This window comes from Vibrio sp. 2-Bac 85 (assembly GCF_037546705.1).
In the GTDB taxonomy this organism is placed as follows: Bacteria; Pseudomonadota; Gammaproteobacteria; order Enterobacterales; family Psychromonadaceae; genus Psychromonas.
In genome coordinates this window covers 57672-173014 of sequence record NZ_JALAAB010000007.1, presented here as the reverse complement: position 1 = coordinate 173014, position 115343 = coordinate 57672, and the positions used below count along the sequence as shown (strand labels likewise).

The 115343-nt window shown below is 37.3% G+C and carries 94 protein-coding genes, 1 tRNA gene, 2 pseudogenes and 3 riboswitches; of the genes and pseudogenes, 64 read left to right on the top strand and 33 right to left on the bottom strand.

Features of this window, described 5'->3' with window-relative positions; all coding sequences use genetic code 11:
* Nucleotides 1-1436 precede the first annotated feature (1436 nt).
* Entirely contained in the window at nt 1437-1796 is a 360-nt protein-coding gene (locus MT390_RS09890; RefSeq protein WP_499440904.1) for a cell division protein CrgA, read from the top strand.
* A gap of 284 nt (nt 1797-2080) precedes the next feature.
* On the opposite strand, the gene MT390_RS09885 is transcribed toward MT390_RS09890, so the two are convergent.
* Both MT390_RS09885 and MT390_RS09880 read right to left on the bottom strand, forming a co-directional pair.
* Nucleotides 2081-3085, bottom strand: a complete 1005-nt coding sequence (locus MT390_RS09885; protein WP_499440903.1) for a Gfo/Idh/MocA family protein — start codon at nt 3083-3085, stop codon at nt 2081-2083.
* Nucleotides 3086-3087: 2 nt separating this feature from the next.
* Nucleotides 3088-3390 carry a putative quinol monooxygenase gene (locus MT390_RS09880; protein ID WP_166372720.1) on the bottom strand — a complete coding sequence of 101 codons (303 nt, stop codon included), beginning with the start codon at nt 3388-3390 and terminating at the stop codon, nt 3088-3090.
* A gap of 107 nt (nt 3391-3497) precedes the next feature.
* Between MT390_RS09880 and MT390_RS09875 the strand changes: the two genes are divergently transcribed.
* The 7 genes from MT390_RS09875 (at nt 3498) to MT390_RS09845 (ending at nt 10493) form a co-directional block, all read left to right on the top strand.
* Nucleotides 3498-4379: a LysR substrate-binding domain-containing protein gene (locus MT390_RS09875; protein ID WP_499440901.1), complete on the top strand. Its 882-nt coding sequence runs from the start codon at nt 3498-3500 to the stop codon at nt 4377-4379.
* Between the two features lie 263 nt (nt 4380-4642).
* Complete coding sequence (locus MT390_RS09870) at nt 4643-5326, top strand: PEP-CTERM sorting domain-containing protein (RefSeq protein WP_499440900.1); 684 nt, start codon at nt 4643-4645, stop codon at nt 5324-5326.
* Between the two features lie 503 nt (nt 5327-5829).
* Nucleotides 5830-6864, top strand: coding sequence for a methionine ABC transporter ATP-binding protein MetN (metN, locus tag MT390_RS09865; protein WP_499440899.1), 1035 nt, complete (start codon nt 5830-5832; stop codon nt 6862-6864).
* Entirely contained in the window at nt 6854-7540 is a 687-nt protein-coding gene (locus MT390_RS09860) for a methionine ABC transporter permease (protein WP_166372724.1), read from the top strand. The genes metN and MT390_RS09860 overlap by 11 nt, the downstream gene beginning before the upstream one ends.
* A gap of 76 nt (nt 7541-7616) precedes the next feature.
* The gene (locus MT390_RS09855; protein WP_166372725.1) at nt 7617-8435 is read left to right on the top strand and encodes a MetQ/NlpA family lipoprotein; all 819 of its coding nucleotides are present in this window, start codon (nt 7617-7619) and stop codon (nt 8433-8435) included.
* Nucleotides 8436-8726: 291 nt separating this feature from the next.
* On the top strand, nt 8727-9965 hold the full coding sequence (locus tag MT390_RS09850; RefSeq protein ID WP_499440898.1) for a hypothetical protein: 1239 nt from the start codon (nt 8727-8729) through the stop codon (nt 9963-9965).
* Nucleotides 9966-10028: 63 nt separating this feature from the next.
* Nucleotides 10029-10493, top strand: a complete 465-nt coding sequence (locus MT390_RS09845; protein ID WP_499440946.1) for a GNAT family N-acetyltransferase — start codon at nt 10029-10031, stop codon at nt 10491-10493.
* 71 nt (nt 10494-10564) lie between these two features.
* On the opposite strand, the gene MT390_RS09840 is transcribed toward MT390_RS09845, so the two are convergent.
* On the bottom strand, nt 10565-10660 hold the full coding sequence (locus tag MT390_RS09840) for a thioredoxin domain-containing protein (protein WP_499440944.1): 96 nt from the start codon (nt 10658-10660) through the stop codon (nt 10565-10567).
* 133 nt (nt 10661-10793) lie between these two features.
* Entirely contained in the window at nt 10794-11279 is a 486-nt protein-coding gene (locus tag MT390_RS09835; RefSeq protein ID WP_166372727.1) for a YHS domain-containing (seleno)protein, read from the bottom strand.
* 105 nt (nt 11280-11384) lie between these two features.
* On the opposite strand from MT390_RS09835, the gene MT390_RS09830 reads away from it, so the two are divergent.
* Nucleotides 11385-12251: an AraC family transcriptional regulator gene (locus MT390_RS09830; protein WP_499440896.1), complete on the top strand. Its 867-nt coding sequence runs from the start codon at nt 11385-11387 to the stop codon at nt 12249-12251.
* A gap of 223 nt (nt 12252-12474) precedes the next feature.
* Here MT390_RS09830 and MT390_RS09825 read toward each other — a convergent pair whose 3' ends face one another.
* Nucleotides 12475-13056 carry a PEP-CTERM sorting domain-containing protein gene (locus tag MT390_RS09825; protein WP_499440895.1) on the bottom strand — a complete coding sequence of 194 codons (582 nt, stop codon included), beginning with the start codon at nt 13054-13056 and terminating at the stop codon, nt 12475-12477.
* A gap of 387 nt (nt 13057-13443) precedes the next feature.
* A riboswitch (cobalamin riboswitch) is annotated at nt 13444-13581 on the top strand.
* 147 nt (nt 13582-13728) lie between these two features.
* On the opposite strand from MT390_RS09825, the gene MT390_RS09820 reads away from it, so the two are divergent.
* From MT390_RS09820 to MT390_RS09700, 25 genes are all read left to right on the top strand, one after another.
* Nucleotides 13729-14547: a DUF4198 domain-containing protein gene (locus tag MT390_RS09820; protein ID WP_499440894.1), complete on the top strand. Its 819-nt coding sequence runs from the start codon at nt 13729-13731 to the stop codon at nt 14545-14547.
* A gap of 90 nt (nt 14548-14637) precedes the next feature.
* Nucleotides 14638-15246, top strand: a complete 609-nt coding sequence (cbiM, locus tag MT390_RS09815; protein WP_499440892.1) for a cobalt transporter CbiM — start codon at nt 14638-14640, stop codon at nt 15244-15246.
* Nucleotides 15246-15848 carry a NikL family nickel/cobalt ECF transporter subunit gene (locus tag MT390_RS09810; RefSeq protein WP_499440891.1) on the top strand — a complete coding sequence of 201 codons (603 nt, stop codon included), beginning with the start codon at nt 15246-15248 and terminating at the stop codon, nt 15846-15848. Before cbiM ends, MT390_RS09810 begins: the two co-directional genes overlap by 1 nt.
* Nucleotides 15848-16642: a cobalt ECF transporter T component CbiQ gene (gene cbiQ / locus MT390_RS09805; protein ID WP_499440889.1), complete on the top strand. Its 795-nt coding sequence runs from the start codon at nt 15848-15850 to the stop codon at nt 16640-16642. Before MT390_RS09810 ends, cbiQ begins: the two co-directional genes overlap by 1 nt.
* Nucleotides 16626-17315, top strand: coding sequence for an energy-coupling factor ABC transporter ATP-binding protein (locus MT390_RS09800; protein ID WP_166372732.1), 690 nt, complete (start codon nt 16626-16628; stop codon nt 17313-17315). The genes cbiQ and MT390_RS09800 overlap by 17 nt, the downstream gene beginning before the upstream one ends.
* Before the next feature lie 20 nt (nt 17316-17335).
* A complete protein-coding gene (locus MT390_RS09795) occupies nt 17336-19201 on the top strand; it encodes an AAA family ATPase (RefSeq protein ID WP_499440887.1) in 1866 nt (621 codons plus the stop codon).
* A gap of 38 nt (nt 19202-19239) precedes the next feature.
* Nucleotides 19240-20679: a cobyrinic acid a,c-diamide synthase CobB gene (locus MT390_RS09790; protein WP_499440886.1), complete on the top strand. Its 1440-nt coding sequence runs from the start codon at nt 19240-19242 to the stop codon at nt 20677-20679.
* 13 nt (nt 20680-20692) lie between these two features.
* The gene (locus MT390_RS09785; protein WP_499440884.1) at nt 20693-21859 is read left to right on the top strand and encodes a cobalt-precorrin-5B (C(1))-methyltransferase; all 1167 of its coding nucleotides are present in this window, start codon (nt 20693-20695) and stop codon (nt 21857-21859) included.
* Nucleotides 21856-22686 carry a precorrin-6A/cobalt-precorrin-6A reductase gene (locus MT390_RS09780; RefSeq protein WP_499440882.1) on the top strand — a complete coding sequence of 277 codons (831 nt, stop codon included), beginning with the start codon at nt 21856-21858 and terminating at the stop codon, nt 22684-22686. The genes MT390_RS09785 and MT390_RS09780 overlap by 4 nt, the downstream gene beginning before the upstream one ends.
* Nucleotides 22676-23317 carry a precorrin-8X methylmutase gene (locus MT390_RS09775; protein WP_299661807.1) on the top strand — a complete coding sequence of 214 codons (642 nt, stop codon included), beginning with the start codon at nt 22676-22678 and terminating at the stop codon, nt 23315-23317. The genes MT390_RS09780 and MT390_RS09775 overlap by 11 nt, the downstream gene beginning before the upstream one ends.
* A complete protein-coding gene (gene cbiE / locus MT390_RS09770; RefSeq protein WP_499440880.1) occupies nt 23317-24756 on the top strand; it encodes a precorrin-6y C5,15-methyltransferase (decarboxylating) subunit CbiE in 1440 nt (479 codons plus the stop codon). The genes MT390_RS09775 and cbiE overlap by 1 nt, the downstream gene beginning before the upstream one ends.
* Nucleotide 24757: 1 nt before the next feature.
* Nucleotides 24758-25486, top strand: coding sequence for a precorrin-2 C(20)-methyltransferase (gene cobI / locus MT390_RS09765; RefSeq protein WP_166372737.1), 729 nt, complete (start codon nt 24758-24760; stop codon nt 25484-25486).
* Nucleotides 25483-26259 carry a cobalamin biosynthesis protein gene (locus MT390_RS09760; protein WP_499440879.1) on the top strand — a complete coding sequence of 259 codons (777 nt, stop codon included), beginning with the start codon at nt 25483-25485 and terminating at the stop codon, nt 26257-26259. The genes cobI and MT390_RS09760 overlap by 4 nt, the downstream gene beginning before the upstream one ends.
* Nucleotides 26260-26282: 23 nt before the next feature.
* Nucleotides 26283-27068 (top strand): precorrin-3B C(17)-methyltransferase, encoded by a 786-nt coding sequence (gene cobJ / locus MT390_RS09755; RefSeq protein ID WP_499440877.1) that lies wholly within the window; start codon nt 26283-26285, stop codon nt 27066-27068.
* Between the two features lie 248 nt (nt 27069-27316).
* Nucleotides 27317-28123 carry a precorrin-4 C(11)-methyltransferase gene (cobM, locus tag MT390_RS09750; protein ID WP_499440876.1) on the top strand — a complete coding sequence of 269 codons (807 nt, stop codon included), beginning with the start codon at nt 27317-27319 and terminating at the stop codon, nt 28121-28123.
* Entirely contained in the window at nt 28107-29207 is a 1101-nt protein-coding gene (gene cobW / locus MT390_RS09745) for a cobalamin biosynthesis protein CobW (RefSeq protein ID WP_499440874.1), read from the top strand. Before cobM ends, cobW begins: the two co-directional genes overlap by 17 nt.
* Before the next feature lie 6 nt (nt 29208-29213).
* The gene (gene cobN, locus MT390_RS09740; protein WP_499440873.1) at nt 29214-33011 is read left to right on the top strand and encodes a cobaltochelatase subunit CobN; all 3798 of its coding nucleotides are present in this window, start codon (nt 29214-29216) and stop codon (nt 33009-33011) included.
* Nucleotides 33008-33661, top strand: coding sequence for a 5,6-dimethylbenzimidazole synthase (gene bluB, locus MT390_RS09735; RefSeq protein ID WP_499440872.1), 654 nt, complete (start codon nt 33008-33010; stop codon nt 33659-33661). Before cobN ends, bluB begins: the two co-directional genes overlap by 4 nt.
* Before the next feature lie 185 nt (nt 33662-33846).
* Entirely contained in the window at nt 33847-35064 is a 1218-nt protein-coding gene (locus MT390_RS09730; RefSeq protein ID WP_499440871.1) for a sirohydrochlorin chelatase, read from the top strand.
* 312 nt (nt 35065-35376) lie between these two features.
* The gene (locus tag MT390_RS09725) at nt 35377-36012 is read left to right on the top strand and encodes a histidine phosphatase family protein (RefSeq protein ID WP_499440870.1); all 636 of its coding nucleotides are present in this window, start codon (nt 35377-35379) and stop codon (nt 36010-36012) included.
* The gene (cbiB, locus tag MT390_RS09720; protein WP_499440868.1) at nt 36009-36959 is read left to right on the top strand and encodes an adenosylcobinamide-phosphate synthase CbiB; all 951 of its coding nucleotides are present in this window, start codon (nt 36009-36011) and stop codon (nt 36957-36959) included. The genes MT390_RS09725 and cbiB overlap by 4 nt, the downstream gene beginning before the upstream one ends.
* A gap of 137 nt (nt 36960-37096) precedes the next feature.
* A complete protein-coding gene (locus MT390_RS09715) occupies nt 37097-38167 on the top strand; it encodes a threonine-phosphate decarboxylase (RefSeq protein WP_499440866.1) in 1071 nt (356 codons plus the stop codon).
* Between the two features lie 98 nt (nt 38168-38265).
* Nucleotides 38266-40293 carry a sensor domain-containing protein gene (locus tag MT390_RS09710; RefSeq protein ID WP_499440865.1) on the top strand — a complete coding sequence of 676 codons (2028 nt, stop codon included), beginning with the start codon at nt 38266-38268 and terminating at the stop codon, nt 40291-40293.
* 130 nt (nt 40294-40423) lie between these two features.
* On the top strand, nt 40424-40873 hold the full coding sequence (locus tag MT390_RS09705) for a DUF302 domain-containing protein (protein ID WP_299661764.1): 450 nt from the start codon (nt 40424-40426) through the stop codon (nt 40871-40873).
* A gap of 233 nt (nt 40874-41106) precedes the next feature.
* Nucleotides 41107-41868, top strand: a complete 762-nt coding sequence (locus tag MT390_RS09700) for a transporter substrate-binding domain-containing protein (RefSeq protein WP_499440863.1) — start codon at nt 41107-41109, stop codon at nt 41866-41868.
* A gap of 226 nt (nt 41869-42094) precedes the next feature.
* Here MT390_RS09700 and MT390_RS09695 read toward each other — a convergent pair whose 3' ends face one another.
* Together MT390_RS09695 and MT390_RS09690 are read right to left on the bottom strand one after the other, a co-directional pair.
* Entirely contained in the window at nt 42095-43012 is a 918-nt protein-coding gene (locus tag MT390_RS09695; protein WP_499440861.1) for a DMT family transporter, read from the bottom strand.
* A gap of 513 nt (nt 43013-43525) precedes the next feature.
* Nucleotides 43526-43687: riboswitch (FMN riboswitch) on the bottom strand.
* Nucleotides 43688-44978: 1291 nt separating this feature from the next.
* On the bottom strand, nt 44979-46475 hold the full coding sequence (locus tag MT390_RS09690; RefSeq protein WP_499440860.1) for a peptidoglycan-binding domain-containing protein: 1497 nt from the start codon (nt 46473-46475) through the stop codon (nt 44979-44981).
* 120 nt (nt 46476-46595) lie between these two features.
* Here MT390_RS09690 and MT390_RS09685 point away from each other — a divergent pair, with 120 nt between their 5' ends.
* The 10 genes and pseudogenes from MT390_RS09685 (at nt 46596) to MT390_RS09640 (ending at nt 56920) form a co-directional block, all read left to right on the top strand.
* A complete protein-coding gene (locus tag MT390_RS09685) occupies nt 46596-47087 on the top strand; it encodes an OmpA family protein (RefSeq protein WP_166372752.1) in 492 nt (163 codons plus the stop codon).
* 1136 nt (nt 47088-48223) lie between these two features.
* Nucleotides 48224-48467: pseudogene (locus MT390_RS09680) on the top strand (transposase family protein); the annotation flags it as partial.
* A 316-nt stretch (nt 48468-48783) separates the two neighbouring features.
* Nucleotides 48784-50046, top strand: a complete 1263-nt coding sequence (locus MT390_RS09675; protein ID WP_499440857.1) for an oligosaccharide flippase family protein — start codon at nt 48784-48786, stop codon at nt 50044-50046.
* Between the two features lie 193 nt (nt 50047-50239).
* Nucleotides 50240-51316 (top strand): EpsG family protein, encoded by a 1077-nt coding sequence (locus MT390_RS09670; protein WP_499440855.1) that lies wholly within the window; start codon nt 50240-50242, stop codon nt 51314-51316.
* A 47-nt stretch (nt 51317-51363) separates the two neighbouring features.
* Nucleotides 51364-52158, top strand: coding sequence for a glycosyltransferase domain-containing protein (locus tag MT390_RS09665; protein WP_499440854.1), 795 nt, complete (start codon nt 51364-51366; stop codon nt 52156-52158).
* A 17-nt stretch (nt 52159-52175) separates the two neighbouring features.
* On the top strand, nt 52176-52970 hold the full coding sequence (locus tag MT390_RS09660; protein WP_499440852.1) for an acyltransferase family protein: 795 nt from the start codon (nt 52176-52178) through the stop codon (nt 52968-52970).
* 322 nt (nt 52971-53292) lie between these two features.
* Complete coding sequence (locus MT390_RS09655) at nt 53293-54117, top strand: ATP-grasp fold amidoligase family protein (protein ID WP_499440850.1); 825 nt, start codon at nt 53293-53295, stop codon at nt 54115-54117.
* Nucleotides 54107-55006, top strand: coding sequence for a glycosyltransferase family 2 protein (locus tag MT390_RS09650; RefSeq protein ID WP_499440849.1), 900 nt, complete (start codon nt 54107-54109; stop codon nt 55004-55006). Before MT390_RS09655 ends, MT390_RS09650 begins: the two co-directional genes overlap by 11 nt.
* Nucleotides 54999-56102 (top strand): CapA family protein, encoded by a 1104-nt coding sequence (locus tag MT390_RS09645; protein ID WP_499440847.1) that lies wholly within the window; start codon nt 54999-55001, stop codon nt 56100-56102. Before MT390_RS09650 ends, MT390_RS09645 begins: the two co-directional genes overlap by 8 nt.
* Nucleotides 56099-56920 (top strand): glycosyltransferase, encoded by an 822-nt coding sequence (locus MT390_RS09640; RefSeq protein WP_499440846.1) that lies wholly within the window; start codon nt 56099-56101, stop codon nt 56918-56920. The genes MT390_RS09645 and MT390_RS09640 overlap by 4 nt, the downstream gene beginning before the upstream one ends.
* Before the next feature lie 224 nt (nt 56921-57144).
* Here the strand turns inward: MT390_RS09640 and MT390_RS09635 are convergent.
* Nucleotides 57145-57435, bottom strand: a pseudogene (locus tag MT390_RS09635) (IS1634-like element ISVa17 family transposase); the annotation flags it as partial.
* Between the two features lie 63 nt (nt 57436-57498).
* Between MT390_RS09635 and MT390_RS09630 the strand changes: the two are divergent.
* Nucleotides 57499-58655 (top strand): IS3 family transposase gene (locus tag MT390_RS09630; RefSeq protein WP_499440845.1). Its coding sequence is split into 2 segments (ribosomal slippage): nt 57499-57745 and nt 57745-58655, totalling 1158 coding nucleotides; the frame shifts between segments, so codons are not numbered across the junction.
* Here MT390_RS09630 and MT390_RS09625 read toward each other — a convergent pair.
* A complete protein-coding gene (locus MT390_RS09625; RefSeq protein WP_499440844.1) occupies nt 58626-58934 on the bottom strand; it encodes a hypothetical protein in 309 nt (102 codons plus the stop codon). The two genes, MT390_RS09630 and MT390_RS09625, sit on opposite strands and share 30 nt — an antisense overlap.
* Nucleotides 58935-59236: 302 nt before the next feature.
* Between MT390_RS09625 and MT390_RS09620 the strand changes: the two genes are divergently transcribed.
* The 3 genes from MT390_RS09620 (at nt 59237) to MT390_RS09610 (ending at nt 63253) form a co-directional block, all read left to right on the top strand.
* Nucleotides 59237-60844, top strand: a complete 1608-nt coding sequence (locus MT390_RS09620) for an IS1634 family transposase (protein WP_499440843.1) — start codon at nt 59237-59239, stop codon at nt 60842-60844.
* Between the two features lie 18 nt (nt 60845-60862).
* Complete coding sequence (locus MT390_RS09615; RefSeq protein WP_499440943.1) at nt 60863-61612, top strand: IS4 family transposase; 750 nt, start codon at nt 60863-60865, stop codon at nt 61610-61612.
* Nucleotides 61613-62041: 429 nt separating this feature from the next.
* Entirely contained in the window at nt 62042-63253 is a 1212-nt protein-coding gene (locus MT390_RS09610) for a hypothetical protein (RefSeq protein WP_499440842.1), read from the top strand.
* Between the two features lie 601 nt (nt 63254-63854).
* On the opposite strand, the gene alr is transcribed toward MT390_RS09610, so the two are convergent.
* The 6 genes from alr to MT390_RS09580 all read right to left on the bottom strand — a co-directional run bounded on the left by alr (nt 63855) and on the right by MT390_RS09580 (nt 71289).
* On the bottom strand, nt 63855-64937 hold the full coding sequence (gene alr / locus MT390_RS09605) for an alanine racemase (protein ID WP_499440841.1): 1083 nt from the start codon (nt 64935-64937) through the stop codon (nt 63855-63857).
* 8 nt (nt 64938-64945) lie between these two features.
* Nucleotides 64946-66205: a D-amino acid dehydrogenase gene (locus MT390_RS09600; protein WP_166373353.1), complete on the bottom strand. Its 1260-nt coding sequence runs from the start codon at nt 66203-66205 to the stop codon at nt 64946-64948.
* A 270-nt stretch (nt 66206-66475) separates the two neighbouring features.
* Nucleotides 66476-67345: an ABC transporter ATP-binding protein gene (locus MT390_RS09595; RefSeq protein WP_499440840.1), complete on the bottom strand. Its 870-nt coding sequence runs from the start codon at nt 67343-67345 to the stop codon at nt 66476-66478.
* Nucleotides 67345-68382: a FecCD family ABC transporter permease gene (locus MT390_RS09590; RefSeq protein ID WP_499440839.1), complete on the bottom strand. Its 1038-nt coding sequence runs from the start codon at nt 68380-68382 to the stop codon at nt 67345-67347. Before MT390_RS09590 ends, MT390_RS09595 begins: the two co-directional genes overlap by 1 nt.
* Nucleotides 68372-69379 (bottom strand): ABC transporter substrate-binding protein, encoded by a 1008-nt coding sequence (locus MT390_RS09585; RefSeq protein WP_499440838.1) that lies wholly within the window; start codon nt 69377-69379, stop codon nt 68372-68374. Before MT390_RS09585 ends, MT390_RS09590 begins: the two co-directional genes overlap by 11 nt.
* Nucleotides 69380-69486: 107 nt before the next feature.
* The gene (locus MT390_RS09580) at nt 69487-71289 is read right to left on the bottom strand and encodes a TonB-dependent receptor plug domain-containing protein (RefSeq protein WP_499440837.1); all 1803 of its coding nucleotides are present in this window, start codon (nt 71287-71289) and stop codon (nt 69487-69489) included.
* A 277-nt stretch (nt 71290-71566) separates the two neighbouring features.
* Nucleotides 71567-71765: riboswitch (cobalamin riboswitch) on the bottom strand.
* A gap of 428 nt (nt 71766-72193) precedes the next feature.
* Between MT390_RS09580 and MT390_RS09575 the strand changes: the two genes are divergently transcribed.
* The 6 genes from MT390_RS09575 (at nt 72194) to MT390_RS09550 (ending at nt 79827) form a co-directional block, all read left to right on the top strand.
* Nucleotides 72194-73360: a nucleotide sugar dehydrogenase gene (locus MT390_RS09575; RefSeq protein WP_499440835.1), complete on the top strand. Its 1167-nt coding sequence runs from the start codon at nt 72194-72196 to the stop codon at nt 73358-73360.
* Between the two features lie 79 nt (nt 73361-73439).
* Entirely contained in the window at nt 73440-74792 is a 1353-nt protein-coding gene (gene glmM, locus MT390_RS09570; protein WP_499440942.1) for a phosphoglucosamine mutase, read from the top strand.
* 157 nt (nt 74793-74949) lie between these two features.
* A complete protein-coding gene (gene wecA / locus MT390_RS09565; protein ID WP_499440834.1) occupies nt 74950-76071 on the top strand; it encodes a UDP-N-acetylglucosamine--undecaprenyl-phosphate N-acetylglucosaminephosphotransferase in 1122 nt (373 codons plus the stop codon).
* A 291-nt stretch (nt 76072-76362) separates the two neighbouring features.
* Entirely contained in the window at nt 76363-78267 is a 1905-nt protein-coding gene (htpG, locus tag MT390_RS09560) for a molecular chaperone HtpG (RefSeq protein ID WP_166372318.1), read from the top strand.
* A 121-nt stretch (nt 78268-78388) separates the two neighbouring features.
* On the top strand, nt 78389-79033 hold the full coding sequence (gene adk, locus MT390_RS09555; protein ID WP_166372319.1) for an adenylate kinase: 645 nt from the start codon (nt 78389-78391) through the stop codon (nt 79031-79033).
* A gap of 116 nt (nt 79034-79149) precedes the next feature.
* Entirely contained in the window at nt 79150-79827 is a 678-nt protein-coding gene (locus MT390_RS09550) for a C40 family peptidase (RefSeq protein WP_499440832.1), read from the top strand.
* Between the two features lie 232 nt (nt 79828-80059).
* On the opposite strand, the gene MT390_RS09545 is transcribed toward MT390_RS09550, so the two are convergent.
* The 3 genes from MT390_RS09545 to MT390_RS09535 form a co-directional block, all read right to left on the bottom strand.
* Nucleotides 80060-80686 (bottom strand): flavin reductase family protein, encoded by a 627-nt coding sequence (locus MT390_RS09545; protein ID WP_499440830.1) that lies wholly within the window; start codon nt 80684-80686, stop codon nt 80060-80062.
* 126 nt (nt 80687-80812) lie between these two features.
* Nucleotides 80813-81262, bottom strand: coding sequence for a lactoylglutathione lyase (gloA, locus tag MT390_RS09540; protein ID WP_499440829.1), 450 nt, complete (start codon nt 81260-81262; stop codon nt 80813-80815).
* Between the two features lie 324 nt (nt 81263-81586).
* The gene (locus tag MT390_RS09535) at nt 81587-82714 is read right to left on the bottom strand and encodes a ribosomal protein uL16 3-hydroxylase (RefSeq protein ID WP_499440827.1); all 1128 of its coding nucleotides are present in this window, start codon (nt 82712-82714) and stop codon (nt 81587-81589) included.
* A gap of 230 nt (nt 82715-82944) precedes the next feature.
* Between MT390_RS09535 and MT390_RS09530 the strand changes: the two genes are divergently transcribed.
* Nucleotides 82945-83883, top strand: coding sequence for a DMT family transporter (locus MT390_RS09530; RefSeq protein WP_299661651.1), 939 nt, complete (start codon nt 82945-82947; stop codon nt 83881-83883).
* Between the two features lie 91 nt (nt 83884-83974).
* Here MT390_RS09530 and purB read toward each other — a convergent pair whose 3' ends face one another.
* The 5 genes from purB to MT390_RS09505 all read right to left on the bottom strand — a co-directional run bounded on the left by purB (nt 83975) and on the right by MT390_RS09505 (nt 90744).
* Nucleotides 83975-85345 (bottom strand): adenylosuccinate lyase, encoded by a 1371-nt coding sequence (purB, locus tag MT390_RS09525; RefSeq protein ID WP_299661649.1) that lies wholly within the window; start codon nt 85343-85345, stop codon nt 83975-83977.
* Between the two features lie 74 nt (nt 85346-85419).
* On the bottom strand, nt 85420-86049 hold the full coding sequence (gene hflD / locus MT390_RS09520; RefSeq protein ID WP_166372325.1) for a high frequency lysogenization protein HflD: 630 nt from the start codon (nt 86047-86049) through the stop codon (nt 85420-85422).
* A 149-nt stretch (nt 86050-86198) separates the two neighbouring features.
* Nucleotides 86199-87302 (bottom strand): tRNA 2-thiouridine(34) synthase MnmA, encoded by a 1104-nt coding sequence (gene mnmA, locus MT390_RS09515; protein ID WP_166372326.1) that lies wholly within the window; start codon nt 87300-87302, stop codon nt 86199-86201.
* A gap of 359 nt (nt 87303-87661) precedes the next feature.
* On the bottom strand, nt 87662-89785 hold the full coding sequence (locus MT390_RS09510) for a methyl-accepting chemotaxis protein (RefSeq protein ID WP_499440825.1): 2124 nt from the start codon (nt 89783-89785) through the stop codon (nt 87662-87664).
* A gap of 662 nt (nt 89786-90447) precedes the next feature.
* Nucleotides 90448-90744 (bottom strand): hypothetical protein, encoded by a 297-nt coding sequence (locus tag MT390_RS09505; RefSeq protein ID WP_499440823.1) that lies wholly within the window; start codon nt 90742-90744, stop codon nt 90448-90450.
* 292 nt (nt 90745-91036) lie between these two features.
* On the opposite strand from MT390_RS09505, the gene MT390_RS09500 reads away from it, so the two are divergent.
* Nucleotides 91037-93940: an FAD-binding and (Fe-S)-binding domain-containing protein gene (locus tag MT390_RS09500; RefSeq protein ID WP_499440941.1), complete on the top strand. Its 2904-nt coding sequence runs from the start codon at nt 91037-91039 to the stop codon at nt 93938-93940.
* Nucleotides 93941-94162: 222 nt separating this feature from the next.
* On the opposite strand, the gene MT390_RS09495 is transcribed toward MT390_RS09500, so the two are convergent.
* Nucleotides 94163-95074, bottom strand: coding sequence for a LysR family transcriptional regulator (locus MT390_RS09495; RefSeq protein ID WP_166372374.1), 912 nt, complete (start codon nt 95072-95074; stop codon nt 94163-94165).
* Nucleotides 95075-95250: 176 nt separating this feature from the next.
* Here MT390_RS09495 and MT390_RS09490 point away from each other — a divergent pair, with 176 nt between their 5' ends.
* A complete protein-coding gene (locus MT390_RS09490) occupies nt 95251-95913 on the top strand; it encodes a nitroreductase family protein (protein WP_166372330.1) in 663 nt (220 codons plus the stop codon).
* 157 nt (nt 95914-96070) lie between these two features.
* Here MT390_RS09490 and MT390_RS09485 read toward each other — a convergent pair whose 3' ends face one another.
* Nucleotides 96071-96379 (bottom strand): antibiotic biosynthesis monooxygenase family protein, encoded by a 309-nt coding sequence (locus MT390_RS09485; RefSeq protein ID WP_166372331.1) that lies wholly within the window; start codon nt 96377-96379, stop codon nt 96071-96073.
* A gap of 289 nt (nt 96380-96668) precedes the next feature.
* Here MT390_RS09485 and MT390_RS09480 point away from each other — a divergent pair, with 289 nt between their 5' ends.
* The 3 genes from MT390_RS09480 to bamJ all read left to right on the top strand — a co-directional run bounded on the left by MT390_RS09480 (nt 96669) and on the right by bamJ (nt 101706).
* A complete protein-coding gene (locus tag MT390_RS09480; protein ID WP_499440821.1) occupies nt 96669-97748 on the top strand; it encodes an efflux RND transporter periplasmic adaptor subunit in 1080 nt (359 codons plus the stop codon).
* Nucleotides 97748-100864, top strand: coding sequence for a multidrug efflux RND transporter permease subunit (locus MT390_RS09475; RefSeq protein ID WP_499440820.1), 3117 nt, complete (start codon nt 97748-97750; stop codon nt 100862-100864). The genes MT390_RS09480 and MT390_RS09475 overlap by 1 nt, the downstream gene beginning before the upstream one ends.
* Before the next feature lie 371 nt (nt 100865-101235).
* Entirely contained in the window at nt 101236-101706 is a 471-nt protein-coding gene (bamJ, locus tag MT390_RS09470) for a BamJ family beta-barrel-assembly machinery protein (RefSeq protein ID WP_499440819.1), read from the top strand.
* Between the two features lie 212 nt (nt 101707-101918).
* On the opposite strand, the gene MT390_RS09465 is transcribed toward bamJ, so the two are convergent.
* The 3 genes from MT390_RS09465 to MT390_RS09455 all read right to left on the bottom strand — a co-directional run bounded on the left by MT390_RS09465 (nt 101919) and on the right by MT390_RS09455 (nt 104557).
* The gene (locus MT390_RS09465; RefSeq protein ID WP_166372335.1) at nt 101919-103286 is read right to left on the bottom strand and encodes an L-serine ammonia-lyase; all 1368 of its coding nucleotides are present in this window, start codon (nt 103284-103286) and stop codon (nt 101919-101921) included.
* 71 nt (nt 103287-103357) lie between these two features.
* A complete protein-coding gene (locus tag MT390_RS09460) occupies nt 103358-104014 on the bottom strand; it encodes a DUF1007 family protein (RefSeq protein WP_499440818.1) in 657 nt (218 codons plus the stop codon).
* Between the two features lie 159 nt (nt 104015-104173).
* The gene (locus tag MT390_RS09455; protein WP_499440816.1) at nt 104174-104557 is read right to left on the bottom strand and encodes a DUF2750 domain-containing protein; all 384 of its coding nucleotides are present in this window, start codon (nt 104555-104557) and stop codon (nt 104174-104176) included.
* Nucleotides 104558-105140: 583 nt separating this feature from the next.
* On the opposite strand from MT390_RS09455, the gene MT390_RS09450 reads away from it, so the two are divergent.
* Together MT390_RS09450 and MT390_RS09445 are read left to right on the top strand one after the other, a co-directional pair.
* Nucleotides 105141-106787 (top strand): sensor domain-containing diguanylate cyclase, encoded by a 1647-nt coding sequence (locus tag MT390_RS09450; protein WP_499440815.1) that lies wholly within the window; start codon nt 105141-105143, stop codon nt 106785-106787.
* Between the two features lie 462 nt (nt 106788-107249).
* Entirely contained in the window at nt 107250-107408 is a 159-nt protein-coding gene (locus MT390_RS09445; RefSeq protein ID WP_166372339.1) for a YqaE/Pmp3 family membrane protein, read from the top strand.
* A gap of 601 nt (nt 107409-108009) precedes the next feature.
* Here the strand turns inward: MT390_RS09445 and MT390_RS09440 are convergent.
* The 5 genes from MT390_RS09440 to rpsU form a co-directional block, all read right to left on the bottom strand.
* Nucleotides 108010-108086: transfer RNA gene (locus MT390_RS09440), tRNA-Ile, on the bottom strand.
* Between the two features lie 130 nt (nt 108087-108216).
* Complete coding sequence (gene rpoD / locus MT390_RS09435) at nt 108217-110061, bottom strand: RNA polymerase sigma factor RpoD (RefSeq protein WP_205963082.1); 1845 nt, start codon at nt 110059-110061, stop codon at nt 108217-108219.
* Between the two features lie 95 nt (nt 110062-110156).
* Complete coding sequence (gene dnaG, locus MT390_RS09430; RefSeq protein WP_499440814.1) at nt 110157-111905, bottom strand: DNA primase; 1749 nt, start codon at nt 111903-111905, stop codon at nt 110157-110159.
* 191 nt (nt 111906-112096) lie between these two features.
* A complete protein-coding gene (locus MT390_RS09425) occupies nt 112097-112540 on the bottom strand; it encodes a GatB/YqeY domain-containing protein (protein WP_028868999.1) in 444 nt (147 codons plus the stop codon).
* An 18-nt stretch (nt 112541-112558) separates the two neighbouring features.
* Nucleotides 112559-112774 (bottom strand): 30S ribosomal protein S21, encoded by a 216-nt coding sequence (gene rpsU / locus MT390_RS09420; protein ID WP_025563760.1) that lies wholly within the window; start codon nt 112772-112774, stop codon nt 112559-112561.
* Nucleotides 112775-113065: 291 nt separating this feature from the next.
* On the opposite strand from rpsU, the gene tsaD reads away from it, so the two are divergent.
* On the top strand, nt 113066-114085 hold the full coding sequence (tsaD, locus tag MT390_RS09415; RefSeq protein ID WP_499440812.1) for a tRNA (adenosine(37)-N6)-threonylcarbamoyltransferase complex transferase subunit TsaD: 1020 nt from the start codon (nt 113066-113068) through the stop codon (nt 114083-114085).
* 63 nt (nt 114086-114148) lie between these two features.
* Nucleotides 114149-115330, top strand: a complete 1182-nt coding sequence (locus MT390_RS09410) for a Wzz/FepE/Etk N-terminal domain-containing protein (RefSeq protein ID WP_499440810.1) — start codon at nt 114149-114151, stop codon at nt 115328-115330.
* The last annotated feature ends 13 nt before the right edge of the window (nt 115331-115343 follow it).

Sequence of the window (115343 nt, the reverse complement as noted above, 5' to 3'; positions counted from 1 at the left end):
AATTACTTCTCAAAGCATAACTGCACCAATAGCAGGAGAGAGGTTATGCATATCAGCTTGCATATAGCGATATTCATTATTAATTTTTCAGCACATTTTCGGCCTTTAAATAATTTTCCTGTGATATTTACGCATAAAGCATATCAATACACGATGTTGATTTAAGTTATAAATTTTAATTTGGATATATTAAGCCAATGGCTAAAGTGATGAAGGGAAGCAGAAAAATATAGTCAAATACTATAACGCAATAGGGTTACTGTCTTCAGAATTATGAAAAATTTACGAACAAATATACGGGATGTACTGGTTATGAACATTTAGGGAAATGTTCATTTAATATATTTCCAAGGCACATTGTGACTCATAGAAAGATATAAGCTTATAAGTTTGTGAACACTATTTTCAGCCATCATATTACTACTTTTCTAATCTACATTACTGCCTAACCTACATTACTGACCGGTATTTTTTATGAGGCTAGCACTCAGTAATAAAATCAGTTTAATAACGCCTTCTATTCTTCATTAAATTTTCTCTAGAGAATTGACTTTTGTTCAAGTGTTTTCAATTTAGCATTCACAATCTATCAGATAAATAATCGTTCTGTGATGTCGAGTATTGGGCTTTCACCCATTCAAGGCATTAATAATAATTAATGAAGATGTTACTAATAACTAAAATTATTTATTTTTAAATCAGAGGCTTGGGTTTTATAAGAGGTTCAAGATATTTTTCGAAGTCAAGAATTAGGTGTGATGTTTGAAGGCTATTTTAAAAGCCTGCTCAGCAGGGATGCGTATCATTGAAAGCTGGTATTACAATAAAAAATTCAGCGTCAAAAGAGCAAGTCAGATAATAATCGAGCAAGTGCTCGATTAAATCCAAGTTGTTATTTGTAATAAAACAACGGCAGCGGCAGCTGTAAACATTAGAAGTATTCCAGCAATTTCTCGAGCAGTATTAATAATTTTTTGTTTCATGTTAATTCTCCAATAAATGTGATTTACATCATCATTATATTGTTTGAGAATAAAAAAACAACAATAAGTGTGATTTAAGTCACGCTTTTATGGCAGGGTGATTTGTTTCTTAAATAGATAATATGGCACTTCAATGTTCAATTCGCTTGAATCTAAGCCAGATGGGTAAGTTTTTAATAAAAAGAGTTATTTATAAAGAATAATTTATAAAGGGGTTACCAAGAGCAATAGGTCTAAAATTTTATTTCTAACTGTGTTGAGATTGAAAGTAGCTTTAATGCTAAATGGTTATTAATAGAATAACGACTTTTTAAATTTAAGGTTAATTTAAATATGTGACTTAACCCCGTATTCAATAATCATCTATTTCGTATTATGCCATTGTTAGCAAAATGTATTGTTCATTTATGATTAATTTTGACATAAAAGCAATACAAAACAATAGGCTATACCTTGAGTTACGCTATGATTCATACCCCGATTAGTCCATTGATGCTGACACAAAATAAAATGAGTTTGGATAAGTTGAGTACAGGAGCGTTAGTTATGTCGGCTAAAAAGCACAAACGTAAAACAGTAAAACATCAGCAACACCTTGGTTCAGAGACTAAAAAACATAACGTTTCTCTTTTAAGCCGTTATCCAAGGTTATTTTTAACTGTTGGAGTGGGGTTAGTTGTTATTGGCATTTTATTATTAACGGTTGGTTATATTAGCCATGCTAGAGTTGGATTATCGATGCTGTCTTTATTCTTCGGTGCTGGTTTAATTATCTTTGCTAATTTTTCTTTACCCAAAAAATTAAAAGTATGATTTTTTAATTAAGCGACTTGGATCTTCAATCAATCTGATAACTGTCTGAGGGCTTGGTTCATACTCTGTGAAAGTGTATCCATGTACAGGAGTGTTGGACATTAAGGTGTTGAATTCACTTTCACCAGTCTAATATGCTTTCTTAATCCTTATATTCGTTGCCTGAGAATGTTCGTTGCCTGAGATCCGTTACTCCATACACACTGCCAATCAATAGTAATTTTAAATTGAAACGACAGTGGGTATAGGTTATTAAACATTATTAGTAAGTTAAGCTGTGGCTGCTATTGATCTAAAGTGGTTAAAGTTACAGCTTCCCAGTCGGTTAATAATTTCATTATCTGTTCTGAGTCTTGTGGTGTTGCAGCTGGCCATTGCAGATTTTTATGGCCTTGCTCTAAAGCTTCACGAATTAATCTGACTTGATATAAAAAACCGTTCCCGTCTGCTTCGACGCTGATAACTTTACTTTCTTGTTCATATTTTGTTATTGCAAAGCTATTATCTTTAGCATCAGGCAACCATGGGTTAGAGTTTAATACCAAGCTGCCTTCACTACCAAGTACGGTAAATGCAGCATGTAACCCATAATTTTCAGCGGTGTGTAATTGGCAAGTAATGCCATTTGAATATTGAATGGTTGCAGCTGATTCACAAACGTTGCCATCACTGCCTCGCTTACCGAAAGCGTTTATCTGATAGTTATCGCTAACTTCACTAGTAAATTGTTGTTTGATTAATAAATGCATTAACGATGCAGGGTAACAGCCTAAATTATAAAGAGCGCCTTTACTATTAGGATTCACAAATTGTTCAATAGAAGCGCAGTATTGAGCACTAATTGATTTTATTTCTCCGATTGCTCCCTCTTTAATAGTTTGTGCAATCGCACGAGTAAAAGGGTGTGTCAGGTACATCAGGCCTTCAACAAAAAACGTATTATTTTCACTCACTGCAGCCAGCGCAGCGTGTGTTTTTTCCATATCAATTGATAATGACTTTTCACACAATACCGCTTTGCCTGCATTTGCCGCTTTTATAACGTATTCATGATGTAGGTGATTAGGTAGGGCGATATAAATAATATCAACTTGTGGATCATTAATCAGCGCATCAAAATCAGTGAATGTATTTTTAATGTCATATTTATTTGCAAATTCATTCAATGTTGCAACGGAGCGACCTGCAACGGAATAAAGGCGAGTATGACCTTCTTTAATGATGGCATCAGCCATTTCTGCAGAAATAAAGCTAGTGCCTAACATTCCCCAGTTGAGTGTTTTTTTCATGGTTATTTCTCCGTTGTTAATAATTTGCTTTCAAAAGCTTGCACTAACTCAGTTAATCCTGATTGAATAAATTCTTGAGTATGCTTGGCATTAAAATGTTGCTCAAAAGCTTGTTGGTGGTCATAGCGTTCCCAAAAAATATAGCGACGAGGATCTTCTTTATCTTGTAATGCAACTGCCATTGAGCACCCTGGCTCGCTATTCATACCTTCACAAAAAGTATGAATCGCCGTGATGGCAGTATTGAGATCGCTTTCGTCTTTAATTCGCAACTCCGCTGTAATGAACAAACCTTGCTTAAACATAAGGTACTCCTAATCAATGAGGGAAATAATACAATTAATAATAATTGACTATTTCAGGTTGATAAACGACCATTCGGTTTGTTGTTTGCTAACTATAGGTTGTTAATGTGGATAGATTAAAGAGTATGCAAGTATTTGTTTATGTTGCCCAACACGGTAGTTTTGCAGCAGCAGCGGTTAATTTTTCTGTAACGGCGACGATGATCGGTAAACATATTAAGTATTTGGAGCAACATTTAGGTACTAAACTGCTTAATCGAACAACTCGTAGGCAATCTCTTACCGAGGCCGGACAAATTTATTATTTAGAATGTACTCGTATTTTGGATGATATTGCGGAAGCTGAAAATAGTTTGCAACGATTAGAGAATAAACCCAAAGGCACGGTGCGAATTAATTCACCAGTTACTTTTGGCAATATCATCTTAGCACCTATCCTTGCGGATTTTTTGCAGGTATATCCTGATATTAATATTGAACTGATGTTAGACAATCGTTTAATTGATCCATTACACGAGCAAGTAGATGTAGTTATTCGTATCGGTGAACTTATTAATTCCTCACTTATTGCACGAAAAATAGCAGATTATCAATTGCTCTACTGTGCTTCTCCTAAGTATCTTGCTAAACATCAGGTACCTCAATGTTTAGGTGATCTCATTAATCATCAATGTTTAGGTTTTAGTTATGATCATATTCAAGCAAATGTTGCCTTAAGAATAGATACACAGGCTTTTGATCGACAACATACTCGTTTGACTTCGAACAGCGGACTAGCACTAAAAGTAGCTGCCTTAAAAGGAACTGGGATTCTGTTACAGCCAATGTTGCTATTACAGGACGAGTTAGCCAGCGGTGAGTTAATTGAGATTTTAAAAGATCATATACCGCCGACAATGGCTGTTAATGTTTTATATAAGAGTAAATCCCCCTCATTAAAGATACGCACAATGATTGAATTTATTTTAGCATCGATGAAAAAAACATAAGCGTAATAATCTTACCACCCTCAATGCTGGGTATCTCCGGCTTATTTAAAGCAATATTCGTCGTCTTAATACAATGCCATTGCTAGTTGTAGACTTACCTTGGCAATACAGACTTTGAAAAAAAATGTATAAAGGGCATACGGCCTTGCTAAGGTATTGTAATGATCTATAATGCGACTGAAATATAATCAAAAATGAGTATAAGGTCATTTCTTATCAATACGTAAAAGTAATTAAAGGATTGGTTTTAAAAAGGAGAATAAATGAAACATATTTTTACTAAGTTAACAGCTGCTGGTGCTTTACTTTCTGCAAGCTGCCTTATTAATGTTGCTAACGCAGGCGTTATTTTTTCTGAAGATTTCAGCGGTGGTAGTTCGTCACTGATTAATTCTACTAATGTTACTTGGTCAGACACAAGTGGTAATGGTTTTGAAGTGTATCAATCACAAAGTGCTTCTCCTCGTGGGATGAGTGGCACCTATGATCATGATAATGATGCAACAACAGCAGAAATTAATATCCCTGGTGCTATTGAAGTTAATGATGACCAAGGTAATGTGACTTTAACTGCTACATTTACTTTAGATTCAGCGATAACAGCAGATCAAGAAGGTTTGTTGACGTTTTTTGGCGGCGCTCGTAAAAGTTCAGATGGTGCAAGTGTAGAAGTGTTTAACGTAACACAAAACACAACTTTATCAGGTGTACTTGAGTCTGTATTAACAACCAATGAATGGACATTTAACAGCTTTGCGTTCAATACAACGGCTGCAGCGGCTGGTGATGAACTACAAGTTCGTTGGATAGGTGGTGGTAGTAACTCTGCAAATGGACAAGAAGTAGCATTAGTTAACTTCTCTGTTGTAGATGTTCCTGCACCCGCAACTTCAGCAATTCTAGCGCTTGGATTATTAGGTTTTGGCGTACGTCGCTTTAAAAAATAATTTAAACCGTTAAAGTTTATATATTTAGAGAAACACTATAGCTTGCCTATGGTGTTTTTTTTGCTCTACTTTTTACCCTACATAATCCTCTACTTTGGTCTGACTATGCATAGCTAAAGTCATAGTGTAAAAAGTGAGCTGAGTCATTTGAATCTAATCGACTTAATATCTCCTTCTTATTAGGTTAACCTTTCCCTTATTACATTAACCTTTCCCCTTATTGTATTAACGACCCTGTTAAAACGAGACTATTCGATTAAGTCTAAGGTATAAATTACTTCGTTTAGGTTAAGTAAAAGCAACTTATATTTGATCATAATTTAAGCATTATTGAGTAAGTGAATCGAGTGTCAGCAGTTTGTGTATGAAATATATGAATTTGCTATTAATCATTAATTGCTTTAGACGTCTAGATGGCTTAGTATGCACTGGTAATTACGATGTAGATCACAGTCTCTATTGATCCAATAAAACGTTACACCCGATTAATTTCAGGAAATCTGATGATAGAAATAAAAAATGTAAACAAGGTGTTTTATCAAGGCAACAAGGCGATTAACGCACTGTCTGATATTAATCTCACCATAGAACAAGGTACTATTTTTGGTGTAATAGGCTCATCTGGCGCAGGTAAAAGTACTCTAATACGCTGTGTGAACTTGTTAGAGCGTCCAACTTCAGGGCGAGTTATTGTTGATGGCGTCGATTTAACGACTTTATCTGAGCAAGAATTGACACAAACTCGTCGTAAAATAGGTATGATTTTCCAGCACTTTAACTTGCTTTCATCTCGTACTGTTTTTAATAATGTTGCGTTGCCACTTGAGCTGGCTGGTGTAGCAAAAAGTACAATTAAAAGTAAAGTTGAAGATTTATTAGAGCTTGTTGGCTTGGCAGATAAACGTGATGTTTACCCAGCGAACTTAAGTGGTGGACAAAAACAGCGTGTTGCAATTGCCAGAGCGTTGGCTTCTGATCCGAAAGTATTGCTATGTGATGAAGCAACTAGTGCCTTAGATCCTGCTACAACGATTTCTATTTTAGAGTTATTACGCAAAATTAATGAAGAATTAAACCTAACTATTTTGCTGATCACCCACGAAATGGCCGTAGTAAAAGGTATTTGTCAAGAAGTGGCAATTATTGGTGATGGTAAATTAGTTGAAAACGGTACTGTAGGTGACATCTTTGCACACCCAAAAACAGATCTTGCACGTGACTTTATTCGTTCAACATTAGACTTATCAATACCTGCTGATTACGAAGCGCGCTTACAGGCTACACGCACTGAAAATAGCTACCCATTGATTCGTTTAGAATTTACAGGTGCTTCCGTCGATGCGCCAGTAATAAGCCATGTTGCACGAGAGTTTGATATTGATATTAGTATCTTAAGCTCAAATATGGATTACGTTGGTGGGGTTAAGTTTGGTCTTATGTTAGCGGAATTCATTGGCCCTGAAGCTTGTGCGAATAAAGCAATCGAATATTTAAAAGAACAAAAAATTGAACTAGAGGTGTTAGGTTATGTCATTTAATGCAGTGATAACATGGTGGACAGAAAACACCCGTTTAATTGAGTTATTAGTGGACTCTTTATGGGAAACCATAGTGATGGTATTTACCTCTGGTTTCATTGGTTTTGCTGTGGGTATTCCGCTAGGTGTGCTATTACACTTAAGTAAAAAGAACGGTTTGTTAGAAAATACCACCATGAATAAAATTTTAGGCATAGTGGTTAATATTGGCCGTTCTATTCCATTTATTATTCTATTGGTTGCGCTTATTCCGGTAACTCGTTTTATAGTTGGTTCATCGATTGGTACTGCTGCAGCGATTGTGCCATTGACTATCGGTGCCATTCCTTTTATTGCTCGTCTGGTTGAAGGTGCGCTATTAGAAGTGCCATCAGGTCTAGTTGAGGCTGCTCAAGCGATGGGCGCAAAACCGATGCAAATCATTAAAAAGGTATTATTGCCAGAAGCATTACCCGGCATCATAAATGCCGTCACTATTACGCTAGTAACCTTAGTGGGTTACTCGGCAATGGCTGGTACCGTTGGTGGTGGTGGTCTTGGTGATGTAGGTATTCGTTATGGCTATCAACGTTTTGATGCGACGGTAATGATGATCACCATTGTTATCTTAGTTATCTTGGTACAAATGATTCAATCACTGGGCGATCATCTTGTTAAGCGTGTTGATCATCGTTAAATTTTTATTCTTAACTATTAACTCTTAGTTATTAATTATTAACTCTAAAAAGTAAGTTACATTCAAAGGAAAATATATGAATTTTAATATCAAAAAAGTATTAGCCGTTTTAGGTTTTGCATCAATCTTTGCATTAGCTGGTTGTGGAGAAAAAGAAGTCGTCGCAGTTGATAATGATAAAATTACTATCGGTGTTATTGCTGGTGCAGAAGCACAGGTAGCCGAGGTTGCCGCTAAAGTAGCTAAAGAAAAGTTTGGTCTAGAAGTTAAGTTAGTCACTTTCTCTGACTACATTACGCCAAATGCAGCACTAGAAGAAGGTTCAATTGATGTGAATGCATTCCAACACAAGCCTTACTTGGATCAACAAATCACTGACCGTGGTTACAAGTTTGCTGTTGCAGGAAATACATTAGTTTATCCAATCGCTGGTTACTCAAACAAAATCAAATCATTAGACGAATTAAAAGATGGTGACCAAATTGCAGTGCCAAGTGATCCAACTAACCTAGGTCGCTCTTTAATCTTATTAGAGAAGCAAGGTTTGTTAACACTTAAAGAAGGTGTTGGCCTGAAAGCAACAGTATTGGATATTGTTAGTAGTGAAAAAAATCTACAAATAATTGAGTTAGAAGCTGCGCAATTACCACGCTCATTGGATGATGTTAGCCTTGCTATCATCAACACAACTTACGCTAGCTCGATCGACCTTTCTCCTGAGCATGATGGTCTTTTTGTTGAAGATAAAGACTCTCCATACGTAAACTTGATTGTTGCACGTGCTGATAATGTTCAATCAGAGAATGTACAAAATTTTGTTAAAGCATATCAAACAGATGTTGTATTTGATGCGGCAACTGAAATCTTTAAAGGTGGCGCTGTTAAAGGTTGGTAATCACTTTTTATAGCCTATTCGTAAATTGATTAAAAAGGTATTAAGCCCAGCTTAATACCTTTTTTTATATCCGCTATTCACATTTTTCCTATATCCTGCTTGTATCTTCTCCACTTAAAATAAAACCCGAAAGTGTGAATATAGGATACATTTAAGTATTATATTTGATTACTTTTGTTGATCTTGAATTCAAGTAATAAGAACAAAACTCAATTGATTAAATTCGTTTTAGCACATTTAATATATGCTGTTCGATATGTCACACGAAGAAAGACCGAAGGAATTAATAAGATGAAAAAAAGCGTTGTGTTTCTCTGCTTTATCGCCGCTTCAGCAGTTTCATTCACGGTGCAGGCTGACTGGAAAGAATCTGTCGCCAATGGCTGGGACTCTGTGAAAAATACTAGTACAACGCTTTATGCAGATGTAATGGGAGGTGATGATGACAATAATGGTAACAATAATGGTAACAATGACTTATTGAGTCTTCCTGCCGCTAAGCAAAAAGCCATCACATCATGGGATAAAGTTGAAGATAGGTTTGTTGATATTATTGAAGTTAAAGAAGAGAAGTCTTCAGCGCCGGAAAGTGCTTTCTTTAAAAAGAACAAAGCAGCTTATCAAGAAGATATTGATCAGTTATTACATGATGTTTATGGCATATTAAATGACGATATAGTGTTGGATGCGAATAACAATATTGCTGATATTGATGCCTCTATTTTAGCGCTTCAAGAAAAAGCTTCTGAGCAAAAATCAAAAGCTATTATCTTAATTGGAACAGAGAAAAAAGACGCATTACAAAAACAGCAACAATACGAAGATGAGATACAAGAGTACCAACAAAATAGAGAGGAAATGATTGAAACGGTACAATCTCGTCTTGAAAAATTTGGGACTGAGCTTTCATTGCAGCAGGTTGAGGCACTATTAGTACGTGTCAATGCAGATGATATTTTAGCAATGACCACCATTTTCCCTGTAGTGGCTGAAATGGCGAGCTCTTTTGCTAAGATAACTGCAAACTCAGGTGAAGATCTGAATCATGCTAAAAAATATTACAGCATGTATGTGGTGTTATTAGAGTTACAACTTTATATTCAGGAACGTTATATTGCCGATTTAAAATACAAGTATATTCCACGTATCGATGAGCTACAAAACAAGCAAAATAGCCTGATAAAAACCACTAAAAAACAGCTAAATAATGCCTCTTCAACGCACAAGAAAATGTATGCTTTAAATTTAAAAAGCCAGAATACAACGTTACAGGCAATCAAATTATATAAGCGCAGTATGCAAGGTGATGTCAATAATATGTCTCGAGCACATAGCTTGTTGATGGAGGATTATACGCTAGCGGTTAATACTTTAAATACTGTCACTATGTCATCTCAAGTTAGCAATTTCATTAACGACAGCAGTCAGTTATTCGATAAAATAATGGCGATGCAAGCACCTGAGTTAGTGCCATTTAATAATATTCAAATGCAAAAAGAGTTTTCTGCTTTAACAGATAAAATTAAATAACCGTAATGGTGTTGAGTCGTTGGTTTTTATTTCCTATTAGGAGGCTTTATGAAAGTTAGATTAATGGAAAAAACAGATTTAGAAAATGCCGCTGAGATCCATAGATTAACCTTTGTAAGGCAACAAAATTCATTGCAATGGATACAGTGTAATTTCAATGCGTTTCCTCGACTCTTAAATTTTGTGGCAGAAAAAGAGGGTAAAATCCTCGGGTATATTATTTGGATTCAAAAAAGTGGTTTTCGCCCGCAAGCCGTTATTGAACTTGAGCAATTAGCTGTTTCACCTAACTTTCAAAATCAAGGGGTTGGTCGTCAATTAATTACTGAGTCACTTGCTTTAGTAAATAACCATCTTTCATTAAATGGCTCAACCTTAAAGCATATTTTAGTGACAACGCGTGCCGATAATTTTGCACAGCAGCTGTATAAAAGTACCTTAGGAGCTGAAATTGAAACTACGATTACAAACTTATATTCCGATGATGAAGTATTAATGATTGCTAGAAACGTGAATACCAAGAAGTAGTGCATTATTATTTAATCGCTATCAAATTTCAGATTTGATAGCGACATGGTAGGCATCAACATAAACTTTGATCAAGTTGACTCGTTGGTGCATGCATTTGATACATTCTCAATAACAGGTGTCATTGATTTACAAGGCCCACACCATGGAACACTAAAAACAGCAATGAATACTCATGTTCTGATAATCGCTGCTCAAGATCATCGCTAGCTGTTAGTTATTTCATGGTTGATCTTCATGGTTAAAGTCTCGCTTAAGATGTTAGTAATTGCTCTTATTATGCGAATCTAGGAGAGAATATTATTCGTTTATTTTTTCTATTTGCTCTTCTGTTAAGCCTTTAATACCAGTCCAATTCACTTGAGCTGTTTCAAGGAATCCTGGTACATCTTTTAACCATTGTTTTTGAACGTCTTTGTTAAGGTTTAAATATAATTTATCGCCTTTGATATGCCATGCCGTTGGGTCAGTATCAAACTTCTGATTCATGGCAACACCCATCGCACAAAAGCCACCATATTGTGGAGCATACTTAGCAGGTGTGGCTTTAAATAGGTCTCGATTATCGGCACTTGAGAAATGATAGATAGCGCCATTGTAAGCCGCTGTATATTTATCTGAGCCTTTAGTGGGAGAGCCATCAGTAAAGTACGAGACAGTGTCATACCCCTTTATAGCAAGGTCATTATTGTTTGCATTCACTTCAATGTTTGCTGCAAAACTTAAGCTGCTTACTAATAACGCAGAGCTTACTAGTGTTGATTTGATTAGTGATGAAAGTGTCATTTTATTTCTACATTTTATAATAACAAGCTGGTGTTAAGTCAGGATTCAATCTGGCTTGGCAAATAATATAAGGCTTTTAATCTAATCAAAGGGATGACATAGTCCATGTTTTGCCCCCAATCGTCCAAAATGGTCGCGGAGAGAATCAACATGGATCAGCTTTCAATCATATTGAAACGATTTTCGATGAATACAGAAGTCTTTTTTACTGGAAATTTGTGTGGCATTAGTCATTTCGATAAACAATTAAATCAAGGCCATTTACATCTTCTACAATCCGGGGAGTTAACCCTTATTGATGAACAAGGAAAGTCACTGCGCTTTAATAAGCCAACAGTGCTCTTTATTCCTTCACCGCATACTCATCGCATAGTTGGTGATCCCGATAACCCTCCAAAATTGGTGTGTGCCAATGTTATTTATAATGAAGCAACATCTAACCCGATAGCCGAAGCCTTGCCTACATTGCTGCATTTTAATCTCGATGACTGCCCAAAAATAAAACAGACTTCATTAGGGTTATTTGAAGAGGCGTTTGAAAACAGATGTGGGCGATTACCGATGATCAATGCCCTGACAGATATTTTTATTATCTATATTCTTAGGCATGTATTGAGCAATAATATAATGGATCATGGCTTGTTAGCTGGATTGTCTCACCCACACTTATCTAAAGTGATCCTCGCAATTCAAGAAGCGCCAGAACGACAATGGGGGCTAGATGACATGGCGGAAATGGCATTAATGTCCCGCTCTAAGTTTTCTGAGTTATTTAAACGTATTGTTGGACAGAGTCCTGGAGACTATGTGATTGATTGGCGAATTATTGTTGCTAAAACATTATTAAAGCAAAATAAGTCTGTTGCCTTAGTCGCTAATGCGGTGGGTTATGAGGATGGTTCTGCACTTGCACGTGTGTTTAGGAAAAAGCAGGGGATGTCTCCCAAACAATGGCTTGAGCAAAGAAAGTGATTGTTAGGATGAAAAGTAGAGTTGTGGAAACTAAATAGAGTGTCAAAAATAGTAGAGTGTGAAAAATAGTAGAGTGTAGGGAATAGTAGAATGTAAAAAAAATAGAGTAGCCTCAGGCTACTCTATTTTTTAATAACAATTACTTAATAAAAACTACTTAAATAACAGTTGCTTAATAGCAATCGTTTTATAGAAACGACGTTATAAAAGCTATTTTAGTAAATTAGGCTTTACGACGACGCGCAGCAACTAAGCTAAGTAAGCCTAAACCAAATAATGCCATTGCACCTGGAGCTGGAACTGAAGCAATTTTTGCTACTTCAGTTGCTTGTGTGCCACTTCTTAACACACCGTAAGTGAGTAGAGTCGCTGCACCATAGTTTTCCCAGAACAACAAATCAAAGGATACTAAACCAGTATCTGCGAAACTAATCAATCCACTGTCTCTTTTACCTGTATTTGCATTGTAGCTATAGACTGCATTACCCGCTAGACTAACTGTCATGCCATCATCGTGGAAAAACTGCAGCGCAGAATATAAAGAAGTATCAAGAAAACCTGTTGCTGTTAATACAAAAGTTTCGTTATGACCATTATCAAATCCAGGTGCGCCATGTGCTGCAGAATCGCTGTAAAAAATATTCTCACTTTCAAATGAATAAGTTGGAGCGGTTGAGCTATTAATAACTGTTTCAGATTGTGCAATATTATTTAAACTCGAATTTGTCTCATAGATGTTAATAAGGGCTGCATTTGCGTTTAAAGCCATTAGTGAAGCAACGGCTGCTATGATGATTTTTTTCATGATACTGATTCCTTTCATTGTTAGGTTACTTTTATAATACTCATTAGTGATTAATCAATATTGAGTATATTTTATATTATTAAGCAGTAATCATGCCAATATAAAAATGTTTTTTAATTCAGTCTCTTACTGATTTTCTGTATGTTCTATATTTTAATGTGTAAATTTTTTCGTCACACATGTTTGTTTTTATACCGTGGCCTCTGTTTCATTTATCACGGATATTTCCGATGATAAGAAATTTTACGATACAAAGGTGTTGATCAAAAAACACAGGTGAAGTGTCTGGTGATGCCAACACTCGTATTATTAAGCATAAAACATAGGCTTTATATTGACTGTTTGACCTGTATCAAGTTATTGTTCGCGCTCCTCTGGATATAGTCTTAAAAACTATGCATTTATGTTTTATACCGCGTAGATGTTTGGGAACTTGGTTGAATGCCAAGGCTGCCCCCGCAACGGTAAAACAATATTAATTTATTATTGTTAAGCCCGGATACCAAACCTTGGGATGCTACTTGTTGTTGAAGCAAGTACCGTGGTGTTGCGGAGGGCTTCACCGGCTGGTTTGTTTTTGTTAAGAAGATAGCTGAGGTTATTTGTTCTTATTAAAGGTGTGCCATCTCCTCCACAACTTCGACTGTTCATTAATCAGACGGAGATTTTTCTGTGTTAATTTTTAAAAAACTAAAACAATTTTCTAGCCCATTCTTAATTGCCTTAAGCTGTATGACTTCATTGTCAGCCAATGCGCACTTCCAAATGCTATATACGCCTGAGTTGTTACATGCAAAAGGTGGCGAAATTAGCTTTAAAATGCCCTTCACTCATCCCGCTGCAAGTGGTCACGTTATGGCGGTCGACAAACCTGAAGCATTTTATATGATTAAAAAAGGTAAAAAAACTGACCTGATCGATACGGTCAAGGATATTGAATGGCAGAGCGCGGTTGATAAAGGTCATGCTTATCAAGCCGACGTTAAGTTACGTGGTTTAGGTGATTATGTGTTTATTGCACAACCATCGCCGTATTTTGAAGCGGAAGAAGATACTTATATCCAGCAGATCACTAAAACTATTGTTAATGTGGGTAACCTACCAACCGATTGGAATAAAGATTTGGGACTAACCGCTGAGATCGTACCGCTGACAAAACCCTATGCGATTTATGAAGGTGGTATTTTTAGTGCCGTTGTAAAGTCTAAAGGACAACCTGTACCATTTGCGGCTGTGGAAGTTGAATTTATTAATTATGTGCCGAATATGCAAAATAATCACTTTGCAAAAGAGCCTATCATGACTCCCCCTTCAGATATTTTTGTAACACAAACTATCTATGCTGATGCCAATGGAACTTTCCACTTTTCATTATTAAAAGCAGGGCAGTGGGGATTTGCCGCATTAGGCATAGGAGAAGATAAAATGTATAAAGGCAAAGCTCTTTCTCAAGATGCAGTTATATGGGCACAGGCGACCAAACTTCCTTAGTTCAGCATTACCGTTACCCTTGTTTGATATTTGAATATTCAAATAGTTTAAGCTTGGATCTGGATAGTGGTTATTTAAAACGGATAAATTATGCATATTGTCGATGGTGCTCTTTCAGTGCCGGTATTAGTAAGTGGTGCAGTGTTAGCGGTTGTAGGTGTTTTTATTGGCCTTAAAAAAATGGACTATGACCATTTACCATTGGTAGGTGTATTGGCTTCTGTATTTTTTATTGCTTCTTATATTCACCTACCCCTCGGCTTTTCTAGTGTGCATTTAATTATGAATGGTTTGTTGGGTATTATTCTCGGTTGGGTTGCCTTCCCTGCATTATTGGTAGCCTTGTTATTACAGGTTATTTTCTTTGGATTTGGTGGTTTATTGGTATTAGGTGTTAATACCGTCAATATTGCTTTACCTGCGGTAATTATTTATTACCTTTGTTACAGAGGCATTCGCCATGAAAGTGCTAAAGTCGCTGCTATTTGGGGAGCAATTGGTGGTGCAGGTGCAATTATTATTACCTCATTGATGGTGGCATTTTCCTTAGCATTATCTGGTGAGTCATTTGTATTAGCGGCAAAAGCTGTATTACCCGCACATATTCCTATTATGATAGTGGAGGGATTTGTTTCCTATGCCGCGGTATATTTAATTCACACGGTAAAACCAGAGTTTATTACTAAGGAAAAAAGTTAATGAAAGGCCTTTATTCATTATTTATTTTGGTGTGCTTTTTATTGTCCTTTACAAGCCCGGCTTTAGCGCACAATGTAGTCGGTGGAGTTTACGTTAATGGCTTTGATATTGAAGGTGAAGCTGGATTTTCAAATGGTGCTATGGCAAATGCTGGCACAGTGGTTAAAGTCTCTGATGTTTCCGGTATACCATTGGGTGAAGTAGTCACCGATGATCAAGGCTATTTTGTATTTACGGCTAAAAAACGTATTACCCATGTCTTTGAGATTAATATGGGCGCAGGGCATACTTTGAAAATGCAATTACCCGCAGAAGAGTTACCTGATAGTTTAGATTCATCAACCACGTTAAGTGCTAATGCTGTGTCATCTGCGAATCAGACAACTAAAAAAGTGGATCCGCAAATTGTCACTAACAATCAAATAACCGCATTGATGTTAGAGAAAGCGATTGCCAAACAGATAAAACCGCTGCGTAAAGAGATACAAGCTTTAAAAGAAAAATCAGGTATTCGCGATATTATTGGTGGAATTGGTTATATCTTTGGTTTGCTCGGGGTAGTCGCTCTTTTACGTGAACGTAGATTAAAGGCTAAAAAATAATGTCACAGGGGCTAGAGCATAGTTTGACGTCATGGTCAGGACAAGCACTAAAACATCAAGCATCCTGGATCGATGCTATTGACGCTAGAGTGCGTGTGGTTTGCTCTGGGTTATTTGCGCTAGTTGTGGTGCTTAGTAGTCAATTTGCTCCTACGTTGTTAGGGTTAATCGCTGCTTTTGTATTAGTAAAATCAAGCAAACTTAATATAAAGCGCACATTAAGACGTGTGATTGCGATGGATTTATTTATGCTTACACTGATCTGTATTTTGCCTTTTACCACGCCTGGTGATGTGATGTTTAGCGTATTTGGTTTAGCTGCTAGTTGGCAAGGTTTATCGCATGCGTTATTAATCACTATTAAAGCGAATGCGGTGTTATTGGTTTTGTTCTCGTTAGTCGCGACCATGAGCGCTTCAACATTAGGGCATGCCTTAGCCCACTTGAAAGTACCTGATAAATTAGTTCATCTCATGTTATTTATGGTGCGTTATTTAGATGTGATCAGCCAAGAATACAAAAAAATGCGCCGTGCAATGCAAGCACGTGCTTTTGTATTACGTACCAATCAACATACTTGGAAAAGCATTGGTTATCTATTTGGCATGTTACTGATCCGTTCTGTGGAGCGAGCCGAACGTATATCTGATGCCATGAAGTGCCGCGGATTTTGCGGTCGTTATTACCTTAACGATGATATGAAAATGGGCCGTATCGATATTATTTTTGGCGTGTGTGTTATGTGTTTCTTAATACTGTTAATAGGGCTCAATATTGATGACTTATTCAAATAATCCACTGATTAAAATAGAAAATCTCAGTTATGCTTACCCAAGACGTGGGGCGGTATTAAAAAGTATTAACTTTACCTTACACAGTAATGAACGTGTTGTTATCAATGGTGATAACGGCGCCGGGAAAACCACATTATTACATTTAATCGTCGGTCTAAAAAAAGCCAAACAAGGTGACATTATTGGTTTTGGTGAACCTTGTAAAACAGAAAAGCAGTTCAATCAACTACGCGCTAGAGCAGGCTTACTCTTTCAAGACCCCGATGATCAATTGTTCTGTCCAACGGTATTGGAAGATGTCATGTTTGGGCCTCTGAATTTAGGTTTTACTAAGCAACAAGCGATCGATAAATCATTACAGACGTTGAAAAAGTTAGGTATGCAAGGTTTTGAATCTCGTATTACCCATCAACTTTCTGGAGGCGAGAAGCGAATGATTACTTTAGCCAGTGTATTGGTGATGGAGCCGCAGGTGTTGATTTTAGATGAGCCAACTAATGCTTTAGATGAAAAAGCAAAAATGCGTCTTTTAAATGTGTTGCAAGGGTTACCACAAGCGATGATTATTATTTCCCATGATAGAGCCTTTTCAGATCAATTAGCGACCAGACAATTACATTTACAAGATGGATTGTTAACCGAACCATCAAAATCAACGGTCGCTGTGGCTTAGTGCATAGGAGATAGAAGAAAATGAACAGCCACACACATAATTATATTGAGCAATCACAACAAGCTATATTTCCTTTTAGTGCGGTGCAGGGGCAGCCCTTGTTTAAACTGGCGTTATTATTAGCCACGGTTAACCCATTGATTGGTGGTGTGTTAATTTCAGGCCCGCGTGGTTGTGCAAAATCAACGCTAGCTCGCGCTGTGTCAGACCTATTGCCGGTTAAAAATGGACAGACTCCTGAATTTGTCACCTTACCCTTAGGGGCGAGTGAAGAGATGTTGATAGGTACATTGGACTTGGACCATGTACTAAAAGACAAGCAAGTTAAATTCTCACCTGGGTTATTAAAAAAAGCACATAACGGCATATTGTATGTGGATGAAGTTAATTTATTGCCGGATCATTTAGTAGATCAATTATTAGATGTTGCTAGTAGCGGCGTTAATGTTGTCGAGCGTGATGGTATTAGTCACCGCCATGATGCGCGTTTTACTTTAATTGGCACGATGAACCCAGATGAGGGTGAATTACGCCCACAATTAAAAGATCGTTTTGGTTTGATGGTTGAATTAGATAACGCCTATAGTATTAATGAGCGTGTTAATATCGTTAAAACACGACAACGCTTTGAGCTTGATAAAATTGCTTTTTGTGACGATTACCAAACTGAGCAGATTTTTTTACAACAACAAATATGCGATGCACAGAAGTTACTATCCAGTGTGCAATGTAGCGATGATTGTTTAATCGAGATAGCTACGCGTTGTCAACAGGCTAATGTTGATGGTTTACGTGCGGATATCATGATGCATCATGCGAGCTTAACCCATGCTGCATGGTGTGGCCGAAAAGCGGTTAGTTTTGATGATATCGCACAGGTTGCGCCCCTTGTTTTATCACATCGTATGCAACATGGTGGCTCACCTCCGCCGTCACCTTCGCCTTCAGGAATGCCAGAGAACCCACCAACATCGGATAATAAAAAAACATCTGCGAGCGATAATAGTGGTGGTTTTTCTCGCCCTCAAGCTCCACAGCAAAAAAATGAGCAAGATGCACTAAATTCTGATTCGAACAATCATCCTGACCCTGCTAATGGTTCTAATAATGAGGGTGGCAGTCAAGGTAATTCTGGAGAATGGGGGGCAATGCCCGCTCAATCGGGAGAAGCTCAAAAAACGAATACTATAGCTCATATCGCATTACCAAAATTAGAAAAAAGTGCCTTACAAGCACCGTTTAAACCCAGTTTGTTAACTGAGCAATATAGTAAAAACAAGCAGGGAAATACTACAAAAGGTGAGAAAAAATCTCCCATAAATAGCCATAAACCCGATTGGTTTAAAACTTTAGCAAATAGTTTAGGGCAATGGCCACCAGCGCAATTTTCCTTTAAAAAAGTAGCTACTGGCGAACAAAACTTACATTTGATTCTATTGGATACTTCAGCATCAACGTTAAGTGATAGCTTATCGTCGATCGCGAAATCGGTGGTGATGAATATTACTGATAATGCATATCTACAGCGTGATAAAATTAGCTTGTTAGGATTTGGTAATAACCAAGTTGAAACGATCATTAAAGCAGGACGAGCACCTAAACAGGTCACTCGCTTATTAGACGATATCACTGCACTAGGTGGGACGCCCTTGCGACTAATTCTAGAAAAAGCATCACACAGCATTAAACAACTGACGCAACAATATCCAGGATTATCGCTTTTTTGTTACTTGATCACTGATGGTCGAAGTCGTGTGGATATCGATGATTTAAAACTAAATGTTCCCACTTTATTAATTGATATTGAAAAAGCGCAGATCAAGCGTGGCCGTGGCAAAATATTAGCACAGCAGCTTAATGCACAATATTTTGCAGTGACAGCTTAAAACAAAGTGATAGCCTAAAACAGGAAGAGATAAAGTCGATGATAAAAAAAGCAAGTTGTCCGGCGCTATTTTTAGCCGCCCCAGCATCAGGCCAAGGCAAAACTACCATCACTTCAGCGATGGCGCGTTATTTTACAGAGCAAGGCAAAAAGGTGCGGGTATTCAAAACTGGACCTGATTACCTGGACCCGCAAATTTTAGCGCAAGCTTCACGTGCACATGTTGAACAGTTAGACATGTGGATGGCAGGTGAAAACTATTGTCAGCAAAAACTCTTTGAAGCAGCCTCCGAAGCGGATCTTATTTTAGTTGAAGGTGCCATGGGCCTGTTTGACGGCGAACCATCAAGCGCAGATTTAGCGGCGCGTTTTAATATACCGGTCGCTATTGTGATGGATGTAAAAGGCATGGCACAAACGGCGGCAGCGGTAGCAATCGGCTTAGCCAACTTTCGCGATGATTATACTTGCCATGGTTTGATTGCAAACAACTGCAGCAGTGAACGCCATGCGCAATTAATAAGGGACGCATTAGGAGAACAATTACCTCTGTTAGCTTGTCTTAAAAAAGATCCTGAAGTGGCATTACCTGAACGTCATTTAGGTCTAGTGCAAGCAAGCGAAGTATTTGATGAGTTAGAAACTAAGTTTACCTTAGGATACGAATGGTTAGTGGACGGAGTAAAACGTGCAGATGCCAATAGCCCATTATTAGCATTGCCAAAAAGTGTCGATTTTTATTCAGCTGCACAACCAAAAGTTGAGCCATTATTAGCAGGTAAAAGGATTGCTATTGCACAGGATCTTGCATTCAGTTTTATCTATCAAGCTAATACGCGTTTGTTGCAAGAGATGGGCGCGACATTACATTACTTCTCTCCGTTAAAGGGGGATAATTTACCTGAAGCGGATGCGTTATGGTTGCCTGGTGGTTATCCTGAACTGTACGCCGCGCAGTTAGCTGAAAACACCGTATTACAGACTCAAATTTCTAAATTTAATCAAGCAGGGAAACCTATCTTAGCGGAATGTGGTGGTTTCTTATATTGCTTAAATGAGCTGGTGGATTTGGATCAAAAACATCATAAAATGTTAGGTTTATTAGATGGCTTCGGCAGTATGTCTGGAAAGCGAGGCTGTCAGGGAATGCAAAAAGCGATTCTACCTGAAGGTGAAATCCATGGCCACGCTCACCATAGATCGCGTGCGATTATGCAGATGCAACCTATCGGTTATGGGCAACGTCAACGTCATCCTGCGCCCGGTGAAGCGATTTATCGTAGCGAGAATTTAACGGCAAGTTATCTGCATCTATTTTTCCCCTCTAATCCTGCGCTAGTTGCGGATCTTTTTATGGGTAAATTACAAGCGGTTGACCAACGAAAGTTAGTGGCGTGGGAAAACTACAATACCCAAGCTGTAACGAGTGCGGTTAGCAAAGAGACTCAGCAGCAAGCTGCAATGCAAGCACAACAATAGAGTAACCTGAATTATGTGGCCGGAATCGAGTGAAACAGAGCAACCATTACGTAATGGTTTAACCACGGGAAGTTGTGCAACAGCTTGCTGTGTGGCTGCTGTGCGCGCGTTATTAGCTAATAAGCAACCAGCGAGCGTTGAGATAACGTTACCGCGTGGTGAAGTGGTTAATCTGGATATCATTAATTATCAATCTATTGAGCAAGGGATACGTACCAGTACTATTAAAGATGCTGGTGATGACCCTGATGCGACACACGGTGCGACTTTATTTGTTGAATTACGTTTAGTGCCTGAGCAAGGTATTAAGTTTAAAGCCGCTGAAGGGGTCGGTACGGTTACTCGTGACGGATTAGTGCTAGCAATTGGTGAACCTGCAATCAATCCAGTGCCACGTAAAATGATGACAAACCATCTTGAACATTACGCGCAAGCTTATCAATATACTGGAGGCTTTGAAGTTTCAGTGGGTATTGAAAATGGAGAGCAGATCGCAACCAATACCATGAATAGCCGCTTAGGTATTATTGGTGGTTTATCCATTTTAGGTACAACGGGCATTGTGCGTCCCTATTCTTGTGCCGCTTATATTGCCTCTATTCATCAAGGCATTGATGTTGCTCGCGCTAATCACTTCACGCACCTTGCCGCTTCAACAGGCATTGCCAGCGAACATGCCATTAAAGAATACTATCAAATGGACGAAGTGAGCTTGATTGAGATGGGCGATTTTGTGGGTGCTATGTTGAAATATCTGCGTCGTGAAAAAATCGATCCTAAATCAGGAAATCGCATTCAAAAACTCAGTATTAGTGCCGGTTTTGGTAAGTTAACTAAGCTGGCGAATGGACATTTAGATCTTAATAGCCGCCAATCGAGTATCGATTTTGAACAGTTAGCGAATATCGCAAAAAATCTAGGCGCTAGTACTGAATTACAACAACAAATATTAACGGCTAATACGACTATTCAAGTCCTTAATATGACTAAAGAAGCTGGATTAGATATTGCCACAGTAGTGTGTATTGACGCTTTAAAGTTTGCTAAAAGCATTGTTCACGCATCTATTGAGGTGGAAGTGTGGGCAGTTAATAGAAAAGGTTTGTTTGTTGCTAATAGCCATCAAGATAAATTTGATTCTCAAGGTCAAATAATCGCTCAAAGTAAGGTTGATTTGTGAGAATATTAGTCGTTGGTGGTACTGCTGATGGGCGTAAGTTAGCCACTGAATTACATCGATTAGGGTTTGATGTTATTTATAGTATTGCAGGCATTGTGCGCAAGGCGACTGTGCCTTGTGAGTCTATTAGTGGTGGATTCAGTCAGTTTGGCGGCCTAGCTAAATATGTAACTGAGCATGTAATTACACATGTTATCGATGCGACTCACCCCTTTGCACAAACCATGAGTAATACGATTGCTCAAGTCAGCATTGAACTGTCTATTATCTCGATTCGTTTCCATCGTCAGCAATGGCAGAAAACTGACCAAGACAATTGGGTTGTAGTCTCTGATTGGCCAACATTGATTGAGAAAGTAGCGCAACATCGTTGTTTATTTGTTACCGCAGGTCAAGTTTCACAAGCCGTGATTGATGCTTTATCTGCTCAAGCTGAACAAGTTTTATTACGTACTGCAATGCCCGCTAAAATTATATTGCCTGCTAATGTGACTTGGTTAAAAGCAATTGGTCCGTTTCATCTCGAAGACGAAATGCAGTTACTACAAACCTATAACATTGATGCCGTGATCAGTAAAAACAGTGGTGGAGATGCCACTTATGCGAAAATTATAGCTGCTAGAGCAGCAAGTATTCCGGTGTATCAATTTAAGCGTCCAGATCTTCAACCCTTACAATACCAATTTGATAATGCAGCTAATTGTATCGCGTTATTAAAAGAGTCATTGCTCTCATCTGGAGCTGACAATACACACCGCGACACATTAAATAAAAAATTAAATAAAACATTCAATAACATAGCAATTGAGCCTAAAGATGAAATTTGACTATATTCACGATCCAACATTAATTGAACAAGAGAGTTTTCGCCAAATAAGAGCATTAACGGATCTGGAACACTTATCAATGCAGGCACAACAAGTCGTGATGCGAGTGGTGCACAGTGTCGGGATCCCCGCCGTAGCTGCACAGGTTAGATTAAGTGAACATGCCTGTGAGTCTGGCATGCAGGCATTACAAAAAGGCGCTGCAATCCTATGTGATGTCGAAATGGTAAAGCAGGGCATTACAAAACGCATGATTAAAACCGACCCATTGTGCTTTTTAAACGCAGATGGCGTGCCACAGCGGGCAAAAGAAACTGGCGAAACCAGAACCATGGCAGCATTGACTGCATGGTTACCCTATTTAGAAGGCAGTGTTGTGGTGATTGGTAATGCACCGACAGCATTGTTTCGTTTATTAGAAATGATTGACCAAGGCGCACCAAAACCCGCCTTAATTATTGGCATGCCGGTTGGATTTGTTGGTGCCGCTGAGTCAAAACAAGCATTATGGGATGTTCACCAAGAGTTAGGCATAGAATGTATTACTTTATTAGGACGCGAAGGTGGTAGTGCGGTGTCCAGTGCAAGTTGCAATGCCTTATTACGTTGTATCAAAGGAGAGTTGTATTAATGAAGTTCTTTAAAAAATTAATGAATGTGTTTTCAGTTAAGCTTGCAGACAGTGGGAAAAAATCTAACAAGCCAATGCGCGAAATAGCTGTAATTGGACTCGGTGTCACTGAAAATGCAATGCTCAGTGAACAAGCTTTATTAGCGTTACAGTCAGCCGATTTGGTGATTGGATCTGAGCGTCAATTATTGACTTTAGAAAAACAATTAGCCTTTCAGCCTAAGGTCGAGGCTCTGACTGAGGGTGAGCAACAACAGGTTGAACCAAAAGCCGAGGTGTTACCGCCACGCACTGAAATTATTCCAAAATTAAAACAGCTAAAAGCATTAATAGAAACAGAACAAAAAGTCGTAGTGTTAGGCTCGGGCGATCCACTTTATTACGGTATTGGCACTTGGATCAGCAAGAACTTTCACGATGCCGCAGTGCGTTTTTTCCCTGCAGTTTCTAGTATTACCCAAGCTTGTCATAGCCTGTCGATAGCACAGCAAGATGTTAATGTAGTGAGTTTACATGGTCGTCCTTTAGCAAAACTGAAAGTAGAATTAAAGGCTCAGCAAACATTATTACTATTGACTGATAAAGACAGTATGCCACAGCACATCGCAGCCATTTGTGAACAAACAAGGTTTACGCAAGCAGAGATCATAGTGTGTGAACGTTTAGGATATAGCCAACAAAAAATATCACGTTTTAGCGTTTCTGAATTATTAACCGCTGAATCTGAGGGGAATCTACAAAACTTCGATGCTTTACATGTTTCCTTTGTTATTTGTGGTGCAAATAAAGGTTATTTACCGGAATTTCCGGGCATTAAAGATACTGATTTTGAAACCGGTGAATTAGGTAGTAAAGGCATGATCAGTAAGCGTGAAGTACGTTTAGCTATATTGTCATTATTACAACCAAGTAAAAATGACATAATTTGGGATATCGGTGCAGGATGTGGTGGCGTTGCCGTTGAACTAGCCTATTGGCAACCACAGGCGAAAATATATGCCATCGAACATAATCAAGCTCGCTTTGATTGTTTATTACAAAACCAACAAAAATTTGGTGTCGTTAATAACTTAATAACACAGTTCGGGCGTGCACCTGAAGTCCTTTCAGAACCTCCTTTTTCTGAACAGCCTGCAGCAAACAAAATATTTATTGGTGGCAGTGATGGTGCATTACCAATGCTACTTGAAACGCTTTGGGAGAAATTACCTGAGGGTGGTCAAATAGTTGTTTCGGCAGTGATGGAAAGAACTAAATCGCAGTTATTCGATTTTTATAGCATTCGCGACAAAGTTGCCGATAGTGAACTTGAGACACTACAAGTGGCCGTAAATAAAAGTAGAACCTTAGGCGGTCAACTCGCTTATAAACCTGCTTTAAGTGTTAGTTTATTTAGTTTCACTAAAAATACTCAGCAAAACCAAGAAAAGGAACAATAAAGTGGTATTAGCGTTACAAAGTGGCACTTTTATTGGCGTTGGTGTAGGCCCTGGGGACCCTGAGTTATTAACATTAAAAGCGTATCGAGCCATTCAAGCTGCCGATGTTGTGTGTTATTTAGAAAATGAGGCTGGGCAGTCGCAATCACTTGATATCGCAGTTGAAGCTCTCAAAAAACCAATTAAACAACAGCTACATTTAGGTATTCGTTTTGCAATGTCTCGTCAGCGAGTGGCGGCAAATTTAGCCTATGATAAAGCCATCACACAGATACAAGTACATCTGAAACAAGGTAAAACCGTGGTGTTTTTATGTGAAGGTGATCCTTTGTTCTTTGGATCTTTCACTTATCTATTAGAACGCTTGGAAAGTCAGTACCCGTCACAAGTCATTCCTGGGGTACCTGCCTTTGTTGCTGCGACGGCTGAATTACAAATTCCGTTAACTGTATTAAAACAATCTTTTGCGGTGATCACTGGGCGCCATAGTGATGCAAAAATTAAAGCTGCATTATTAGATCATGATGCCGTCGTTATCATGAAAGCGGGGATTGAGCGTCCACGTTTAATTGCTTTGTTGAAAGAGACTCAGCGATTTGATGATGCTAACTATTTGGAATATATCAGTCGTGACCAACAGAGAATAATTCGAGATTTAAATCAGCTAGACAATGTCGCAGGGCCTTACTTCTCTTTATTTGTGATCACCAGAGAGGAACTCACCGCGTGATTCGAATTATCTGTTTAACAGAAGTCGGGCAGCAGTTAGCAAGGCGTTTACAGTATCTTTTAAATAGCGTTTCGACACCAATAAACTGTGAAGTTAGCTTTAAACCCATGCCTTTTAAGGATGTTGTACAAGGCTACTTTACACAGGGTGAAACACTTATCTTTATTTGTGCCACTGGCATTGTGATGCGAACCCTAGCACCGGTAATAAATGATAAATATAGCGATCCAGCGGTGTTGGTCTTGGATGAACAAGGGCAGTTTGTGATCCCGTTTTTATCAGGACACGAAGGTGGTGCTAATGAGTTAGCAAGACAAGTCACTGAGTTGCTGCAAAACCAATTAGTATTAACCACCGCTAATAGCTACTTAAAACCTAAATATGTCGTTGGTATGGGGTGTGAACGCCATTGTACAGAGCAGGTTTTACTGGGTTTATTAGAGGAATGTCTAGGTATAGCTGGGCTTACTATTGATGATATTAGTGCTATTACAAGCATTGATATTAAAAGTGATGAAGTTGGTTTAATTGCGTTAGCGAAGACCTTACAAAAACCATATTTAACCTTTGATGCTAAGACCTTAAGCTTGATGGAAGATCGTCTTTCCACTAAGTCCGATTATATTTTAAAAACCGTTGGCGTATATGGCGTGGCAGAGTCTGCTGCTTTATATCAGGCCCAACAGTTAACCAATAATGGTAGTGAATTACTACTTAACAAACATAAAAACAAACAAGCTACCTGCGCCATTGCCAGAAGTTATAGCCTGTAGATAATTAAAAATTAGGAAATAAAATGAGTTTTAAAAAACAACTTTTTGTTGTCGGTATGGGACCGGGAAATGCTGATTTAGTGGCGCCAAAAGCATTAAAAGCGGTTCAGCAAAGTACTGATTTAGTCGCTTATGGACTTTATTTAGACTTGTTAGGGGCACCTTGTAATAACAAAGTACACCATGATTTACCTTTAGGGGAAGAGATTGGGCGTGCTCGTTTAGCATTAGATCTAGCGGCAAGCGGTAAAACCACATCACTTATTTCAAGTGGTGATATTGGTATCTATGCTATGGCGACCTTAGTATTCGAATTGTTAGATAGACAACTTCAAGGATTAGAAGAGCACCCTGAGTGGTTAGACGTTGAAATTGATGTAGTACCAGGGATTTCGGCAATGCAAGCTGGTGCAAGCCGTATAGGTGCGATGTTAGGGCATGACTTTTGTACTGTCAGCTTATCGGACTTATTGACTCCGTGGGAAACCATTAATAAACGAATTCATAGCGCAGGTGAAGGGGATTTTGTTATTTCATTCTATAACCCTGTGTCGAAAAAGCGTGATTGGCAGCTTAACCATGCCCGCGACGTATTATTGAAATACCGTCCCGCATCAACCCCAGTTTTACTAGGTCGTCAGTTGACCCGTGAAGATGAAACTATTCGTATTATTCGTTTAGATGAACTCGATGCTAAAGACGTTGATATGTTCACTTTGGTAAGTGTGGGTAATAGTGAGTCTCGCCATATCATCAACGGTGATAAACATTGGGTATATACACCTCGCGGCTACAAGAAAAAATTATAGCTAATAGCGTTGCACTACGAACAATTTCTGCGTTAAAAGTGCTCACTTGGAACCTGCGCTCAGCGCTTGCAAAATGAATTATAGCGTCGCACTTCAAGCTATTTCTGCGTTGAAAGTACTCACTTGGTAAACCAAGCTCCGTGCTTTCGCCTTGAACTAGCGTGAATTGCTTAGCCATAATTTATTTTGTGATAGTGAGTTAAAAGTAGCAATTAAAAGCTTAAAGTATTAATTAAGAAGGATTCTACATGAAAGTTTATTTTATTGGCGCAGGGCCGGGTGATCCTGAATTAATGACGATTAAAGGGGCGCGTTTGTTAAAACAGTGCCCAGTCGTTTTGTATGCAGGATCGTTAATTCCCCGTCAAACATTACAAGATGTTGAAGACTCAGCTGAGCTGATTGTTGATACTGCGAAGATCAACCTTGATGAGATGGAAGCGTATTTTGTTGAAGCTTCAAAAGCAGGTAAAGATGTAGCACGTTTACAATGTGGTGATCCTGCTTTATATGGCGCGATTGCTGAACAGATCCGTCGTTTAGAAAAACATGGTATTGACTATGAAGTTATTCCGGGAGTGAGTGCGACGGCTGCATCTGCTGCTTATTTAGGTAAAGAGTTAACATTATCGGGTGTATCACAAACAGTTATCATGACTCGTTATGAAGGTAAAACACCTTTCCCAGAACGTGAGCGTTTACCGCAATTAGCACAAAGTGGTGCAACTTTAGCGATTCATTTAGGTATTACTAAAATCCGTAAAATCGTGGCTGAGTTAATTCCACATTACGGTGAAGATTGCCCTGTGGCAGTTTGTTACCGTAGCTCATGGCCTGATCAAGATAAAGTCACGGGCACATTGGCGGATATTGCGGAAAAAGTAGAAGCGAAAGGCTTCAAGTTAACGGCATTGATTCTGGTTGGCCATGTATTAGAGTCCACCAATTTTGAAGATTCATACTTGTATAAAAAAGATAAACCGAATATTTTCCGTCGTCGTAAAAATACACTTTCTATTGAAGAATTAGAGGCTAAAGATGTCAACAATAAATAACATGTCGTTAAACAAAATCCCAACTACCGTTGTAACGGGGTTTCTTGGAAGCGGTAAAACTACTTTATTAGCTAACTTGCTTAAAAAAGCCAAAGGCAAACGTATTGCCGTGATCATGAATGAGTTTGGTGAGTTAGATATCGATTCAGAACTGTTACGTACCTGTCCGCTAGAGTGTGACGATGAAGATGAAGCTGCGGTATTAGTCGGTGGAGATGACGGTATTTACGAACTCGCTAATGGTTGTATCTGTTGTACGGTAGAAGAAGAGTTCTTACCTGTGATGGAAAAACTAGTGGCTCGTCGTGATCAAATTGACCATATTCTAATTGAAACATCAGGTCTTGCGTTACCTAAGCCCTTAGTACAAGCATTCAACTGGCCGGGTATCAAAGAATATTGCACCGTAGATGCAGTTATTACATTAGTTGATGGCCCTGCGATTGCCGCTGGCCGTTTTGCCAATGATGAAGATAAAGTAAAAGAGCAACGAGCACTAGATGAAAGTTTAGATCACGACCCAAGCTTACAAGAGTTATTAGATGATCAACTTAACTCTGCTGATTTAGTGGTAGTGAGTAAAAGTGATTTATTAAACGAAGAAGAGCAAGCGCGCGTTAAAGCTGTAATAGAAAAACGCGTACCAAGTTCAGTTAAAACAGCTTATATCAACAATGGTGATGTACCACTTGAAGTATTAATTGGTATTAATGCTGGCACTGAAAAAACCATTGATAAAGTACATAACCATCACGACCATCATCATGCTCATGGTGCGCATCATGATCACGCACATGACCATTTTGATTCAATGGTGATCAGCTTGGGAACGGTTGATGCCGATAAACTTAAACTAAGTGTTGAAAAGCTATTAAACGAATTTAACTTATTCCGTATTAAAGGGTTTGCGGCAGTTGAAAACAAACCAATGCGTCAAGTATTACAGGCTGTTGGTAAACGTTTAGAAGTTCATTTTGATCGTTTATGGGAAGCCGATGAAAGCCAAAAAACCGAATTAGTATTAATCGGTAAAGGCTTAGATGAAGCTGCGGTTATCGCTATTTTAAAAAGCGCTGAGGTTTAATACGCAATGCATCTATTAGCGGCACAACCGGGTGGGTTTGTTGAACAAGAAGGCATTGTCGATTTAGCGCAATCGCCTGCGCCTTTGGTTGTATTTAGTGCCGCCGATAGCCAATTAACTGCACTGTCAGCGGGTTTTAAACAAGCCCATGATATGTATAGGCTTGTTGAAACGCGTTTGGTTAATTGGACTAACTTATTAAAACCTGCTGCTTTTGATCTCTATGAAGATAAAGTTTTAGAGCAAGCAGAGGTCGTGGTGGTGTCGCTATTAGGTGGAAAAGCCTATTGGCAGTATGGCGTGGAAGGGTTACTTCGTTGGTCCAAAGCAAAACCCAACCGAACCCTTATTTTAGTGCCCGGTGATGATAACGTTGACCCTGAGTTAATTGAATTATCAACCGTGCCTGAGAAGACGCAATATCAAGTGTGGCGTTATTTACGTAGTGGTGGGCTTGATAACAGTGCCCAACTTTTTGCTTATTTAAATCAGTTATATTTTGAGTTAAATGTTGAATGCAATGAGGCGGTATTTTTACCCGTGGCGCAGTTCTATAATCAACAACAAATTCAAGCTAACTGGCAAGCTGAACAAAAAGTTGTGGCGTTAATTTTTTATCGTAGCCACTTACAATCTGCTAACTGCGAGATGTTTGACCAATTTATTGATCTGATGGTGTCAAGTGGTTTAAACCCGTTACCAATAGTGATTAGTTCGTTAAAAGATGAACAAGCCATGCGTGTCGTTAATCAATTATTAGTGGAACACGATTGTCGTTTAATACTCAACAGTACTGGTTTTGCCGCAAATACGGTTAGTAGCCCGGGTTTAAGCTCACAGCCGAATAGCTTTAAGCGTTTATTTGCTGCTGATATCCCCATTCTACAACTAGTGCTTTCAAGCAGTACTCTACAAGATTGGACTGATTATAAACAAGGTTTACGCAGCCGTGATATCGCCATGCAAGTGGTATTACCTGAAATGGATGGCAAAGTATTAACCCGTGCTATCAGCTTTAAAACCGAAGCCTTTTTTGATCAGACAACTCAAATATCATTAGTCCAATATCAATTACATTCAGAGCGTGCTCAGTTTGTCATTGAGTTGGCTAAAAAATATATTCAGCTTTCTCAAACCGATAATAAAGATAAACGCATTGCGCTGATTTTAGCTAACTATCCGACCAAAGATGGCCGTATTGGCAATGGTGTAGGGTTGGATACGCCAAATTCTACGGTGAATATATTAACTGCATTAAAAGACGCGGGTTATCCCATTGAGTCAATACCTGAAAACGGCAATCAGTTAATTGAAACACTATTAGAGTCGGTTACCAACAATCCAAATACCTTACATCATTTAGCCTGTTGGCAAAGTTTGTCATTAGTTGATTATAAAAAAGCCTTTGCTTCGTTACCGCTAGTTAGCCAGCAAGCTATTACAGAACGTTGGGGTAAACCCGAAGAAGATATTAAATGTCGTGATGGACGTTTAATGATTTCAGGGATCCGCTTAGGTGAAACCTTCGTCGGTATTCAGCCCGCCCGTGGTTTTAATATCGATTTATTAGCAAATTATCATGATCCTGATTTAGTGCCGCCGCACAACTATTTAGCGTTCTATTTTTGGCTACGTTTAACTTACCAAGTCAATGCGATTATTCACGTCGGTAAGCACGGCAATTTAGAATGGTTGCCGGGCAAGGGGCTAGCGCTGTCTAACGAATGTTGGCCAGATGCAGTATTAGGTCCTATGCCGCACTTTTATCCTTTTATTGTTAACGACCCCGGTGAAGGAGCACAGGCGAAACGACGTACCCAAGCGGTTATTATTGACCACTTAATGCCACCGATGACACGTGCAGAAACCTATGGTGAACTGGCTGAATTAGAAGGGCTGGTGGATGAGTATTACCAAGCCCAAGGTTTAGATCTGCGGCGCGAAGTCTGGTTACGCGAGCAAATTTTAGCAAAAGTACAAGAAACCAATATTTTAGATGAATTAAATGCCGCTGCTCGAGAAGATGATAACCAAGTATTAGAAGAGTTAGATACTTATCTCTGTGATATCAAAGAAGCGCAGATCCGCCATGGTTTGCATATTCTCGGGCAACTGCCTGAGCCGCATAAAGTCGCTAATACCTTAATCGCTTTATTACGTTTACCGCGTGGTGAAGGTGCGATTAATCAAGGTATTTTACATTGCTTGGTGAGCGATTTTTCATTAACGGTGAACGATCAACCTTTTGATCCTTTAGCCGCTGGGCGTGATGCCTGGTTAAGTGATAAACCCACATTATTAGAAAAAATCACTGATGCTACATGGCGAACACATGCAGATACACGTGAACGTTTAGAGTTGTTGGCTTTGCAATGGGTTGAGCACTTTTTACTTAACGATAACGATCTTATTGAGCTTAATCATTACCCCGCAACACAAGCATTATTGGTATATGCACAATCAACAATTCAAACGGCACTAAATCAAAGTGTTGAAAATGAATTAAGTGCAATTATTGACGGGTTAGATGGGAAATTTATTGAAGCAGGGCCAAGTGGCGCACCAACCCGTGGCCGTTTGGATACTTTACCAACAGGGCGTAACTTTTACTCAGTAGATAACCGTGCAATCCCTTCTAAGGCGGCTTGGGTATTGGGGCAAGAATCGGCGCAAGCGTTAATTCATCGACATTTACAAGAACAGGGTGATTACCCTAAACAACTTGGTTTATCGGTATGGGGAACGGCAACCATGCGTACTGGCGGTGATGATATTGCTCAAGCCTTTGCGCTGATGGGCGTAAAACCTATCTGGGCTCAAGCTAGTAACCGAGTGGTTGATTTTGAAATTATCCCATTTCAATTATTGAATCGCCCAAGAGTCGATGTGACGTTGCGTGTATCTGGCTTTTTCCGAGATGCTTTTGCTAATGTTATGGCGTTATTTGATGCCGCGGTGGTGGCAATAAGCGAACTTGAAGAGCCGGGCAATAGTAATCTCATTAAACAAAATATTAAACAGCGTGAAGCGCAGCTAATCGCTGATGGTATGGCAATTAGCGAAGCTAAACGTGAAGCCAGTTATCGTGTGTTTGGATCTAAACCTGGCGCCTATGGCGCAGGGTTACAAGGGTTAATTGATGAGCGTTGCTGGGAACAAAAAAGCGACTTAGCAGAAGCCTATTTAAACTGGGGTGGTTACGCCTACGGCAATAGTGAAAAAGATGGCGTACAAGCTAAAGACGCTTTTTTACATCAACTTAGCAATATTGAAGTTGTGGTGCAAAATCAAGATAACCGTGAACATGATTTATTAGATTCCGATGATTATTATCAGTTTCAAGGCGGCATGAGTAACGCCGCACAGGTGTACTCTGGTAAAGCGCCGACTATTTATCACAGTGACCATAGTAATCCAAGTAAGCCGGTTATTCGTACTTTGAAGGAAGAATTGAATCGAGTTATACGCTCACGTGTTTTAAATCCTAAATGGATTGAAGGTATGCGTGAACATGGTTATAAAGGTGCTTTTGAAATGGGAGCGACTGTGGATTATCTTTTTGCCTATGATGCAACGACTGACTTGATAGCGGATTATCAATATCAGCAAGTCACGGATACCTTACTCTTTGATGACGTTAATCAGCAGTTTTTGAAAGATAATAATCCGCAAATTTTGGAAGAAATGGCTGAACGTTTAATGGAAGCGGCGCAACGTGGTTTGTGGCAAGCACCCGATGCCTACCGAGAAAAACTACAAGATCTGTTATTACAGTGTGATGAAATGCAAGAGAGTAAATCATGAAGAGTCTGCATAGTTATAAAGACAGTGAAAAGCAGGCTATTTATAAAGTAATTAAAGAGCGTCGCGATATGCGTCACTTTAATAATCAACCACTTGAACAAGGTTTATTAACACGCTTGTTAACCGTCGCCAACCAAGCACCGAGCGTTGGTTTAATGCAACCTTGGCGGTTTATTCGTATTACGGATAATAAACTAAAATCATCGATAAAAACGCTGGTAGAAACAGAGCGTAATATAACCGCGGACCTATTAAATCAACGTAAAAGTGATTTTTTAAAGCTTAAAGTGGAAGGCATTTCAGAATGTGCCGAATTGATCATTGTGGCCCTACCCGAAGGTCGAGAAAAGCATGTGTTTGGTCGTCGTACCATGCCAGATATGGACTTGGCTTCAGTCTCTTGCGCTATTCAAAATATGTGGTTAGCGGCTCGTGCTGAAGGCATTGGCCTTGGTTGGGTCTCATTATTTGACCCAATTCAATTAGCTGCTTTGCTTAATATGCCGACAGATAGTCGACCGATCGCAATCTTGTGTATCGGTCATGTTGAAAAATTTTATGAAAAACCTATGTTGATTGAAAAAAATTGGGCTCAGGCCGCTGAAATTGAAACTTTTTTGTTTGAGAATACGTGGCCTGAAAAGCCTTAAACGTTTTCAAAATTTAAAAGATAGACGTTTAAATGGAATATTTACACTCGTGTCATGCTCCGCGAGCGAATGAAAAAGCATTAAGACTTAATATTGTTAAGCTTAAATAAAAAATAAAGAGCAGTTAATTAGAATATCGAAAATAGCGTGAAAATACTCAAATCAAAATAAGAAAGAGATTTAAAATGACTAATAAAGCAGTAAAAAAAGGCATCATGGTATGTGGTCACGGTAGCCGTGATAAAGACGCCGAAATGGAATTCTCATTGGTTGCTGAGGGACTAAAAAAACGTTTTCCAGACCTACCGGTTGAATACGGCTTTTTAGAATATTCAGCACCTAATATTCATATGGGACTAAATAACCTGATCGACCAAGGTGTTGAACATATTTATGCCGTACCAGGTATGTTATTTGCGGCTACTCATGCAAAAAATGATATTCCTTCAGTATTAACAACCTTTGAAGACAAAAATGAAGGCTTGCAAGTTAGCTACGGTAAAGAATTAGGTTTACAAGAGCCTATGATTAATGCATTTCAAGCACGTATTTATGAATCATTAGGGTTAGATGCGAATAATCCACCTGCTGAATTATACGATACTATGTTAGTTGTGGTTGGGCGTGGTACATCGGACACACAAGCGAATGCTGAAGCTGCTAAATTGACACGTATTGTTAGTGAGAATATGGGCTTTGGTTGGGCAGATACTGTTTATTCTGGCGTGACTTATCCATCGGTTGGTGTCGGTCTTGAAAAGCTTGTTAAACTTGATTATAAGCGTATTGTCGTTGCGCCTTATTTCTTATTTACGGGCCGATTAATCAAACGTATTTCTGGTTATGTTGATAAAGTTGCAAAAGAAAATCCAGGGGTTGAATTCATCAATACACCTTACTTACGTGACCACGAAAAAGTGATCGATGCTTTTGAGGTGCGTGTTCGTGACATCATGGATAATACACAATCGAATGAAGAAGATTTAATGGCTATATTTAAACGTCGTTTAGCCGCGGGTGAAATTGATGTTCATCATCACCATGCTGAATATCAAGATCCTGAGGCGCATAGTCACGATCATAGTGACAGTAAAGAACACAGCCACGATCATGCTCACGACCATAGCCATTCACATGGCGACTCTCATAAACATGATGGTCATAGTCATTCACACGATCATTCGCATAACCACTCACACCAACATTCGCACAGCCATAGCGAGCCTGAGCCTCATAGTCATGGTGTTTACAAACATATCGCTCACCCGTTAGGGCCAAGAACAATGATTGGTGAAGGCATCTGTTGTTGTTTCATGAGCCAATTCCCTCAAGAGTTATTGGACGAAGAGATGGAGCGTATTAATAATGGCGTACAAGGTGAGGCACTAGCACATAGAAAATAGTAACTGTAAGCAGTATTTGTAAATTTTGTAGGCGCTAATGATGAGAAAGTTAGTAGCATTAGCGCTTGCAGGATTTAATCTTTCTGTGAACTAAAGGTTAGCTTTTATGTCAGAAATCATCAGGCTTTAAAAGCTAAAATAATTTAAAAATGTAAGCGTTATGATTGATTAATAGTTGCCTTAATTCGCGTTAATTAATAGTTACCTTAATTAATTGATATTCATTCAGCTAACTAATGATATTACTAAAGTTTACAATGCCAAATATGCTAGCCCTCAAGCTATACTTATTAACTAATACAAGAGCTTATATTGAATAATAAAATTAACTTTTATCTTGCTCGTCATGGCCAAACCGAGTGGAATTTACAGCGACGTATTCAAGGGCAACTTGATAGTGGGTTAACACAAGCAGGTCAACAGCAAGCCTCACTGTTAGCAGTTAAGTGTGCTGATTTGAACATTACGCAAATACTAACATCACCACTCGGACGTGCCGTTGATACCGCTAATATTTGTGCTCAATATTTGCAGTTGCCCGTTAAACAAGTCGTTGGCTTTGAAGAGCGTCATTTTGGTGATTGGCAGGGGAAGTTAGTTAGTGAAATGAAAAGTAATCCTAATTATGTAGAAATAACCTCACAAATAACCGATTGCCAACCAAATCAGGGTGAAAGTGCAAAACAGTTATTAACCCGTTTTCAAAATACATTAATTAAACAGCTTGAAGCATCCAGTGATGAGATAAATTTAATTATTAGCCATGGTGATATCTTACGTTGCTTTATGGCAAAGTGGTTCGCTCCTGATCTGCAATCGCAAGTTCATGTGGCATCAACAACGGCATCACCAGTTATCCCGGCAACAAGCACAGGTTATGACTATCAGAATGCACAGTTAATCGCATTAAGTTACGATATTAAGACGGGTACTTTCTCAGCGCTATGATGTTATTTATTACTTTGATCATGGCATTGACCATTGATCATTATATTGGCGAGCCTAATCGTTTTCATCCTCTGGTTATATTCGGAAATTTAGCTCAAAAATTAGAAAAAAGATTAAATAAAGGCAGTGACAAGCAACGCTTTTGGTCAGGGATATTAGCTTGGTTAGTGCTGGTTTTACCGGTGCCATTAACATATTGTCTTTTAATATTATTTTTGCCGACTTACCTGATGGTGCTGATTAACATTTATATTGTGTATTGGGCCGTTGCATTAAATAGTTTGAATGTACACGGTATGCAAATTTATACACCGTTAATGAATGGTGACTTAACCACAGCACAACACTTCTGCTCCTATATTGTAAGCCGAGATACCAGCCAGTTAGATCAGCAAGCCATTAGTCGCGCAACCACGGAATCAATGTTAGAGAATGGTCATGATGGTGTCACTGCAACGCTTATCTATTTTGTGTTGGGCGGAGCGCCTTTGGTCATTGTGCATCGCCTAAGTAACACATTAGATGCAATGTGGGGTTATCGTACGCAGCAATTTAATTACTTTGGTAAGTTCAGTGCGCGTATGGATGATATTTTAGGATTTGTGAGCGCTAAAATAACTACGTTATTATTTGCTGTCATTGCTTTAATGAAAACTAGCAATATCATTAAAAACATTAGTCTAAGTAAGCAAGTGATGGTCAATGCTTATCGCCAAAGTTTATCCTACAAAAGCCATAACGGTGGTTGGGTAATGGCATCAGGTGCAACGCTACTTAATGTATGTTTGGGCGGTTCTGCGGTTTATTTTGGAAAAGTAGTAGATTCTCCGCTGTTAGGGCAAGGTGAAACTGTTAATAGTAAACATATTAAAGCTAGCTTAAGTCTGGTCAAACAGGCAGTTTTGGCTTGGTTAGTTATTGTTTTTATTTATGAATATTGTCTCTAAATTCAATCTTAGGATAGAGTCATAAGTGCAATCAATAAAAATACTCGTTAGTGAAAGTACAGTTTTGAAGCATAGCGTTCCTAGAAAATAGTATTAAAAAATAGCATTATAGAAATCCAACAAGGTGCAATCGAATAATGGCAATATTACATGGCGGACAGCTTAGTCGCGTCGCAAAGCAGTATCAAATCCCAGAGAAAGAGTGGGTAGATCTGTCTACGGGCATTGCACCATTTAGTTACCCGATCCCCAATATTCCTGCTCATGTATGGCAAGATCTTCCTACTATTTCGCAAGGTTTAGTCAATGCAGCTAAAGCCTATTATCAAGCACAGTATTGTTGGCCGTTAGCTGGCAGTCAGCAATTGATTGAAAAGTTACCTGAACTGTGGAATTGTAAAGTGGCTGAACTCAATAAAACTCCACTCAAAGATAAGCATGCCTATTTACCTAAAGTGGGTTATAAAGAACACCAACAAGCTTGGTTTAAAGCTGGTTATCAATTGCATTTTTATCAACAGTCATTGCCCAGTGAGATACAAAAAAATAGTGTGGTGGTGGTGATCAACCCAAATAATCCTCTAACCGATGCTTTTACTATTGATCAATTAAAAAAATGTCAGGAGCTATGTACCCAGCAACAAGCTTTATTGATCATTGATGAAGCATTTGCAGATGTTTTTGAGCCTGAATTTAGTTTTATTTCTCACCTTACTGATTTAAATGATATAACCTATCAAGAACATCGCTTAGATCAAATTAGAGCAAATGTGATTGTATTACGCTCCGTTGGAAAATTTTTTGGGCTTGCTGGTTTACGCATTGGTTTTGTTTGTAGTAGCCAAGCGTGGTGTGAAACTATTCAAGAAAATATTGGACCTTGGTCAATCAATGGACCGGCATTATTTATTACCGAACAGGCTTTGAAAGATAAAACGTGGCAAGTCACTCAAAAAATGCGATTACAGCAACAAAGCAAAGCAATGCGAACTATACTCAAAACACATTTTGTAGGTGCACGTATTGAAGCCAATGCATTGTTTATTACTGTTTTTCTGAATCAAGCCTCAGATGTTTATCATCAGCTTTGTGAACAAGGTATTTATGTCAGATTAACCGATGAAAATGATTCATTACGTTTTGGGATTGCTAATGAAATCCAATTTAAAAAATTGAAGTTGGCATTAATGAATGTGACTAGTCATTAATCTAACTTTACGTTCATTGTTTGACTATGAGTGTTATAAGTTACTTATTTTAATATCTGTAAATTTAGATCCAGTCTTAACGTTAAGGGAGGTGGAAAGTGGCGTTTTTTGAAAACTTACTCGATAGATACGAAAAAAACGGCGCAATTTTAACGTTACAATTAGACGGGACTATTCTCGAGGTTAATCAGTACTACTTAAAAATGCTCAATACAACCACTGATAATACCATTGGTAAAAATATTAAAGAGTTTGATCTGCATTTAGCTGAACAGGGTATTTCAACACTGCACAATACAACCTATGGGCATTATCATTCTCGTTTACTTACCATGAATGCTAATACGACTCCCGTTGAAGTCGTATTTTTCCGCCGCCATGATCAAACCAATGTGATCACTTTATTTATTAAAAACTTATCTTACTTAGATGAAGCAAAGCATGCGTTATCTTTTTTATCGAAAATGTATCGAGAATATAAAGAAGCAGTATTGGTTACAGATGCATCGGGTTATATTTTATGTGCAAACGATAGTTTTAGTGAAATTACAGGATACTCCAGTCAAGAGGTGTTGGGTAAAACACCCGCGATATTAAAGTCAGGTAAACAAGACAAGCATTTTTATCGTAAATTTTGGCAAGAGTTAGTAAATACCGGTAGTTGGCATGGTGAGATTTGGAATAAACGTAAAAATGGTGAGGTATTCCCAGAGTGGTTAAATGTCTCATGTTTAAAAGACGACAATGACATTATTACGCATTATATTTGTCAATTTAACGATATCACCACATTAAAAAAATCAATAGAAGAAAAGAAGTTTCATACTTATTATGACTCATTGACTTGTTTACCTAATCGTAGATTATTATTTGAAAAACTAGCTGAATTACAAAAATCTAATGTAGTTAAACCTGCTTATTTTGCGGTTTTGTGTTGTGATTTAGACCGTTTTAAAATGATTAATGACACATATGGTCATCATGTGGGTGACGAGCTCTTAAAGTGTATTGCTAATCGCTTTGAAAGACGATTAAGAGATAATGACATACTTGCAAGAAGTGGCGATGATGAGTTTGTTGTTGTTATCGAAGGTGAAGAATCACTTAAAAATATAGATAAAATAACAGCTAAACTATTAACTATCTTTGATCGTCCTTTTCTTACTGGGTATGGACAATTTAAAATGTCGATCAGTATCGGCATTAGTCAATTCCCTGTAAATTCAACGGATTTACGTGAGCTTATCTCTTTTGCCGATGTAGCGATGCAAAAAGTGAAGCGCTTAGGTGGTAATCAATATGCGATTTTTGATTCATCAGAGAAGCAGTTAGTTCGACAACAACACTTGTTAGAGCAAGATATAAAAGTGGCTTTATCTAGGCAAGAGTTTGAAGTCTGGTATCAGCCTCAAATTAATTCAATTACCAACCAGGTTTATGGTGTCGAATGTTTACTAAGATGGAAACATTATGATCATGGCATTATCTCACCTAATATCTTCATTCCGATACTTGAATCTAATGGCATGATGAAAGAGGTCGGTGACTTTGTCATTGAAACGGCCTGCATGCAGGTGAAAAAATGGCAAAACAAACAAAAGTTTAACGGTATTGTCGCGATCAATGTTTCCCTACGACAATTAGACAATGAAGGTTTTGTATCAACCATCGAGAATATACTTAATAAGTATCAGATAGAAGGTTGCTCAATAGAACTTGAAGTGACGGAATCTTTGTTCTCTGAAAATAATAAATACTTGATCCCAACACTACATAAATTAAGAGCTTTAGGTATCAAACTATCGATAGATGACTTTGGTACCGGGTACTCTTCGCTGCAACGTTTGAAAACGTTACCCGTTGATAATGTAAAAATAGATAAATGTTTTATCGATAACATTGTTGATTCAGAAAAGGACCTATCCATTATCAATGCATTGATCTTGTTATCAAAAACCTTCAAATTTGGATTGGTCGCAGAAGGTATTGAAAGCAAACAACAAGCGGATTGTCTGAATCGATTAGGTTGTTTCAATCATCAAGGCTTTTTGTACAGTAAACCTCTCAGAATTAACGATTTTGAAACATTACTTGATGATCATAAGGTTAATCATTTACACCTCTAAGTTCATCTGTCATCTTTAATACTTTAGTCTCTTTGCTAATTTCTTGGTAACCATCGTTTGCTAAAAATTTTATGCAGAGAGAAACCTCTAACCCTATACCTCTAACCCTTATAAATGAAGAGAAATTACCATGAAAAAATTTATTACATTTGTATTGTTCTCATTTTTTGTTTCTGGCTACGCGCAAGCTTCAGAAGGTTTAATTTCAGTTGAGAGTGCTCATTCAGCAAAAGAGACCGCAGATAAATTTGCATCAATCGTAGAAAAAAAAGGTTTAACACTTTTTGCTAGAATTGATCATCAAAAAAATGCTGCTGGCGTTGATTTAACAATAAGATCAACGGAAGTGATCATCTTTGGTAATCCCAAGGTCGGTACGCCAATTATGCAATGTTCACAACTAGCGGCCATTGATCTTCCTCAAAAAGTATTAATTTGGACTGATGCGGATAACAAAGTTTGGCTTACTTACAACGACCCAGAGTATATGAAGCAACGCCATGATTTGAAAGGATGTGACAAAGTATTAATGAAAGTATCCAATGTATTAAGTGGCTTAACGCAAGCGGCTGCAAAATAACTAACGCTTTTAATTGCTAATTGTTAATTGTTAATTGTTAATTGTTGATTTTTAGTAAATAAAATCAATTGCTTAGCTTTATAAAGTTACAAGTGGTCGAACCCTATGTTGAATAAATTCGCTATAGGGTTTGACGCCTTCGCAACATAATGGCTTATTAAACTAACACTATTACTTATGAATCAATACCTACAACAGAAACCTCAAAAAACACTCAAAATTTAAGGGAATTTATGAAACTATCTTCTATTGCTTTACTTTCAATCGCTGCTATTAGCTTTAATACTCAAGCTGACTTATTGGGTGATATTCAAGAAAAAGGAGTATTAACTATTGGTACAACGGGCGACTACAAACCTTTTAGTTATTACGATGATACACAGTATTCTGGTTACGATATTGATGTTGCAAAACATTTTGCAGAGCAGTTAGGCGTTGAAGTACGTTTTGTGCAAACGACTTGGAAAAATCTAGTCGGAGATCTTAAACAAGGAAAATATGATATCGCAATGGGTGGGATCACTCGTCGAATGTCACGTCAATTAGCAGCTGAACAATCTCAGGGCTATATGACCTTCGGTAAAGTGTTTTTGGTTGCCAATGGCAAGCAAGACCAATACGACACATTAAAAGAAGTGAATGTACCGAGTGTTAAAGTAGGTGTGAATATTGGTGGAACTAATGAAAAATTCGCAGAACAATTTCTGACTAAAGCCACCATTGTAAAATATGAAAATAACCTTGATGTACCCAAAGCAGTATCCGCCGGTACGGTCGATGTGATGGTAACTGAAACTCCTGAAGCTTTATTTTACCAAGCAACGGATAAAACCCTACAAGCAGTAAGAGAAGAAAACCCATTTACCAAAAGCCAGTTTGGTTACCTCATGCCAGTAGGAGAACAACGCCTATTAAACACAGTTAACTTCATCATGGATGAAATGAAATTAAAAGGCGTTGATAAAGAACTAATGAAGAAAAACTCATTATTATAATTAAAGCTAAATAACAGTTTGGGTTAGATCTAAAATGATCTTCTGTTAACACCTTTCTTTTCTGGTAAGAGAAAGGTGTGTCGCCGATAAAATGAAATCAATGCTAATAATGATCAAACATTCACGTCGAGCGCAGACGAGCAAAAACCGAAAGAAAGCTCATCAATGTTGAATCCGCCAAATTTTATAAAAATTATAGCCGTCAGCGCTTACCGGTCATTAACATTTATATAGATTGTTTTGGTGCTGTTTGCTTCTGAATCATGGTACTAGCTGCAATAAGCGTCGCTGCACCAATCAATTGCACCTGTGTCATCGCGACACTTAAAAATAACCAGTTGATAAAGATAGCTGCTACAGGAAAAAACATTTCAGCAAGTGTCGCCCAATGAGCAGGGATCCGCTTTAAGCCTTGGTAATAAAAATACATACCAAAAACACCGGAAAGTAGCGCCAAAATCGCAATTTTTTGAAAAATACTTATTTCAATAGTCGTGACTAAAGTTGGGGTGAAAAACGCAAAAGGTAGCATCCCTAAAAGTCCAAAACTAAAACGTCCAGCCATCAAGTCGATGCTATTTAAACCTTTTGAACTTAACTTTTTACCAAATACCGTTGCACTTCCCCAACTAATCACTGCAAATAAAGCCAATCCATAACCTAGTAGCGCCTTATTATTATGCTCCAAATTTCCTTCTCTAAAACTTGATAGTAAAGCTTGCAGATCTGGCCAAATTAGCAACAAACTACCTAATAGTGCTAAACCTAGCCAGATAAAAAATCGCGAGTTAATTTGTTCTTTTAATAATACGCAAGCTAAAGTGACGGCCACTAAAGGCTGTAGCTTTTGTAATAGGATAACTACAGTTGGATTAGCCAGATAAAAGGCTTCGGTGAAAGCTAAAGTGCCCAGTGCAGATCCAAATACGCCTATAACAATAAATGGGACAATAGTCTGGCGGCTAAGAAAGTTGAACTTGCGATGTTGCACAATAAAAAATGCGATAATCACAGTAACAAGGATCAGATGTTCAAATAAAACAATCTGTTGTGCACTTGAACCACCAAACAGTAAAGGATAGCGGATAAGAGTATCAGCGGCCCAAAGTAGGCACGCAAAAAATATAAAAGTAATACCTGTCATGACATTTCCTAAAAATAAAAAGGATAGAAAGACAGAGCTTGGAACGAATCTAATTCAATGATGCTGATATAGCAATTATAAATAACTGTAACACTAGAGTGATCTATTTTACTGCTTGAATTCAACTGTTAAGCGCACTTACCGGTTTCTTTATCAAATACTCCGCAAAAGAAGCAACTATAAAAAGCTAATGTGGTTAATCGTCAAACTCATCACTCCACACCTTTAACTAAGGCATATATACAGTGTAAAAATCACTACACTTTCTATTACTATTACTATTACTATTGCTATTAAAAATAGCAAAAGCTAAGCATCACTGAATAAAACATACAGATTAAAATTTGGCGAAGGTAAATGACTTTAAGAAAGCCATTAATCTTATAAAACTTATTCCTGTTTACACAAGACTACGCTTAGTTTGACAAAATTTAAAAAAGTCATTCAAAAAAATGCTTCAACGACTTATAAGAACCGTAAAGTATTATTTGTTATGACTTTTAATCTGTTTGTTATCGATCTTCTTCCATCCGGACTATAACCGTCGGCTTTGGCTTCTCACCAAATCTGCTTGACCCTAACTTAATAGTTAGGCGCTCGTGGGCTCTTTTACTCACATATATTGCTTGTAAAAATACCACCGGTGGGGAATTTCACCCCGCCCTGAAGTCGAATTGATTGAAACTATTTTATAAATAATTCAACCAAGCATTATAGTAATAATTTTTTTAAAAAAAACAAGTAAAATGAAGTGCTTGATGCTTCTATTTAATTAGTGAAATGAAAAAATAAAATGCCCATTAATAATGTTCTTCATTTAATCACAATAGCAGAGCCCACAAGCTGAAATAAACTACAGAATTTAAGCTCGTAGAATAAAAATACTACAAAAAATAATGCCCAAACTTCCACAATAATACGTGACTCAATGTCCCTACAGCATGGCCACTGTCGAGTTTTCCCAAATTATCAATGGCTTTTAGCAAAACCAAACTGGATGTTTGGATTAGGCTCGTTTGGCACATGGATGTGCCGTAACAGGCGGTGCGCTATAAAAGCGATTTATTATTTGGAACAGAGAACGTTCCCGTGTCAGTCTCTTTGACTTTTTGGAGTACTAATTTCTCTTCTGACAAAGGGAAAGTAAAGTTGCCGACATGGCGAAACAACTGTTAATAATAATCAAACTGCTACGACAAGCACAGACGAGCTAAAACCACTAACAATCACTATGAATAATAATCCAAGCTGACTCGACGAGCGCAGACGAGATGAAACTCAAAGCAAACTGGCAGATATATAGCTAAGCCACAATAGGACATCAACTCATAGTGGACGTACAACACCACCGTAAAGTTTTCCCAAGTCATCAACTCCTTTTAGCAAAGCGAAACAGGACGTTTGGCTTAAGTTCATTCAGCACAAGGATGTGCTGTATGAACTGGTGCGTTATAAAAGGAGTTTATTACTTGGAGCAGAAAACACATCGGTGTCAGTTTCTTTGCCTACTTTCTTTTCTGATAAAAGAAAGTAGGGGCGCCGACAGGGCGAAACCACTGTAAATCATAATAAAACTGCCTCGACGAGCGTAGACGAGCTAAATACCAAACAACCTCACCAAAACAAGCGCTGGTCGCCGTAAGGGCGAAATACCAAGCATACAATTAATCACACTGACCAGATGAGCGTAGGCGAACCTAACTCAACCTAACTCAACCTAACTCAACCTAACTTCAACCTAACTCACATAACTCAAACCTAACTTCAACCTAACTCACATAACTCACATAACTCAAACCTAACTAAAATCACACCCATCCCAAGCAAACTCATTAGTACAACAGACATAAAAAAGGCCTTACTCCAGTGAAACTGAAATAAAGCCTTAATACATTCAAACTTTTAACTTAAAAACCTCTAGCCTAAAAACATGCTTAAGTGCTTATCTAAAAGTACAACTTAAAAATTATAATCCTAAAGATTCTAAAGTTTTAAGGGTTAAAGCACCTTGGTTAAGATTTTTATCTTTCTGATAAGCATTAACTGCTGCACTGGTTTCTGGACCGTAAACACCATCAATGTTTGAAATTTTATATTTCTCACCTTGTAGCGCACGTTGTAATTTTGTAACTACATCTGGCGTTGTATTTGTTTCACACAAAATTTCTTGCCATCTTAAGTACGGTTCAGCCACTTTAACGGTTGTGTCATAAGTATCATAAACGGCTGGAATAGAAATTTTCTTCTCCGTCGCTGGCGTATCTAAAACACGTGTTTTAACCATTTTACATAATGCTGGAATAGCAACTTCTCGTGTTGTCGCTGCCGTTGCTAAAGCGGTTTTAGTAACAGAACCATAGATAGCAGGTGTAGTAACCGTTTTCGTTGTTGCTGGTGTGACTAACTCTTTCTTAGTAATAGTTTCATAAACAGCCGGCGTTTTAACTTCTTTTGTTGTTGCAGGCGTAACTAGTTCTTGTCTAGATACAGTTTTGTATGTCGCTGCTGTTTTAACTTCTTTAGACGTTGGCGCATTATCTAAAGCACGTGTTTTAACTGTTTTGTAAACAGCAGGAGTAACAACTTGTTTAGTATAAGCGTCTTTATCTAATACTTTAGTTGTAACCGTTTTGTATACCGCTGGGAACTCAATCAAACACATGATATCACCCGTTGAGTGATCCACTTTTTCTATCTCGCCACGACCTTTTTTCCATGCGGTATAAGCAGGAGAAACTAACACTTGTGTTGACACTGTTTTATATGTCGCAGGGATGGTCACTAATGCTGTTTTTTCAGGTTCAACCATAATCGTTTCAGAAGTAACTTTATAAGTTGCAGGAGCTGTCACTAATGCTGTTTTTTCAGGCGCAACCATTATTCTTTCAGAAACCATTTTATAAACAGCAGGTACTGCCACTAGTCTGGTTTTCTCTGGTTCAACCATCACTCGCTCAGTTACTGTTTTATAAACAGCAGGAACAGGTACTAATTCTGTTTTTTCAGGCTGAACCATTACTTGCTCAGCAAAGGTTTTGTAAGTCGCTTCAACGGGTATTAGTCTTGAACTTGCTTCACGAATAGTTACTTTTTGCTCAACAACTTTATAAGTAGCTGGTGTAATTTGAATTTGCGATTGCGCTTCTTTAATTAAACGTTCAATGGGTCTTGTTTCATATTTTGCAGGTACTAATACCTTCGCATAACACTCACCAGCTTTAGCATGCAGAGGAACTAAAGAGTTTTGCACCGCATCTTTATCATTTAATTGTGCTTGTGACACCGTTGCTTGTGAGTTTAAATTCGCAATAGTATTATTTTTTGACTGAAGTTGCTCAGTCAGCGATTGAATTTCTTGATTTTTCATCATCAAGGCTTCATCTGAACTGTCAGTTGTAGTACATCCTGTAACACCTAACATAACTACCGCTGCAGCGGCTGATATTTTGAAGAATTTATTCATTTGATTTCCTTTTCGTTGTGTTTGTCAATATTTTACCACAAAAGAATAGCTTGCATCTCAATTACTTGCTAATTTTATGATATAGTTAGAATAATTTTTAAACAAAGGAAGGAGTTAACAATGGAAAAGTTAAAAACATTAATGGTATCTTCAGTGCTAGGTTTAGGCTTAATGAGTACGGCTTATGCTGCTGACGACTGTATTATGGTTGCAGATTTAAATGTTGAGTTTAAAAATGATTCAACTGTCTATATGAATGGTGGCGAAAGAAAAGAAATTGCGGAGTTTGCAGATTTTCTTAAAAAGTATGATCTTTATGCAATTGTAGAAGGGCATACCAGTAAATTTGCAACGGCACCTTATAACTACGATTTATCTTCAAAAAGAGCCGCTAAAGTGAGATCTGAACTTATCAAGCTAGGCGTTAAATCATCACAAGTTGGCGCATTAGGTTTTGGTGAAAGTTCACCATTATACGACAACAATACTGAAGTTGGTGCACAGCAAAATAGACGCGTGATTGCTGAAGTATTTAATAGTAAAGCAGAGTTATCTGATTACTTAGCTTCAGAAAAAAAACGTGTTGCTAAAATAAAGTTTCAAGAGCAATAGGTTAGCGTCAATCTATAATTAGATGATGGAAAGAGGCAATAAGAGGTGTTAATAAACCTATTATTGCCTTTTTTCTTATTTAGATTTAAGCAATAATGGCATGCATAAAACTTTTAATTACTTGCTCTTATTTTTTCTAAAAGAAATGATAAAACTTGGATATATATTGACCACTAAATATAAAAATGAACAGAGAGTATTAAATAATTTACAAGATCAATGCTCCAACTGTTGAATTGACTAAAAAGATGTAAAAAAGTAGAAATGCTATCCCTTAATTACCTTTTTATTAAAACTAATCAAGTAGACTCTAACTTTAATCGTATTCGTTCAACGCTGGCGTTATAAACTTCGTTCGCTGTAGAGTGAACATGCGGTGATTGACGAGCTACTTATTTTAAAACTAAAAACATATATTCTTGAACATGACCTACTCTAAGTAAGGCTGCCTGATGAAAAAGTAACGATCACAGAAAAACCTTTCTCGGGGTTTGATGCGATATATAAACATGGTTTGCTTCGCTCTGTACTATTATTGAAAATATTAAATAATATAGTTTCTGTTAATGTTGCAAATGAACATGTTCTAAAATCAGGTTCGTAAGTGTATTTATTAATACTACTTTGAAATGCGTATAGAGCAATTTTATTAAAATAATAAGTGTCTAATTCAAAAGTGTTTTTCATTACTCTTTTCGTTTATAATCTTCCAACTTTTTTTAAGTCATTAAAATTATGTGTTTTAGTGACTCAAACGTATTTAAAGTATTATTTAAAAAGAAGCGAACAATGGTACATTTGTTAAGGCTGTGTTGAAAATATATTTTCTTACAAAAGAAAATGAATAACTTCAATTATTTTGTTATACATTTTATAACATTTCAACTTTAAACCACTAGTAGGTATGGACTTTAGTGGATGTAGCCTACCTAAAAACTTTATTTAAAAGGAAAAAAGGTTCTTTTAAAAGACAAATGAGAGCTTGAAAAAGGGCAATATCACGAAATCGTACTATTAATTTGATGTTTTTAATTTATCTTTATGATGGTGCTTTCTGGCGCTTAAATCTATTGAACTGCACTAGAAAAAGGATCACATTGAAGATCAGTTTCAGATGTGATCATATACTTATTTTTATACTATGTAGAAGTAATACGAGCCAAGAAACTTTGATAAATCAACTATCTGTTATTCGTGATTTTCGTCAACCTGGTAAAGTGTAACATGAGTAAATTGATGTCCTTTTTTTAGCTATTACCGCGGTTATTTCTTGTTGTGAAGGGGGGGTAAATAGAAACTTTTGGAAATGATAAATTAGCTTGCATAAGGCAATATTTACCATTCGAACAAGGTATCCCGCCAGATGATACTATTCCTAGAAGGACCTATTGGGGCCTTTTTGAGGGAGAGGGCTAAACCTAGGCTGTATAAGGGTTTTGGTTGGAGTGAATGTCTCAAAACGAATGGGAAGTGTCTTAGTCTTATATTGAAAGTTGAGTTGTAAAATAGCAAAAAAGCATCTTGATAATATTTTAAAAATAAAACTAATCAGATGTATTCTATGCTGTAATCAATCTCGAAAATGTAATGCAAAATGAAAGGGCAGATTCCTTGTGTTTTTGAGTTGTGATATTTTCAATCTCATATTCAACAAGGTAGATTATAATTACACCGTATTGCACTTAGAGAATTAATAATGTACTCAAAATTTCGTGATTTCTTTTACAATTATAAGACTGCAATACAGAATGCTGGTTATCTAACATGCTTGCAGGTTCTGAGTCTAGTATTCCCATTGATAACCTATCCTCATCTGATAAAAACACTCGGTACTAATTTGTACGGTGAAATAATTCTCGCTCAGGGGGCTGCTTTTTTATTATGTGCTTTTGTAAGTTATGGTTTCAATCTTTCGGCTACAAGAAAAATAACAAAGCATAAGCGGGAATTGAAATCTGTATCGAATATTTTCACGGCAACTATAGTTGCTAAGTTTGTTATTTTTTTACCTGCTTTGATGATTTTCATTACTTATATTTATTGCGTCAAACCTTCTGAATTGCATGTTATTTATTTATTATGTGTAGGACCATTAATATATGAGGTGTTTTTCCCTACTTGGCTGTTTCAAGGTTTAGAGGAAATGAAATATATAACGATTTTAAATGCACTCTTTCGATTAATAATGCTTGTATCTGTTTTTGTTTTTATTAGGGAACCTTCAGACGGTATTAAGTTTGCCTTTGTAAGTTTAAGTTATTATATTTTTATGAGTATTGCATCTCAATTAGTTGTCTATAATAAACTGAGTGTCAAATATAGAAGAGTAGATTTTGCATATATTAAAGTATCATTCGTTGATGGATATTCGATTTTTATCTCGTCCATATTTATTGCCTTAAAAGATAGGTTAAATATTATTGTTGTAGGTATTGTTTTTGGGCCAAGTCAAGTAATCATATACGACATTGCACTGAAAGTAATAAGTGTTTTATCAATTCCTCAGAACATAATATTAACTGCTTTTTTTCCTCAGGTAGTCAATAAGAGAGAAGTGAGTTTAATTAAGAAGCTGTTTATATCTATTTGTGGTTTCAATATAATCATCGTTACTACAATTTATATTGTTTTTCCATACATAGCAGCTTGGTTGTTACCAAACGTTTATGTAGAAGATTTTTATGTTATATATATCCTTCTCACTTCAGTCGTTTTTGTTGGTGTGAGCAGTTCTATTGGTAGGTTGATTTTACTACCTTTTGGTTATGATAAATTATTAGCTAAAACAGTTGTAGTTAATTGTATATTGTACTTTTTGTTCATGTTTACATATGTTTATTTTGTTAATGATAAATCTCTTATTGAATTTTCTTGTTTAATTCTAACCATATATATAACTGAGATATACCTAAGAGGATGGGCCGCATTTAGCGTTTTCAAAAATGAGAAAGGGAATTAAATACAATGCAAAATGTAAATCTATAAAAATGCCTATCTTAGCTTTTTAGATATTTTTTAAATAGATTTTATAAAGAAAGTAATTGATTTTTAAAATCAATAGTTTAATTGGAATAGACCCTGTCATTGATAGCGTCAATATAAGTCAAAAAGGTTACTGTATATCATGTCTTTTTTATGTTTGATTTTTTAAAATGTCATCATTATATATATATTCAGGAATTATCATTATACTTTCGTTATTAGTCATTTTAACTAAAAATGATAATACGAAAATTTTGGTAGTATTTGTCACATTAACACTATCACTTGGGTTAAGGATTGATATAGGTAACGATTATGAACAATATGTAAATATATTCAATATTATTAATGTTTATGAATCCCCTTTATTTGTTGAGCCTGGATTTTATTTTTTGAATAAAATCTCTTTTTACCTGTTAGGGGAAGATGGTTATTATTTGGTATTCTCAATTTATTCAGGTGTGACGGTATATTTTCTATTACTCACATGTAAAGATAATCACTGCCTTAATCTATTTATATTAATGTTCTTTTTAAGTGGTTTTGCTTTCTTTGCTAATAATGGAATAAGACAAGCAGCAGCAATTGCGGTCTTTATTTACAGTTTAAAATATTTAGAAAATGATAAATATAAATTTTCTGTGTGGGTGATAGTTAGTAGTGTTATTTTACATTTTAGTGCCATATTCTTTCTAATCTTTGTTTTTTTACCGACAAGAAAAAGTGTCTCTAGAATAGTTTATTCTCTTATATTACTAATAAGCTTCGTATTTTATAAAACAGCTCTATTATCATCTGTTTTGATTAAACTTGCTGATTTAGTCCCATATTATGGAGAGTTATATGCTGAAAGGATTACCCTTTTTTCAATAAAAGAGCCGGGCGGAGGATTTGTTGTTATTTTTTGGTATGCAATTACATCCTATGCCATTTTACATAAGAATTTACTCAGTAATACACATGCAAATATATTCATAATAGGATCTTCCCTATATTTAGCTGGAATCGAATTTGAAATGTGGGAAAGGTTAATGCTCCCCTACTTTAGCTTAAATATTCTAATTTTATCCATAATATTTACTAAATCATATAAACAAAGTTACATGAATTTCTTACTCGCAAGCATTTTCTTTCTATCTTTATTTTTCTTGTTTAGCTATCAAGTTGTTAATAACAAAAACAAGAATCAAGCATCTCCTTATAACCATTTAACTCTAGAGCTATTAGATATAAAAATATCAAATTAAAGTGTTTTTTGGTTTTTCCGATCGAGCAATAAATTGGATTAAGTTCAGTGAATAAAAATAAAAATAAAAATAAAAATAAAAGATTAATATACACCGTTATTTTAGGAGAGTACGACGACCTTCTGGAAGTTGATAATCAAGCTGTTGATATCGATTATATTTGTGTTACTGATAATCACAATATCAAGTCTCAAACATGGACTGTTAAGTACTTACCTGAGGATCAAGATCCTATTTTACTTAATAGAAAATATAAGATGATGCCATTTCTTTTTTTCGATTATGAACAAAGTTTGTACATAGATGGGAACATAAAAATATGTGCAGATTTAAATTTTATTTTCGATAAATATTTAAATGCTAATGATATTGCAATACCAAAGCACGGATTTAGAGATTGTTTGTATAAAGAAGCAGACGAATGTATTAGATCCGGTAAAGTGTCAAGTTGCGAAGTAACAAAGCAGATGCAGTATTATAACAAAGCAAAATATCCTGTTGAGAATGGTTTGTTTGAAAATAATGTGATTCTCAGAAATCATACAGATAAGATCAAAGATGCTATGTCATATTGGTTTGAACTATTTGTTGAATATTCAAAGAGGGATCAGCTAAGCTTATGTTTTGTTTTATGGTCCCAAAAAATAAACTGCGCTCAAATCACGGAAGGTCCAAGGTATTCAGCTAAATATTTAAAGTTAATGTTTCACAATAATGAAAAAAAGTTGCCTTTATTAAAAAAAATAAAATTATATTTCAGTTTGAATCAAAAAAGACATTTCCTATTCGGAGCAATAAATTACTTATTATCACTATGCATAAAAATTGTTCAACCAAAGTGATTAATTCAGGAGGAAGTTTGAATATAAAACGTTATCATGTTTTAGATAGCTTTAGAGGGCTTTGTGCAGTAGCGATAGTTATACACCATCTTAATATAGTAGGGAGTATTAGCGAGAATGTGTTTTTCATTAATGCTGATGTATTTGTAGATTTCTTTTTTGTGTTAAGCGGATTTGTTCTAAGTGTTAGTAACAGAGACATTCAGCCGAGAAAGTTTTTAATTAGTAGAGTTTTTCGCTTATTTCCTCTTCATATTGCTATGCTTATTGTGTTTTTATGTCTTGAATTAGCTAAATATATCGGTTCAACGAAAGGGCTCCATTTTTCACAGGTGCCATTCTCCGGCAAAAATGCATTGGATCAAATAATCCCAAATTTATTTCTAGTTCAGTCATGGTCCGAGTCGTTTCGACATACTTCCTTTAACTTTCCATCTTGGAGCATAAGTGTTGAACTATTTTTGTATATGTCATTTATAATTTATGCGTTTTTTACAAGGCCATCAATTGTCTTTGGTTTTTCTTTTTGTATTTTAGGCGCGCTTTTATTATTTTTTGATGTTCTTTCGGTGCACTTAGCTAAAGGTGTTTTTTGTTTTTATTTTGGTGTATGTGTATCTGAAATGCATCGAAAAATATCTGTATTAAATATGAACAAAGGATTAGCGTCTTTACTTGAATTTGTTGTTCTTGGCTTAGTCGTTATACTCATTTTTTTCAAAAGTTATATTGTCGGTAGTAGTCTATTTATATTCATACTATTTGTTATTACTTTTGGTATGACAATATTTATCTACTCCTCTGAGATGTGATATATCTCTCTATTGCTAAACCATGCTTTCTTCCGAAGCATAGGAGAATTATCATATTCGATTTATCTAACCCATGCTTCGATCATCTTAGTGATAACCTCAGTTATTATTATTTTAGATAGTAGATTGAAATTGAATTTTACATATTTTATTGATGGAGAACGTTTTTTAACTTTTGGTACAACGCTATTAAACAATGTTGCTGTAATTGCTATTGTATTATTGACTGTTTCAATATCTAGAATTACGTATAAATATGTGGAACTTAAAGGTGTGAGTTTTGGAAAAAAAATGAACAAGAAAATTACAGCTAAGGATAAAAATGTATTTAGATAATATTGTTTCAATTGGGGCTTATATAATTAGACAAAAAAAAATTCCTAATTTATTTAAACCTAGAACGCTTACAGATAAGATCCTATATTTAAAATTAAGACCTCAACATGCTCAATCAAATATTAGAAGGCTTGTCTCAGATCGTGTTAAATCACGAGATTATGTTTCAAGACTCTCGAAAAACTGTCAGCTAATCAATCTTCTGTGGTCGGGTAAATCATTCAAAGTCGACGATTGGGAGTCCCTACCAAGAAAGTTCGTTATTAAAGCGAATCATGGCTCCAAAATGGTGATGATCATTGATAAGCATAAAGATAGTTATTCTGATGTTTCATCAATAGTTCATTCTTGGCTTGACTTAGATTATTATAAAAAAGGTAAAGAGTGGGTATATAAAGACCTAGATAGGCTTTTAGTTGTTGAGGAGTTTATTGAATTTGATGGAGGGGTTCCGCCTGATTACAAGTTTTTTTGTCTTAATGGTAAAGTTCACTTTATACAAGTCGATTTAGACCGCTACAATGGTCATAGCCGTAATATATACTCCAAAAATTTTGAATTGCTTGACGTAAAGTACAACTTTGATAGGGGTTATGATATAGAGCCTCCAAATCTCCTTAATGAAGCAATTAAAATAGCTGAAGACTTATCATCAGAGCTTGATTTTATAAGAGTCGATTTATACATTCTTGAAAATAAAATATATTTTGGTGAGTTAACAAATTTTCCTGGTAATTGTCTAGAAAAATTCACACCTAATCAATTTGATTTAGATATGGGTAACTTATTGGTGCTTAAAAATGAAAAATAAAAAAAATGTTTATGCAATCTTAGTTGCTTACAATCCAGATAGTAGTGAATTACAATTAGCTGTAGATAACTTATTAAGTCAGACAGATTTTGTTGTTGTTTGTAACAATTCTGACTATGACATTACTCTCCATTCAGCAGATCGAATTAGAGTTTTTAACTTTCGAGAAAATCTTGGTATAGCAGAGGCTCAAAGCATTGGTATGAAATGGGCTTTTGAAAATGGAGCTGATTTTATACTACAAATGGATCAAGATAGCCTTTTACAAGAACATACTGTAACTAAACTTATGGATAGATATTTTGAACTAACCAAGGTTGGTTACACTATTGGAGTAATTGGTCCTAGGCATTATGATAAAATAACAAACGAAGTTGACGAAGGACGCCTGATTAAAGGTAATAATATACCTGGGCATAATTGCCATATTATTCATGCGACAATAAGTTCTGCTAGTTTAATTCCACTTTCAGCATATGAAGCAGCTGGTAGTATGGACGATGGACTTTTTATAGATTCTGTTGATTGGGAATATTGTTGGCGTTTAAAAAAATTGGGCTTTATTACAGTCAGGGATAACGACGTGCTATTAGGGCATCGGGTAGGTGAAGGCAAACAGAAACTTATTGGAAGTATAGATGCGCGGATACCTTCTCCAATAAGACATTATTACCATACAAGAAACCTTTTCTTGTTATTTCCAAGATCATATGTGCCAATTTATTGGAAATTAAGTAACTTATTTAAATTGTTTATCAAGTTATTTGTATATCCATTTGCATTCAAAGATGGAAAAGTAAGGTTTAAGTACATTGTTTGCGGAATAAAGGATGGCTTATTAGGTCGTTATGGTCGTATAGACAATGCTGCAAGGAAAAATAATGGCTAAAATTTTGTTTGTTGGTGATATCTGTTCACATGGTTATACAAAGGCACATCTATCAGATTTCAAAAAAACAAAACTATTTAAATATTTAAATGAATATGATGGTTTAGTTATAGGAAATTTAGAAGCTCCTATATTAAATGAATTTATTCAAGAAAATTTAAATAAATTTTCTTTACTTAATTCACGGGATAATTTTGAGTTTTATTCATTTTGTGATGCTTTATCATTAGCAAATAATCATATGTTTGATCAAGGTTATGAAGGGTTTATTGAGACTAAAAAATTCTTGAAACAACTAGATGTAAAATGTCTTGGTGCGGGGAGTAATATTGATGAATCAAGAAAACCATTAATTTTAAATCTTGGTGTGATGAAAGTCTCTTTTTTAGCATACAATTGTTACTCTACAAATTCACAAAATAATGCTGATGCATCAAGTTATGGAACGTCGCCATTGCTTTATGATTTTATTAAGGAAGATATTGAGGCTTTAAAAAAAATGAAGGTGGATAAAATTTTTATATTGCCTCATTGGGGTATTGAAAATGAATTTTTTCCAACTTCAGAACAAGTTTGTTTTGCTAGAAAAGTCATTGATCTTGGGGCTGATGGTATTATAGGCTCTCATACTCATTGTATACAAACGGATGAATTGTATAATGGTCGCCCTATTTTTTATTCCTTGGGTAACTTTCTTTTTAATAACTTTAAAGTTACTAAAGAACAAACTTATTACCAAGGAAAGTTCAACAAAGAAGGGTTATTGGTTGAGCTTTCATTCAGTTCTGAAGATGTTTTAAATGTTGAAAGAAAATATATATCTTTTAATTCTGATATGATTCCAGACTTTAAAAAGTTGTGTGAACTAAAAACTCCTGTTACGGACAATAATATGAAACATAATATTATTACAAAAACTTTTTTTCACAAGAAGACTGCACCTGACATGGGGTTAAATTTAAAATATAACGGGCGTAGTGTACAAGTCGTGTATGCTTCTAATCCCATATCAAAAAATATAATGCTCACTTACGATTCTTTATTAACAAAGGTCAAAAGAATATTAGTTTACCGATTAAGAAAACTCTTGAAATGATGAAACCAAACGTAGCAGTAATTATGTCGATTTATAAAAATGACAGATTAAGTTTTATTATTGAATCAATAGAAAGTATTTTGAATCAATCATATAAGTCGTGCGACTTATACATCGTTATTGATGGGCCTGTATCTAAGGATGTTGAAGATTATATCGTCAATATCTCTTCTATTGATAATATTTTCGTTTCATTTGATTCTGTAAATAAAGGATTAGCATTCAGGTTAAATCAACTAATTGAAATAGCTTCTATAAAGAAAGAATATAAATATATAGCCAGAATGGATGCTGATGATATAAGTATTCATTCTCGAATTGAGGAGCAAGTCTTTTTCTTTGAAAATCATTCGGAAGTATCGGTGGTTGGTTCTGATCTTATGGAAATAAATGAAGAAGGAGAAAGTGTTTTTTATAAAAGTATGCCAGTGAAACACGATGAATTGAGTTCTGCCATCATAAAAAGATGTCCGTTTAATCATCCTAGTGTAATGTTTAAGGCTGAAGTATTCTCTTCGTCAATTAGATATAATGAAAATTTAATGAATACTCAAGATTATTATTTATGGGTTGATCTTTTGAGTGCTGGCTTTAAATTTGCAAATATAAATAAACCTTTATTAAAGTTTCGTATTGATGGAAATTTTCATTCTCGTAGAGGCCTTAAAAAGGCGATTAATGATCTTAAGTCCCGCATTTATGCATTCAAAATATTGAAGTGTTATTCTGTATCAAATATTTTGCATGTGATTCTTTTATTTACATTGAGAATTTCGCCAACTTTTATAAAGAAGTTAGCTTATAAAAAATTACGATGATTTATTTAAATTAATTTGAAGATAGAAATAAAATTTTATTTATAATACTCATCGTATTTATCCCTATGTTATTTTAACTCCCTTATTAACTGCTAAAATATTGCTTCTGTTATTCTGTCGTTGCTTGCAATAGTTTTTCATGTGTAAACATATGTTTTTATTTATAACGTGAATAAGTAGCTTCGTCATATTTTTATCTGAGTATCTGATGTTCCGCACCTGTTTTAAGAATACATTTGCCTGTAATTTTCGCCCAAGCAGTCAATGATCACTTGTCGTCGCTCCTTCCAATTAACCACCATCGGAGCCTGATCTTCAAGATAAATGACGGTCACTCCTTGGAAGCATTGGAACACCCAGCGAGCAGTGGGATGTTGATAAGGTTTTTTCTTTTGATCTGGGAAATAAAGGTCCTTTTCTTTTAAATTTTTACGTATCTGGTACTCCAATGAGGCGTAAACCATCAAACATGAAGTCATTACCATCAATAATGCTTCTATCCGCTCTGGCTTTTTATTCTGGTCTAATTGAACTGGACACTTTAATTTTGGATAATACTATCCACTAAAGAGGTGAACATGAATACGAGAAGACAATACAAAACTTATACCAGTGAATTTAAAACTGAAGCATTGGCATTAGTCAGTGAACAAGGCTATAGCGTTCAAGAAGCTGCTTCTGCTTTAAACATCACGACTAGCTTGCTTTACAGTTGGAAACAAAAAGCAGAGCAACATGCTAACTCAACTGTAGATTCAGATGAACGTGCTGAATTACTTGCCTTACGCAAAGAAGTTAAACGACTGCGTATGGAGAAAGAAATATTAAAAAAGGCCAGTGCCTTCTTCGCAAAAGAAATGAAGTAAAGTATCGGTATATTCGAGCGAGTCGCTCTAAATATCCCATAAAATTGCTTTGTAATGCATTACAAGTGAGTCGTAGTGCATTTTATGATTGGCTTGAACGCCCCGCTAAAGTCATCCGTGAAGAAGAGCTGAACATGTATCGAGCAGCACGACAGTTATTCAAGCGAAGTCGCGGTAGCCTGGGCTCTCGCCAGTTATGCAAGAAATCAAGAGAAGCGGGCTTTAAGGTGGGTCGTTATCGTACACGTAGTATCATGCGCAAGCTAAAGCTTGTCGTCGTACAGCGCCAAGCATATAAGGTAACAACAAAGCGTAAACATACAGATAGTGTTGCTGATAACCTATTGGGTCAGCAGTTTAACCCTAAACAAGAGAATCTAGTGTGGGCTGGCGACGTCACCTATTTGAGGACCAATCAAGGTTGGATGTATTTAGCCATTGTCATGGATTTATACTCTCGTCGGGTTATTGGCTGGTCTATATCTGGCCGCATGACGGTTGATTTAGTTGAACGCGCATTGCAAATGTCGATTAATATCAGGCAACCTAAAGCGGGTTTGATGTTCCACAGCGATCGTGGTTCTCAATATACTAGTGGGCGATTTAATCGATTATTGAGTAAGCATAAAATAATAGCCTCAATGAGTAGCGTGGGAGCTTGTTTAGATAATGCAGTTGTTGAGCGGTTCTTCGGCAGTCTTAAGAATGAATGGTTATTAAATATTGTTCACTTAACGCGTGAAACGATGAAGTTAGATGTTGAAGAATATATCCGCTATTACAACCATGAACGGCTTCATACAACACTCGGAAGTCTAACGCCGATTAACTATGAAAAATTACAAAGTCAGGTGTCCAGTTGTGCTTGACCAGAATATTTTGAGGAAGATTGAATTGGTTAAAAAATCAGGACTTTTTAAAAAGCGAAACCCTTTTTCAACTGACTGTTGCTCTTTGTAAGTACTGAGTATTTTATCCATCGTCATACTGGTATCAAGATCATTCGTGGCAATAATAAAAAAGCCTAACGACTTCATTGCATTTTCTCTTCTTTCAATAGGCGTCAATAAATGACCTGTAATTTGGTACTCAATACGATCAGGTGTTTGGTCTTTTTTGGGTTGACCTTTCTTCCCGTATATCGGCACCGCTTTTATCTCACTAATGACATCACTATAAACTTGTTTTGTTCGCCATAATTCAACAGCTTGTTGTGCATCGACATCACAGGCAAACCGTTGCTGGCACAGTTTTTTAAATGTTTTTCGTTCGGCATCGGCTTTTTTAACTGTCTTTCCGCACCTGTTCTTAGTGATTAAATTTTCAACAAAAAATAGTCGATTAAGTAATAAAAACGACCATTTTGTGTCGCCCCCTATAATTTTGAATAAATATGTTGACGTGGATCCTCATATTTGATCTATTACTTATCTTTGGGTGATGGTAAGTCATGACATATTCTATAAAAAACCTCGACCATTTAGGCTTAGTTGCTGGCATGTGTAAAGAAATTGGTGTTGCAAAGCTTATCGATCAAGCACATCCCAAACAGAGCAAAGACAAGAAAATATCTTATGGTCAACTTGTCGAAGCAATGATTCTAAACGGCCTTGGTTTTACTGGTCGTACATTGCATATGTATCCAGAATATTTTGCTGACAAACCTGTAGAGCGCCTTCTTGGAGAGGGAATAAAGGCTGAGCATATCAATGATGATGCTTTAGGCCGTTGCCTCGATCAACTCTATGAGACGGGTGTTTCTGGGCTTTATCAAACCTTATCTGCACGTGTTATTGACCATTTAAAACTGCCTTGTGAAGGATTGAATTTGGATTCTACCAGTATCCATGTCGATGGCCGTTATGATAACAATGACGATGATCCGAAGACGATTAAACTAGTACGTGGCTACAGTCGAGATCACCGCCCGGAATTAAACCAGGTAGTCATTAATCTAGTCACCGAAAATAAAGCAGGGATCCCTGTTTACATGCAAGCTGCGAGCGGTAATATCAATGATAATGAAGGCTTCAAAAACATTGTAAAAAACCACTTAAGCAGTCTCAATGCTGCTCAACAATGTAGCCATTTCATTGGCGATGCTGCCTTATATACAGCAGAGACTATTCAATCACTTAATGAGCAAGGCCGATTGTTTATATCCCGCGCACCGCAAAAACTAACGTTAGTTAAATCGGCAATCGCAGAGCAAGAGAATCACGCATTCGTCGCATTAGAGAACGGCTATAGCGGTGTATGCCTCGACTCGGATTATGGTGGTGTAAAGCAGCGCTGGCTATTATTACGTAGTGAGCAAGCAATGAAACGAGAGCAATACACGTTAGATAAGCGCATGCTTAAAGATTCAACCACTTCACTAAAGTCATTTAAAAAATTAACACGTGAGCGCTATTCATGTGCATTAGATGCGCGTAAGTCATTAAATAAATGGATTAAAAAGCAAGGTTATACAGAAATAAGCGATATCGAGGTGATTGAGCACGTAGCTTACAAGCAAAGTGGTCGCCCGAAGCAAGGACAGCAAGCAGATAGGCATGAGTATCAAATAACAGGTCAGGTTTATTGTTCACTAACAGAACGGCAAGCGCGTTTACAAGAAAAAGGCATGTTCATGTTAGCGACAAATGATTTTAGCGAAACATTGGCAATGGAAAAAATACTTGGACTTTACAAGTCACAGCAAAGTGTCGAAAAAGGTTTTCGTTTTTTAAAAAGTCCTGATTTTTTAACATCTTCGTTATATTTAAAAAAGCCAGAGCGCATTGAAGCGTTATTAATGATTATGACGTGTTGCCTCATGGTATATGCGGCATTAGAGCATAAAATAAGGGAAGAGCTTAAAACGCAATCGGCCTATTTCCCAGACTTAAAATACAAGCCAACTCAAACCCCGACAGCACGTTGGGTATTTTTTTGCTTTCAAGGACTGCATGTATTAACCCTCTCACAGGATAAAGAGTTGGTGATAAATTTAAAAGAGAGGAATAGCATCATTATTGATTGTCTGGGGCCAATATATCAAAAAATTTATTCTTGAAAATGCGAGAGTTTATTCCTGAAACGGATACGGAATGTCGGCTATGAAGAAAGTGAGCTTAATACATCCGCAGCCCATCAAGCATTATTAGACAATATTAAATATTGTCTACCAGAAGGTTGCCGGCCAATTATTTTAGCTGATGCTATTTTTAAAACGCCTTGGTTTAAACCGATTGAAAATATGGGATGGTATTGGGTATGCAGGGTCAGAGGAAACGTTCAATTATCAAAGGATGGTAAAAATTGGCAACAAAGTAGAGAGTGGTTTGTATCAGCGAACAGCAAAGCTGTCACTTTAGGCGATATTTATTTTAGTAAAACAACTCAGCACCCCTGTATTGGAACGCTCTATAAAGGAAGAAAAAAAGGACGAACAAAGAAAAAATTACGAGGAGGAAAATCTCAATGCAGTACCGACAAATACCAGGAAAAGAAAGCCAAAGAGCCTTGGTTGTTGATTAGTTGCCTTCCCAAAAGATGGGATAAAAACCCAAAGAAGGTCATGAAATTATACGCGACTAGAATGCAAATCGAAGAAGTATTCAGAGATACTAAGAATGCTAAACTAGGCATGAGTCTTGAGTTTGCTAACTCTCGCAGCCCTGAGCGATTTGATATACTACTTCTTATTGGGGCACTCATTTTATATATTTTATGGTGTATTGGATTTGCAGCAGAGCAATTGAACTTACATCATTCTTTGCAAGCGAATACTGAGAAAAAAACGTGTTTTATCAAACATTTATCTCGGTCGAGAGGTTGTTAACGATGGACGTTATATTGTAGATGATGCGTTTATTATTTGGGTTCTACATGAGCTACCCAACCTAGTAATACGGTTAGGTCGCTTGTGATTTTTTGTGGGGATCCCTCAGGTTTTAATCACTAAGTCAGGTAGTGTACGTGGAGGCAAACGTAAGACTAGCCGAGCCAAAAGCTCAACTAGCCGTAGCCAACGAAGCGTAAAAAAAGAAAAGTTAGTTGCTTAGGCATCTTTCTTGGAAGCTCAGTCATTCATGGATGAGTAGTTCACTGAAAGAATTAGGTATGTTTACACACTCACTTCATCGATGTTATAAAAGGGGCCTTTTTTCTACATTGAGCGTCAGTTTAACGACAAGTTAGATGTAAAAAAAAATGCTTAATGTTAGCATATTAGAGCATGGAAACCGGCAATCTAACCGAGAACAGTTTAATGACACAACTATCTTCACTTAAAAAAATTGCACAAACACCGTTGAATAAAAAATCTGATAATAAATTGCAAAGCTTGTGGCAATTAATTGAAAAGCATCAAAAACGTAATGCTTCTTTTACTAAAAAACTGGCCACTAATTATCAGCAATTTGAAGAGGTCGTGTTGCCTTATGAACAGATGCAAATAAGATGGCTGAGCTCAAAAGTGGAACACCTTGCCACCTTTCTTCCTCGCAAATCCTTATCAGAGAACGAGCGCGTAGAGTTGATTGATTGGATCTCAGAAGAGTTGGGTTATTTACAGGATCATCCTTTTAACTCTCCAGAGGAGTTCGAAGCGTTAAATAAACGTGTAAAAGCACAGCTAATGATGAGCCAAGAGCAACAACTTGACAAAATGTCATCAGCTGAAGTCGAACTTATGAAAGCCTCATTAAACGCTGAATTTGAGATTGATTTCGACTTGAGTGATGAACAATTAAAAGCATTGATATTAGATCCACAGAAAATATATGAGTATCTGGATGCGCATGAGGCGTCTGAAGAAGCTGAAGAGATTGATGAATTTGAAGAGGATGATGAAACGCCCTTTGACGACCATTTTTTCGACGATTTCTATCAACGCTTCCATCAATCTGATGAGGAAGACAAGGCTGAGGAACAACTTAAACATAGTGAGTTAGATAAGCTGTTTAAAGGGAGTCAGCTCAATAAGATGTATAAACGGTTAGCGTCTAAATTACATCCTGATAAAGAGCAAGACTCCAAACTAAAACAACAAAAGCACTTACAAATGCAAGTCCTTGCTGAAGCGCGTCGAGATAAAGATGTCTTTGCCATATTGCAATTATACCTCACTCACTTTGATGACGATCCGACGTTTGATAAAGCAACACTAGCCAATCTGTTACCTTTATTAGAGGAAAAAGTAAGGAACCTAAATGCAGAATATCGCGCGTTACAACATAATGATCAAATTGAAACCTTAGTTTGGCGTAAGTTTAAAGCGCGTAGTAAAAAAATGGTCCAAGAAGGGATGGAAGCTCATTGTCATGAATTAGACTGTGAGTGCGCAGCAATAGATGGGTTTATTCGTGACTGCACCACGGTTAAAAGTATTAAAGCTGAGTTGCGATCGCGGATCAATGATAAAAATGCTTTTTATGATCCCTTTTCTGATTTTGAAGAGATATTTAAGATGTTTGTTTAAGTCTTCCGGTGACGGTATTTGCACCGCTATACTTTATTAAAAATATCTTGTTTGACGTGTTTTTGGCGATTAATTATCATTTCTTATACTTTGTGTAGGAATACATAGTGCTTGGTTTTAGTGTTTTTTTAGTGTTTTTGTTTAGTATTTTAGCTCGTCTGCGCTCTTCGTGGCTGCTTGATCATTATTAGCAGTGGTTTCGCCCTGCTGGCTACACGTCTTTCTCTTATCAGAAGAGAAAGGCGGCAAAGAGACTGACACCGGAGCGTTTTCTGATCCAACTAATAAACTCCTTTTATAATGCAACAGTTCATACAGCACGTCCATGTGCTGAATGAACTTAAGCCAAACGTCCTGTTTGGCTTTGCTAAAAGGAGTTGATGACTTGGTAAAACTTTACGGTGGAGTTGTTGTAGCCGTTTTGATTAATGTTTTATTGTGGATATTTGGGGCTTATTTTTTGGAAAGGGTTGACGAGTTAGCGGTTGTTTTGTTTTTAATAACACCTATTTGATTACTTACGATGGTGATCGAATAGGTGTATTAAGCAATAGTAACTCTTAAAAAATAAGTAACTATTGCTGTTAAAGCAGCACCACTATTAATCGATATATGTTTTACTGACTCGACGGGTTAAACCGCAGAATAAAGTATAAGAGATGGTATCGGCGCATTTTGCAACTTGGTTTGCGGTAATGTTCTCCCCCCAAAGTTCGACATCAAATCCAATGCAACTTTCTTGTTCAAACATTGATAAATCGACCATCAACATATCCATAGAGACTCGGCCTAATATTTGGCTTTGTTTACCATTAATTAATACCGGTGTGCCGGTTTTAGCATGCCTCGGGTAACCATCAGCATAACCAATTGACACGGTACCTATTTTAGTCGTTTTATCCGCTGTCCATAGGCCGTTATAACCGACGCTTTGGTCTTTATTGATGGTGCGCTCTGAGATCACTTTTGCTTGAAAAGTCATTGCTGGTGCTAATGGCTTTTCTAACTCACTTTCATCAATAGGTGATGCACCATAAATAACAATACCAGGGCGTACCCATTGGCTTCTGTTGGGGATAGCTTTTCTCAACACAGCAGGTGAATTAGCGATACTGATTTCACCTGGTAACTCACCAATTGTCTCTATAAACAATTTTGTTTGTTGCTCAGTTAGCGATGACGTTAAGTCATCTGCCGATGAGAAGTGACTCATATGAACAATGTTATTCACTTGGCTCATGGCTGCTAATTGTTGATAAGCATCTGCATAATCTTCAGGTAAAAATCCTAAACGATGCATTCCTGAGTCCATTTTTAGCCAAGCGTTAATCGGTTGGCTAAGTGTTGCTTGTTTTAAGGCATCAAGTTGATACTGATGATGTATTGCGCACCAGATATTATTTTCGCTGATGTAGTTAAGTTCATCGGCGGTGAAGAAGCCTTCAAGTAATAAAATAGGTTTTTTAACCCCTGCATCACGTAGCTCTTTGGCTTCTTCAATACAGGCGACACCAAATGCATCGGCGACATCGGCTAATGCATTCGCAACTTCAATGGCGCCGTGTCCGTATGCATTAGCTTTGATTGTGGCAATCGCTTTAGCTGGAGCGGCAAGCGATTTTGCATATAAATAATTTTGTTTGATCGCACTTAATTTAATAACTGCTGTTGCTGATCTAGCCATGATTTCCCCTAACGTCCGTAACGATCTACTGATAAACCTTCGCTATCAATATCCGGTGTTTGACTATTGATAACATCACTTACAAACTTCGCTGAACCAACTGACATTGTCCAGCCTAAGGTGCCGTGGCCTGTGTTCAAGAATAAGTTATCAATCTTTGTTTTGCCTAATATAGGTGTGCCATCTGGTGTCATCGGTCTTAAGCCGGTCCAGAATTCGCCTTTTTGTAAATCACCTGCATGAGGGAACAAATCAGCGATAGAGAACTCGATGTTTTTACGACGTTTTTCTAATAATGCTAAGTTATAAGAAGTGATTTCAGCGGTGCCACCCACACGAATACGTTCACCCAAACGTGTGATAGCCACTTTATAGGTTTCATCCATGATAGTTGATTCAGGTGCTGCAGAATAATCTTCTATTGGCAGGCTCAGTGAATACCCTTTAATAGGATAAACAGGCACTCTTATTCCTACATTTGCGAGCATATGAGTTGAGTAAGAGCCTAGCGCCATTAAATAAGCATCAGCAGTCATTTCACCTTTACTGGTTGAAACACTGGTGATTTGATTGCCTTGTTTATTAATTTTTTCAATCTTAGTATCCATGACAAACTTAACACCTAATTGTTCACACTTTTTCGCTAGTTCAGTTACAAACTTGTGGCAATCACCTGTTTCATCATTGGGTAATTGAATACCGCCAACAATTTTATGGATAGTATGTTTAAGTGCGGGCTCGTAGGCTAAGCAATCATCGGGTGTTAATATTTTATGCTCAACGCCACATTCAGCAAGTACTTCGATATCTTTTTTAGAGCTTTTTACTTGGCTGGCGGTACGGAATACCTGTAATGTACCTTTTGTGCGATGGTCATATTCAATATTAATTTCTTTTCTCAATGCACGTAAACAGTCACGGCTGTATTCGGCTACTCTCATCATTCTAGATTTATTGATGTGGTAATCTTTAGTATTGCAATTGGCGACCATTTTAGTCATCCAACCTAATGTCTCGGTATCGAGATCTTTAATACTTATTTTTAGCGGAGCAAGCTCTTGCATCAACCATTTCATCGCTTTAACTGGAATGCCTGGTGCCGCCCAAGGTGCTGAATATCCTGGAGATATTTGACCTGCATTGGCAAAACTTGTTTCATTTGCAACACTTGACTGCCTGTCAACCACTGTTACATCATGGCCTGACTTAGCCAAATACCAAGCGCTCGTTACACCTATTACACCAGAACCTAATATTAAAACTTTCATCTTTTATCCTAAAATGATCATGTATGAGAAAATGCATCATAAATGATATTCGCAATTATTAATGATTGTATTTAGTTTACTTTCAGCATAAAAAACTAAAAAAAACAAAAATTCAGAATTTTACACTGAATAGGCTCTTTTAATTTGTGGTTACTATTTTTGCTGTGATCAAGTGCACATATATTACCTATAAAAATCAATTGTTTGAACAACCCGTTTTAGCAATTTAAAAGTACTCGCTTTAATACTTTTACGTAGTGGGCAAAATGGTTAACGTCGAGCAATAGGCGCTATATTGTGTAATTGAATTGATTGCTGTTGCGAAATGATATCGGCTCTGATGTTAAAGCAATCCTTTAAGTTTTTTTGACTCAACACGTGTGCCGGAGAACCATCAGCGACGATACAGATATCACCTCGTTGATTTTTACCCAATAATATTAACCTTGAGCAATAACGTGCGGCTAAGTTTAGATCATGGATTGCTGTGATTGCTAATTTACCTTGTTGAGTTAGTGATTGGATCAAATCAAGAGTTTCAAACTGATGGCAAATATCTAAACTTGCGATAGGTTCATCCAACAAGATACATTCACATTGTTGCGCCAAAGCACGTGCAATAATAACGCGTTGCTTTTCACCGCCAGATAGCTGGTTCACTTTACGATCTTGTAAGTGAGCTGTATCTGTAATACTTAGTACCTCTTTGATAATGGCCTGGTCATTGTTTGTTGCAAGCTGGAAAGGCCCTAAATAAGGGTTTCTGCCCATCATCACAATTTCTTCAACAGTAAATGCAAAGGGCAGGTCAATGGATTGTGGCACAAATGCAATTTGCTTGGCTATTTCTCGTCGCTTTAGTTTTTTGAGTGTTTGTCCGTTAACTTCAACACTGCCTTTATTTGCAGGCAATAAACCAAGTAATAGTTTAAGAAGCGTGCTTTTTCCTGTTCCATTCGCGCCAATTAAGGCAATAAACTCACCCGAATAACAGGTTAAATTGATGTTTGAAAGTTGTGTGTTGCTATCATAGGAGAAGCACAGCTCTTGGGTTGATAAGAGTACTGCTTTTGCTCCTTGAGGTAATACGGGCGTCTGTTTGGTTGTTTGCGCTAATACGAGGGATTTTTGTTGAGTCATTAGTTTATCTCCACACGTTGTTTAATGAGCAGAAATAAGAAAAACGGCGCGCCAAGACCCGCAGTTATCACCCCTAATGGGATGGCAGATCCTTTAAAAAACAATGATAAAAATAAATCGGCACTGATCAAGGTGATTGCACCACCGAATAAACAGGCGGGTAATAAATAACGATGCGACGGCCCTAGTATCAGGCGTAATATATGTGGCACCACTAAGCCAATGAAGCCGATCCCTCCCACCACAGAAACAGAAGCACCTACCATTGCTGTACTAATGATCAATAAATTACGACGAGTACGCTTTACATCGACACCAACGGATAAAGCATGATGTTCACCAAGCAAGAGTAGATCCAGAGATTTATTGTAAAACAGTAATAAGATGAAGCCACTACAGATGATTGGCAGGATGATAAAAACATGATCCCAGGTTCTACCGTCCAAGCCGCCCATAGTCCAATAAATAATCATTCTTGCGACATCCCAATTGCTCAGTGATAACCCTAATAACAAAGAGATGGCGGCGACATTTAATGCGCTGATAGCAACCCCCGCAAGCAGCAAGGTGGCGATATTCGCTTGCCCTTGATTAGATGCGATACGGTAGACAATGCTCAATGATATACCGGCACCAATGAATGCAAATAACGGTATTGCCCATGCTGAAAATAAAGAAAATCCGAAGTAGATGGCAACCACCGCACCTAATGATGCACCTGAAGATACGCCTAATACGGAAGGGGAGGCGAGTGGATTACGAAACATTCCCTGCATTATTAATCCGCATAGGGCTAAGCTGGCGCCGGCAAACATTGCAATGATCACACGTGGTAAACGAACATCAATAATGATGCTTTGTTGCCATTTCATAATGTGTTCGGGCAAATTATTAGCGATCTGTGCTTTTAGTATGTCGAGCACAGTGTTGATATTCAGATCAACAGGACCTTGCAATATAGCCAGTAGCGCCAAAACTAAAAATAAAACTGCTAACAATCCGATAAAGAGTTGTTTACTGAGGGGACTATTGAGCATGATTGTTCTCATCATATTGGCTAATATTGGGGTGGAGAATAGAAGCAATGGCTTCGACGCCTTTGATCCTATGTTGTGAAACACTACGTAGCCAGGTACCGGGTACAGCATAAACTTTATTATTTAAGACAGCGGGCACATTTGCCCAAGCTTTTTTGTTGATTAGGATATCTACGGGACTCGCTTGTCCTTGGGATTGATTAAATACCCATTCATTCATAATGATCACATCGGGTTGCAGTGAGATGGCTAACTCTTCACTTATTTTCTGTTCACCATCGGGTATTTTCCCCTGTGCGACGTTTATTCCACCTGAAATATTGATAGCCTCATTCATTAAAGCGTTTCCACCTACGCTATAGCCATTTAAATCATAATATAGCACGCGTGGCTTTGACTGCGAGTTCACTTGTTGCTTGATGAAGTTCAGTCGAGCGCGTAAGTTTTTGATGACCAAATTTGCTTGTGCTTGGCTATCGGTGACGGTTGCTACCAACTCAATATTATTAATGATGTCGTTAAAGCTATTAAATTCACTGAGTCGCACGACTGCAATCCCTGTTCTTAATAGATAACGCACTGTTTCTGGATTGCTATAGGAGGCGACAAACACTAAGTCAGGTTGTCTTGATAAAATGGATTCTATTTCAGTTTCAGCGCGCACAATACTCGGATCATAAAAGTCCACAATATTAGATAAGCTAGGGTAATCTACGTAACGGCTTACCCCTACTAAATGTTGTTGGGGGACTATATCTGAGAGAATATGATCGGTTGCGAGGGTGGTTGATATTAAACGTTGTGGCGGTGTCGCTAGTGTATATTGAATGCCACTTGGATCATGTAATGTTAGCGGAAAATGTTCACCCTTCACTTGGGTGGTAAAGTTAGTTTGTGCAGGGTTTAATAATGCAAATAATTGCCCCTGCTTTGTATTAGTAAACACTGCCAGTGCAATGATAAGGAGGATAAAAATAACGAGTTTTCTGTTGTTCATTTTTACCTCCTTAATTTAGGCTGTTATTGTTAATGACTGATCACTCATTCGCTGAGTAATGAGTAATGAGTAATGAGTTATTAATTGTTAATTAATTGGTAGTCGGCTCACAGTTGTGCACCTATTGTAAATTGCACGGTTCTGCCTTCGGCATTATACCCATTATGGAGTTGCTTACCATTGTCAGTCATATTGTTTACATTAACACCAAGATTAATATACTGATTTAATTGATAGGTCATCGCTAAGCTAAGCAGATGTACTTCTTTTAACTCATCTGAGGATGTAGTGCGTTTACCTACGTAGGTGTAGATCAATTTAGGTTTAAGCTTGTTGGTAACATAATATTCAAAGCTAGAAGAGCCAGACCATTTTGGTATATTATCTAATTGCTTATCAGTGTCTTGGTCAATACTTTCAGAGTAAGCCGCTGCAATATCAAAGGAATAGCTAGCCGCATTATACTGAGCATAAAGCTCGACACCTTTTAGTTTTACTTCACCGATATTAAAAGGAGACCAACCCCATTGAATTTTATTCTCTAATGAACCGGTATAAAAATTAAGTTTTAATGGAATGTAAGCATGCTGAGTATCGAGATTATGTGTTAATGAAAGCTCTAAGATTTCACCTTCTTCTGACTCTAAATCTGGGTTGCCAAAGCTTGGCCAATATAGGTCATTATAAGAAGGTGCGGTGAAAGAAGTTTTGTAGTTGATGCTGGCCGTTTTAAATAAAGAAAATCCTGCCGAATAGGTTGTTGCATCACCAAAATCAGAATAGTGATCATGACGAACACCGCCTGAAATATTCAAATAATCTGTTAGGTAGTGGTTGAATGCTAAGTATACTGCACCTTGATCACGGTCATTACCATTCTCATTTGATTTGTAGGTGGACTGTATGAATTCACCGCCAAGATTAACCGTTAACTCTTGCCATTCGCCTTTTAAATGAAGTTGTAATAAGTTTTCTCGCGTTGAGTAATGATCAACATCGCTTGTATTCGGGTGGCCGGCCTTTAAATCTACTTCCGCTGTTGATAGCGTAAATTCAGATGATAGATTCTGTGTATATTGTTGAATATATTTACCGGTAATTTGTAAGGTATCTTGTGATGTTTTAGCTTTACCGACAGTGGGATATGACTCATAGATCTCTAGGTCAGAGGTTGCATTATTGATAGCGATTGAGAAGCGGTTTGTCTCAGTAACATAAGCAGCATAACTATTCATGGAATAAGTGTCATAACCAAAGTCATCATCTGAGTCTTCAATAAAATCGTACCCATCTGACTGATCCTTATCGAATGAGGTCATGAACTGAAAATTATTCCAACTATTAGCATAAGCACCCCCTACTCGCTGGGTATTGTTGGATCCGGCACTGATATTAAGTTGTGCATCTGCCATTTCACCTGTTTTAGTGATGATATTGATCACGCCAGTTAAGGAGCTTGAACCGTACAAAGAAGCTTGTGCGCCGCGAATAACTTCAATCAAGGCAATAGATTCCATGGGAATAGTTGGAATGTTTTGGCTACCAAGCGTTGAGGTTGGAAACGGCACTCCATTTAATAAATACAAAGTATATTTATCAGAAAGACCACGGTGATAATTGCTGGCATTATGTTTGGCTGTTCCTGAATTGGTATGAACAAATCCTGGGGTATTTTCCGCAATTAATTGATCTAAGGTTTTATTAATATCACTGTCGCTAGGCACGATACTGACGATATTCTCACCACTGTAGTTTTGTGTGGTTGCATTAGGTGCACTAAACCCTTTGGTAATTAAAATATTTTTACGTGGGGTAGTTTGTGATGATGTTATCTCGTCATCAGCCAATGAGTTTGCACTGCATAGACTTAATGTCATAACAGCTATCGAGGTATAGCGAAGTGTGAACATGTTTCTTCCTTGGATTTAGTAATGGAGAAAGCGGGTTACACAGTGATAGCAGAAGAGAAATAGGACAAAGGCATTAAAAAATGTATTGATAGCACGTCAATACTATTATTAACAACAGCATTGCCTAACAATAACATGGCTTTACAATACCGATTTAGATCATCATTCAACATAACAGTCACTGAGCAGCAAAAAACTTTCTTTGGCTCGTCACCATTACGCCCATTTATTAATATTAAATGCGATTTTACGTTCCATGACGGCCGACCCGCAGTATGGACAGTGACGTTATTACGCTGGTATCTGGCTGGGTGATAATAGCTATTCAAATCAATAGCGAGTCATACCTTCACAGTTGCGGGGGCAGCGCATGATTTATTCAACCAATCAGAAATTGAGTGTTGAACATGCTTCCCATTTAAGTTTATTGGATTATCAGTTTCATAATAACAAACACGTAATAAGGGGCGCGATTATAGGGGAATGACATAACCTGTCAATTTTAGTCGGAAGCTTTATTAGTAAGATTTGATTTAACAATTGCTGTAAACCCTACAATCGCTAAATAATGAAAATAATATGAAGGGGCTTATTTCTATAACCTGTTGTAATTTAGACCGCTGAAGGGGAATTATCGCTGAAATGAATGATCTCATAGTTAGATTGGGAAAATATGTCAATAAATTAGTATTTTGCTATAAAAAATTTTACAATAAACCTTAAATTGACATTTTTGTTGAGATAATCAGCGCAATGTTTTTATCGTCTTATTACTATTTCGCAATTTCACTCTCATTCATCGCTAATAATTAAAGGCGAGCTAGTTTATGCCCAAATAGGCATTTATATCTGTTTTAAGGCATTCATTTTTATGAATGTCTTTTTTTGTAGGAATTATTAAAATATGAAAATTGCCATCGCGGGTACGGGTTATGTCGGTCTTTCAAATGCAATGCTTTTAGCACAACACAACGAAGTGATTGCAGTTGATATTGTTGCAGAAAAGATAGCCCTCTTAAACAACAAGCAGTCGCCTATTGCTGATGTTGAGATAGAAGATTTTTTACAAAATAAATCACTTAACTTTACCGCGACACTTGATAAGCAAGCCGCTTATGAACACGCTGAGTTCGTTATCATTGCTACGCCAACCGATTACGATGTTGCAACTAACTATTTTAATACCTCTTCTGTAGAAGCGGTGATTAAAGATGTGATGAGCATTAATCCTAACGCTATCATGATTATTAAGTCGACGGTTCCAGTTGGTTACACGCAAGGCATTAAACAAACAATGGGGTGTGATAATATATTATTCTCTCCTGAGTTTTTACGCGAAGGGCGCGCTTTATACGATAATTTACATCCATCTCGTATCATAGTCGGTGAACAAAGTGAGCGTGCAAAGGTATTTGCAAACTTATTAGTACAAGGTGCGATAAAAGAAAATATCGATGTATTATTTACTGACTCAACCGAAGCGGAAGCGGTAAAACTATTTTCTAATACTTACCTTGCTTTGCGTGTTGCCTACTTTAATGAATTGGATACTTATGCGGAATCGCATGGGTTAAACTCTCGCCAGATTATTGAGGGAGTAAGTTTAGATCCGCGTATTGGTAATCACTACAATAATCCTTCTTTTGGTTATGGTGGATATTGTTTACCAAAAGATACCAAACAACTACGTGCTAACTTTGCAGACGTGCCGAATAACTTGATCGGCGCAATCGTTGATGCCAATACCACCCGTAAAGATTTTGTTGCGGATTCGATTATCGCTAAAAACCCTAAAGTAGTCGGTATTTATAGACTGATCATGAAATCTGGATCTGATAACTTCCGTGCATCTTCAATTCAAGGGATCATGAAACGCATTAAAGCGAAAGGGATTGAGGTGGTCATTTATGAACCAGTTTTTGAGGAAGATGCTTTTTTCAATTCCACGGTCTATAAAGATTTAGCCGAATTTAAAAATATCGCCGATGTAATTGTCTCTAATCGCATGAGTGATGAGTTAGATGATGTGGCCGACAAAGTTTATACGCGAGATTTATTTGGGTCTGATTAAAGGTTATTGACTTTTTACATCTAATTTATTTAAACCTAACTTATTTAAACCAACTTATTAATAAACCGAATAATGGATTATAACAATGGCTAGAAAATATTTTGGCACTGATGGTGTCCGTGGCAAGGTAGGAGAGTATCCAATTACTCCTGATTTTGCGTTAAAACTTGGATGGGCCGCGGGAAGAGTATTATCTCGCCTTGGTACAAAAAAAGTCATTATTGGTAAAGATACGCGTATTTCAGGCTATATGCTTGAGTCTGCTTTAGAAGCTGGTTTGTCTGCCGCGGGTATTAGTGCGGTATTAACAGGCCCGTTGCCAACACCAGCTGTCGCTTACTTAACTAAAACATTCCGCGCAGAAGCGGGCGTAGTGATCAGTGCATCACATAATCCCTACTACGATAATGGAATCAAATTCTTTTCAGCATCTGGTGAGAAATTATCCGATGAGATTGAATTAGCGATTGAAGCGGAGTTGGATAAGCCAATGGGCTGTGTTAGTTCTGAATTGCTAGGAAAAGCATCGAGAATGGAAGGCGCAGCGGACCGTTATATTGAGTTCTGTAAAGGCACATTTCCTTATGCACTATCATTAACTGGCCTTAAATTAGTTGTTGATTGCGCAAATGGCGCTGCTTACCACATAGCTCCCTCTGTTTTTGGTGAATTAGGTGCTGAAGTCATTGCTATCGGTAACAAACCTGATGGTTTTAATATCAATGATAAGTGTGGTGCTACATCACTTGGGCTATTACAAAAAACGGTACTGGAAAACAAGGCTGATCTAGGTATTGCACTTGATGGCGACAGTGACCGAATCATGATGGTTGATAGCCGAGGTAATATTGCAGATGGCGATCAGTTGCTTTATATCTTAGCAAAACAAGCTCTCATTAATGGGCAACTTAAAGGTGGCGTAGTAGGCACCTTGATGTCAAATATGGGGCTTGAAGTGGCGCTTTCTAAATTAGGCATTCCATTTGTACGTGCCGGCGTTGGTGACCGTTACGTGATGGAACAGTTGCTAAAACGTGAATGGTGGTTAGGTGGTGAAAACTCGGGACACGTGATTTGCCGACATTTAGTGACCACTGGTGATGCTATTGTTGCCGCATTACAAGTATTAGCCGTGATCAAGCAAAGTGAAAAAACACTTGAACAATTACTTGATGATATGCCGATGATGCCGCAAATCTTAATTAATGTGCGCTTTGCGGGGGATAATCAACCTTTAGAAAGTGAGCTAGTGAAAACGGCTGTTATCGAAGCTGAAAAAGCTTTATTAGTGGGCAGTAGCACACCTAAAGGACGTATTTTATTGCGTAAATCAGGTACTGAACCCTTAATTCGTGTGATGGTTGAAGCAGAGTCGCAAACGTTGGCAGAAACATGGGCTAACTATATTGCAGATGCCGTTAAAGCGGTATAAAAAGTGTTATTGATTATTTAATAAATTTTACTCTATTCAACAATGAATTTATTTTGAAGTAATTTAGTTTTAATTAGTTACTTGTCTATAATGAATTTTAGAGATTTAAGTTGTCAGTATTAGGCTCACATTATTTTTCCTTTTTAAGTTGGTTTTTATGATAAATATCTCAATTGATTTAGCATTTATATTTGTTTTTTCAATGACAACGCTATTTGCTTTGCGGAAGTTTGCCAAGTATATAAGTTTAGTTGATAAACCGAATGAAAGAAAGTTCCATAAAGGCACTATTCCTCTGGTTGGAGGTTTATCTATTTGCCTCTCCATATTATACTTTTTATACAACAACCCAGAAATGCTTCCTTATTCGCACATCTATGCACTTTGTATGAGTATTTTAGTTACTGTTGGGGTCGCAGACGATCGATGGGATATCAGTTTTAGATTACGTTTAATAGTACAGGCTGGTTTAGCCTTATTGATGATTCACTTTGCTGGGGAGTTGCTTACAAACCTTGGCAATATGTTTGGATTTGGAGAGATATTATTACCAAGTGCAATCGCGCAGATAATTACCATATTCGCTGTGATTGGTGCTATTAATGCTTTTAATATGGTTGATGGAATTGATGGTTTATTAGGTGGTCTTGCATCGGTAACCTTTGCTGCGTTAGGAGTTATTTTCTATCTGCACGGAGAGGCTAATTTAGCTTATTTATGTGCCGTATTTATTGTTGCAATGTTGCCATATATTTTATTTAATCTTGGTGCGTTTGGGCGTACTCGTAAAGTGTTTATGGGTGATGCGGGCAGTATGTTAATTGGGTTTACTGTTATTTGGTTATTATTATTAGCCTCACAGTCGGCTGCTGGTGATGATTCAGAGCAAACTGCAATGCGCGCAGTAACTGCGTTATGGATTATAGGGTTACCGTTAAATGATATGGCTGCTATTATGATTCGCCGTATACGACGTGGTGATAGCCCGTTTAAACCTGATAGAGAACATTTACATCACATCTGTCAGCGCTTAGGTTTAAATCCAACACAAACTTTACTATCTATCTGTTTTATTGCTAGCTTATTTGCTCTTATTGGCATTTATGGCGAACTAGCAGAAATACCTGCACCAGTCATGTTCTACGGGTTTATTTTAACCTTTATTATTTATACGTTATTACTTTCAAATATTTGGAAGATAACGACTAAAATCCGTAGTCATTCTAAATTTAAACGTATTAAAAAAATTCGTTTCAAAAAGTTAAATAATCTTTTATAACTTATGTTTCTATTTACTTGATTATTATATTACGCGGCTTATTAGCAGCGTTTTTTTTGCCTTAAAAAGGGAGACGCTATTCCCGATCTAGGTTTGCTGCATGAGGGGATACTTTTTAGTTTTGAGTAGGGTGATGAAATACATTGATTAACCTAGGAACTCAAAATTCGTTTGGGTAGTGCATAACTTTTAAAAAAAATTACTTTAGCTCTTGAAATCAGTCTAAGTGTCTCCATCTCTTAAATATCTAAGTAAGACCAATAACCACTTGTTTAAGAGAGAAATAGAAATATGGAACATCAACAAAATCATGCGTTCAGTGCTGATACTGGTAAACTTCTTAAATTAATGATCCACTCTTTATATTCAAATAAAGAAATTTTCCTACGTGAGCTTGTTTCAAATGCAGCTGATGCTGCGGACAAACTACGTTTCAAAGCATTATCCGATGGTAGCTTGTTTGAAAACGATGCTGATCTACGTGTTCGTTTAAGCTTTGATGAAGAAGCAAAAACCATCACTATTAGCGATAATGGTATTGGTATGACGCGTGATGAAGTCATTGAGCATTTAGGCACCATTGCTAAATCTGGTACTAGTGACTTTTTCGAGCAATTATCTGGTGACCAAGCTAAAGACTCACAACTAATCGGTCAATTTGGTGTTGGTTTTTATTCTGCATTTATTGTTGCAGATAAAGTAACCGTTAATACACGTAAAGCGGGTGATGATGCTTCTCAAGGCACATGTTGGGAGTCTGCTGGTGAAGCTGATTACACGGTAGCTGATATTGAAAAAGCAGATCGTGGTACTGAAATCATTCTACATCTACGTGATGATGAAACTGAATTCTTAAATGACTATAAATTACGTACAGTCGTTTCTAAATATTCAGATCATATCAGTATTCCTGTGCAAATGTTTAAAGATGCAGTACCTGAATCTGAAGGTCCTGATGGCGAGAAAGTGCCTGCTGTTGAAGCCGCTTGGGAATCAATTAATAAAGCAACGGCTTTATGGAATTGTTCAAAAAGTGATTTAAAAGACGAAGAATACAAAGAGTTCTACAAGCACATCGCTAATGACTTCGAAGATCCACTAACGTGGTCTCATAATAAAGTTGAAGGTGAGCAAGAATACACTAGCTTATTGTACATTCCTAAACGTGCTCCTTATGATTTATGGAACCGTGAAAAAGCGCATGGCTTAAAATTATACGTGCAACGTGTTTTCATTATGGATGATGCTGAGCAGTTCATGCCAACTTACTTACGTTTTGTTAAAGGTGTGTTGGATTCAAATGATTTACCATTAAACGTATCTCGTGAAATTCTACAAGATACACGCGTTACGACTAAGCTACGTAGTGCTTGTACTAAACGTGCACTGTCTATGCTAACTAAGTTTGCTAAGAAAAATGAAACTGAGTACAACGCATTTTGGGCTGAGTTTGGCCAAGTATTAAAAGAAGGCCCTGCTGAAGACCCAAGTAATAAAGAGCAAATTGCTAAGTTATTCCGTTTTGCGTCAACTGAAGCTGATGTAGCTGAGCAAACCGTTTCTTTAGATGCGTATATTGAGCGCATGAACGAAGAACAAGATAAAATTTACTACATTACTGCTGATAGTTTTAATGCTGCTAAAAATAGTCCTCACCTAGAGATCTTACGTAAGAAAGGTATCGAAGTACTATTACTATCAGACCGTGTTGATGAGTGGTTATTAAGCCATTTACCAGAGTACGATGGTAAAACATTTGTTAGTGTAACTCAGGGCGATTTAGATCTAGGTAAACTTGATTCTGAAGAAGAGAAACAAGAGCAAGAAAAACAAAACACTGAATTTGCTAGCTTCATTGAACGTACTAAAAAAGTACTTGGTGATAAAGTGAAAGATGTGCGCTTAACACAGCGTTTAACTTCTACACCATCTTGTATTGTTGCTGATAACGATGATATGAGTACGCAAATGGCTAAGTTGATGGCGCAAATGGGTCAACCCGTTCCAGAAAGCAAGCCAATTTTTGAGCTTAACCCTGAACATGTCATGATCACTAAATTAGCGGATATGACTGATGAGGTATTATTTGCAGAGTGGGCTGAGTTGTTATTACAACAAGCAGTACTTTCTGAAAAGGGGAGTCTAGATGACCCTTCAGAATTTGTAGCTCGAATTAATAAACTTTTATTAGGATAATCTTCTCATAAATGTGTCGAAGGCCTGCTTATGCAGGCCTTTTTTGTTGATATTCTTGAGAAAATTGTCACAAACGTGTAAATTTCGGTCTGGAATTTATTAATTACATAGGAAGCTATAAATGCGCATTATCTTATTAGGTGCACCTGGTGCTGGTAAAGGTACACAAGCTCAGTTCATGATGGAAAAATATGGTATCCCACAAATCTCTACGGGTGACATGTTACGTGCTGCTGCGAAAGCGGGCACAGAGCTTGGATTAAAAGCAAAAGAATTAATGGATGCAGGTCAATTAGTCTCTGATGAGCTAATTATTGGCTTGGTTAAAGAACGTATTGCACAAGAAGACTGTGCAAAAGGTTTTTTACTAGATGGTTTCCCTCGCACTATTCCGCAAGCTGATGCAATGAAAGAAGCGGGTGTGATCGTTGATTTCGTACTTGAATTTGACGTGCCTGACGAAGAAATCGTTAAGCGTATGGCTGGTCGTCGTGTTCATTCTGGATCTGGCCGTACTTATCACGTTATTTATAATCCACCAAAAGTGGAAGGTAAAGATGATGTGACAGGTGATGATCTATCTATTCGTCCTGATGATGAAGAAGCGACAGTACGTAAACGTTTAGATATTTACCATACACAAACAGCGCCTCTTATTGCTTACTACAAGCAAGAAGCAGCACAAGGTAACGGTGCTCATCATAAGTTTGATGGTACTAAAGCTGTTGATGTGATCAGCGCAGAACTTGCCGAAATTTTAGGTTAAGCTTTCAAAGCTTAAAATAGATACTAAACTTTGGGGCGTAAGCCCCATTTTTATTTTTGATAAAAATAACGGTGATGAGTCTATTAGAATGTGAGTTAAACGAGTGGAGTAGGTGTATGTTTTGGGTGTTAAAACGTCATAATGTTCAATTAAGGTCTGATTTCAAATCTGAGCTAATTTCTAAACTAAACCATAAATTAGGCCATAAACTAAACCATAAATTAGGCCATAAACTAAGCTGCAAGTTAAATTATAAGTTAAGTTTATTACCTTTATTGTGCCTTTTAGCTGCCTGTTCATCAAAACCTGACCATCAAGATAATACTTCAATTAGTACTAATACCTCTTCAATAACAAACAGTGCCTCTTCTGCGATTACTTCAAGCTCAAATAAAACCTCTTCAGCTAATATGCAGACGGGTGATTTATTGTATTTATTGTTACTCAATGAGCATGAGCATTGGGAAGGTAGTCCCTATCGATACGGCGGTAATAGCCTGCATGGCATTGATTGCTCAAGCTTAGTGCAGAAAGTCTTTAAGAATAGCTTTAACATCCAATTACCGCGTACCACTGAGTATCAAGTAAGAAAAGGTTTCTCAATTAAAAAGAGCCAATTAAAAGTGGGTGATTTGGTGTTCTTTAAAACTGGCCGTTCTAGTCGGCATGTAGGTATTTATATGGGAGAAGGAGAGTTCTTTCATGTTTCGACTAGTAAAGGTGTGAAAATATCAAAACTTTCAAATCCGTATTGGCGAAAGCATTATTGGCAATCTCGTCGCGTTATTCATTAAAGACGAAGAGATGATTAGGGTAGTTATTGATACAGAAAAATTTAACGGTGGAGTTGTTGTAACATCTTAAAGTATCAACCGTCTACGCTCTTTGCTGCAACTTGGTATTGATTCGCACTGGTTTTGCCTTGTCGGCGAGCCTACATTCTTTTATCAGAAAAGAAGCTATCCCCAGAAAAATCAAAGAAACTGACCCGGTTCATTTTCTTGCATCAAGTAATAAAAAAGTTAGTTAATCTGGCCGTTTAAAGCTAAATGGGGCAGTAATTGATGCATATTCACCTCCACCAAGCCGTGCTAGTGGTTTTACTTTATCTGCTGAAATATTAATTCGGTCTGGATTTTCAGTATTTAATACTTGGTCATTAATATATAAATGCTTAATTTCAACAAAGATCAATGTTTGTGGCAAATCACCTATCTCTTTAATTTCATAAAGTTCACATCCATAAGCAATATGGCATTGTTCTAAACGTGGTAGTGGAAAGTCATCAAAGGCTGTTGTTGTTAAGTCTGTGGCAAACAGTTCTGATTCTCCATGTGCTAGTGTTGCCGCGGTTTGCGTGACGATCTCTGCTTGATCATCAGAAGCAATATGGATCACCATTTTTTTGTTTTTTAATACATTGGTTAAAGTGTCTTTATTATCGCCATTAGGTTTTTTACCGAGTGAAATCATTAGTATCGCAGGATCGCTTGATACGGCTGTAAAGTATGAGAAGGGGGCTAAGTTATAGACTTTATTCGGGTTGTTATTATCCGATTGAGTTAATACCCAAGCGATTGGACGAGGCACAATAGTTTGCGTCATTAAGTGATAACGTTGTGCAGAAGTGTAATCTGAAAAATTTAGTAACATATTATATATACCTTCAGTGTGAATGGTGATGACGATAACTAAATGAGTTAATAAATTTAATTATCGTCGCCGACATATATCCGTTAGCAATCAATATGGATTATTTAGTCGTCTATTAAAACTGCTTTACCAAGTGCCGGTATTTTCCATTGAAGCCCAAGGCTCTGCTGCTGCTAACTTTTTGCCTTTCTGTAATAACTCAATAGAAATATTGTCAGGTGATCTTACAAAGGCCATATGACCATCTCTTGGTGGGCGGTTAATAATAACGCCTGTTGCTTGTAGCTTTTCACAAAGTGCATAAATATCATCGACCTCAAACGCTAAGTGACCAAAATTTCTACCTTCGGTGTAACTTTCTGGTTCCCAATTATAGGTGAGCTCAATAAGTGGACTATCTAAGTCTTTTAACTCAGTACCATCTATAATATTTTCGGGAGCAGTCAGATAAATTAATGAAAACTGACCTTTTTCGTAATCATTTTTTTTAACTAGAACCAGCCCAAGAAGATCACAATAAAAGTGCATAGACTTTTCTAAATCTTTGACCCTAACCATGGTATGTAAAAAACGCATATTGTTTCCTTTTTATAAAGTGAGTTGGTATTCGTATATTGGGTTTAAGCCTGATCAGGTTGAATAAGGTTTAAACACACTAAAAAGTAATACTACAAAGCATATCATAGGGGGTGGTTTAGTTTCGATAAACTATTGTAATTCAGTCTGTAAGTATTGTTGAAGAGTAAATATTACTTTAGTGTGAGGGCTGTTGGAAAAGGGGCTAATCACAGAAGTTGATTGTCATCGTCTAATTGAGAGGAGTTTGTTCCTACTCAAAATAAGCAGCTTATAAGGGTAAGCTGCTTATCTATTTATCTATCTATTTAATTATATTAAAAACTATTCTGCGTACCAATAACCGAGGTTTACTAGTTTGGTAAATAGCGTTAATGCTTCCGGCTCATCTTTAAATAATACTATCAACTCACTGGCTGCTTCATCTTGATCGCATAAATAATGGGCGAGTTCAACAAAACCTGAAACGTCATAAACACCTCCGTTGATAAAGACTTGTTTAGGTGCTTGCTCGAAATACACTGCGCGTAATCCACCTAAGCGTGTAAATATCGCACCGTCTTCTAAAAATTCGATAATATCTTCATTTTCAAGCGGATATTCAGGGATTGCGATATCTAATTCATGTTTTGCTTCACTGATCATGCGTCCAAACCATGGGATTAAATGCTCGGGTGTTTGGCAATTTTCTAACATCACTTGATGTAGTTTTTCTAACTCAGCTTGTTCGATACAACCTGGATTTTCACGTACTTGCATTGGAATATCAGTATAACGTAATGCATTTTCGTAGTTATCAATATTGTAATCAGTAAAGCTGCTGAGTAAGTCATTTTGATCTGGTGCACGGAAACCAACACTGTAATTAAGTGAAGGTTCAATAGCATAACCTTCATGTGGGCAGCCACTTGGAATATAAAGAATATCGCCTGGTTCCATTTCAACATCAATAGCCGCTTCAAAAGGACCGCAATGTTTCAACGCGCCGTGTGCTGCGAACTCAGGTAATGGTTGACGTGCACCAACACGCCAATGACGCTTTCCTTGGCCTTGGATAATAAACACATCGTAGTTGTCGATATGGGGGCCGACGCCACCTTTAGGCGTTGAATAGCTGATCATTAAATCATCGATTCGCCAGTTTGGTAAAAAGCGAAATGGTCGTACTAACTGCTGTGCATCTGGGTGCCAATGATCCACGGCTTGTACTAATAAAGTTGCACCTTCTTCTTCTAAACGTTCAAAGGTTTTAAAAGGTCCGCACTCTGCTTGCCACTGATCGTTTTCAAGATAAACCAAGCGGCTTTCTAAATCTTCTTCCATGGCCAAACCAGCTAATTCATCAGGTGCAATAGGATCTTGAAAATCCACAAAACCTTGTTTGATAAAGGTTGGTTTTTGTTGCCAGTAGTCATCTAAAAACTGGTTAATTTCAAAATTAAGTTCAAACATAGGGTACTGCCTTTGAGGTTCAAATAATCTGAAGTGTAACAGGTCACCTGTATGCACGATAGTGATACAAATTATACTTTGTAAGAGGATTTAAATTAGATTGCTTTAAGGCTAATAGCTTAGTAATGTGATCGGCCGATTTAAGATGGTTCGCCTCTCCTCATAAATCATTAACAGCGTCTTTTTTAGTTAAAGTACATTCTCTTAGTTAAATCTAGCAAGGAAGTAGCATGGATAGCACGGTTAAGTTTGATAAAGTCACTGGATTACTTGCTGGCTTGATGATGGTGATGATTTGGTCTGGTTGGATCATTATTTCAAAATGGGGACTTTCCCGTGCATTAACAGTTTGGGATGTGACAGGGGTACGTTTCGTTACTGCTGGCATGATTGTATTGGTTTACGCCTTACTCAGTAAAACATCGATTAAAGCCCTGTTTACAGCACCCATCATCATTTGTAGTTTATGTTGTGGAACGTTTTATGTCTGTGCTAGTTTGATTGGGTTGCTGATGTCTGATGCTGCTAATACCGGGGTAATTATCAATGGCTCGTTACCTATCATGTGCGCGGCGATTGTTTTTGTATGGAAAAAAGTCCGTTTAAATAATGCGCAATATGTTGGTGTTTTTCTTATTTTAGTAGCCAATGTGCTTTTATTTACCAGTACCGGAGGTGCAACAATCAGTGCATTGTTATGGCTGTTGATAGCGGCTTTTGCGATTGCCTTTTATTCTGTTTCTATGAGGGTATGGGGTTTGAACTTGAAGACCGTTATGATTGCGGTGCCATTAATTAATGCTTTGTTCTTTACGCCTATTTGGTATTTTTTACCCAGTAATATCAGCAGTGCGCCACTTGATGAGATCGTACTTCAAGGTATTTACCAAGGCATAGTGGTGAGTATCATTGCGTTATTTTGCATGACTTACTCTATTAATAAATTAGGAGCGGTATCTGCTGCAACGATCATGGCTTTGGTTCCGATTGTGTCAGTTATATTAGCCATGATTTTCTTAGAGCAGGTGATGACATTACAAATGTTTATCTCTATCCTCGTGTGTTCCTTTGGTATTGCTTGTTATAGTGGATTACAGCCATTTTTAATTTGGTTAAAAAGCAATAAAAAAGGCAACCCGAAGGTTGCCTCAAAGCAAAGTAATCGTTAAGTCATTTATCTTTAATGCAAGGTGAGAAGCGTCGTTTATGTTTTAAATGAGCACTTTTCAACAATCAAGTAAGCTTAAATGACAATGCGATTTATGCCATTTTATCTACTAATTCAATTGCTTGACCAATGTAAGACGCGGGTGTCATTGCTTTAAGCTCTGTTTTCACTGCTTCTGGTAATTCAAGTGTATCGATAAACTCTGACATACCAGGGCCATCCACACGTTTACCGCGCGTTAGCTCTTTTAGTTTCTCGTATGGTTTTTCGATAGCGTAACGACGCATCACAGTTTGGATTGGCTCTGCTAATACTTCCCAGTTTGAATCCAAATCTTTTAACATGTTTGCTTCGTTTGCTTCAAGCTTACTAATACCTTTTAAGCTTGCTTCATAAGCGATAACAGAATAACCGATAGCAACACCTAAGTTACGTAATACCGTTGAGTCTGTTAGGTCACGCTGCCAGCGAGAAACAGGTAGTTTCGCTGCTAGATGATCAAAGATAGCATTTGCTAGCCCTAAGTTACCTTCAGAGTTTTCAAAATCAATTGGGTTTACTTTATGTGGCATGGTTGAAGAACCAATTTCGCCTGCAATTGTTTTTTGTTTGAAGTGACCAAGGCAGATATAACCCCATACGTCACGGTCAAAGTCTAAAAGAATTGTATTGAAACGAGCGATTGCGTCAAACAACTCTGCAATGTAATCATGCGGTTCAATTTGTGTTGTGAACGGGTTAAATGTCACCCCCAAGCTAGTCACAAATTCTTCCGCAAAACCCTGCCAGTTAATTTCTGGGTAAGCACTAAGGTGAGCATTGTAGTTACCAACAGCACCGTTTGTTTTACCTAGTTGCTCAGTTGCTTCGATTTGTTTAACTTGACGTTGTAGACGTGCAACAACGTTAGCAAATTCTTTACCTAGTGTAGTAGGTGAAGCTGGCTGACCATGTGTACGAGACATCATTGGTATTGCTTTGTATTCAATCGCTTTTGCTTTAATCGCATCAACAATACGATTACAGTAAGGCAGGATAACGTCTGTTTTAGCAGTACCCAGCATTAATGCGTGAGATAGATTGTTAATATCTTCAGAAGTACAGGCAAAGTGAATAAATTCAGAGACTGCATTTAACTCTGCATTATCTGCTACTTTTTCTTTAAGGAAGTATTCAACTGCTTTTACATCATGATTGGTAGTTGCTTCGATGTCTTTTACACGTTGTGCATCTGCTTCACAGAAGTTTGCAACAATCGCATCAAGGTGAGCATTTGCTTCAGCAGAGAAAGCTGGAACTTCAGCGATACCATCTGTTTGTGCTAGTTTTTGTAACCAACGCACTTCAACTTGTACGCGGAATTTGATTAAACCAAATTCACTAAAGATATCGCGTAAAATTGCAGTTTTGCTACCGTAACGGCCGTCAACTGGTGATACAGCTGTTAGTCCTGAAAGTTCCATTTGTTGCTCCTAATGATATGTAGGTTGTTTAAATAGTTGCTTTGTTCCCCGGTTAGGAAACGTCAATTTGTGTTTTAAGTTCGTAGTAAATTTTGTTTTGTTTGGTGCACTAACGCTTTACGCGATAATAATAATTGACGACGTTTGCCGCCAATTTGACGCCACAATACAGTCGCGCGAACACCGGCTAATAATAAAGCGCGAATTTTATGCTGTGTATGTTCTTGTTGCAAGTAAGCAGGATTACCGTTTACTTGAATTTTAGGACCCAAATTACTTATCAGGTCTTTATAGATAGAATCTAAGTTGCTTAATACGCTGCTGTCATCAATTTCAAAGTGAGCTAATTGGCGATTAACTTGATTAATACGTTCACCGAGCAAGTTTAAAGCTCCTGAATTTGCAGAGAGTTTTCGTTCTAACGCCATTAAGCCTGCTACGTATTTGGTGATTTGCATGTTACGGCTACCATCAGCATTATCGAGTTGTGCAATCACTGTTTTATAACCTAATTTTAGTGCGTCATGCCCACCAAAAATATCTAAAGGTGCTGCGCTATCGGTACGCATAATCGAGCGTAAAGAAGCATTAAATGCGACAGCATCAGGACACATACCTTTGTTCGCTATTTTATCAACTAAGTAGGCAGCTTGGCACATTGCTGCAAAAGCAATGCTTCGAGATTCTAACGTATGGAATGACATAATGAATACACTTCTAATTTGAATAACTGTTGAACAAAATACTATCGACTTTTAGTACGTTATTATTGAATATTGCGTTGCATCTCTTTTTAAAAGTTTGCATTAACCGAGAAAATATTAATCGGTTAATGCTTACAACTGAGTTAACGTTACTTCTGTAAATGTTGGTCGATAATCGCACCACCTAAACACACTTCATCAAGATAAAATACGGCTGATTGCCCAGGTGTCACGGCTGCTTGAGGCTGATCGAAAATAACCTCTAGGGTATCATCATCTATCGGATTGACCGTGCATGGAATATCAGTTTGGCGGTAACGCGTTTTTACTGTACATCTAAAACTTTCTTTTTTAGGCGTTCTATCAACCCAATCACATTTTTTAGCAATCAAACCATAGGAAAACAGAGCTGGATGATCAGCACCTTGTGCCACCAATAAGCGATTATTTTCCATATCTTTGCCCACTACATACCATGGGTTTTCATTAGAATTTTGTAAACCGCCAATACCAAGACCTTTACGTTGCCCTAAAGTGTGGTACATCAGTCCTTGATGTTGACCAATGACTTCATTATCTGGCGTTACAATATCGCCAGGCTGTGCAGGTAAATAAGTTTGCAAAAAGTCAGTGAATTTACGCTCACCAATAAAACAAATACCAGTACTGTCTTTTTTGTTATGGGTGACTAAATCTTGTTCTTCTGCAATACGACGCACTTCTGGTTTTTCTAATTCACCAACTGGGAATAAGGTTTTTGCGATTTGCTCGCCACCAACTGCGTATAAAAAGTAGCTTTGATCTTTATTGTTATCTACACCACGAAGCAGTTGTGCTTGGCCATCTACATCTCGACGTCGACAATAATGACCTGTGGCAATAAAGTCAGCACCTAAATCTTCAGCAGCAAACTCTAAAAAGGCTTTAAATTTAATTTCTTTATTACACATGATGTCTGGATTTGGGGTACGTCCGGCTTTGTACTCTTCTAAGAAATGCTCAAATACGTTATCCCAATATTCAGCTGCAAAGTTGATGGTATGTAACTTAATACCTAACTTATCACAGACAGCTTGTGCATCTTGCAGATCCTGAGCAGCTGAACAATACTCATCGGTATCATCCTCTTCCCAGTTCTTCATGAATAAGCCTTCTACTTGATAGCCTTGCTGCTGTAATAAATAAGCAGATACTGAGGAATCAACACCACCGGAAATACCGACGATCACTTTAGTTTGGCTATTGTCTTTCATAAATTATTCTCCAACGAATTCAGCGCCAGATTTTAGCAGAATTCAGGCGCAATTAAACTAATAATGTGAGCGAGATAACGTAGCTTAATTAAACGCTCGGTATTGTTTGATTTTCAGCTGTTTTATTTGACTATTAAAAAATAAAGCTGCTTATAAAAAAGGAAATAATAATAGGGGGACGATATAAATTTAAAAAAGAGAGTAAGGTTGGTATCGAGTGTTAAATCATTTAACCATTTAACCATTTAACTATTTAATTATTTAATTATTTAATGTTTCTCTCCCTAACTTCAGCACTGAATAATGAATGAACTGAAGCTAGGTTGTTGAGGTTAAGTAATCGTCATTGTCGATAAAGCTTATGCAGCGCGTTTAGATACCTCAAAACGTTCAACTAATTTGTTGAGGCGTAATACGGCATTTTGAACCAATGTGGTTTGATGGATTAATTGTTGTGAGGACGTTTCCATTTCTGTGGTTGTGGTGTGGGCTTGTTGTGCTGTTGCACCATGTCGCTCACTATTACTGGCAATTTGATTCATGGTATTGAACATTGACTCGACTGCGCTTTGTAATTTGAGGCTTCTTTCTCCTGAATCTAAGGCTAAGCTGTTTTGATCAACATTGGTTACCCCTTGCTGCATATACTTAACAGCCATTTCAGATTCGCTACTTAATTTCGACATAATATTACCTATATGCTTGGCCGCTTCTGATGTTCTAGTGGCAAGGTTACGAACTTCATCGGCAACGACGGAGAAACCTCGACCATGTTCGCCAGCTCTAGCGGCTTCAATGGCTGCATTTAATGCCAACAGGTTGGTTTGTTCGGTTATCCCCGTAATTAAAGTCACTATCGCTTCTATCTCTTTCATCTGACCATTAACGTCATTCACGCTTTTAGCTGAGGCTAATACGATATCTTTAATTTGAGCGGTATTATTCACTGCTTGTGTATATTCCTGTTGCGTTTTACTAACAACATCTAACATCAATTCATTCATTGCTTGTGCGGAAGCGGTGGCACTGGCTATTTCACCTTGCTGCTCGTGCGATAGTTGCAACATAGAGTCAATGGAGCCCGTGGTAGTTTTACTTGCTCCATCGACATTAATACTGTGCCGTAACATCGATTCACTGACTGTATTGACTTCACTAGATGCATGGATCATTTCACCTAACATATTATCTAACCGATCGATAAAACTGTTTATCCAACGACCCATATCTCCGGATTCATCTGCACTAAATTTAGTGGTGTCAAAGCGTTGATTTAGGTTTGCATCACCTTCGGCAAGCATTTGTAAAACGTCGACCATATGCTTTAAACGCGACGTGATTGGTTTTAAACCAAAACTACAAAAACCAATTACCCCTATTATTAATGCAATTGCAATTAAAACACTATTCTGTAAGGCACTTAAGGACATAACATAGGAGAATGCGACGGCACTAAAAAAGGGTAGGGCAATACTTAATAATAGTTTTTTACCCAAAGTATAAGTGAGTGAACGGTGACGATAAACTTCTTCTAAGTCTGCTTCACACATCATACCCCATATATCTGGTGATCCGGGTAGTTGGAAGGTCACCCCTTTTCCAATCACTGGAATATGTCGGTAGTCAGAATAACCGGGATAATCAACATACAAATTTTCTCCGTGTTTAATTGTTTCTCTGACTCCTGGGTGTAATTGTTGCGTAGCAGGATCGGTAAAACGTATTTCAAACTCCGTATGCTGTTGTATTTTTACTGTTCCCCATTGTGTGTGCACACCCGATTTAAGGTTTTCACCATGAGAAAAAGCATTGTCTTCAAATCGCGATCGAGAAAGCGCAGTACCGCTGCTAATGGTAGGATCTTGGTTCGATTTAACCATAAAAATATAATTATCACCGGACTCACTGTAAATGTGTCCCGCTTCGCGTTGAATCAGATCCCCCATTACATCATTAGGGACTCGTCCGCACAAACAGCCTATGACTTGATTGTCCTTTATAATAGGTTGGTAAAACATTAATGTAACGGCATCATGAAAGTTAGAACTTGATGGCCCAATTAATTGCGTTTGCGAGTCTAAATAAGGGCCGTGCAAAAAAGGAGCCTGTAACCCTTTTGTAAGTATTGTTTGGTCTATTTTATGTTGTATAGGATTGTGATAACTAGAGGCTACAATTTGTCCATCTTCCATTACGATAAATAATTCTGAAAAATCATTGTTTCTTGTTAATAAGCTTTGTAACGACGTTTTCCATTGTGCTTGAGGTTGGGAGGAGATGTATAAAGCGCCATCATGAAGAAAATTCCATTGTGTACTAACCCATGATGTTAAAATGTGTACTCGCGTTTCAGCAGTGCTAGTAAAGGTTTGTTCGAGTATTTTTTTACGATCTTTATTCAACCAACAAGCTTTGCCTAATGCCAGTTTGCCAGTTGCGCCAAGCCACGGTAACCAATGTTTTTCTTTAGTGGTTAGATCCATTTTATATCCCTTAATACTATTTTATTAACAGGATAAGCAAATTAAATACCAAGTACTCACTATGAGGTATTTGTTTTTTTTTGCTATTTAAAACATAGCGTTATATTTTTGCTGTTCGAGATCTTTTATGCTGCATTTAGTTTTATTGTATGACTTAATTGATTTTTGCTCTAATTTGGGGCGATTGGCTTATTTTGGTGCACTTAAATGACGGGAGGCAGTTGTCTTATAACCCATCCCTTTTACTTGCCGTTTCTCATTTAGCATGTTTTTTGAATGTAAAATCATTATGTTGTGTACTGAAATGACTGTTTATAATAACTATTTTTAGATATTGATGAGGCTCGTAAAACAAGACGTTTACTTACCTATTTATTGAAACTTAATAACAGGTTTATCGAAACTTATTGAAAAATAAAAGCTGCAAAAGTTGTTATTTAACCTCAATTCAGGCTCTCAATTCTGATTAATGAAAGAGGAATTATATTTAAAATCATAAAATTATATTTTTGGGCTATACAGAGCCGTTAGTTTTACATAATTCAAGGCGAGTTATTGATAGATAGTTTAACGAAGAAATCCGCGGAAAGAACGGTGTTCTATCGCTTTGCTTATCCAGAGCTTAGGTTATTAAGAGCTTAGGTTATTAAGAGCTTAGGTTATTAAGAGACTAACTCTGGACCCAAACGAAGACGTGCTTCATCGGCGTCAAAATAGTCTTTGTCAGTTAATAGGTGCGTTAACTGTTGCATTGAAATTTCTTTATTGGCGATTAAATTCAGAATACGTTGTTTACAGTGATTAATAGTCGTTTCTTCATCTAACGCTAAATATTCACGGCAAAAGTAGAGTTGTGGTAAACCTAAAGAGAAAGCCGTTAATTGTGCGAATTGCATGGCATTTAGTGTGAGGGTTATTTTTTCGAATTCTACTTGTGTGCTTTTAATATCATCTGACATTTAATTGTGCTCATTTAAGGAAATCTTTACAAACTCTACATGAAAAACATTAACTTGTCGTTCACTGCGCAGAGTTACCCTATCAGGGAAGCACTCATTAGTTAATGTTCTATCCCATACTCACCCCAATAATTTCACTCAGGTCACATTGTTTAATAATTAATACATTCGGTATTGCAATTTAATCATAACTTTATCGACGCTCAGAAAACTGCTCTTAATATCAATGCTTATGTTTTAAAAGTAATTGCGATGATTACTTGAACGTTATCGACTTAAATGAGGATAAATGATGTCTGCTAGCCATTTGCAAAAATTTCAACAGTTGAAAGAGACCTTACTTGCTTGTATAGAACCTGCTCGAATTTATAGTGATCCCGCTCAGCGACTTGCTTATGGAACTGATGCTAGTTTTTACCGTTTAATTCCAAAAATGGTGCTGCGCTTAAATAATGTTAATGAAGTTATTTATACGCTTAAAAGTTGTCAGGCATTGAATATTGCTTGTACTTTTAGAGCGGCAGGGACCAGTTTATCTGGGCAGGCGGTTTCAGATTCGGTCCTTATTACCTTAAGCGACGATTGGAGAGGGCATGAAATAATTGATAATGGCCAGCAAATAAAATTACAGCCCGGTGTAATTGGTGCTGATGCGAATAAATACTTACAACCTTTTGGGCGTAAAATAGGGCCTGATCCTGCTTCTATTAATACCTGTAAAATAGGTGGGATTGCAGCTAATAATGCCAGTGGTATGTGCTGTGGTGTGGCACAAAACTCTTATCGTACAGTGGAAAGCATGAAATTAATTTTTGCTGATGCGGCTCAACTTGATACTGCAGATAACGATAGTGTTATTGCATTTAAAGCACAGCATAAAGCGCTGATTGAAGGAATAGAGCAACTTTCACAGCAAGTTGCCAATGACGCAACCTTAAGCGCACTGATTAAACATAAATATCGCCTTAAAAATACTACTGGATACTCTTTAAATGCACTGGTGGATTATCAAGATCCGATTGAAATCATCAAACATTTAATGATTGGCTCTGAAGGTACACTTGGTTTCATTAGTGAAATTACCTATAACACTGTGATAGAGCATAAACATAAAGCATCTGCATTAATTGTTTTTAATGATATTGAAACAGCCTGTAAAGTGGTTTCAGAACTGGCTCATTTGCCTGTGTCTGCAGTTGAAATGATGGATGGTAGAGCGATGCGCTCAATTGCTAATAAACCGGGCATGCCAGACTTTATTAAAAGTTTAGACCTTGAGGCTGGAACCCTATTAATTGAGTCTAGAGCTAGTGATCTAGAGACCTTAGATCAGCAATGCAACACAGTAATGAAAACAATACACAAATATAGTGTGAGTGAATCTATTGCTTTCACAAGCGATACAGTGGTGGTAGAAACATTATGGGCTATCCGTAAAGGTTTATTTCCAGCAGTGGGGGCAGTGAGAGAGGTGGGGACTACCGTCATCATTGAAGACGTGGCTTTTCCAGTTGAACATTTAGCGGCTGGCGTACGAGATTTACAACAACTTTTTGACCGATTTAATTACACTGAAGCGATTATTTTTGGTCACGCATTAGATGGTAATTTACATTTTGTGTTTACTCAGGGATTTGAATCTCCTGATGAAGTTAAGCGTTACAGTGACTTCATGGATGAATTGACTCAGCTAGTAGCGGTGAAACATTCGGGCTCTTTAAAAGCGGAACATGGAACGGGAAGAAATATGGCACCCTACGTCGAGCTTGAGTGGGGTAAAGCAGGTTATGCGTTAATGCAGCAGATTAAACGTATATTTGATCCTACTGGATTATTGAATCCGGGCGTGATCATTAATGAAGATAAAAAAGCACATATTCATAATCTGAAACCAATGCCGCAAGCGGATGAGTTAGTTGACCGTTGTATTGAATGTGGCTTTTGTGAGCCAGTTTGTCCATCACGTACCTTGACCTTATCACCTCGTCAAAGGATCGTGCTTTATCGAGAAATTAAACGCAGCGAAAGAGCAGGCGAGACGGCATATTCAAAATCCTTAACTAAAACATTTCAGTATCAGGGAATAGACACCTGTGCAGCGACGGGATTATGTGCTGATCGCTGCCCAGTTGGCATTAATACAGGCGATTTAGTTAAAAAGTTGCGAACAGCCAAATATCAGCAATTCACTCCTATTGCACGTTGGACTGCTAATCATTTTACGACAACCAATAAACTGCTTAATCTAGGGTTAAAAGTGAACCAAATAGCGCAAAAAGCGTTAGGTGCTGAGCGGATCAATAAAGTGAGTAAAGGGGTTGCTCAATTATCCACCCATAAAGCGCAACGATGGTCACCACAAGTCCCAACTGCTAATCGCTACCATCTTAAAACAACAAATGTTGAAAGCTCACTCAAAAGTGAATCGACTATTGCACCGGTAAGTGAATCAACAAGTGAGTCGACAAGAAAGGCCTCTTTTAATTCAAACCTAGCTAAGAAAGTGGTTTACCTTGCTTCATGTGCGAGCCGTTCCATGGGCCAGCAAGCAGATAATAAAGATCAGCGTTCATTACCGGAAGTCACCACCTCTTTACTTATTAAAGCTGGTTTTGACATTATCGTTCCTGACGCGATTAATGAATTATGTTGTGGTCAGCCGCACGATAGTAAGGGATTCAAAGAAGTTGCTAAGTTAAAATCTCAACAGTTAGAGGCTGCCTTATGGAAAGCCAGTGAGCAAGGAAAGTGGCCTGTGCTGATCGATACCAGTCCCTGTGCTAAACGCAGTGTTGAACAATTTTCGCAGCAAATGGAAATACTAGAGCCAAGCCAATTTGTGCTTAACTATTTACTAGATTATTTAACTATTTCACCGTTGCAAGAAACGATTATGTTGCATATCACCTGCAGTACTCGACGTCAGGCATTAGATAAACAAATGTTACAACTTGCACAACGTTGTGCAATCGAGGTGATAGTGCCTGAGCATATTGAATGTTGCGGGTGGGCTGGTGATAAAGGGTTTACCACACCAGAGCTTAATGCGGCGGCATTATTGCCATTGAAGTCACAAGTTCCAGCGCATTGTACGCGTGGTTATAGTAATAGCCGTACCTGTGAGATTGGCTTGTCAAAACACAGTGGCATTGCTTATCAGTCAATTTTGTATTTAGTTGATGAGGTCAGTGTTTAAAGTGGAATTGGATAAAATATTTCCTCTGCCTTAACCCCTCTCAAGTGAAAATAGTTGTGCTTACTAGAGCGATACGTAAACAACCATAGGGTGACATAAGATCAGAATACTCATTTTTTAATAATAAAAATGAGTATTCACATACTTATAGTGCAGTGCATCGCCCCTATTATTTATGCAGTTACTTATACCCGCCCCTTAATAAACTATTATTATCGTTCCTTAAGGAGGTGGGTAGCGCTTGCTGAATTCACTGAATTTTTGTTGTAAAAAGTCAATCACCATGCGTAATTGCTTTCTAGGGTAATCAGTTTGTAAGTAGACTAATTGCAAAGGAATATCTTCTGTTAAATAGTCGGTTAACAAAACTTTCAAACGACCTTGTTCGACGTCTTCTGCAATATCGATCCAACTTTTATAAGCAATACCATGCCCTGCAATAGCCCACTCTCTTAATAATGCACCATCATTGGTCGTTTTAATGGGGGAAATTGGCACTTGTATGCGTTGGTTATCTTTATTAAAGGTCCATTGTTGGTGATTTTTATTACCTAAGTTCCAATTTAATAATTTATGTTGTTGTAGTTCGGCAGGGCTATTAGGTTGACCAAATGCGTTGATATAATCAGGAGAAGCAACCACATAACGTGGTGATGATGTTAAGTAACGACGTTTAAGTGCTGAATCTGCTAAATGCCCATAACGTAATGCTAGTTGAATTTTATGATCCATTAAATCACTCATGTGATCGCTTAAATGTAAGGTTAACGTTAAAGAAGGCGCTGCAGCTAAAAATTCATCCAACCAAGCACTCACAATATTCCTGCCTAAATCAGAGGGCATACTTAACCCTAAGTCGCCACTTAATTGATCATTATTATTGTTTAGGGTGTTACTCGCTAACTCTAATATTTTTATCGCTTCACGGCTACTTTCAATAAACAATTGACCTTCTTCGGTTAACTGCATATTTCGTGTTGAGCGAACGAACAGTTGGCAGTTCAATCTTTGCTCTAGGCGCTTGAGTGCAGCACTTGCTGCGGCAGGTGTTAGGTTTAGTTCGCGACTGGCTGCGGAAATGTTTTGTAAGTCTGCAATCCGGATTGCTAATTTAAGATCGTTTAAGTGATACATATTCAAAAATAATTATCAAGTTATTCAAATTTATGATTGATTATCAAATAAAAGAATCAAGTGTACAATGTGTTTATTCGTAATCGAGCCTATCGGCTCTATCGCTCATATCGACAAGAATAAATAGATCGCTTTAAAGTGTTCGCTACCAACAACAAACAAATGAGAGTCAGACCATGACAACACATGAACAGATTATTACAGATTTAGAAAAACGTTATACGGCAAAAAAATATGATTCAAGCAAAAAAGTTTCACAGCAAGACTTAGATGTTTTATACCAAGCATTACGTCTTTCACCTTCATCAATTAACTCACAACCTTGGAAATTTATTGTGATTGAAAGTGATGCCGCTAAACAAAGAATGTTTGATACTTTTGCTAATAAATTTCAATTTAATCAACCGCATGTTTTTGCTTGTTCGCATATTATCTTATTTGCACATAACCCAGCTTACACGCGTGCTGATTATGAAAAAGTAGTCGACCAAGGTATCGTTGATAATCGCACTAAATTAGAAGATAAAGAAAAAGCATTCGGCGGTTACGCTTTTGCTGATATGAATACTGATGAGCAAGGTCGTAATGCAAGCTGGACTAAATCTCAAACTTATATTGCATTAGGTAATGCAATGCATACGTTAGCGCGTTTAAAAGTAGATTCAACGCCGATGGAAGGTGTCGATAGCCAACTAATAGGTGAAATTTTTGCTGATGAGCTAGGTGGATATGAATGTGACGTTGCATTAGCAATTGGTTACCATCATCCATCTGAGGATTATAATGCGAAATTGGCTAAATCAAGACTGACAATGGAAAAAGTATTAACTGTTATTTAATATTGAATTATTTACAGGGTATTATTTTTTCTTTTAAAACAAGCAACTACACAGAAATATTTACAGGGATACTTGTGAGACTGTAATAAAAACGTTGTAGTTGCTTGTTTTTTTTAGTTTAAGGTTTTGGTTTATATTCGATACGATGAATAAATGTTTAAATTTTTGTGCCGATTAAATGATCTAATACAGGCACTAATACTAATGGTTGAGCAGAGCTAATGATTGCAGTTAGCATTTTAACTCGCGCACCTTCATGTTTATCTTCCAACCCTTGTGCTTTCAAATAATGCTCTTCACTTATCCACTGACTGTAAGAAACCCATTGATTATCCTTAGTTTTATGTAAACGAGAGCCTAGAGCACCGTATTTTTCAATATTTCGTTGTACTAACTCTGTCCAACCTTCTTTAAATACTTTTTCATGTGCTGGATTTATTTCCCAACGAAATAATACAGTAACCATAAACTACTACTCCTAATGACTTGTTTTGTTCGTGTTGTCGATAAAGATAATTGTTTCTATTATAGCCATGCCTGAATCTTACTTACTGTGAGTTAATTTGATTTTTGCGATAAATTATTTTTATTTTCATGCTTTTTAAGCATTTAGCGTATTTATTTTCTCTCTTTTTTAGCATATCTCCACATTTTCTTCACAATCTTTGCCTTTTTTTACTTTATGATAGAAGCAATAGTTGAATGCTATTGTCTTTTTCTTGTTACTCGAACCATATCTACTAGAAGATCAAATAATGAATAAATCAAAGAAGGTTTTTATTTTTGCGGGGCTATTATTGAGTGTCGTTAGCAGTTTAGCTTCTGCTCGTGGTCCAGCACCCGCTGTACCTGTTCATAGTGATGTGGTTGCGATGCATGAAGTTGCTCAATCCTTAACCCTGATCGGTAAGTTACAAGCCGAACAATTTGTTAGCATTGCCTCAGAAGTGACAGCCAAAGTCACGCGGATAGCGGTAGAAGCAAACCAAACAGTAAAAAAAGGGCAACTACTTATTCAATTAGATGATGCTAAAGCAAAAGCTTTATTGGCTGAAGCTAGGGCTTATTTACGAGATGAACAAAGGAAGCTAAAAGATTTTCAGCGTTTAATAAAAAAGCAGGCCGTCACACAAACAGAATTTGATGGACAAGCCTCGGTAGTTGCAATTGCTAAAGCGCGTTTACTTGCAGCACAAGTTTTTGTTGATAATCACCGTCTTGTTGCCCCTTTCGCTGGCACCATCGGTTTACTGGACTTTAGTGAAGGTAAAACCGTAGCCATAGGTGAAACGTTACTGACCTTAGATGACCTCTCTGAAATGACTTTAGATTTACCTGTCCCTGAGCGTTATTTATCTATGGTCGAAATTGGTATGGATGTTTCAGCTATTAGCCGTGCGTGGTCCGATACTTCGTTTATAGGTAAAGTAGCCGCTGTTGATTCGCGTATCAATCCTGACACCTTGAACCTACGTGTTCGTTTGCTTTTCGATAATAAAAGTCAACAATTAAAGCCCGGTATGATGATGAAGTCTCAGCTGGTGTTTGCCGCTGTTAATGAGCCTATTATTGAAGTGCAATCGCTGGAGTACTCAGGTACTAAACGCTTTGTGTATGTGATTGGTGATGATAATAAAGTACAACGTAGAGAGGTGACCCTCGGTGCGCGTATCGGTGACCAAGCTTTAATTGAATCAGGTTTGGAAATTGGAGAGCGTATTGTCGTGCAAGGTTTGGTGAATATGCGTGATGGTCTAGTCATCAATGATTTAGGTAAAGAAGGTTCAGCAGCAGATGTTAATGCGAAAGCAAAGACTGACAAGGACCGTAAATAATGTGGCTATCAGATGTGTCGGTAAAACGACCGGTAATGGCAATAGTATTAAGCTTATTGCTGTGTGTATTTGGTGCAGTTTCTTTTAGTAAGCTCTCTGTTCGTGAAATGCCGGATATAGAAAGCCCGGTTGTATCGGTCATGACTCGTTATGAAGGAGCAAGTGCAACCATCATGGAGAGTCAGGTTACTGCTGTTATTGAAGATCAAATTACAGGTATTAGCGGTATTGATGACATTGAGTCAGTTACTCGAAATGGTATGTCACGTATCACGGTGACATTTGATTTAGGTTGGGACTTAACCGAAGGCGTTAGCGATATTCGTGATGCAGTAGCTAAAGCAGAACGAAGTTTACCCGATGAAGCCGATGAGCCTATTGTTTCTAAAAACAACGGTTCAGGTGAGCCTTCCCTTTATATTAATCTCAACTCGACAACCATGGATAGGACTCAACTTACCGATTATGCAGATCGTATTTTGGTAGACCGATTTAGTTTGATCAGCGGTGTGAGTTCAGTGGATTTATCGGGTGGCTTATACAAGGTCATGTATGTGAAGTTATATCCAGACATGATGGCTGGCCGATCTGTGACCACAAATGACATTGTTAATGCATTACAAACCGAAAATGTTGAAAATCCTGGAGGTGAAGTACGCAATGACACCACGGTGATGTCAGTTAGAACAGCACGCTTATATGCGGAACCTCAAGATTTTGATTATTTAGTGGTTCGGACTGCCAATGATGGGACTCCTATTTATTTAAAAGATGTCGCAAAAGTCTATGTAGGAGCTGAAAATGAAAACTCTGCCTTCAAAAGTAATGGAGTGGTTAATCTAAGCTTAGGTATTGTTGCCCAATCCGATGCTAACCCATTACAAGTTGCTGCTGCTGTGCGCAAAGAAGTGGATAATATTCAACAGTTTTTACCTGAAAATACGACCTTGTTAGTGGATTATGATTCGACTGTATTTATCGAGCGTTCTATTGAAGAGGTTTATAACACCTTAATGATCACTGGTGGGCTGGTGATCTTGGTCTTGTATATTTTTATTGGTCAAGCAAGGGCCACCATCATTCCTGCCATTACAGTACCTGTATCGTTAATTTCCGCTTTTATTGCAGCCTATTATTTCGGATTCTCCATCAATTTAATTACCTTAATGGCGCTAATTTTATCGATAGGGCTGGTGGTTGATGATGCGATCGTGGTGGTTGAGAATATTTTCCACCACCTTGAAAAAGGGGAAAAACCCTTGATGGCTGCTTATAAGGGCGCCAGAGAAGTTGGTTTTGCTGTTATCGCGACCACTATGGTGTTGGTGATGGTTTTTTTACCTATCTCCTTTATGGACGGCATGGTAGGACTATTATTTACTGAGTTTTCAGTATTACTCGCCATGTCGGTTATTTTCTCATCCTTTATTGCCTTAACATTAACGCCCGTATTAGCGAGTAAAATGTTAAAAGAGCATCAACAACAAAACCGTTTTAACCGTTGGGTGGATAAACAGTTTTCACGCTTAGAAAGTGTTTATCGTGGTGGTTTAGTCTATGCAATGAAATTGCGTTTAGCGGCCCCCTTAGTTATTTTGGCTTGTATTGCGGGGAGTTACTTTTTAATGCAACAAATTCCTTCACAATTAGCGCCTAAGGAAGATAGAGGGGTGATCTTCGCTTTTGTGAAAGGAGCCGAAGGCACTAGTTTTAACCGTATGTCGGCTAATATGGATTTAGTACAAGCGCGTTTGATGCCACTACTAGGTCAAGGTGTGATCAAGTCTTTTAGTACTCAAGCGCCGGCATTTGGTGGTAACGCGGGGGACCAAACCGGTTTCGTTATTATGATTTTAGAAGACTGGAATGAGCGAAGTGTATCGGCCAATCAAGCGCTTGGTTTGGTTAATAAAGCATTAAAAAATCTACCTGATATTAAAGTGCGTCCATTATTACCAGGTTTCAGAGGAGGTTCTGGTGACCAAGTTGAGTTTGTACTTGGTGGTTCCGATTACCCTGAGCTAGCCAAGTATGCCGAGCTATTAAGGCAACATGCTGAAGCAGATGGCATACTCATTAATGGTGATTTAGATTATTCAGAAAAAACACCTGAATTAGTGGTGACCTTAGACAAACAAAGATCGGCGGAATTAGGAGTGAGTTTGGATGAACTATCTCAAACCTTAGAAGTGATGCTCGGAGGTCGTAGTGAAACCACTTATATCGATCGCGGTGAAGAATATGATGTTTATTTACGCGGTGATGAAAACAGCTTCAATAATGTCAGTGATTTAAGTCAGATTTATATGCGCACCAATCGTGGTGAATTGATCACTTTAGATACTATTGCTGATATCGAAGAGGTGGCTTCCGCCAACCGTTTGTCTCATTACAATAAACAAAAATCAATTACCTTAGGCGGAAGTGCCGCAGAAGGGAAGTCTTTGGGGCAAGTATTAGATTACCTGGACGCAAAAGCAATAGAGTTACTGCCAAGTGACATTTCAGTCTCGTATAATGGTGAGTCGAAAGAATACAAAGAAAACCGTAGTAGCGTGTTAATTGTATTTGGACTTGCTTTATTGGTGGCCTATTTAGTGCTAGCTGCTCAATTTGAAAGCTTTATCAACCCCTTAGTGGTCATGTTAACCGTACCGATGGGGGTGTTGGGTGGCTTTATTGGTATGGTTGTGATGAGTCAGGGATTAAATATCTACAGTCAAATTGGCATGATCATGTTGATTGGTATGGTAACAAAAAATGGTATTTTGATTGTTGAATTTGCTAATCAATTACGTGATAGAGGCGCTGCGCTAGAAGTTGCGATCATTGATGCCTCTGCACGTCGTTTACGACCTATTTTGATGACTGCGTTCACTACGCTGGCGGGTTCAATTCCACTCATTATATCTTCTGGTGCAGGCTCTGAGAGTCGAATCGCAGTTGGGACGGTGGTGTTTTTTGGAATGGCGTTTGCGACCATGGTGACCTTGTTTGTTATTCCAGCTATGTACCGTTTAATCTCCGGTAATACACATTCACCGGGTTACGTAGAAAAACAACTTAATGAAGAGCTAAGATTGAATGCAATGGAAACAACAAAGAGCAGAAATTAAACGTATTATTTCGACTCTCTATTAAGTTAAATGCTTGATGCGTTGAAAAATTAACGTAATAAAGCAGTGAGAAAATTAGTTTTCTCACTGCTTTCCGATATTCATGACTGTTTAGAGCTTATTCATTCTCTATCTATTATCCACTGTCTGTTTATTTTCAGCGGTCCTTTTCCCTTTTATGTCTCATTACTGAACTGCCGCATAATAAGCTTTCAGCTAAGCTCCATGCCCTGTTTTTTTATGGTTGCTATGATTAGAGCGGTATCTGTGACCGGTATTGTGCGTGTATCTTAAATTAGAGTTAAATAAACCAGTAAAATTTAGTACAGTCAGTACTTCATTTTATATTTTTACAAATTCAGGAAGTTAGTATGATTAAATTTATTCTTATTGCGTTAATTCTAGTCGTCGCATTTTTTATTTTTCAATCTATGAACGCAGGTAAAAATGCGCCAGAAAATATTGCTAAAGGAGAGGTGTTTTTAACTGAAAATGCAACTAAAGAAGGGGTGATGGTGACGGATTCCGGTCTGCAATATGAGATATTAGAAAAAGGCGAAGGGACAGTACACCCAACCGCAAAAAGTAACGTACAAGTTCATTATCATGGCACATTGCTTGACGGTACGGTTTTTGACAGCTCAGTAGACCGTGGTGAGCCTATTTCTTTTGGTTTGCATCAAGTTATTCCAGGTTGGACGGAAGGTGTTCAATTGATGGTGGAAGGGGATAAATTCCGTTTCTTCATCCCGAGTAAGCTTGCTTATGGCAATCGCAGTGCAGGTAAAATCACCCCCGGGTCATTATTGATTTTTGATGTTGAGTTATTAAAAATAAACTAATATAGCGATGTATTGAATAAAGCCATTTATTAAATAAAACCATTTTTTAAATAAAACCATTTTTTAAATAAAACATGTATGGAGTGAAAAGTGTGTTGATTGGCTTATAACGACTTCTAGATAATAACAACCTCTTAATTGTAAGAGGTTGTTATTCATTAGCTAATGTCGGTTAACAGAAAAGAAATCAGTGTCAGTTAATAGATAATAACTTATTCGCAAGGCGGCGCTAGGTGAATCACAGCCAATCCACCCTGTGATGTTTCACGGTATTTTTTATTCATATCTTTACCAGTTTGAAACATAGTAGCGATCACTTTATCTAACGAAATGAGTGATTTACTATTACGTTTTAAGGCCATTCTAGAGGCATTAATCGCTTTCATTGCACCCATTGCATTACGCTCTATACAGGGGATTTGTACTAGTCCACCGATCGGGTCACAGGTCATACCTAGTGAATGCTCCATTGCTATTTCAGCGGCAATGCAAATTTGCTCATTACTACCGCCTCGAATTGCTGTTAAACCTGCTGCTGCCATTGATGATGAAACGCCAATTTCACCTTGGCAACCTACTTCTGCCCCTGAAATAGAAGCATTCATTTTATATAGCATTCCAATCGCTGCTGATACGGCTAAAAAGTCCTTTAATTTCGCTGTATCAATTTCACGTATGTATTTGTTGTAATACATTAAGACTGAAGGGATAACTCCTGCTGCACCATTGGTCGGGGATGTGACCACTTGCCCGCCAGCTGCATTTTCTTCACTAACCGCAAAGGCATACAGGTTAACCCAATCTAAAATACTCATTGGGTCGTTATCAATCCCTTCACTAGATTGTAGTGTTTTTAATAAAGCGGGTGCTCGGCGCACAACCTGTAAACCACCTTCTAGGATGCCTTCTGTTTTCAGGCCTCGCTCCAGACATAGTGAGATCACTTTCCATATCTTCTCAGCCGTTTCATCGAGTTGTTGCTCACTGCAAAAACTAAGCTCATTCTTTAATACCAAGCCACCAATGCTTAATCCATTTCGGTCTGCTTGGTTGAGTAAGCTTTCTGCTGAATTAAAAGGGTAAGGTACGCTATTTTTAGGTGTTTTAACGGGGTTTAATAATTGCTCTTCTGTGCTGATAAACCCGCCACCGGTTGAGTAATAAGTGTGAGAGTCGATTTGTTTATCTTGCTCATAAGCCATCAAACGCATTCCATTTTCATGCAATGGCAAGCTTTCACGTTTAAACTCAATATCAATCTCTGGATTAAATGCAATGCTCTGTGTATTTAAAAACGGCAGCATGTTTGTTTCTGCAATTTCCTTTAATAATTTATTGGCAGTATTGGTTTTTACTGTATCTGGTTTAAAGCCCATTAAACCTAACATGATAGCTCTATCTGTATGGTGCCCCTTGCCCGTTAACGACAAAGATCCATACAGTTCAATTTTAATACTGGTAATACGTTCTATATTTTCTTGGTTAGCAGTGGCAAACAGATAAGCGGCTAGCATAGGGCCACTGGTATGTGAGCTCGACGGCCCAATACCTATTTTATAAATATCAAAAATTGAAAGCATAGTTACTTCCTAATGGTAGAAAAATCTGTAAATGGGAGAGAAGGGGGATTTGCTACCCCTCCATATATTCATTAGTCGCAGTGTAACTGGAACTGCTGAGAAAAGAGTTGTCCGAGTGCATTATTGGGCGCTACGTCATCTGCTAAGGATAAAGTATAAGCACGTTGCGCATCTGAGGCTGTAGGTTCAAGTAATTTATATTTACAGTGTTTACTAATGTCTTCGGTGAGTTGAATATCCTGTGCCTCAAGCCATGACATATCAACAAAATAAGTTGAATCGTAAATAAACAGTTTAAAGTCTTTATTATTAAACGCGATAGGCTCAGATAAGGGAATATCAAAGGTTAGCACTAACTTGTCTTGATATTGTATTAGCTGAGGATAACGTGCTGTCTTGAACTTAATCGGCGTATTACCAACATAGAAATAGGTAAAATAATGTTCGTTATACATGTTATTGGTGACGCTGGTAGCTAATAACTGTAACGTATTATCGATATGTTCTGGGCTAATATCTTCACCCTGTAACATATAGTCTGATGTTTCTGCATCAAAAGTCCAAGTCATGTGTAAGGCGGTAATATGTGTTTTGTCACTTCCAATCGCTGTGTTTGTATCTACCCATGCGTGCGGGTGTGCAGACAAACTAGAAGAGAATGAAAGGCAAGCTAGCAGCAACCATTTAATGGGTAATAAATGTTTCAAGGTGTTTATTGTTCGGTTCATCTTGCTCTCATTCGACTTATTATTTATGCCTGCTTTAATCATATTTTCTATAAAGCATAGTAACGGGTATCAGTTTTCTTCAGTGTACTTTTGATAAAGCGCAATTGAAACTGTCATCAACTCAGCAACACATTAACAATTAATACACTTGTTAATTTTTTATTTTTTACTTTTAAGGTTAAGTTCATGTTCAAATTCATCAGGGAAGAAAATTAACCCTTTTAGAGCTTTGTCTGGGAAAACAACAATCGATAGTTCATCATCTTCTAAGCCTGGTGTCCAACGTTCACGCCACTTATTCAAGCTAATCGCTTCAGCCTTACAATGAGACCATTCTTCTGTCGCCCAGTCCTCAGCAAACTCCTTATTTGGCCATACCGGAACACAGTCTTCATCTTCTGTGTTGAGCATAACGCAACCATGTTCATCTATTAATAACCAAATTTGTTGTTGCTTGTTTACTTCTTTACATAAATATTGAAAGCGTTGTTGCTGGTCGAGTTTTAATATTTCAGTAATACGTGATGGAGGTAAATCACTCATGTGTTGTCCTATCTATTGCTTATTTAATTAACGATTAGCTTAAAGTAAATATTCTGATTTACTAGGGGAGTTTTACTATTACTTGAATTCAATAATAGAAAAAGATATTTGAGTGAGTATGTTTAGCTTTAACGCTGACGGTATTACTTACTGAATTAGTTTTAGGATTGATTATAAAATTACTGGTATCAATTCGATAGAATATTGGGCTCTAAAAAAGAGTGGAATGTTTCACTTTAAATGTAAATTTTTTATAAAATTTATTGACTTAATCTAATTATATTTACATAAAATGCTAATATAATACTTATTGTTGCAAGTATGTAAATTGTGCGTTACAACATTTAAAAAAGTGAATTGTAAGGTTTTAATACAAAGTATTAATCATATGTGATAAAAATTCATATTATTACTACTTTATCACTTTAATATTTATCATAATAAATGTTGAGTTCGTATATTATTAGTTTTTAGATTGAAATAGTTATCTGCTTTTTCTTTGTATAGTATTACAAATGATAATTGTTACCCATCTTTAAAGTTGATGTTTTTATCACCTTTAATAACCTCACCTAAGGTGATTATGTTTTATAGTATAAAAGCCAAAATGATTACTCTGTTTTCATTAGTGATGATTTGTTTCACTGCGTTATTGTTAGTGACTATTTTTATCAATCAACGAGAGAATGTACTGAATTTAGAACTCGAAAAATCCAGTGAAATCTCAAATATGCATGCCAATATATTGAGCCAAGAATTTGCTCAATATATTGCGATGTTAAAAATGCAAAGTGATGACTCGTTACTTAAAAAAAATGACCCAGATAAAATCAAGCAAACACTGCAACGTTTGATGAAAGTAGGTAATCGTAACTTTGTTAATGCTATTTACGTGGATCAAAATTTAAACTTAGTTGATGCTTCAGGCAATAAAAATAAAGTGACAAACCCTTTGTTTTTGAAAGGTGAAGAGTGGCAAAACAAACCCTATAACATCACAGTGCCTTCGGACACGTTATTTGAAAAAAAACCAGTGATAATCGTTGCCGTACCAGTGTTAAATGACCAGGATAAATGGCAAGGAACACTCGCCGTGGCTGTGCCACTAAAAACCATTATTGATAAATTATCATCAATCAAATTAGCAAATGGTAGTTATGCTTGGTTATCCGATTCCAATGATTTAGTGGTCGCACACCCTGCTCCTAGTGTAGTAATGAAAAGTCGTCTTTCAACCTCGGATAGCGCTACTTTCCCTGGGTTTTATAGAATAACAAGGCAAACCAAATCACAAAATAATGGTTATGGGCGTTATTACGATACACAATTACAAGAGTCTAAAATAGTTACTTTTTCTAAGATTAAGTATTTACCTGGGTGGAATTTATTTGTAACTACTCAAGAATCTGAAATTTTTCGAGGTATATACAGCATTGTATACAGTGCATTAACTATTTCAATTATCCTAATGATTGTTTTTTTGTTTATCATAAGCCAATTATCAAATAAGGTTACAGGTCCTATAGTGAGGCTAACTAAAGATGTAAAAGCGTCGGTAACCGCTAAAAGTAATTTTATACGTATTATTCATTCTAAAGATGAAATTGGCGCACTTTCTAAAGCGTTTCATCGCAGCCTTCAAAAAATTCATCATCATACCACTCAGCTGGAAGAGATGGTTAGAGAACGAACTAAAGAGATTTCATCTAAAAATATCTTGCTCAATGAACAGAATGATAAACTTGAAGTGCAAGTTTCTAAAGACTCATTGACTAATTTATATAATCGTCGTGCTTTTAATGCGTTAGTTGAAAAAGAGCTCTCGCGCGCTAAAAGACATCATGTAAGTATTGCATTAGCGGTCCTCGATCTTGATAACTTTAAAAATATTAACGACAAATATGGACATGACACGGGAGATAAGGTTCTGTGTCGCTTCGCCAATGAATTGACCACAAGCATGCGTAAAGAAGATCTTATCTGTCGATGGGGCGGCGAAGAGTTTGTAGTGTTATTATCGGCCTCTACTTCAGAGAAAGTCTATGAGCATATGGAAGAGGTGCGTGAAAGGGTCGCTACGATGGATTTTAGTCCTGCTCCTCAAGTTACTTTCAGTGCTGGCATGTCAACCTATAGGGAAGGTGAAAGCTTTACAGAGTGGTTTAAACGCGCTGATAAGGCGCTTTATAAAGCCAAAGACAATGGAAGAAATCAAATTGTAAAAGTTTAGCTTTTAACTCCCATTAATTACAGTGATAGCAACAGTGATAGAAGAAGTGTGCTACTGGTTATATTGTGGGAGATAAGTTGGTTTTCCTTAATGCTAACATCATTCAATATCAGTCCTTTTTAACCCCTTAGTGTTTCTGAAAATATTATCTTCGTGGCATATCGAATAGTTCTAACTTAAATACTTTGAAGAATGAGTTTTAAGTGCTCTAACATTTTCTATAAGTAGATAAGTAAATTTTACAACTACCGAGAATTATTTTCTTGTTTGAAATCTTCAATTATTTCCCCTTATCATTATTTTATTCTAAAAATCAATTTAAGTCGTTTGAAATCAATGCTTTATGCTTGTGTTTTGTTTGGCTTAAATAATGGCGTGATGTTTGCTCAATAATTATTGAACAAGGTCAGTATTTGAATACTTACCCATTTTATTGGATTAAATAATTTTAAGGATTAAATCATGGATATTATTCGTATTATTTTCGCTATTTTACTACCGCCAGTAGGTGTGTTTTTACAAGTCGGATTTTCATGGACTCTTGTCCTTAACATATTACTGACAATACTTGGCTACATTCCCGGTATTGTCCATGCTATATGGGTTATCGCGAAAAAATAGCCTAATTAAACAATATAAATAGAACAATATAAATAGATAAAGCAGTAGGCCGTTAGATATGAATGGTAACAAGTAAAAAATGTACTTTTATCTAATGCCAGTCAGTTAATCATTGACTGGCATTTTTTTGCTGCTTTTATTTACATACCTTTTATGGTGCGTTTTCCAAGCGAAAATCAATCGTTGTTGGAAGCTAATTTCATTTTTTCGAGCTTTTTAAGCGAATAATTTGATCTCGAGCGATCACCTTGCGAGTGACCTCAAACTACTTTCTTTTTTCAGAGGCGCTGTTAATGATGCTCGATCCATTGCTTTGTCATTAATTCAATAACCGAAGTGAATAAAACCCTTTATAAAGTAGCGTAAGAGGATTGTTTGGTGTTGTGTCGATTAAATCAGCAAGTGAACCCATTCCATTCGTTGCCACTTTATCAAATGACGAGCTTGAGTTCTTATGCTGTAGATATTTTCATAGTGGCTAACTCCTTCAGAGTGAATATCAAAGAGTTAATCTATACCTGAAGTGGTTTTTGTTATTGGACCGTTGAGACAGGTATAAAAAAGCCGTAACAGAAATTAATCTATTACGGCTTTTAAAATATGGTGGCCCTTCCCCGACTCGAACGGGGGACCTGACGATTATGAGTCGTATGCTCTAACCAACTGAGCTAAAGGGCCTAAATTTGTGGGCTGATTATATAAGCTAGATTTTTACGTGTCTAGTCTATTACGTTTGATTGCTTATTTTATCAGCGTTAAAGGTCAGATTTATATAAGAAAACAGAACTATCTGACCTTTACCTAGTGTTTACTCGTCTAAGAAGCTACGAAGTTGTTCACTTCGGCTAGGATGACGAAGCTTACGTAGTGCTTTAGCTTCAATCTGACGAATACGTTCACGTGTTACATCAAACTGTTTACCTACTTCTTCTAACGTGTGGTCTGTATTCATATCAATACCAAAACGCATACGCAGTACTTTAGCTTCACGAGCTGTTAACCCTTCTAATACATCGTTAGTTGCATTTTTAAGGCTTTCGCTAGTTGCGCTATCAACAGGTAGTGCAATCGTTGTATCTTCAATGAAGTCACCTAGGTGTGAATCTTCATCATCACCAATTGGGGTTTCCATTGAGATTGGCTCTTTAGCAATTTTTAATACCTTACGAATTTTATCTTCAGGCATCATCATACGTTCAGCTAGCTCTTCTGGCTGTGGTTCACGGCCCATCTCTTGTAACATTTGACGCGAAATACGGTTAAGTTTGTTAATCGTTTCAATCATGTGTACAGGAATACGGATCGTACGCGCTTGGTCAGCAATAGAACGAGTGATTGCTTGGCGGATCCACCATGTAGCATAAGTTGAGAACTTGTAACCACGACGGTATTCAAATTTATCAACGGCTTTCATTAGACCGATATTACCTTCTTGGATTAAATCTAAGAACTGTAAACCACGGTTGGTGTATTTTTTAGCAATCGAGATAACTAGACGTAAGTTAGCTTCGACCATTTCTTTCTTAGCACGACGAGCTTTAGTTTCACCAATGCTCATTGCACGAGAAATTTCTTTCAAGTTAGCGATAGTTAGTGCACTTTCTACTTCGATTGCTAGCATTTTACGGATGCAACGCTCTAAATCTTCTACCGACTCTTTAATACCTTGAACATAAGGTTGATTGCCAGCGAGTACTTTCTCTAACCACGCACTGTTAGTTTCATTACCTTTGAAGATTTTAATGAATTCAGCTTTTGGCATTTTGCACTGTTCAACACAGATTTTTAATATTAAACGTTCTTGAACACGTGCAGCACTCATGTTGCCACGTATCAGTTTTACCATACGGTCAAACTGTTTTGGAATGAGTTTAAATTGTTGGAAATATTCAGCTTGTTCTTCAATCGCACTTAAGGTGTCCGCATGTTTACGGCCATTTTTTGTAATTGATTTTTCAACGATGTTGTTTAAACGACGTAGTTCAGTGAATTTTTCTGCCGCTTCTTCTGGACAAGGGCCTTTAGGACCTTCTTCCTCTTCTTCGTCATCTTCTTTGTCATCAGCATCGTCATCTAATTCAGCTTCCGATAATTCAGAACCGATATTGGTTGCACTAACCGCTTGTGTCATATCATCATTTGGATCAATAAAACCACTGATTAAATCAGTTAGTTTCATTTCTTCTGCTTCATAGCTATCGTAGTTATCTAATAGGTTACGAATGGTTGCTGGATATTCAGAAACAGAGTTCTGTACTTCTTTAATGCCTTCTTCGATACGTTTAGCGATAACAATCTCGCCTTCACGTGTCAGTAGTTCTACTGTACCCATTTCGCGCATGTACATACGAACAGGGTCGGTAGTACGGCCAATTTCTGACTCAACCGTTGCTAATACTTGTGCTGCGGCTTCTACCGCATCTTCATCCGGTTCATCGTTATCAGTGCCAGAAAGAATAAGATCATCAGCATCAGGAGCAGTTTCAACAACTCGGATACCCATGTCGTTGATCATCTGAATGATATCTTCAATTTGCTCTGACTCAACGATATCTTGCGGAAGGTGATCATTCACTTCTGCGAAGGTTAAGAAACCATTCTCTTTACCTTTAATGATCAGCTCTTTAAGCTGTGATTGAGGTGTTTGCGCCATAGGTACCATCCAAAATTAGTCGTGAAATGTGGTGTAAATGGGAAAAAATATAAGCGCTCGAGTATACGCTTAAAATGAATTTTATGCCAATCCCATTAATGTTGTTTTTGTTCTTTTAGAAGTTGAGCCAGCTGGACTGTTTCTTCTGTAGTTAAAATCTCACCTTGCCTTGATTTTTGTTTTAAAAACTCAATTCGTTGGGTCAGGTGTAATGATAAAAAATTATCTAATATGTCGAAAAATACTTGTTCGTATTTATCTTCTTGTACTTGGTTATTCCAAGTTGCTAAAGCAATTAGTTGCTTTTCTTGTGGCTGTTCGCGCCAATGTTCTAATAGTAGACCAGTAGAGAGATGGGGTGTGTCCCTACAAATTTCAAGTAGTGAATTTAAAAGAGTTAAGCCGGGTATTTGCATTTCTTTAAATTCAGGTATTTCATCTAACTGATAGGCCATTTGCGGATTCTGTAGTAGTAATGAAATAGCTAAACGCATTGGCGTTATTTTTTTTGATGTTGGTCTTTTTTCAAGTTTTGTTGGCGCGGGTAAAAGCTTTTTTAAGCCTTCTTTTTCAATGCCTAATAAGCTAATTAAACGCGTTTCCATCATCTGTCTAAATACAGAGTCAGGCAGTTTTTTTAATAACGGAATCGCTAGTTGTGCTAATTTAGATTTACTATCGGCACTACGCATATCAACTTGTGTTAGTAGATGTTGGTATAAAAAATCTGATAATGGCATTGCTTGGTCAACCAACTTTTCAAAAAATGCTTTGCCTTCTTTTTGTACTAGGCTATCTGGATCTTCACCGTCAGGCAAGAACATAAAGCGTAATGTTCGACCATCTTGAATAGAGGGTAGGGCATTTTCAAGGGCCCGCCATGCTGCGGTTCGTCCCGCGCTATCACCATCAAAACAACAAATAACTTCGCTGGTTTGTCTAAACAATAATTGAATATGATCTGGTGTGGTTGCCGTCCCTAAAGAAGCAACTGCATAGTGAATATCAAATTGTCCTAGCGCAACAACATCCATATAACCTTCAACGACTAAAATGCGTTTTACGTCTTTTTCATGTTGTTTAACTTGATACAAACCATAAAGTTCTTTGCCTTTATGGAAAATAGGGGTTTCCGGCGAATTTAAATATTTTGGTGTTGTATCATCAAAAACACGCCCACCAAAGCCGATTACTCGACCACGCCTATCTAGAATAGGGAACATTAAGCGATCGCGGAAACGGTCATAGCTACCACCGCTATCTTTACTGATCAGCATGCCAGCATCAATTAACTGTTGCTCTAATTGCTTGTTGATAGCGAATTTTTTACGTACTTCATCCCAACCATCGGGGGCATAACCGATTTGAAAATGTTTAGTTGTTTCACCCGACAAGCCTCTACTTTTTAAGTAGTTAATGACTTTTTCACTGTGTTTATGTGTACGTAATTGTTGTTGATAAAAGCGGGTTATGTCAGCCATCAGTTGATAAAGATCTTTTCTATCGACATAAGTGGTTGCTGGTTGAGTGTGCCCTGATTCTTCACGGGGTACTTCAATGGACAATTGCTCTGCGAGTACTTCTACGGCATCGACAAATTCAATTCCGTCGTAATCCATAAGGAAGGAAACGACATTACCGCTAACCCCACAATTAAAACAATGGTAAAACTGTTGATCTGGACTTACAGAGAAAGTTGAGTCGTTATTACCATTATGAAAGGGACAGCGTGCGCGGTAGCTTTTACCTTTTTTCTTCAATTTAAGACGGCTATCAATTACATCAACGATATCGGTGCGAGAAATCAGATCGTCAATGAAATTTTTGGGAATGCGGCCGGCCATTGTGAGTCCTATTGATAAAAGAGGCTAGTATACTCGTTGTGGTTAAAAGTACACAATAGTTGTTAATACTCATTACAATTAATAGATGAATAAATAATAGGGGGAATTAATATTTAATACAGGTTAAAACAAAAAAACCTCAGACTTAAGTATTAAGCTGAGGTTTTTTAATCAAAAAAGATGAATAGGGTTTATTTCAAGTGTGCTCTTACAAGACCACTGACTGAACCCATATCCGCTCTTCCTTGTATCTCTTTTTGGAGTATCCCCATCACTTTGCCCATATCTTGCATGCCTTGTGCATCAACTGCTGCAATAGCTTGCTTAATATGTGCTTCAACTTCTTCCGAAGTGAGTGCTTGAGGTAAAAACTCTTCTAAAATAACAAGTTCCATTTTCTCAATATCAACAAGATCAGTACGGTCAGCTTTTTCAAACTGCGAGATTGAGTCTTTACGCTGTTTTACTGATTTAACAACCACCGCAGTTACAGCGTCGTTATCCAATTCAACTTTGTCATCGAGTTCAATCTGTTTCACAGCAGCAATTAATGAGCGGATAGTCTTTAAACGGACCTTATCCTTAGCGCGCATTGCAAGCTTTTGTTCTTCTTGTAATCTTGTTTTTATAGACATCGGAAACCTTTATCTATTCTAGTATAGACGAACGCGACGTGCGTTATCACGAGAAAGTTTTTTCAAGTGACGTTTAACAGCTGCTGCTTTAGCACGTTTGCGAACTGTAGTAGGTTTTTCAAAGAATTCACGCTTACGTGTTTCTGCTAAGATACCTGCTTTTTCACAAGAACGTTTAAAACGACGTAGTGCTACGTCAAATGGTTCGTTTTCACGAAGTTTAATTACTGGCATATGCCTATTACCTTTATGGTTACGGTCGTAAATTGACCAGTGCATTTAAATTGGTGCGAGATTTTAATCCTATTTGGGGGATAATGTAAAGAAATTCCGCACTAATTTTAATTAATAAAGTATAAAGATCCCAAAGATCCTCAGATCTGCATTTTATAATCAAGATCGACAAAAAAAGCAATCTTAAATGCACTTTTCCGTTAGAATGCGTCTAATTTTTTATTATATCCTCTATTTTATTTAATTAGCTTAATTAATGAGCTAATTGTTTTAGCTATAAGGTTGTTTATTATGCGCATTTTAGGCATTGAAACGTCATGTGATGAAACAGGTATTGCTGTTTATGACGATCAACAAGGTTTGTTATCTCACCAATTATATAGTCAGGTGAAATTACACGCTGATTATGGTGGTGTTGTTCCTGAGTTAGCGTCACGCGACCATGTTCGTAAAACAATTCCACTGATTAAAGATGCTTTGAAACTCGCTAATTGTACTAAAGATGATATTGATGCCATTGCTTATACCGCGGGGCCTGGATTAGTAGGCGCATTATTAGTCGGTTCTTGTATTGGCCGCAGCTTAGCCTACGCATGGGGGAAACCTGCGATAGCAGTGCATCACATGGAAGGTCACTTACTCGCGCCTATGTTAGAAGAACATAAACCAGATTTTCCCTTTGTCGCATTACTCGTATCAGGTGGCCATACCTTATTAGTGCAAGTGGATGCGATTGGTGAATACACCTTATTAGGTGAAAGTATTGATGATGCTGCGGGTGAAGCATTTGATAAAACCGCTAAATTGTTAGGGTTGGATTATCCTGGTGGACCTCGTTTAGCTAAAATGGCCGAACAAGGCGTAGCGGGGCGGTTTAAGTTTCCTCGTCCTATGACTGATAGACCTGGGTTAGATTTTAGCTTTAGTGGTTTAAAAACTTCTGCTGCGGTGACGATTGCACGAGAAGGCAAAGATGATCAGACTCAAGCTGATATTGCCTATGCTTTCCAAGAAGCTGTGATTGATACCATTGCCATAAAGTGTAAGCGAGCTTTAAAACAGACCGGTTTAAAACGTTTAGTGGTTGCAGGTGGAGTAAGTGCTAACACAGCTTTACGTGAGCAACTTGCCGCTACGATGAAAAAGTTAGGTGGTGAAGTGTTCTACCCGCGTAGTGAATTTTGTACTGATAATGGGGCCATGATTGCTTATGCAGGAATGCAACGTTTAAAAGCAGGGCATACTCAAGGTTTGGAAATAAAAGCAAAACCACGCTGGCCGTTACAAGATTTGCAGAGTGTTAATGTTTAATCTAGCTCAATTAATCGTTAATTTTTAATTATATTTTATTTAATTTTTATAAAGAGAGTAGTTATGAAGTCTCAAAACAATAATGCCACCTTTAATGAAGGGAAAATTAATGTACCAGTTTATCAACAAGTGCCTCAAAATGATGAGATTGATTTACTTGAATTAGTTAAAGTAATTTGGGCTTATAAATGGGTAACTGTATTAATGTGTACAGTAGCGATAGTTGGTTCTGTTATCTACGCTTTAACTGCACAGCAGTGGTGGGTTGCTCAGGGTAAAATTATTGAACCTCAATTAAATAATGTTGGCGTTTTGTATGCTCACGCTGAAAAAGTAAAAACACTGATAAAATTTGCCAGTGAAGGAAATGATAAGAACGATAAGAATGATAAAACGAGTTATATTTCTCCTTTAGAAGATTTATTTATTCCTGAAACTTTATTTCTTAATTTTATTAATGAATTCAACTCATCAATTAATAAAAAACAATTTTTAGAAACTAACGAAGTATTTTTAACATTCTTAAAAAAAAATGAAATTCAAATTCCAACTAATGCCAAAACACTTGAAAATAGATTAATTAATCAAGCATATAAAGGAACGTTAAAAGTTTGGCGAGATGGTATCAGTGCCTCTCTAGACAACAAAACTCAAGAAGCCACTTTATCTTTTCGTACTGATGGACAAGACAGCTCTGCTGAATTATTAAATCAATACATCAACTTTGTTGGTAATAAAGTAAAAGTTAGTCAGTTGGCTAAGTTATCTTTATTTATTGGTTCATCGATCAATGAATTGGAAGTTAGTGTAAATATGGCAGAGTGGAATGCAAAACAAGACCTTGATCTTTTGTCTAAAAAGGTTGAATACGCTTATCAAATTGCTTCAACATCGGATTTAACTAATTATACAGCTAGCATATCAAGTGAAAATAGTTTATTTGAAGTTAATTTAGGAGCGAAAGCATTAAAAGCAAAACTAGAAGTACTTAAGTCACTAAAAGATCTAAATATGTTAAATCCTAATATTGCTAAAATGAAAAGGACTTTAATAGAGTTGCATTCATTAGATAATGTTGATGAAGATGACTTTGCACCTTATCGTTACCTGGAAAGTGTGGAAGCGCCACTTGCTCGAGCTAAACCTAAGCGAGCATTAATTGTTGTATTAGCAACTTTATTAGCGGGTATGTTATCTATCGCTATTGCCTTGCTACACCACTCTTTAACTAAAAAAGAAGATTAAAATACTTTTTTAG

What these genes read in the sequence shown, in the direction of transcription:
- MT390_RS09445 (WP_166372339.1), top strand. Translation starts at nt 107,250, where the DNA reads ATGGATATTATTCGTATTATTTTCGCTATTTTACTACCGCCAGTAGGT.
- MT390_RS09675 (WP_499440857.1), top strand. Translation starts at nt 48,784, where the DNA reads ATGTACTCAAAATTTCGTGATTTCTTTTACAATTATAAGACTGCAATA.
- cbiQ (WP_499440889.1), top strand. Translation starts at nt 15,848, where the DNA reads ATGTCACAGGGGCTAGAGCATAGTTTGACGTCATGGTCAGGACAAGCA.
- MT390_RS09785 (WP_499440884.1), top strand. Translation starts at nt 20,693, where the DNA reads ATGTGGCCGGAATCGAGTGAAACAGAGCAACCATTACGTAATGGTTTA.
- MT390_RS09535 (WP_499440827.1), bottom strand. Translation starts at nt 82,714, where the DNA reads ATGTTTGAACTTAATTTTGAAATTAACCAGTTTTTAGATGACTACTGG.
- MT390_RS09580 (WP_499440837.1), bottom strand. Translation starts at nt 71,289, where the DNA reads ATGTTCACACTTCGCTATACCTCGATAGCTGTTATGACATTAAGTCTA.
- MT390_RS09790 (WP_499440886.1), top strand. Translation starts at nt 19,240, where the DNA reads ATGATAAAAAAAGCAAGTTGTCCGGCGCTATTTTTAGCCGCCCCAGCA.
- bluB (WP_499440872.1), top strand. Translation starts at nt 33,008, where the DNA reads ATGAAGAGTCTGCATAGTTATAAAGACAGTGAAAAGCAGGCTATTTAT.
- MT390_RS09880 (WP_166372720.1), bottom strand. Translation starts at nt 3,390, where the DNA reads ATGTTTAAGCAAGGTTTGTTCATTACAGCGGAGTTGCGAATTAAAGAC.
- MT390_RS09810 (WP_499440891.1), top strand. Translation starts at nt 15,246, where the DNA reads ATGAAAGGCCTTTATTCATTATTTATTTTGGTGTGCTTTTTATTGTCC.
- MT390_RS09850 (WP_499440898.1), top strand. Translation starts at nt 8,727, where the DNA reads ATGAAAAAAAGCGTTGTGTTTCTCTGCTTTATCGCCGCTTCAGCAGTT.
- rpsU (WP_025563760.1), bottom strand. Translation starts at nt 112,774, where the DNA reads ATGCCAGTAATTAAACTTCGTGAAAACGAACCATTTGACGTAGCACTA.
- MT390_RS09485 (WP_166372331.1), bottom strand. Translation starts at nt 96,379, where the DNA reads ATGGTTACTGTATTATTTCGTTGGGAAATAAATCCAGCACATGAAAAA.
- hflD (WP_166372325.1), bottom strand. Translation starts at nt 86,049, where the DNA reads ATGTCATTCCATACGTTAGAATCTCGAAGCATTGCTTTTGCAGCAATG.
- MT390_RS09610 (WP_499440842.1), top strand. Translation starts at nt 62,042, where the DNA reads ATGACACAACTATCTTCACTTAAAAAAATTGCACAAACACCGTTGAAT.
- MT390_RS09870 (WP_499440900.1), top strand. Translation starts at nt 4,643, where the DNA reads ATGAAACATATTTTTACTAAGTTAACAGCTGCTGGTGCTTTACTTTCT.
- tsaD (WP_499440812.1), top strand. Translation starts at nt 113,066, where the DNA reads ATGCGCATTTTAGGCATTGAAACGTCATGTGATGAAACAGGTATTGCT.
- MT390_RS09620 (WP_499440843.1), top strand. Translation starts at nt 59,237, where the DNA reads ATGACATATTCTATAAAAAACCTCGACCATTTAGGCTTAGTTGCTGGC.
- MT390_RS09835 (WP_166372727.1), bottom strand. Translation starts at nt 11,279, where the DNA reads ATGACACTTTCATCACTAATCAAATCAACACTAGTAAGCTCTGCGTTA.
- MT390_RS09545 (WP_499440830.1), bottom strand. Translation starts at nt 80,686, where the DNA reads ATGTTACTAAATTTTTCAGATTACACTTCTGCACAACGTTATCACTTA.
- cbiE (WP_499440880.1), top strand. Translation starts at nt 23,317, where the DNA reads ATGAAGTTCTTTAAAAAATTAATGAATGTGTTTTCAGTTAAGCTTGCA.
- mnmA (WP_166372326.1), bottom strand. Translation starts at nt 87,302, where the DNA reads ATGAAAGACAATAGCCAAACTAAAGTGATCGTCGGTATTTCCGGTGGT.
- MT390_RS09830 (WP_499440896.1), top strand. Translation starts at nt 11,385, where the DNA reads ATGTTTTGCCCCCAATCGTCCAAAATGGTCGCGGAGAGAATCAACATG.
- MT390_RS09690 (WP_499440860.1), bottom strand. Translation starts at nt 46,475, where the DNA reads ATGAATAAATTCTTCAAAATATCAGCCGCTGCAGCGGTAGTTATGTTA.
- MT390_RS09800 (WP_166372732.1), top strand. Translation starts at nt 16,626, where the DNA reads ATGACTTATTCAAATAATCCACTGATTAAAATAGAAAATCTCAGTTAT.
- MT390_RS09500 (WP_499440941.1), top strand. Translation starts at nt 91,037, where the DNA reads ATGTCTGCTAGCCATTTGCAAAAATTTCAACAGTTGAAAGAGACCTTA.
- MT390_RS09590 (WP_499440839.1), bottom strand. Translation starts at nt 68,382, where the DNA reads ATGCTCAATAGTCCCCTCAGTAAACAACTCTTTATCGGATTGTTAGCA.
- MT390_RS09670 (WP_499440855.1), top strand. Translation starts at nt 50,240, where the DNA reads ATGTCATCATTATATATATATTCAGGAATTATCATTATACTTTCGTTA.
- MT390_RS09510 (WP_499440825.1), bottom strand. Translation starts at nt 89,785, where the DNA reads ATGGATCTAACCACTAAAGAAAAACATTGGTTACCGTGGCTTGGCGCA.
- MT390_RS09775 (WP_299661807.1), top strand. Translation starts at nt 22,676, where the DNA reads ATGAAATTTGACTATATTCACGATCCAACATTAATTGAACAAGAGAGT.
- MT390_RS09425 (WP_028868999.1), bottom strand. Translation starts at nt 112,540, where the DNA reads ATGTCTATAAAAACAAGATTACAAGAAGAACAAAAGCTTGCAATGCGC.
- htpG (WP_166372318.1), top strand. Translation starts at nt 76,363, where the DNA reads ATGGAACATCAACAAAATCATGCGTTCAGTGCTGATACTGGTAAACTT.
- MT390_RS09705 (WP_299661764.1), top strand. Translation starts at nt 40,424, where the DNA reads ATGAAAAAATTTATTACATTTGTATTGTTCTCATTTTTTGTTTCTGGC.
- purB (WP_299661649.1), bottom strand. Translation starts at nt 85,345, where the DNA reads ATGGAACTTTCAGGACTAACAGCTGTATCACCAGTTGACGGCCGTTAC.
- wecA (WP_499440834.1), top strand. Translation starts at nt 74,950, where the DNA reads ATGATAAATATCTCAATTGATTTAGCATTTATATTTGTTTTTTCAATG.
- dnaG (WP_499440814.1), bottom strand. Translation starts at nt 111,905, where the DNA reads ATGGCCGGCCGCATTCCCAAAAATTTCATTGACGATCTGATTTCTCGC.
- MT390_RS09695 (WP_499440861.1), bottom strand. Translation starts at nt 43,012, where the DNA reads ATGACAGGTATTACTTTTATATTTTTTGCGTGCCTACTTTGGGCCGCT.
- MT390_RS09700 (WP_499440863.1), top strand. Translation starts at nt 41,107, where the DNA reads ATGAAACTATCTTCTATTGCTTTACTTTCAATCGCTGCTATTAGCTTT.
- MT390_RS09450 (WP_499440815.1), top strand. Translation starts at nt 105,141, where the DNA reads ATGTTTTATAGTATAAAAGCCAAAATGATTACTCTGTTTTCATTAGTG.
- MT390_RS09885 (WP_499440903.1), bottom strand. Translation starts at nt 3,085, where the DNA reads ATGAAAAAAACACTCAACTGGGGAATGTTAGGCACTAGCTTTATTTCT.
- MT390_RS09825 (WP_499440895.1), bottom strand. Translation starts at nt 13,056, where the DNA reads ATGAAAAAAATCATCATAGCAGCCGTTGCTTCACTAATGGCTTTAAAC.
- MT390_RS09585 (WP_499440838.1), bottom strand. Translation starts at nt 69,379, where the DNA reads ATGAACAACAGAAAACTCGTTATTTTTATCCTCCTTATCATTGCACTG.
- cobJ (WP_499440877.1), top strand. Translation starts at nt 26,283, where the DNA reads ATGAGTTTTAAAAAACAACTTTTTGTTGTCGGTATGGGACCGGGAAAT.
- MT390_RS09685 (WP_166372752.1), top strand. Translation starts at nt 46,596, where the DNA reads ATGGAAAAGTTAAAAACATTAATGGTATCTTCAGTGCTAGGTTTAGGC.
- MT390_RS09715 (WP_499440866.1), top strand. Translation starts at nt 37,097, where the DNA reads ATGGCAATATTACATGGCGGACAGCTTAGTCGCGTCGCAAAGCAGTAT.
- MT390_RS09475 (WP_499440820.1), top strand. Translation starts at nt 97,748, where the DNA reads ATGTGGCTATCAGATGTGTCGGTAAAACGACCGGTAATGGCAATAGTA.
- cobN (WP_499440873.1), top strand. Translation starts at nt 29,214, where the DNA reads ATGCATCTATTAGCGGCACAACCGGGTGGGTTTGTTGAACAAGAAGGC.
- bamJ (WP_499440819.1), top strand. Translation starts at nt 101,236, where the DNA reads ATGATTAAATTTATTCTTATTGCGTTAATTCTAGTCGTCGCATTTTTT.
- MT390_RS09495 (WP_166372374.1), bottom strand. Translation starts at nt 95,074, where the DNA reads ATGTATCACTTAAACGATCTTAAATTAGCAATCCGGATTGCAGACTTA.
- MT390_RS09855 (WP_166372725.1), top strand. Translation starts at nt 7,617, where the DNA reads ATGAATTTTAATATCAAAAAAGTATTAGCCGTTTTAGGTTTTGCATCA.
- gloA (WP_499440829.1), bottom strand. Translation starts at nt 81,262, where the DNA reads ATGCGTTTTTTACATACCATGGTTAGGGTCAAAGATTTAGAAAAGTCT.
- MT390_RS09455 (WP_499440816.1), bottom strand. Translation starts at nt 104,557, where the DNA reads ATGAGTGATTTACCTCCATCACGTATTACTGAAATATTAAAACTCGAC.
- alr (WP_499440841.1), bottom strand. Translation starts at nt 64,937, where the DNA reads ATGGCTAGATCAGCAACAGCAGTTATTAAATTAAGTGCGATCAAACAA.
- MT390_RS09505 (WP_499440823.1), bottom strand. Translation starts at nt 90,744, where the DNA reads ATGTCAGATGATATTAAAAGCACACAAGTAGAATTCGAAAAAATAACC.
- MT390_RS09410 (WP_499440810.1), top strand. Translation starts at nt 114,149, where the DNA reads ATGAAGTCTCAAAACAATAATGCCACCTTTAATGAAGGGAAAATTAAT.
- MT390_RS09460 (WP_499440818.1), bottom strand. Translation starts at nt 104,014, where the DNA reads ATGAACCGAACAATAAACACCTTGAAACATTTATTACCCATTAAATGG.
- MT390_RS09640 (WP_499440846.1), top strand. Translation starts at nt 56,099, where the DNA reads ATGATGAAACCAAACGTAGCAGTAATTATGTCGATTTATAAAAATGAC.
- MT390_RS09550 (WP_499440832.1), top strand. Translation starts at nt 79,150, where the DNA reads ATGTTTTGGGTGTTAAAACGTCATAATGTTCAATTAAGGTCTGATTTC.
- cobW (WP_499440874.1), top strand. Translation starts at nt 28,107, where the DNA reads ATGTCAACAATAAATAACATGTCGTTAAACAAAATCCCAACTACCGTT.
- MT390_RS09530 (WP_299661651.1), top strand. Translation starts at nt 82,945, where the DNA reads ATGGATAGCACGGTTAAGTTTGATAAAGTCACTGGATTACTTGCTGGC.
- MT390_RS09845 (WP_499440946.1), top strand. Translation starts at nt 10,029, where the DNA reads ATGGAAAAAACAGATTTAGAAAATGCCGCTGAGATCCATAGATTAACC.
- MT390_RS09490 (WP_166372330.1), top strand. Translation starts at nt 95,251, where the DNA reads ATGACAACACATGAACAGATTATTACAGATTTAGAAAAACGTTATACG.
- MT390_RS09575 (WP_499440835.1), top strand. Translation starts at nt 72,194, where the DNA reads ATGAAAATTGCCATCGCGGGTACGGGTTATGTCGGTCTTTCAAATGCA.
- MT390_RS09860 (WP_166372724.1), top strand. Translation starts at nt 6,854, where the DNA reads ATGTCATTTAATGCAGTGATAACATGGTGGACAGAAAACACCCGTTTA.
- cbiM (WP_499440892.1), top strand. Translation starts at nt 14,638, where the DNA reads ATGCATATTGTCGATGGTGCTCTTTCAGTGCCGGTATTAGTAAGTGGT.
- cbiB (WP_499440868.1), top strand. Translation starts at nt 36,009, where the DNA reads ATGATGTTATTTATTACTTTGATCATGGCATTGACCATTGATCATTAT.
- MT390_RS09595 (WP_499440840.1), bottom strand. Translation starts at nt 67,345, where the DNA reads ATGACTCAACAAAAATCCCTCGTATTAGCGCAAACAACCAAACAGACG.
- MT390_RS09600 (WP_166373353.1), bottom strand. Translation starts at nt 66,205, where the DNA reads ATGAAAGTTTTAATATTAGGTTCTGGTGTAATAGGTGTAACGAGCGCT.
- MT390_RS09655 (WP_499440850.1), top strand. Translation starts at nt 53,293, where the DNA reads ATGTATTTAGATAATATTGTTTCAATTGGGGCTTATATAATTAGACAA.
- metN (WP_499440899.1), top strand. Translation starts at nt 5,830, where the DNA reads ATGATAGAAATAAAAAATGTAAACAAGGTGTTTTATCAAGGCAACAAG.
- MT390_RS09795 (WP_499440887.1), top strand. Translation starts at nt 17,336, where the DNA reads ATGAACAGCCACACACATAATTATATTGAGCAATCACAACAAGCTATA.
- adk (WP_166372319.1), top strand. Translation starts at nt 78,389, where the DNA reads ATGCGCATTATCTTATTAGGTGCACCTGGTGCTGGTAAAGGTACACAA.
- MT390_RS09650 (WP_499440849.1), top strand. Translation starts at nt 54,107, where the DNA reads ATGAAAAATAAAAAAAATGTTTATGCAATCTTAGTTGCTTACAATCCA.
- MT390_RS09645 (WP_499440847.1), top strand. Translation starts at nt 54,999, where the DNA reads ATGGCTAAAATTTTGTTTGTTGGTGATATCTGTTCACATGGTTATACA.
- rpoD (WP_205963082.1), bottom strand. Translation starts at nt 110,061, where the DNA reads ATGGCGCAAACACCTCAATCACAGCTTAAAGAGCTGATCATTAAAGGT.
- MT390_RS09480 (WP_499440821.1), top strand. Translation starts at nt 96,669, where the DNA reads ATGAATAAATCAAAGAAGGTTTTTATTTTTGCGGGGCTATTATTGAGT.
- MT390_RS09465 (WP_166372335.1), bottom strand. Translation starts at nt 103,286, where the DNA reads ATGCTTTCAATTTTTGATATTTATAAAATAGGTATTGGGCCGTCGAGC.
- MT390_RS09730 (WP_499440871.1), top strand. Translation starts at nt 33,847, where the DNA reads ATGACTAATAAAGCAGTAAAAAAAGGCATCATGGTATGTGGTCACGGT.
- cobM (WP_499440876.1), top strand. Translation starts at nt 27,317, where the DNA reads ATGAAAGTTTATTTTATTGGCGCAGGGCCGGGTGATCCTGAATTAATG.